Consider the following 115,343-nt stretch of genomic DNA (forward strand, 5'->3'; position numbering starts at 1 on the left):
CGCCTGTTCGCCAAAGCCCTGGGGAAGGAAGAGGCCGCTGAGCAGGTGATTGCTAAAGTCGAATCCCGCATTGGCGAAGTGGCCGCCCTTGTGGAGGCTCGCATCCCGGAAGCCCAGCGAGATGCCACCCTGGTTCGCTGGATGCCCCAGGGGCCACTGGTGATGGCGGAAGGCCTGTTCTCGGCCTCGATTCTTCAGGCAGTAGGCTTCCGGATAGATGACAATGATCTGGTTAAAGAAGGTCGCCCCCATAGCGAACCACTGAGCCTGGAGAACCTGTCCAGCATGGACCAAAGCTGGGTATTCCTGGCGACACTGAATGAAGATGGCGACAAAGCACTGGAGGCAGCCCGCCAATCCGCGGCTTTTGCCCGCCTGGACGCAGTTGAACACGACCGTGTGATCACCGTCAGCGGGCAACTCTGGACCAGCGCTACCGGACCTCTTGCGGTACTGGCCATTCTTGATGACATCGAAGCCGCGGTCACTGCCATTCAGCCCTGAAGCGCCCAATGTTGAACGCTCTATCCCCGACTAGCGTGGTTGCGTCTCGCGCTTTTTTCCCGCCGCTTCTGGCTGCGGGATTTTTATTGTTGCTGGTGGTACTGGCCAGCCTGCTCTATGGCGCCGGTCCGGTGTCTGCCAGCGATGCCATGGCGGCGCTGATGGCCAATGGCACGGAGGAAGCCTGGTTCGTGGTCACCGAGCTTCGGCTGCCCCGCACCATCATTGCCCTGATCACCGGCCTCGCACTGGGCCTGGCCGGTGCCCTGCTCCAGTCCATGACCCGCAACCCACTGGCCGAGCCGGGCTTGCTGGGCGTCAGTGCTGGCAGTGGCTTTGCAGTAGCCCTGGCCATCCTCTTGGGCGCCACCACAGCTACTCTCACCACCCTGGCCGCCCAGCTTGGATCGCTCGCTGGCTGTGCCCTGGTGATTGCCGCTACCAGGGTGCAGGGCCTGGGCAATGATCCTGTGCGTCTGGTATTGGCCGGGGCCACCATGACCGGTCTGCTGCTGGCACTGACCTCCATGTTGATGCTGATGGACCAGCGGGCCGCCGATGAGATTCGCTTCTGGATTACCGGCAGCGTGGCCGGCAAACCCTTGTCCATGCTTTGGGCAACGCTTCCTTCCATCACTCTCGCCCTGGTTCTGATTGCTATCGTGGCACGACCATTGGCAGCCATGGCCCTGGGCGAAAAAGCGGCCGTTGGACTGGGACATCACCCGGGGCGAATCCGCTTCCTGATCACTTTCACGGTTGCTCTGCTGGTGGGCTCGGCAACGGCCCTGGCCGGGCCGCTGATCTTTGTCGGACTGGTGGTGCCGTTTATTGCCCGGGCCTTTTCCGGCCCCGATATCCGCAAGCCCCTCTTGCTGTGTGTGCCTGTTGGCCCTGCCGTGGTACTGGGTGCCGACGTGCTTTCCCGGTTGATTGCCGCGCCCGCCGAAATGCCTCTGGGGGTGGTTACCGCGCTGATTGGCGCTCCGGTGCTGCTGGCCATTGTCCGGGCCGGCCGGATGCCTTCGCTATGACCGCAGGATTCGCCATGCCGGATAAACGCAACACGCTGGTTAATACCGCCCTGCTCGGGCTGTTAGTCCTGGCAACCATCATCTCGCTGGCCACCGGTACCGTGCAGGTTTCACTGTTCGATACCCTCAGGGCATTAGCCGGCCACGCAGACCCGATGACCGATTTCGTGATCAACGAGCTTCGTCTGAGCCGGGTAATCGCGGGACTACTGAGTGGCGCGGCGCTGGCCATGGCCGGCTGCCTGATGCAGACCCTGGCCCGTAACCGTCTGGCGACACCGGGCATTATCGGCATCGATAACGCGGCTACCGCCTTTGCCGTCGCGTCGGTGGTGGGTGTGGGACTATCGCTGGCGCCATCAGCCATGGCACTGGCCGGAGCGGCAGCCGCCACCGCGATCGCCTTCGGTCTGGCGGGCGCCAATGGTACCCGCGGCTATCGCTTTATCGTCGCCGGCATCGGTATTGGAGCCATCGCGGGCGCAGTCACCCAGGTAATGCTCAGTCGGGTGGCGATTGATGCCGCCAATGCGGCCTATCCCTGGACGGTGGGCAGTCTGAATGCCCGTTCCGGCCAGAGTGTGCTGGTGCTCGGACTGGGCCTTGCGGCTGGCTACCTGATTCTGATGAGCCTCAGCCGGGCCCTCAACACCTTGCAGTTCACGGATGCGGTGGCCATTGCCCTGGGCACACGACTGAAAGCCACCCGCATAATCGGCCTGGGTTTGGCGGTGATGCTCACGGGCCTGGCAGTATCGGTCTGCGGGCCGGTTGGCCTGATTGCCCTGCTGGCGCCGGAGCTTGCCCGGGCACTGTGCCGCCCGGGCAAGGTTCCGCTCACGGCTGCGGCCCTGGCGGGCGCCAGCTTCATGCTGGTTGCCGACCTGTTAGGCCGCACGCTGTTTGCGCCGCTGGAAATTCCGGTGGGCATCATTACCGCCATCGTCGGCAGCCCTTACCTGCTCTGGATACTGCTGAGACCTTCGCCACGGAGCCTGACATGAGCCAACGCCAAACCGCGACCCTTGCCGCCGACGACATCACCCTGGCGCACCGTCAGTTTGTTGTAGCGGAGAATCTGAGCCTTCATCTGCCAACGGCCCAGGTCACCGCCATCGTGGGCCCCAACGGCTGCGGAAAATCCACCTTGCTGAATGGCCTGGCCCGGATTCATACGCCCAAGGGCGGCTTGGTGCTTCTGGACGGCAAGGATATCCATCGCCTGCCGTCCAAAGAGGTCGCCCGGAAACTGGCCCTGCTACCCCAGGACAACACCGCCCCGGAAGGCCTCACCGTTGCCGACCTGGTGCGCTTCGGCCGTCAGCCTCATCAGGGCTGGATGGCACAGTGGTCGAAAGAAGACCAACGGGCCTTCGATCAGGCGATACAGGCCGCCGATGTTGCCGGACTGGCTGACCGTGCACTGGACACTCTCTCTGGCGGGCAACGACAGCGGGCCTGGATTGCCATGGCGGTGGCCCAGCAAACGCCGCTGTTACTGCTGGACGAACCTACATCGGCCCTGGATCTGGGCCACCAGATTGAAGTGTTTGAGTTGATCCGGGCACTGAGCGGACAAGGCAAGACCATCGCCATGGTGGTGCACGACCTGGCCAGTGCCTGTCGCTATGCGGACCATATGGTGGCCATGAAAAACGGAACCATTATTGAGGAGGGCGCTCCGGCGGAGATTGTCTCACCGGAGCTGGTGCAGGAACTCTACGGCGTCAGCTGCGATCTGATTCACGACCCGGCCACCGGTAGCCCGTTACTGGTCAATGTGCGCCGCAATCCCTGAGCGAGCTCAGGCCAGGGTTTCGGCCCTGGCCTTTTCCCGGGCAATCGCGGCTGGAGCTCCGGCCGCCAGCACCACCGCGCCAGCCGAGCAGACCAGCATGCTCAGCACAATAGGCAGCAGTGCATCACCTCCTAAAGCCGATGACAGCGCACTGATCCCTCCAGCCAGGGTGAATTGAGAGGCGCCCAGCATAGCGGCGGCGGTTCCGCCCAGATGCGGGAAGAACTCCAGCGCATTGGCCATGTTGTTAGGCACGATCCCGCCCTGACAGCCAATGGCGCCAATGATGAACAACGCCACCGCCCAGAACGGCCCGTCCAGAATGACCACGGTAACCAACCCGACCAGCATCAGGAACTGCAGCATAACCTGTACCCGCAACAGGATGACTGATGGGACGCGCCGCAACAGCGGCCGGTTGACCAGATTCAGCACCGCCATCAATCCGATATTGGCCGCGAACAGCATGGAGAAACTGGCGTTGGACAGGCCGAACCACTCCTGGTAGATAAACGACGAATGGGTAATGAACAGCAGCATGGTGCTGAAGCACATCACCTGAATCCCGATAAAGCGCATGGTTGTGCCGTGGCGAAGCACCAGCATGTAGTTGGTTACCAGAGTTTTCACCGGCGTCGAGGCCTGGGGCCTGGGTTTCAACCTGGGAAACAGGGCGATTTGCAGCACGACCGCCAGCAAGAGCGCGTAGCCGGCCAGAAATACGAAAATCCAGTGCCAATCGCCGAGCGCAAGCATCAACGCTCCCAGTGAAGGTGCCGCGGCCGGGGCAATAAACATGATCAGACCAATCAGGCCGAACAGGCGCGCCGCTTCCTGCCCGCCCACCTGGTCGCGGACAATCGCAGGCACCGAGACCGCACAGAAGGCACCGCCGATGCCCTGTACAATTCGCCAGCCCACCAACTCCGCCAGGGTATCGGCTCCGGCAATCATCATCGCAGCAATGGCGAAAATGGTCAGCCCGACAAACAGTATCAGCTTGCGACCATAGCGATCCGACAAAGGCCCGCCCACCAGTTGGGCGAGACCAAGGGTGGCGACATAGGCACTCAGCGTCAGGCCCACATCCGCATGGGGAATCCCAAAACCCTCAGCAATATCGGGGAACGCGGGCAAATACGCATCCAGAGCCAGAGGCCCCAGGGCGACGGTCATACCAAGTAATAACGCGAGCTGAAAATGAGACAAGTGCTACCTCCGCTGACTAGATAGATAGCTAACAATATTCAAGAAAGGACCGCAATGCGCGGTTTCCGAAGCCAGCGCGGAAATCAGTTCTGGTCGAGCATGCACTCCCGGCTATAGAGCTGGCTGAGTTTGCGTCGTTTCTGGCGCAGGCCATTGCCTCGATCATTGCTGTAACCAGCTCGCAACTGGCCCTGAATCCGGTCCAACTGCTTCCGATATTTCTCGCACTGTTGCGCCTGCTTTTTTGCCTCTCTGGCCTGGGCATAGCGATCCTTGCTGCCGGGAGCCAGCAAGCGTTCCACTTCAGCCCGGCTTTGCCGCACCCGGTCGGCCTGGCGGATATTTTCGCCCATGGGGACGGTCACTGGTGGTTTCACCGAAACACTGGAATGTCGCACCTGCCTGGGTGGCGTATCGGAAAAGTATATGGACCCGTTAGCATCGGTCCAGCGGTAGATTTCAGCAGTGGCGGGCGCTGCCGCGGTAACGAGAAGCAGGCCCAGGGCCAGTTTCCTTGGCATGGGTTCACATCCTGTGAATAGTTTGAGCGAAAGCCCCGCCACCATCACAGCAGCGGGACGGGCGCTGGTAACTATACCGAAAACCAGCGCCACTTTCAGGAACGGATCAGCGGTCCAGCAACTCGATCCAGTGGTTCACCGGTACGTCTGCTTTGCTCTCCAGGTGCAACTGGCAGCCAATGTTGGCCGTCACAATTCGTACCGGGTTATCCACCGTCAGCGCCTTGAGCTTGTTATCCAGCAGCTTCTGGCTCATCTGCGGTTGGGTAATGGAATAGGTACCCGCCGAGCCACAACACAGGTGCTTGTCTTTGGTGGCCGCCAGGTCGATGCCCGCCTTGGTGAGCACCTGCTCCACCACCCCATTCTGTTTCATGGCATGCTGCAGGGTACACGGACAGTGGAACGCCACCTTGCCCGCCTGGGCACTGGCCTTCAGGGGCTCCAGGTCTTCCTTCAGCAGGAACGCCCCAAGATCAGTGCACAGCTCGCTGACCTTCCTTGCCTTATTGGCGTAGACCGGGTCATCTTTCAGCAGATGGCCGTAATCCTGAACCATGGCACCACAACCTGACGCAGTCATGATAATGGCCTCGGCTCCGGCTTCGATGGCGGGCCACCAGGCATCAATGTTGCGGCGCATCTGTTCCAGACCACGCTCATGCTCCGACAGGTGATAGTTCACCGCGCCACAACATCCGGCCTCGGGGGCTTCCACCATGGTCACACCGAGCTTGTCCAGCACCCGGGCCGCAGCCGCGTTGGTATTGGGCGCAGCCGACGGCTGAACACAGCCGGCCAAGGCCAGAACAACACGGCTGTGACTCGACGAGGGCCAGGGGCTTGCGTGTCGGCGGGGAGGCACCTTGGTGCGCAGCTTCTCCGGCAGTACCGGACGGAAGGCCTGGCCCAGACGCAGCATCAACCCGAACAGCCGGCGGTCCGGCAGGAAGCGGGTCAGCGCCCAGCGCAACCATTTTTCCTGCGGCTTACGCGGCAGCTCTTTTTCCATCAAACCACGACTGATGTCTACCAGGCGGCCATACTTCACGCCAGAAGGGCAGGTGGTTTCGCAGCTTCGACACGTCAGGCAGCGGTCCAGGTGTTCGCGGGTCTTCTCGGTGACTTCGCCGCCTTCAAGGAACATCTTCATCAGGTAAATGCGGCCACGGGGGCCATCCCGCTCGTCGTTCAGTTCCTGGTAGGTTGGGCAGGTTGCGGTGCAGAAACCGCAATGCACACAGGCCCTGAGTATCTCCTCCGCTTCCTGACCTTCGGGATCATTGGCAAATTGTTGAACCAGATTCGTTTGCATAATTACAACCAGCTATAGAGACGGCCAGGATTGAAAATGCCGTCGGGATCGAACGAGTGTTTCACGCGGCGCTGGATGGTTTTCAACGCCTCGGGTTGGCTTTGCATCACTTCGGCAGTGCGATCACCACCCCGGAACAGGCTGACCTGACCACCGGCAGCGCGAGCCAGTGGCTCCAGATCGCTGAGTGAGGCCTGGCCGCGATACCATCGCTGGGAGCCAACCCAGTCGATCATCCAGGGGCCGTCCAGCTTCGGCGTTCTGGCGGTGGAATCCAGGGAGAACCGCCAGAGAGGTGCTTCCGGATCGTCAAAGAAGCCGTGCTGCATGTCCTGAACCTCTCTCCAGAACTGGTCACCCTCAGCCATAACCTCGCCACCCCACTTCTCGGCGGTCGCCTCAACCGCTGATTTTGCACCGGCAAGGCGCAGGTACACCTTGCCATCTACCCAGCAGGCACCGGTGATGGGTTTGGGCTCACCGGCACGGCGGTTCATGTATTCCACCACCTCGTCCATGGCCATCTCCCGCACCAGGGTAACGGTGGCCGCCGGCTTCGGCATGACTTTCAGGCTGATCTCGGTGATCACCCCGAGTGTTCCCATGGCGCCGGCCTGCAGACGGGAAACGTCGTATCCCGCCACGTTTTTCATCACCTGGCCACCAAAACGCAGGTGTTCGCCCTTGCCGTTCAGCAGGCGAATACCCAGCACCTGATCCCTCACCGATCCCGCCCAGGGTCTGGCCGGGCCGGACAGGTTGCAGGCCATTGTGCCGCCGATGGTGGATGCGTCGCCAAAATGCGGCGGCTCAAAGTGCAGACACTGGCCCTGCTCCGCCAGCACCGCTTCAATTTCTTTCAGGGTGGTACCGGCACGTACCGTCAGCACCAGCTCTACCGGATGGTATTCCACCACACCAGTGTGCTCGGCCAGGCTCAGAGTGCTGGCATCAGCATCGCTCTGGCGCCCCATAAAGGACTTGCTGCCGCCGCCGACAATGTTGAGTTTCTGCCCGTTACTGCGGGCCTGGAGCACCTGCTCCTGTATCGTTTGGATCTGATCAGCCATGGGCAGTGTCCGCCTCTTCGTGCTTGTGTTGCTTGTGCTCGATGGAGCGGTATTCCTGACAGAATTTCAGGGTGGGCACCCCTTTGCCCGGGTTCAGAATTCCGGTGGGGTCGAAGGCCGCTTTCACATCGTGGAACTGCTGCAGCTCGTCATCATTGAACTGCACCGCCATCTGGCGAATTTTCTCCACGCCCACGCCATGCTCACCGGTGATGCAGCCACCCACCTCAACACAGAGCTCCAGGATCTTGCTGCCGAACGCCTCGGTGCGCTCAAACTCGCCTGGCACGTTGGCATCAAACAGGATCAGCGGGTGCAGGTTGCCATCGCCCGCATGAAACACGTTCGCCACCCGCAGGCCGAACTCTTCTGACATCTTTTCCATTTCCAGCAATACCTTGGCCAGATAGCGACGCGGAATGGTGCCATCCATGCAGTAATAATCCGGCGAGATCCGCCCCACCGCCGGGAAGGCCGACTTGCGCCCTTTCCACAGCAGAGCCCGCTCTTCCTCGCTCTGTGAGGTGCGAATGGAGGTCGCGCCCAGCTTACGGAACAGCGCTTCGGCCTCTGCGATGTGTTCGTGCACTTCCTCTTCGGTGCCGTCCACTTCACACAGCAGCAGGGCCTTGGCATCCCGGGGATACCCGGCACCGCAGAAGTCATCGGCCGCGACAATGGCATGACCATCCATCATTTCCAGGCCACCGGGGATGATGCCGTGGGAAATCACGCCACCCACCGCGTCGCCCGCTTTCTCGATGCTGTCGAAGCCCGCCATGATCACCTGTGCCACTTCCGGCTTGGGCAGCAGTTTCACCTTCACCTCGGTGACCACGCCCAGCAGTCCTTCAGAGCCGGTGAGCAGCGCCAGCAGATCCATACCGCAGCTGTCCAGACCATCACTGCCGACCGTTACCCGGTCACCCTCGGCGGTGATCATTTCCACACTGAGGATGTTGTGCACGGTCAGGCCGTACTTCAGGCAGTGCACGCCACCGGAGTTTTCGGCCACGTTGCCGCCAATGGTGCAGGCGATCTGAGAGGAAGGATCCGGCCCGTAATAAAGGCCGTACTGTGCAGCCTCTTCGCTGATCGCCAGGTTACGGACACCCGGCTGCAGGCGTGCGGTGCGACCAATCGGATCAATGTTCAGAATTTGGTTAAACTTGGCCAGCGAGAGCACTACCCCTTCCTTATGCGGCATGGCACCGGCACACAAACCGGTACCGGCACCACGGGCCACCACCGGTACACCGTTTTCGTGGCAAATGCGCATGACCCGCTGCACCTGTTCCACGGTTTCCGGGAGCACCACCAGCATGGGCATTTCCCGGTACATGGCCAGGCCATCGCACTCATAGGGTTTCAGGGTTTCGTCATCGGTGATGACGAAGTCCGGGTCAATAAAGGCCCGGAACTGCTCCGCCAGCCGGGATTTGCTGATACGGGATTGAGTATTCATAAGAGACACCGGTTACTGGCGTTTGCTTTCAAAATGGTCGATGCCAGCCTGGGCACAGTCCATGTCCTGTTGTGGCGTGCCCGAGCTGAGACCGATACCGCCGACCACTTCACCGTCTACCATCACCGGCAGGCCACCGCCTACCGTGCTCAGGCGACCGCCCACTTCAGTATGTATACCGAAGGCGAGGTTGCCCGGCACGTTGGCGGCATTGTAATCGTGGGTCGCTTTGCGCGCGGCCGCAGCGGTAAATGCCTTGTCCTGTGCGATGGTAACACTGGTCACTTTGCCCCCGTCCATACGCTCAAAGGCGATCAGCGTGCCGGACTCGTCCACCACTGCGATGCACATGGGCACACCGATTTCACGGGCCTTGGCCGCCGCACCCTCAATCAGGATGCGTGCATCAGACAGGTCGAGACGATGAATGGTCAACATAACGATTTACTCCTCTTGGTTAGCCATAAGCGAGATTGGGCAGCCAGGTAGTGATGGCCGGGAACACAATGCACAGGAATACGCCCAGGGCCTGGATGGCCAGGAACACCAGGGATGACTTGAAGATGGTGCCCATGGAAATTTCCGGCGGGCACACGCCGCGGATATAGAACAGCGCATAGCCGAAGGGCGGGCTCAGGAACGACATCTGCATATTCACCAGATACAACACCCCGAACCACAGCACCACGTCGTCACCAGACACGCCCGGTAGGCCAAACAGACCCGGGAACTCCAGGGCTTCCACAATGGGGATAAAGATAGGCACCGCCAGCAGCAGGATGCCGACCCAGTCCAGGAACATGCCCAGGACCACCAACAACACCATCAGCAGGAACAGGATGCCGTAGGCCGGTAGGCCTGTGCCCAGAATGGATTCGGTAATAAAGTCCTGACCACCCTGGAGAATGTAGAAACCTACAAACACCGAGGCACCAAACATGATCCATAGCACCATGGCGGAAGCCTTCGCGGTGGTCACCGAGGCATCCCGCAGAGTCGCGATGGTGAACACCTTGTGTTTCATGGCCACGAGAATGGCGCCAAATGAGCCGATGCCGGCCGCCTCAACCGGTGTGGCAATGCCGCCAAAGAGCAGGCCAAGCACCAGGAACACCAGAATGAGAGGCGCAATCAGGTCTTTCAGAAGCAGCAGCTTGTCTTTCAGGCCGATGCGTTCCTCCTTGGGAATGGGAGGCCCGAGTTCGGGGTTCAGCTTCGCCCGGATCCAGACATAGAACACATACAGGCTGGACAGCAGAACGCCAGGAATTACCGACCCCAGATACAGTTCACCCACCGATTGCTGGGCAACCACGGCATAGAGGATCGCCAGAATCGAGGGCGGAATAAGAATACCGAGGGTACCGCCCGCCATGATGGAGCCGAGGGCGATTTTGTGGTCGTAACCCCGTTTGAGCATGGCCGGCAGGGCAATGATACCCATGGTCACGACCGCCGCACCGATAACCCCGACCATCGCTGCAAGAATAGTAGAGGCCACAATAGTGGCAATGGCCAGGCCGCCGCCAACACCACCCATCCACTTGTAGACGACGTTGAACATCTCCTCGATCAGCCCGGCCCGTTCGAGCATCGCCGCCATGAAGATGAACAGCGGAATAGCGGCCAGATCCGAGTTGGTCATCATCGGGAAGATGCGGCTGGGGATGATGTTCAGCATCAGTGAATCGCCCACCAGATAAATGAAGGCAACCCCAAGACCACCGGTAACAAACGCCAGTGGCAGCCCCATCATCAAAGCCACCAACAGGGAGCCAAACATCAGGTAGGTAAGCGGTCCGATGTTCACATCGGCCAGGCTTCCGGCCAGCTTGAACAGGAATTTCTCATCGCTGAACGGGTCGTAGAACAGAATGTTGACGAACTCGACAAACATTACAAAGGCCAGCGCAGCGGTGGCCAGAATCATCAGCCAGGTGCCAAGCTTGCCTTTGAGGTTGCCCTGGCCCGGATTGTTCACTGTAGTGGTAGTCATGCGTGTTGCTCCCGGCCAAGCTTGACGAACAGGGCAATGTCCTTGATCAGTTTGGACAGGCCCGCCAAGGTAAGTAGAACAGCCCCCAGCAGCATCATGGCCTTGACCGGCCAGTACTGGATGCCCCAGGTCTCGACGGTACGTTCATCCATCGAGTAGGAGTTCTGGAAGAAGGTCCAGGAGGTAATCACCAGTGCCAACGCAAACATGAAGAAGAACATGGAGGTGAAGATATCCATGCCAATCCGGCCCCGTACAGGCAACAGGTTATAGATCACATCGACCCTTACGTGGGCGCCATGCAGCAGGGCAAACGCGCCCGCCAGCAGGTACTGCATGCCGAACAGCAGAAAGCTGGCCTCATGTACCCAGATGGTCGGCATATTGAAGATGTAGCGCATAACCACTTCAAAAAAGTAGAAAACAACGGCGTTTACGGTCCAGAAGGAAATAAACACGCCAGATTTTTCGCTGATCCAGTCGATGATCCGGGTAAACCAGTTCGCGTAATCCGACTCGATGGTTTTCGACATTTCGGCTTCGATCTGCTGAAGCTTCTCGTTTGCCAGGGCATTCTTGTCAATCGCCTGCACGCCACGGCTACTGGACCAACGGTCCCACGCCATCATCAGCAGCGGCATTACCGCCAGCCAACCCCAGTAGAACCAGTGCGGCAGCACAAAGCCAAAGTTGCTCAGATCAGACATACTGTCCTCACGTCAGTGACAACGCGGGGAAGGGAGAGAGCGCCCTGAACCAAGGCTTCCCTGCCCTTCCCCGCTTTTTTGATTGTTGTTGGTAGTGCCGGTTTACTTGCCAGCCGCCTTGAGGTCTTCCTCGGTGACGTAGCCCACGGTGTCGTTCATCATGTACTCGAGCTGCATATCGAAGATGGCCTTGGCATCCTCGTTCTTGTTCGCCCAGTTGTACCAGATGGGAATTGCCGCGCGACGGAACTCCTGCAGATCCTGCTGGCTCAGACGCGTGACGGTGTCACCATCCGCCTTGAACTTCTCCATGGCTTCGATGTTGCGCTTCTGGATGGTCAGGTAGTGCTTCTGGGAGTAATTGCGCACCTCTTCCTCAACCAGCTGCTGCAGCTTGGGATCCAGGGCGTTCCAGGCACGCAGGTTCACCGTCAGGTCCATCAGATCCACCGGCTGGTAAATAGACATCACCCCTGGAGGCCCGAACAGGATGTAATCGGTCACCTGGGAGAAGCCCAGCTCATAGTTCACTGCCGGGCCCACGTAGTCCGCCGCATCGATGGTGCCCTTTTCCAGAGCCGGGAAGATGTCGGAACCCGGCAGGCTGACAGTGGATACCCCGAACTGCTGGAATACTTCAGCCACCATGCCGCCAGGCACCCGGATCTTCATGCCCTTGAGATCCGCCAGGCTGTTCACCGGCTTCTTGGAATGAATGATGTTGGCGTCGTGCTGAATCGGGCCCACGTAGAACAGCCCGTACTTTTTGTAGATCTCCCGGGTTTTCTCCAACATGCCCAGGGAATAGAACATGGTGTCCCACTGGTGAGGCTGATCCGGGCCGGCCGGGTAAGACGACAGGAACACCGAGGCCGGGATCTTGCCTGACCAATACAGGGTAAACGGGTTCATACCCTGCAGTACGCCATTACGTACCGCATCAAACAGCGCGTTGTTGTCGGCCGCGACCGCCTTTGCGGGGTACGGCCTGAAAATAAGTTCTCCGCCGGATTTTTCCTTGATGCTGTTGCACCATTCCTCGAACAGGTCATAGCCAACCGTGCCCGCATCCCACACCGACTGAATTTTCCAGGTAGTCGCGGCCTGGGCCTGACCGGCGCCCAGTGTCAGCGCGCCTGCCAGGGCTGCACCAACCGCCATTTTTTTGAGAAAACTCCGGCGTGGTGGGTTTGCGTCTGAATCACAATGCTTGTCGTTGTTATCATTGATGTTCATCGAAACATCTCCGTTCACTTTGTTGTTATGCAGAGGTAATCCAACACCAGCAAATGCCAGCATTAAAAAGATATTCGTAGGCAGGTGCGGTTTAGTCCAGAGAATTGCCAACTGGTCAGACCAGTTTTTAGTTGCGGCAAAATGGACGAATTCGGTGCTATAGGCCATAGTTAGCGGTCTGGAGGACAACACTCGAGAAGGACTTCCTGATCACTTGAACAACAGCAACTGGTCTGACCAGCAAGACCCGTCAGGTAGAACACATGGGGATATCGCAGGAAATTTCCTTCAGGCTAGAGCGGCTGATTCTCGACGGCGGCCTGGCACCGGGGCAGAAGATACCCTCGGAGCGCCAGCTTTCGACCAGACTGGGGGTTTCCCGGGCCATCATTCGTGAAGCATTGCATGAACTCCAGGGGCGGGGCGTCATCGAAACCCAGCATGGCCGGGGATCTTTTGTTGCCAGCATTGTCCCGAACACAGACGATCTGGAAGACAACAGCCCGTTGATGCACCTGTTTGCTGGCCACCCGCGCACCCTTTATGACCTGCTGGAAGTGCGCGAACAACTGGAAGGCCAGGCGGCCGAACTTGCAGCCCAGCGCGCCACCCGAGGTGATCTACACCGGATTACCAAAGCCTACCGGGCCCTGGAAGACACCGACCCGCTCAGCAACGCCAAACCCGACCACGGTTTTCACCAGGCTATAATTGAAGCATCTCATAACCCGGTACTGGTACATGTGCTCAATGGTCTGAAAAACATGATGCTGCTGACCGTGCATGCCTCCGTTGCCAACCTGAATCCAAGGGCGGAAATGCGCCAGTTAATCATGAAGCAGCACAAGCAGATCTATCAGGCCATTATGGCGGGCAAGGCCAGAACCGCCCGCAAAGTGGCCATGGCCCACGTCCGTTTTGTTCAGGATTCATTGAGAAGCCTGGAAAACCAGGGGGCAGAGGTCATCCGGGTCTCACTTGAGTCCAACAACTTTCACGAAAACCCAACAAAGCGGTATTGATTTCCACGGCAACAGTCCGTAAAACATGCGCCTTTGTATGACAGTCTCAGGAGCCAGCCATGGCGGAACCAGCGCCTCTTATTTGCAGGGACATCCACAAGACCTTTGACAAGCTGGAAGTTCTCAAGGGCATCTCTCTGGAAACCCGTAAGGGTGATGTGGTTTCCCTGATTGGCAGTTCCGGTTCCGGCAAGAGTACCTTTCTGCGCTGCATCAATCTGCTGGAAACCCCCACCTCCGGCGACATTATTGTGCACGGCGACCCAATCCGGTTCACCGAAAACCGAAAAGGTGAACGGGTACCCGCCGATAACCGCCAGGTGGAACTGATCCGGGCTCGCCTCTCCATGGTCTTCCAGGGCTTCAATCTCTGGTCCCATATGACGGTGCTGGAGAACATTATCGAAGCGCCGGTTCACGTTCTGAAGATTCCGAAAAAAGAAGCGATTGAGCGCGCAGAGGCCTACCTGAACAAGGTCGGCATCTACGAACGCAAGGACTACTACCCGGCACAGATGTCCGGCGGGCAGCAGCAGCGGGCGGCCATTGCCCGGGCGCTGGCCATGGAGCCGGAGGTGATGCTTTTTGATGAACCAACCTCAGCCCTGGACCCGGAACTGGTGGGTGAAGTATTGAAAGTAATGCAAAGTCTGGCCGAGGAAGGCCGCACCATGATTGTGGTTACCCACGAGATGGCGTTTGCAAGGGATGTGTCGACTCAGGTCCTGTTCTTGCATCAGGGCGTCATTGAGGAGCAGGGAACCCCGGACAAGGTTTTCGATAACCCGGATTCCGAGCGTATGAAGCAATTTCTTGCTCCCAAGTTCTGAACACCAGTGCTATCTTGAATCGGTGTTGGACCTGGAGTTAAAGAGAAGCTCCCGAAACTTCCATAAAAAATAAAGCCTTTGTGGCGAATTACTGGAGAAGTGACACATGAAAAAACTGATTGTTGCAGCAAGTTGCGCCCTGGCCCTGGTTGCTGGTACGGCCCAGGCTCAGGAAAGAAACCTGCGCATTGCTTTTGATGTGCCCTACGAGCCATTCGAGTACAAAGACGAAAACGGTGAGCTGACCGGTTTTGAAGTGGAACTGGCGGACGCCATGTGTGAAGAGATGAACGCCAACTGCGAATTCGTCATTCAGGCATGGGACGGCATGATTCCGGGCCTGCTGGCTCGTAAATTTGATCTGATCATGTCTTCCATGTCGATCACACCGGAGCGTGCCGAGCGCGTGCTCTTCTCCGAACCGTACTACAACACCCCGGGCGGCTGGTTCGGCCCCAACGATTTCAGCACCGACGTCACCGATATGGATGCCATGAAAGGCAAGACTGTCGGCGTGCAGCGCGGTACGACCATGGACACCTACGTGACAGAGAACATGGGTGGCATTGTTGAAATCAAGCGCTACACCACCGCTGACGACATGGTACTGGACCTCGAAGGCCAGCGTCTGGATGTGGTCTTTGTTGACTATCCGGTAGGTGAGCAGACCGTTCTGACCAAAGACGGCTTCAAGGAAGTGGGCGAGCCCGTGAAACTGGGTGAAGGCGTGGGCGTTGCCATGCGCAAGCGTGATGCCGACCTGGCCGACGAAGTAAACGCCGCCCTGCGCACGTTGAAGGAAGATGGCACCTACGACACCATCATGAAGAAGTACTTCAACTACGATATCAAGATGTAATGACCACGGGGGCGGCGCCACGTCGCCCCCGCTGACCGGATACTCCCATGTTTGATCTGAAAGGCTATGGCCCGGCCCTCGCAGAAGGAGCGGTCATCACCATTGAGCTGGCCTTCCTGTCTCTGGCCCTGGCCCTGGCGCTTGGCCTGGTTGGTGCCAGCGCAAAACTCTCCGGCAGTCGTGTTGCCGCCGGCATCGCAACCGCCTATACCACGCTGATTCGCGGGGTTCCGGACCTGGTAATGATGCTGCTGTTCTATTACGGCGGCCAGGTAGCGGTGAACATGCTTTCGGATTATCTGTGGGAAACCCGCGGTATCGACTTTTTCTTCCAGTTTGATCCTTTCATTTCCGGCGTGGTGACCATCGGTCTGATTTTCGGTGCCTATATGACCGAAACCTTTCGCGGCGCCTTTCTGGCAGTGGATGTCGGTCAGATTGAGGCGGCCAAGGCCTATGGTTTTTCCCGCTGGCATACCTTCCGGCGGGTGATGATCCCGCAGATGTTGCGCCATGCCCTGCCGGGCATCGGCAATAACTGGCAGGTGTTGCTCAAGACCACAGCGCTGGTGTCCATCATTGGCCTGACCGATATGGTTCGGGTGGCGGAGGAAGCCGCCAAGGCGGAGCGCATGCCTTTCCACTTCTTCGTACCGGTGGCTGCCGTGTATCTGGCGCTGACGGCGGGGTCGGAGCTGTTTATCAAGTGGCTTGATCGTCGAGCCAATGTCGGCGTGGTTCAGGGGAATTAAACGATGCCTGATTTCATTGCCGAGTGGTTGAACAAGAACGAAATTTTCACGGCCATGACGCTGATGGAGTACTGGGACGGTCTGGTGACGACCGTACACCTGGTGTTTCTGTCGCTGGTCATCGGCCTGGTGGTGGCGGTGCCGCTGGCGATTCTGCGTACGGTCAGGAATCCGCTGGTGTCCGGGCCAATCTGGATCTACACCTATCTGTTCCGGGGCACGCCGCTGCTGATCCAGCTGTATATTATCTATTATGGAGTAGCGCAGATTCCGGGGATTCAGGAGACTTTCTGGTGGGAGATCTTCCGGGAACCTCTTTATCCTGCCCTGCTGGCCTTCACGCTGAATACCGCAGCCTACACCACGGAGATTATCCGGGGGGCGATCATGTCGACGCCCCATGGTGAAATCGAGGCGGCGAAAGCCTATGGCATGAACTGGTTTCTGCGGATGCGCCGGATCATTCTGCCGAGTGCGGCTCGGCGGGCGGTCCAGGCCTATTCCAATGAGGTGATTTTCATGCTGCACGCCAGTGCGATTGCCAGTGTGGTCACCATTGTTGATCTGACAGGGGCGGCACGAAATATTTATTCGCGGTTTTATGCGCCGTTCGATGCGTTTATTTTCGTGGCGCTTTGTTATATGGCGCTGACGTTTATTCTGGTGTTTGCTTTCCGCAAGCTGGAAAACCATCTTTTGCGGCATCAGCGGCCAGTTAATTCCTGAGCAGCGCCCTACAACCCATCATCCAATCCTGGTGCACGGCCAGCCGGCGGGAACGTCTTCCGGGAACCGCTACGAGCACATCCATGTGCGCTTCTCGAAGGCCATCCTTGGCCTTCGACATTCCCGGAAGACGTTCCCGCCGGCTGACCCCGAACCTTTTGCGGGGTATCGATGAACGCTTCGAATCGTCTTTTTGATTTCCATCCGGACTGGCTGAGCCATACCCTCGCCAACGCTTCCGCTGATCTCCCCGAAACCAAAACCGCCCTGCCCGATGGCGCTCAGGTCTCCCGCAAGGCCAACGGGGTTCTGTGGCTGACGCCACCGGCTGACAGGGCTAACCCGAACCAAGAAGCCCTGATCATTTCTGCCGGTGTGCATGGCAATGAAACGGCGCCGATTGAAGTGCTCAACACGCTGGTTTCGGAGTTGTTTTCCGGGGAGTGGTCGCTGGCGTGCCCGCTGCTGCTGATCCTGGGCAACCCTGCTGCCATGGTGGCGGGTGAGCGGTTTCTGGATGTGAACATGAACCGGTTGTTCAATGGCGCCCATGGCAAACCGGAATATTCCGGGCTTGCGGAAGGCCGGCGGGCTCGGTTTCTGGAGGAGATGTGTCGGCAGTTTGCGATGGCGCATCAGGGCCTGGCGTTAAGCCATTATGATCTGCATACCGCTATTCGCCCGTCCAAACGGGAGCGCTTTGCGCTGTACCCGTTCGTGGAAGGGCGGTCGGTTCCGGCAGGCCAGTGTGCGTTCCTGCTGGAGGCAGAGGTGGAAACCCTGTTGCTGCAGCATAAGGAATCGACAGTGTTTTCATCGTTCACTGCCAGCACGCTGAAGGCGGAGAGTTTTACCATTGAACTGGGCAAGGTGGAGCCGTTTGGCCGGAATGATCTGCGACGGTTCCAAGGCATTGAGCGAGCCTTGCGCCGTCGTTTCCGGGGCGAGGCAGCACCGGCAGTGCGGCCACCATTTGATCATCTGACGGTGTTTGAGGTGGTGCATGAGGTGCTCAATACCGGGCCGTCTTTCCGGTTTCATGTTCCGGACGATGTGGCGAACTTCACGGAGTATCAGCCTGGCACGGTGATCTGGGAGGATGATCAGGACGGCTATCGGGTCGGTACCGCGCCGGAGGCGGTGGTGTTTCCAAACCGGGCGGTGCCTGTGGGCCAGCGGGTGGGTTTGATGATCCGAGCCAGGGAGGTGTACAGGGCCGGCTCTGTCTGAGCCGCCCTGTACATGACACCAGGGTCAGGCCGGCGCGTTTTCGGGTTCGCCCACCGGCAGTTTGATCAGTTTGGTGCAGACTGACGGTATCACCAGCAGGGTCAGGACCGTCGAAGCCAGCAGACCGCTGATGATGGCCCAGGCCATGGGTGGCCACAGGGTGGAACTTGAGAACGCCAGCGGCAGCAGGCCGGCCACAGTGGTTGCGGTGGTCAGCAGGATGGGCCGGGTACGGCGTTCCACAGCGGTGCGCACCGCATCGGCAATGGCTCGGCCCCGTTCCAGCTCCCGATCCATTACGTCCAGCAGCACGATGGCGTTGTTCACCACGATACCAACCAGAGCAATCACCCCCAGCAGCGACTGAAAACCGAAGGGCGAACCGGACAGAACCAGCCCCGGGAAAATGCCAACAGTTGCCAGCGGTACGGTCAGCAGGATAATGCCCACCCGCCGGAAGGAGTTGAACTGCAACAGCAGGAAGAACAGCAACAGTAGCATGCCGATCGGTGCCGCGGTCAGCAGTGCGGAGTTGGCACGGTCAGAACCTTCGGCATCTCCCCCCATGTCCAGTCGCGTGCCCGCCGGCAACGGGTTCTGTTCCAGGCCCGCATACAGGCCGTCCAGCGCCTGGCTGAAGCTGTAGTCTTCCTCCAGATTGGCACTGACCGTATTCACCCGTACCCCGTTGCGCAGGTAAACCGCCGCCGGTTCCCAGGTAGTTTCAACCGTGGCCACGGCCGATAGCGGAATGGCATCGCCCTGGTCGTTGTAGGTATTCACAGACAGCAGGCGCGACAGTGACAGCGACGTGCCTTCGCGGGAGCGCAGCACGATGGGTATCGGGTCGTCCTCCTGTCGATAACGCTCAGCCACGGCGCCGTAGCTCTGGCCATATAGGCTCTGGGCAACATCGGCTCGGGTGAGGCCATAGCGGGCGGCGGTGGCGTCGTCCACATTGATGGCGATGCTGGGCACACCAATGTCGAGATCGTGACGAACATCCACCGTACCCTCAACACCCCTGAGAATGGAATAGACCTGCTCGGTGGCTCGGGCGCGGGCGTTGTCGTCCGGATGGAAGACACGGACTTCTACCGGCGCAGGCCGCGGTGGTCCCTGCCCCAGAATCCCGGCGGTGATATCCAGCTCCGGTAGCGACCGGGCGGCCTCGTGGCGGATCCATTTCACCAGGTCGGTGGTATCGGCCAGCGTCGGCGTGCGAACCACCAGCCTTGCCCGGTTAGGCGCCTGTGGCGAGCGCTGCAGATTGTAATAGAACGACGGCCCGGTAAAGCCGACAAAGCGGTGCACTTCCAGTGCCTCGGGCCGGGTCCGAATGGCCTGTTCAAGAACGGCGGCCACTTCAGAGGTTCGGGCCTGATCGGTGCCTTCGGGCATGTACATCTCGACGATGACACGAGGGCGGTCTGCGTTGGGAAAAAATTGCTGGGCCATGAACGGGGTCATGCCAAGGCTGATCACCACCAGCAGGGCGCCGGCGGTAATCAACCGGCCCGGGTGCCGATACACCAGGCCACCGAGGTAGCTGGCCAGGCCGATAAGCCGGTCTTTGTGAATATTTTTCCGGGGCTTCAGAAAACGCGCCGCCAGCAGGGGCACGGCAGAAATTGCCAGCAGATAGCTCACAGAAAGGGTGAGCATGATCATCACCGGCACGCCCCGGGTGAAATCCGCGGCGCCGCCCTTGGCCATCAACAGCGGCGCAAAGGCGGCAAGTGTTGTGCCGGTAGACGCACCCAACGGCCCGGCCAGCTCACCGACCGCCTTGCGCAGGGCATCCAGCCGGCGCATGCCCTCATCCAGATGGCCCTGTATGCTTTCAACAATCACAATGGCGTTGTCGATCAGGATACCCAGGGAAATGACCATCCCGATAACGGCAATCTGATGCAACACCCCACCCCCGAGGTCATAGAGCCCCACGCTGATCAGGGCCACCATGGGCAGGATGGACGCCACCAGCAGGCCCATGCGGATACCCATGCCAGTAAATACCACCGCCACAATGATCAGTACCGACAGCACCAGGCTCCAGGCCAGATCATCCAGCCGGTCAGACACCTTGTCGGGCTGAAAAAACATCTCGCGGAGCTGGTACGGCTCGAAGTCTGGACGCACCTGGTCCAGCCGTTCCCGGATCCGCTCGCCAAAGCGGATGGCGTCGGTGGAACCTTCTTCCATGATAATTGACAGCAACACCACCCGCTCGCCGTTGAACCAGGTCTCTGGCTGCCGGGGCTCGGCCGGCCCACGCCAGACTTCTGCGGCCGCTGCCAGGGGCACCTGGGAGCCATCTGGCAGCTCAATGGGCGTCGCGCGAATCGCGTCTATGTCCGTGAACTCAGTGTTCGGCAATACTGATAGGCGCTTGCCTTCCACCACCACGAAGCCACCGGGGATGGTCTGGTTGCGCCGGGCCAGGGTGTCGAGTATCCGCTTGGGCGGAACTCCCAGCCGATACAGCGCGGCGTCGTCAAGTGCCAGGGTAATCTGTTCGTCGGCATCCCCTTCAAGTTCAATGCGGGAGATGCCAGGGATATCCAGAAGGTTCTGTTTCAGGCGTTCGGCCACCTCCGAAAGCTCAGTCACTGAGGGTGAACCGCCCACGGCCAGCACCACGGCCGGGATGTCGATCAGACGGTCATCCAGCTCCATCAGGCCCACATCATCGGGGAAATCCTGGCGCGCCCGCTCCATGGCCTGACGAACCCGATCCCACGCCGAATCGGTGTCGTAGATGCGGTCCCGGAGTTTCAGCCGGGCCAGTGCCACGCCGGTTCTGGCGGTGCCCTGGCTCCAGTCCAGCTCTTCGACCTGGCGCAACTCATCGGTCAGCGGCTGAAGCACCAGGCGCTCAACCGCCTCGGCACTGGCACCGGGATAACTCACCGTGATCATACCGGCCCGGTATGGGAAACTCGGATCTTCCTGACGGGGCATGGTGCTGTAGGCGGCAATACCGAGCAGGCAGAGCATGGTCACCACCATGCCCAGCAAGCGTTGACAGTTAAGCAGTCGGCGGGTCATCAGCGCACCTCCACGGTGTCACCATCCACCAGCCGGGTCATACCGGCATACACCACCTGATCTCCCGGGCTCAATGCACCCGGGTGCACCATGACGCGCTCACCGATGACCCTATCGACCTGTACCGGAACCCGCTGGGCTACCTGGTCTTGCACCCGGAACACACTGGTGCCGGTACTGTCGCGAACGACCGCCAGCAGGGGCACGGTAATGGCAGATTCCCGCACCGGGGCAATGCCTACTTCCACCGGCTCACCGGAGGACAGGGAATTTGGTGGCAGGCTGACCAGTACCGGATGCAGTTCCCCGCGGATGGAACTGCCCTGGGCAATCTCCACCACAGTGCCGGTGGCAGGTTCACGGTTGCGGTCCTGCACCAGCCAAACCGGTAGCTCCTGACCAATCCGGACATGACCGAGCAAGTGCGCGGGCACCCGCACCTCTACTTCCCGCCCCAGCGGCGAGGACAACCGCATGACCGGCTGCCCGGCTCCCACGAACTCATCCCGCTCCACCAGCAATGCTTCCACCTGCCCGGCAAAGGGCGCCTTCAAAACGCTTTCCTCAAGCAGCCTTGTGGCTTCGGCCAGTGAGGCTTCGGCCGTCGCCATGCTTGCCCTGAGAGAATCCCGACGGGCGGCAATCTGTTCCAGCGTCTGCTCCGAGACCACGCCTCGCTGATGCAACCGGCTGGAGCGTTCCCACTCCCGCTGAGCCTGTTCAAACTGGGTTCTCAGTTCCTCCAGGCGGGCAGCCGCGGAATCCCGCGCCGGTTCCAGCGCCGGATTGTACAGACGCGCCAGCACATCACCGGGCTTTACCGTCTGCCCCAGCTCAACCGGGCGTTCTTTCAGCGTCCCGCTGACCTGAAATGTCAGGGTTGCCCGCTGGGCCGCACGGACAATGCCAGAAAACCGCAGAGGGATTTCTTCCATCTGGCCCCCGGTGACAGCGGATACCCGCACGGCGACCGGCGTATTTTCAGCGTTTTCGCCGGATTCGGTGCCGCCACCGCGGCAGCCGGAGACAGACAGCACGGCCAGCAGCGCACTGGCCAGAACAAACGGAGAGTGACGTAGTGTGAGAGACATAGTGTTCCAGCCCCTTTCCCTGAACAGGTTGATTGTGACCTCCGGTCCATCGGAGGTTGCCCATTGTTTCCGACATCATGTCACTCTTTGACAAATTGTCAATAATCGGCTTTCATCGGTTATCAGTTATCATGCAGCCAAAGCCGGAAAGCTCGGGATCACAATGAATGAACCGCTGAAGTCACGACGGGAACGGGAAAAACAGGCCAGGTACGACGCCATTCTGGACGCCGCCGAACTGGTATTCTCAGAAAAGGGCTACGACCGCACCTCCATGGACGACATTGCGCGCACAGCCAGCCTGAGCCGGGCTCTGCTCTATGTCTATTTCAAGGATAAGGCCGCCATCCAGCGAGGCATCATGCTGCGGGCCGGGCAGGATCTGGTGACCCGGTTTGAGCGGGCGATGCAGGCAACCGATACCGGGCTCGGGAAGATTCGCGCCATGGGAGAAGCTTATTACCGTTTCTTTGTGGAAGCTCCGGACTACTTCACCGCTCTGACCAAGGCTTCCACCGCCATCGCCGATGCGGAAGAAGACCAGGCCAGGGAGATGCTGTGTTCAAAGAACGAACTGATGGTGCTGATGGAAGCGGCGATTCATCTTGGCCTGGAAGACGGCACCATCAGCCGCGACCGTATCCAGTCGCCAGCGCAAACCGCGCTTTACCTGCGCGGCGCCCTGCATGGCGTGATCATGCTGTGCCAGGCGGAATCCACCGAGGCCGGGGAGTTTCCTTCCGAAGCACTCATTCGTCACACCATGGATATGCTCACCCGGTCTATCTCCAGCGAGCCGGTACGCTGAGCTGACCAGCCTTACAACTGAAAATCGTAGATGCTGCCGAGGCCAAGAATACCGGTCAGTTCATCCAGCGCCTTGCGCACTTCCTCCAGTAACATCGGGTCGGCCAGGTCCTGCTGGCTGAGCTGGTCGCGGTAGTGGGCTTCAACCCAGGAGGTCAGTCGCTCATAGAGCGCATCGGTCAGGATCACACCCCGGTTGATAGCGTGCAGCTCGTCGTCGTTGAGCACCACCCGCAAGCGCAGACACGCAGGCCCGCCACCATTGCGCATGGACTGTTTGACATCAAACACTTCCACCGCGGTGATCGGCGTGTCGGCTTTCACCAGTTCATCCAGATACCGGCTGACCGAGGCCACTTCGCGGCACTCACCCGGTACAGCCAGCAGCATACCATCGGCAGTGTTCAACAACTGGCTGTTGAACAGATAGGAGGCCACCGCATCTTCGATGGGCACCTGCGCTGATGAAACACGCACGGCTTCCAGCTCGGCACCGGTCAGGCGTTCCTGGATGTCTGCCAGCACCCGGGCTTCCTCAAGAAAAGCCTGCTCGTGATAGAACAGGCAATTGCCATTACCGACCGCAATCACATCGTTGTGGAACACGCCGGCATCGATAGCCGCCGGATTCTGCTGGGCAAACACGGCATGGCGATCGGTCAGGCCATGCAGGCGGGCAATGGCGCGTGACGCTTCGAGGGTCTGGCGCGCCGGGTACTTGCTTGGCGCCGGAGCGGATTCATTGAACGCGACCTGACCATACACAAACAGCTCAACGCCCGGCTCCCCGTAGCGACTGCACAGGCGGGTGTGGTTGGCCGCCCCCTCATCGCCAAAATGACTGACTGACGGCAGCGCCGGATGATGGGCAAAGTAGCTTTCGTCACCAAAAATCGCTTTCAGCGAACGACCCGTGACCTGGTGTTCAATGGAGCGGTGGAACTTGGCACTGAGATTGGCCGGGGTGAAGTGCACCCGGTGATCGGCTGTGTCGGCACTGGGAGAGACGGTAGCCGCGTTCGCTGTCCACATGCAGGACGCCGACGACACCGCCGCCAGAATGGCGGGATCTGCCTTGGCTACGGCTTCCAGAATCTGGCGCTCATTGCCTTCAAAGCCCAGCGCACGGAGAGTGGGAATGTGCGGGCGCTCGTGGGGTGGCAGAATGCCCTGCACATAGCCCCGGTCCGCCAGCCGCTTCATCTTCGCTAATCCCTGGAGTGCCGCCTCCCTGGGGTTGGCCACCGCATTGACGTTGGATTTTGAGGCCACATTGCCCCAGGACAACCCGGCGTAGTTATGGGTCGGTCCCACCAGGCCATCGAAGTTTGCTTCTACCGCATGTTTAACCATGGCAGCTGTTCCTGTCAGTCAAAGTTCAGGCCCGGGGCCAGGCTATCCGGCAGCTCACTCTTGCCGGCTTCCAGAGAGGCCATCGGCCAGGCGCAGTAATCGGCCGCGTAATAGGCACTGGCACGATGGTTACCGCTGGCACCGACACCACCGAACGGTGCGGCACTGCTTGCCCCGGTAAGTGGCCGATTCCAGTTCACAATACCGGCGCGCACTTCCTCCACCAGGCGGTTATAGAGTTTGCGGTCATCGCTCAGGATGCCGGCAGACAGGCCGTAGCGAGTGTTGTTGGCAAGCTCCAGGGCCTCATCAAAGCCTTTGTAGCGGTACACCGTCAGCAGCGGACCGAAAAACTCCTGGTCTTCCAGCTCTATCCCGGTCGCATCCACAATCCCCGGCGACAACAGACCTGTATCGGGCTTGAGCTGTTTCATTTCCAGCAGCGAGCTCGCACCCTTTTCCAGCATGCCAGCCTGAGCTTTGAGTAGCTGGTCTGCCGCATCGGCAGAAATCACCGAGCCCATAAACGGCTGCGGGTCAGCATCGAATTCCGCCACGGTGATGCGGGCCGCCACCTCTACCAGCCGTGCCAGAAATTCATCGCCTTTCTTGCCTTTGGGCACCAGTAACCGGCGAGCACAGGTACAGCGCTGGCCGGCCGACAGGAACGCGGACTGCAGTGCGTGGTGCACGGCGCCATCCAGATCTGACACATTTTGAACGATCAGAGGGTTATTACCGCCCATCTCCAGCGCCAGGATTTTTTCCGGCTGGCCGCCGAACTGTTCGTGCAGCAGGTGCCCGACGGTGGAACTGCCGGTAAAGAACAAACCGTCAATCAGCGGGTGGCGGGCCAGGCACTTGCCGGTATCGGAACCGCCCTGAACCAGATTGATCACCCCATCCGGCAGACCGGCTTTTTCCCAGAGCCTGACAGTGAGTTCCGCCACCCCCGGGGTCAGTTCGCTGGGTTTGAACACCACGGTATTGCCGGCCAGCAAGGCCGGCACAATGTGCCCGTTGGGCAGATGGCCCGGGAAGTTATAGGGGCCAAACACGGCGACCACGCCATGGGGGCGGTGGCGCAACACCGCATGTCCGCCGGCCACGTCAGATTCAGTGTGCCCCGTACGCTCGTTGTAGGCTTTCACGGAGATCGGAATTTTACCCATCATGGCCGCCACTTCGGTGCGGGACTCCCAGAGAGGCTTTCCTGTTTCCAGGCCGATCTGATGGGCCATTTCTTCCTTGTTGGCCTCAAGCAGTTCGCCGAAGGCCTCAATCACCGCCTGGCGTTCTGCGAGACTTTTCCGGCGCCAGGCCAGAAACGCCTTTCGAGCTTCCCGAACCGCTGCGTCAACATCTTCGAGACTGGCGGCATTGCCATCCCAGACCGTTTCACCTGTTACCGGCTGCACCGATTCAAAGGGCACTCCGTGGCCTTGCAGCCAGAGCCCGTCGATGTACACATTGCCTGTCAGGTTTGCCATTGTTTACCACCTCCCGGTTCGGAATTGTTTGGACGGATGGGCGACAAAGCACCCTCCTTCAAGGGGGCAATACGCACCGGATCACCCGACTCCACTAAAAGAGCCTCCGCCAGCACTCTAGGAATTTTGACAGTGTCGGGCCCGATGCAGTTCATGGGTATGGTGGTTACCCGAAAGTCCCGGAACGACCGGTTCGAGATCATCACCCGTTGCTCTGCCGGCACATCCAGATCCATGCTGTGATTGACCACCATGGCATGCCGGTTGACCGCTTCCCGCACCGTACGAATGTTATGGACAAAGGCTTCAACCACAGGCCCGCCATCGAAAATATCCACCATGCCGTTGAAGTTGAAACCTTCGGCCTGCAGCATCTTCAGCGCCGGCCGGGTATTGTCGTGCACCATGCCAACGACCGCCCGCGCAGCGTCTGGCAACATCGGCAGGTAGATGGGGTATTTCGGCATCAGTTCAGCAATGAACGATTTATTGCCGAGCCCGGAGAGCATGTCGGCCTGGCTGAACTCCATGTCAAAGAACTTGCTGCCCAGGGCGTCCCACAGGGGGCTTTTGCCATCTTTGTCCGAGACCCCACGCATTTCCGCGAAAACCTTGTCGGAAAAACGTTTGCGAAAATCGTCCAGGAACATAAAACGACAGCGGGATAACAACAGGCCGTTGCCACCCCCCTGATACTCGTCGGAAAGCAGCAGTGAGCAGATTTCGGTGGTGTCGGTCATGTCGTTGGACAGGTTCAGCGTGGGCGTGCGCACATGCACACCCAGCTCTTTCGATGCATTGACCGTGACACTCAGCCGGTAATTGTAGAACACTTCTTCGAGGCCAACCCGGGCCTCGATACCACTGATGCCAACGGTCTTCCTGGCCTGAATATCTTCCAGCGCAAACAAGTACAGGGCCGCTTCCGGCGCACAGCGCTGATTGAAGGATTCACGGGCGCGATCAATCTTGCGCTGAAGCAGTTCCCGGTCGGCGGGCAGTGTGGTCAGGCCTTTGCCGGCCTTCTGGGCCATGGCATAGAGGTCTTCCAGATCGTCAGACTGAAGCGGGCGGATCACCAGCATGTTACGCCCTCCCCTGTATTTGCATGCTCATAACGGTGAAATCCTTACCGAGTCGCCGGCGCTGCTTTCCAGGCCATGCCAGGTGCTCACCGGCACTTTCACATCATCCGCCAACGTTTCTGCCACCGGGGTCAACAGGCAACGGAAGTACTCACCTTCGCCGGCGCTGATCAGGCAGGTTTCACCATCGTTCTGGTGGCTGCCGTGCAGTGTTTTGGGCTGACTGGTCACCAGGGTTCTCAGGCTGTCGGTGCGCACTTCCATCACCGGTCCGCCGTCAAAGATATCGACGTAGCATCCGGGCTGAAAACCTTCGCGCTGGAGTAGCTGATAGTTGGGTTCGGTCAGCGGGTGTGGTTGGCCGAGGGCTTCCTGAGCCTCGGTACTGAGCAGGGTGACGTACACCGGGTTCGGCGGCATGAGTTCGGCAATAAAGGTTTTGCTGAGCTGCCCGGAGTATTGATCGGCGGTTTCAAAGTCCATATTGAAGAAATGTCGCCCCAGGCTGTCCCAGAAGGGCACGCTGCCGTTTTCGTGCTGTATGCCCTGGATTTCAACCACCGTTCGGTTGGTGAACCATTCCCGGTGGCTGGCAATGAACATCATTCGGGCCCGGGATAGCAGCTCGAATACCGGGGTGTTGCGGTGTTGTTCTTTCAGGGTGAAGGAGCACAGCAGTGTCAGGTCGGTCAGGGCGTGGCTCGGGTACAGGACTTCGACGCGGCGCGAGACGTTGAGTTCGTGGGAGGCGTGGATGAGGTAGTCACGCCGGTAATTGTAAAACGGGTGGCCGTTGCCGGCGCGGCTGTCGATACCTGCGGTGCCTGCGATTTCGCCGGTGTCGGTGTTTTCGAGTACGAACAGAAAGCGGCGCGGAGTGCCTTCGGGGGCGTTGTCGGCCAGGGAGGCTCGGGCGTGTTGGATTTTCCGGGCCAGGGTTTCTTCGGTTTTGGGCAGGGTGGACGAGAGCCTGGCGGTTTGGGCGCCGGCTATGTCCAGGATTTGTTGCAGGTCATCCAGTTTGGCTGGTCTGACTCGCCACATGGTGCGCTCCTCTATCGAACCATCAGGATTTTTGGAGCAGGCTCGCCCGCCCCTGGAACTGGGTTCCCCTTCCGGAAACCGCTACAAGCACATCCCTGTGCGCTTCTCTCCGGCCATCCATGGCCTCCGAAATTTCCGGAAGGGGAACCCAGCCCCAGGGGCTACATTTTACTTAGCCGTGATCTTCTTCACTGCAGCTTCAAACCTTTCCAGCGCTTCTTCAATATCCGTTTCCGGAATGATCAGCGAAGGCGCCAGCCGCACCACATTGGCTCCGGCTACCAGGACCATCACGCCCTCATCCAGGCCGGCGTTCAGGAAGTCTTTGGCCTTGCCCTGCCACTGTTCGGTCAGCACACAACCCAAGAGTAGACCAGCACCGCGAACTTCGGAGAACACGCCGTAGCGTTCACCGATGTCCATCATGCCTTTGCGCAATTTCTCGGAGCGGGCTTTGACGCCCTTGAGGATTTCCGGCTGGCTGACGGTGTCGATGACTTTCTGGGCCACAGCGCAGGCCAGCGCGTTGCCGCCGTAGGTGCTGCCGTGGGTACCTACGCCCAGACTGGCCGCGACTTTGGCGGTAGTGAGCATGGCGGCAACGGGGAAGCCGCCACCCAGGCCTTTGGCACTGGAGAGGATATCTGGTGTTACGTCGTACATTTCGTAGGCGTACAGGTAGCCGGTGCGGCCCACGCCACTTTGGACTTCGTCGAAGACCAGCAGGGCGTTGTGTTCGTCGCAGAGCTCTCGCAGCCCTTGCAGGAATTCGGGATCTGCCGGCATGACGCCGCCTTCGCCCTGGACCGGCTCGACCACGACAGCGCAGGTTTTCTCTTTGGAGATCAGCGCTTTTACTGAGTCCAGGTTATTGAACTCGGCGTGATGGATGCCGCCGGGGGCCGGTTCAAAGCCTTCCAGGTATTTGGGCTGGCCACCCACGCTGACGGTGAACAGGGTGCGGCCGTGGAAGGAGTTCTTGAACGAAATGATCTCGTGTTTTTCCGGACCGTAGTGTTCCCAGGCGTAGCGACGGGCCAGTTTGAAGGCAGCTTCGTTGGCTTCAGCGCCGGAGTTTGCAAAGAACACCCGCTCGGCGAAGGTGAGGTCACACAGGGTTTTGGCCAGCCGCAGGGCAGGCTCGTTGGTCATGACGTTCGACAGGTGCCAGATTTTTTCTGACTGTTCCTGTAACGCACCCAATAGCCCCGGATGGGCGTGGCCCAGGCTGGTGACGGCAATACCACCCTGCAAATCCACGAATTCTCGGCCTTCCTGATCCCACACGCGGGAGCCTTCGCCTCGCACCGGGATAATGGTTCCGGGGGCGTAGTTGGGCACCATGACTTCATCAAAAAGTTCGCGGGAGACAGGTTCTCTGTTCATGGATCTCTCTCTGAGTGGATGGATTCCTCCCCATAATACGCCACTCAGGGCATAAGAACAGCCGGTTGTGTTATAGCATGTAACTCGATGATGCGATGGTGGTTTCGATCTTTCCCCAGGAGCGCTTTAATGAGCAGCTTGTAGGAATCCAGATCAAAGGTGACCGGGTCTTCCCCGGGCTGATAGTCGTACAGATCGGCCTCGGTGTACTGGTCGCTGCGCAGCGTTTCTATATGAATCCAGTTCCAGATGATCAGCCAGTCCGTGCGTCCGTTTTCCGGGTTTTCTTCGGCCAGGGCGACGGGGCCGGGCCAGGGCCAGGTTTTCAGACGCAGATTATGGAAAGCAATCTGCATGCGCAGGTTGAACCGGATGACGTCTTCCGCGCCTTCACAGGCACCTTTGCACCGCCCCAGGGATCGTAGAAAGCATGGTCCCGGGGTTGCCGGCTCCAGTCCCAGGAGTTTTCCGCACAAGTCGTTTTTGCTGGCGATGCCCCGTAACGCACTTAACGCGTCCCGCTTGCTGCGAAACAGGCCGAAGTAATCTCCCAGCCGGTCCGGCTTGATGGTTCTGGCCAACTCGGCATTCAGGTAGCCGGAGTTGTCCGGGTGCAGGGCGATGCTGACCAGGCTTTTCGCCGCCCGTGAGCGACGGTTATACAGCGGGCTCAGGGTCTTTATCTGTTTGAGTTCCAGCAACAGGGCACCCAGCTCTCCGGCAGTTTCGGTGTACTCCACCCGGCGCAGGCTTTCGGACAGTCGGATTCCACGGCTGCTCTGATGATCACCGGAAAAATGCGAGGCCACCCGCTGGCGAATATTGGTGCTTTTGCCCACGTACAGCAGCACATCGTTATCTCCATAAAACCGGTACACACCGGGCCCCGCCGGCAAATCAGCGAGCATTTCCGCGGGTACGTTGGAGGGTGTGCTGGGGCGCTGGAGCAGGCGGTTGATGGTGGCACCAACGGTGTCTTCGCCATGCTCAAGCAAGGTGTGTTCAAAGAACGCCAGCATGGCAGTGACATCGCCCATGGCCCGGTGGCGCTCAACAGCGGGTAATCCGTGCCGGGCGATCAGCGCATCCATGTTGTGGCGTTCGGCCTCCGGATAGAGCGCCCGGGAAAGTCGAACGGTGCAAAGCACCCGGGCACTGAACAGACGCCCCAATCTGCGGAATTCACTCTTGATAAAACCGTAATCAAAGCGTGCGTTGTGGGCGACAAAAATGCACCCGTCCAGGTGCCGCTCCAGCTCGTCGGCAACGGTCTCAAAACGAGGGGCACTCGCCACCATGGCATTGGAGATACCCGTCAGTCGTTCGATGAACCCGGAGATCCGGGCTTCCGGGTTCAGGAGCGTTTGCCATTCCCCCACAACGGCCCCGTTGCGCCAGAAGCGGATACCAATTTCGGTGATCCGATCCCGCTGGGCATTGCCGCCGGTGGTTTCAATATCGACGAAGGCAAACGTAGGTTCAGATAGCATCTCGTGTTTGAAAGTCATCTTGCCCATTACGACCAAAGTACTCCTCCGGATGCCACCATGACTGAATCGAAGGCCTATAGACATTCGTCTAAATAATCACCGATTCTGTTTGAATTGTCATAGATTCGTAACTACTTTGTCTGTGGGTCCAACAACAATAAACGTGTGGAGACAACAACAATGCAAAGCAACAAATTAAGAATGGCAATTCGTGCGACGGCGGCCGCAACGGTTCTTGGCATGGCGAGCCAGGCTGGCGCTGTCAGCTTCAGTGCGGGAGATTACGATGTCAATGTTTACGGCTACGCTCGTCTGAACGCCTCCTACGACGTGGACAGCGACCAGTCGCTGAGCACACGTTCTGGTTCGTACGACGGCTTGGCTGGCAATGACGACGCCGCTGATGGCCACTTCGGAGCTGATGCCGTCCAGAGTCGTCTCGGCTTTAAAACCACTTCTCCCGAAGGTCTCAACGTTACCGTAGAAGGCGACTTCCGTCCGGGCAACCTTCGCCTTCGTCACGCTTTCGGCGAGTACAAGGGCGTCCTTATGGGGCAGACCTGGTCGAACTTCACCAGCTTCGTAGGCAACACCGCTACCCTTGACTTCGACTCACTGCCTGGCCTTGCAGGCCTGCAGGGACGAGTCGCTCAAGCTCGCTACACTACCGGAGCTCTGTCGTTCTCTTTGGAAGAGCCGAATAACAGCATTATCAACAACGCAGATGGCAAAGACAGTATGCCGGCCATCACCGCCAGACTTGAGGATTCTGCCGGCGGAATGAGCTACTCAGCCGCAGTTCTAGCTCATCAGGTTGGCTATGACGATGGCAATGACGATGAGAGCGCTTTCGGTTTTGCGACATTTGTGGCAGCAAAAATGGCTCTCACTGACATGATCACCGTTCAAGGCACACTTTCCTACACAGATGGTGCCAACAGCTACCTCTACCGTTCCGGCGATAACTTTGGTGCCGACAGCGCATACGTTGATAGCAGTGGCGACCTAGAGACCATCTCTGGCTACGGCGGCTCTATCGGTGCCGGCGTAAATCTTGGCAACGGCCGGAGCATAAATATCGGTTACGGCTTGGTCGAAGTCGACTGGGATGATGCCGAAGATGATGGCGTTGCTGTTGCCGACGAAAGCGAGAGCAATCAAGCGATCATGGCCAACTACAAGTGGACTCCACTCAAGAACGTCATGATGGGCGTCGAGTATCAGTTCCTGAAGCGTGAAAACGTCGACGGCACCGATGGTGATGCAAGTCGCCTGCTCTTCGCAGCACAGTACAACTTCTGATCCTTCCTATCAGAAGTTAACTCAGAATTACCCCGGCTTCGGCCGGGGTTTTTCGTTCCAGGATGGTGCGCCGGCACCATTCCTGCTCAGCTCTCACCTTCCAGCTTCAAAGCCAATTATTCCTTACTTAACATTTTCATAGACTTACCTTCAGTCAAAAGATTTGGCATGACCAATGCAAAAGCCTTGATACGCTGGCGACAGCGAACTCGCATTCCTATCGCAACGACGTGAGGTAACGCCATGAAACTCGCCAAAGACCAAAACCTGTTGTTCGAACTGACCCAACCTGCAGAAGCCTGGGCCATGCAGGATCTGCACGATTATTTCGACTGGATGTTCTTTGCCAACTGATCAGAAAGGCGGCCGGCTGCCCCCTGGGGACAGCCGGCTCTCCGATTAGCTGCCCGCCCGCAACCGTGTTCGAACGCCTCGGGTGGCCATAACCGCCAGCACCTCCATCAGGGATAACAGGCCCCGGTCGTGCTGTTTTGGAGCCCTGCCACGGGCAATCCTTCCGATCTGACGGGTGTACCAACTAACCTCCATCAGAGCCATATCGTCGATCATTCGAAGGCCGGTTTTAATAGGCTTGACCGCACTGGTAACCGGATCGCCCGCCATAATACGAGCCGGCAGATCAGGCTCCACAACCAAGGGCCTTGCCAGACCCACCAGGTCTGTGGCATCAGAATCGATGGCCTGCGCCATCCCCCGCTCTGTGCGGAACCCGCCCGTGACCATCAAGGGTACGTCTGCCAATTCACGGACTTTTTCAGCAAATTCCAGAAAGTAGGCTTCCCGCGCCAGGGTACTGGCTTTCATCTCTCCGGTTCCGGCACCTTTCGCCATGGCGGGGTTTTCATAATTTCCTCCTGAGATTTCCACCAGATCAACGCCCTCGGCCACCAGCGCCTTGATCACAGCCAGAGACTCATCCTCACTGAAGCCCCCGCGCTGAAAATCAGCCGAATTCAGTTTGATACCAACATTAAACTCCCTGCCACAAGCCTTTCGGATTTCTCGATACACAGACAGTACAAAGCGCCGCCGGTTCGCCGCAGAACCACCCCAATCGTCAGTGCGTTGATTGTGATGGGGAGACAAAAACTGGCTAACCAGATACCCGTGGGCCCCGTGAATCTGTACACCATCAAATCCCGCCTTTTTGGCGACGGCTGCGGCCTGCGCAAAGCGACGAATAATGTCATCAATCTCCGGCCCCGTGAGCGCACGCGGGGTTGCGAACATCCCCCGCAGGTCCTTCTTGAAGGGAATCGCGCTTGGAGACACCGGGTCTCTATTAAGCATCTTCGGGCTTTGCTTGCCTGGATGATTGAGCTGCATCCAGATCTGTTTCCCGCCACCCTGCCCGGCCCTGGCCCAGGACTTGAGAAGATCCAGATCGGCCTCATCCTCAACCACGACGTTTTGCGGCTCCCCGATGTGCCTCCGGTCAATCATTACGTTGCCAGTGATCGACAGCCCGGCACCCCCGTCTGCCCAGGCTCTGTACAGAGTGATCAATTCTTTAGTCGGATGATTATCAATGCTTCCCAGCGTTTCGCTCATTGCGGACTTGGCAAAGCGATTGGGGACAACCGATCCATTCGGCAGCGTGAATGGCCTGGAAAGCAGTTCTGAGGGAGTCATGGGAGCCTCGTATCACAGTCGTTTGTTGTGACACTGATGGTGGGTGGCTCATAACGTGCAGACATTGGCCGAGCTGACCAGGCCCGAGCGGAAGACTGGTCGCACTGCAACGACACCGTCGCAGTGCGACCAACAAGGCTACATCACAGCAGCAGGGTCCGAATATCCCCGAGCAGCTGCGTCAGCAGGTTGGTAAACCGGGCAGCATCCGCTCCGTTCACCGCGCGGTGGTCGTAAGACAGCGACAGCGGCAGCATCAGCCGCGGCTGGAACTCCCTGCCGTCCCACACCGGTTTCATGGAGGCTTTGGACACACCCAGGATCGCCACTTCCGGCGTATTCACGATCGGCGTGAACGCTGTGCCGCCAATGCCGCCCAGGCTGGTGATGGTAAAGCAGGCACCCTGCATTTCTGCCGGCTTCAGCTGCTTGTCCCTCGCCTTCTGGGCCAACTCGGCGCTTTCGGCCGCCAGTTCCCACAGGCCCTTCTGGTCTACATCCCGGATCACCGGCACCATAAGGCCGTGTGGTGTATCCACCGCAATGCCGATGTGGATGTACTTCTTGCGCACCACCTCTTTGCGTTCCATGTCCAGAGACACGTTGAACTGAGGCAGTTCCGCCAGCGCGGCAGCGCAGGCCTTGAGCAGGAACGGCAGCGGGGTCATCTTCACACCACGCTTTTCACCGGCAGCTTTCTGGGCCTTGCGGAAGTCTTCCATTTCGGTGATATCGGCATCGTCGAACTGGGTCACGTGAGGTACGTTCAGCCAGCTGCGCTGCATGTTGGTGGCGGTGGCCGCCATCATGCGGGACATACCTTCACGCTCGATCTCACCAAACTGGCTGAAGTCCGGCAGCTTCACGCCCGGAATGCCAGAGCCAGTGGCTACGCCACTGCCCTGCTGGGCCTGCTGCAACTGGCTCTTCACGTAGGCGTGGACATCGTCTTTCACGATCCGGCCTTTTGGGCCTGAACCTTTCACGCGCGTGAGGTCTGCCCCCAGTTCCCGGGCAAGTTTACGCACGGCCGGACCGGCGTGCACCTTGGTGCCAGGTGACGGTGGCTCGTAGGTAGAGCCCTGCGGCTGAGGCTCGGATTCCTGTTTGCCCTGGGGTTTCTCCGGTTTGCTTTCCTGGCTGTCTGCCTGTGCGCTGTCACCGGAATCTGCCGCTTCGTCCTCGTCGTCACCATCGTCTTCGATGGTCATTTCCAGGAGGTCTGAACCTTCGGAGAGCTTGTCGCCTTCCTTCACCAGAATCTTGCCGATCTTGCCCGCGTAGGGCGATGGAATTTCCATGGTGGCCTTGTCGGACTCCACTGTTACCAGCGGGTCTTCCTCACCAACCGTATCGCCTTCAGCCACGTTGATTTCAATCACCGGCACATCTTCAAAGCCATCCAGCGACGGCACTTTCACCACTTCGGTGCGAGAGCCACCAGACTTCTTCTTTTTCGGAGCCGGCTTGGCGTCTTCCGATTTGGCCTCAGATGGCGCCTCGGATTTTTCCTCGGTCTGTTCCGACTTATCATCCGCGGCATCGTCCGAGCCCCCAGCATCACCGCTGGCGGCCAGCATGCCGATCACGTCGCCCTCTTTCACCTTGTCACCCACCTTGACGGTGATTTTGGTGATCTTGCCGGCGGCGGGGGCCGGCAGTTCTACCGAGGCTTTGTCGGATTCCACGGTCAGAATCGGATCTTCTTCCTCTACCGAATCCCCTTCACTGACGATGATTTCGATGATCTCGACTTCATCAGCACCGCCGAGATCGGGAACCTTGATTTCCTGTTCACTCATGGCGGTCTCCTTAGCTCAGCACCGGGTTCGGTTTGTTGCGATCGATTCCGTACTTGCGCATGGCTTCGAGAACCTGCTCCTGTTTGATCTCACCATCTTTAGCCAGGGCGGCCAGTGCAGTCACCGCCACATAGTAACGATCCACCTCGAAGAAGTTACGGAGCTTCTCGCGGGTATCGCTGCGGCCGAAACCGTCGGTGCCCAGGGTCATGTAGGTTTTCGGGATAAATGCCCGCAACTGCTCAGAGTGCAGTTTGATGTAATCGGTAGACGACACCACAGGGCCCTGAGCCTTTTCCAGGCACTGCGTAACATAGGCCTTGCGCGGCTTGTCATCCGGGTGCAGGTGGTTCCAGCGCTCCACATGCTGGCCATCACGGGCCAGTTCGTTGAAGCTGGTGACACTCCAGACATCCGAGGCCACACCCCAGTCGTCCTTCAGCATCTGCGCCGCGGCACGGACCTCGTTCATGATCGCGCCGGAGCCCAGCAGCTGAACCCGCGGGCTCTTCTTGCGGCCCTTGGTTTCCACCGACTCGAACTTGTACATACCCTTGATGATGCCGTCTTCAGAGTCTTTCGGCATAGCCGGCTGTTCGTAGTTCTCGTTTTCGATGGTCAGGTAGTAGAAGACGTTCTGGTTGTCTTCAAACATCTCCTTCATACCATGACGGATCACCACGGCCATCTCGTAGCCGTAAGCCGGGTCGTAGGCCTTACAGTTGGGAATGGTGTTGGCCAGAATGTGGCTGTGGCCGTCCTGGTGCTGCAAGCCCTCACCGTTCAGAGTAGTCCGGCCGGCAGTGCCGCCGATCAGGAAGCCGCGGGCCTGCATGTCGCCCGAGGCCCAGGCCAGGTCTCCTACCCGCTGGAAGCCGAACATGGAGTAGAACACGTAGAACGGAATCAGCGGGAAACTGTTGGTACTGTATGACGTAGCCGCCGCCATCCAGGTGGACATGGCACCGTCTTCATTGATGCCTTCCTGCAGGATCTGCCCCTTCTTGTCTTCCCGGTAGTACATGATCTGGTCACGATCCTGAGGCACGTACTTCTGGCCTTCCGCCGTGTAGATACCCAACTGACGGAACATGCCTTCCATACCGAAAGTACGGGCTTCGTCCGGCACGATAGGCACGACGCGCTTGCCGATGCGCTTGTCTTTGACCAGGGCACTCAGAATGCGGACAAAGGCCATGGTAGTAGAGATCTCACGGCCGTCAGACCCTTCCAGTACCTGCTTGAAGATATCCAGTTCGGGAATCTGCAGCGGCTGGCAATCCTTGTTGCGCTTGGGATAGAAACCACCCAGCTCCTGCCGGCGCTTCTTCATATAGACCAGCTCCGGGCTGTCCGGCGCCGGACGGTAATAAGGTACGTCTTCCAGTTCTTCGTCTTTCAGCGGCACACCGAAACGATCCCGGAACGCTTTCAGGGTATCGATGTCCAGCTTCTTCAAAGAGTGCGCGGTGTTCTGGGCTTCGCCCGCCGCACCAAAACCATAGCCCTTGATAGTGTGGGCAAGAATCACGGTCGGCTTGCCGTTGGCCTGGTTCACGGCCTTGTGATAAGCCGCGTAGACCTTGTAAGGGTCGTGGCCGCCGCGGTTCAGCTTGCTGATATCCTCGTCCGACAGGTTTTCCGCCAGCTTGGCCAGCTCCGGATGCTTGCCGAAGAATTCCTTGCGGGTATAGGCGGGGCCCTTGAACGTCAGGTTCTGAAGTTCGCCATCGCAAAGCTCGTCCATGGCCCGTTGCATCACGCCGTCTTCGTCTTTGTCGAACAGCGGATCCCACATTCGGCCCCAGACCACCTTGATGACGTTCCAGCCAGCGCCACGGAACACACCTTCCAGCTCCTGTACGATCTTGCCGTTACCCCGAACCGGGCCATCCAGGCGCTGCAGGTTGCAGTTGACCACCCAGATCAGGTTATCCAGTTTCTCGCGGCCCGCCTTGGAGATGGAGCCCAGAGTTTCCGGTTCGTCGCACTCGCCGTCACCGACAAACGCCCACACTTTGCGGCCGTCCATGTCGATCAGCTCGCGACTGTGCAGGTACTTCATTACGTGGGCCTGGTAGATGGACTGAATTGGCCCAAGTCCCATGGAAACCGTCGGGAACTGCCAGTAATCCGGCATCAGCCAGGGGTGTGGATAAGAAGACAGGCCTTCGCCATCGACTTCTTCGCGATACTTGTCCAGTTGCTCTTCGCTGAAGCGACCTTCCAGGAAGGAACGGGCATAAATGCCCGGCGACGCGTGGCCCTGGAAATACACCAGGTCTGAAGCACGGTCCTCACCACCGCCATGAAAGAAATAGTTGAAGCCCACATCGTACAGAGTGGCTGCTGAGGAGAAAGTGGAAATGTGGCCACCAAGGTCACCCGGGCGCTTGTTGGCACGCACCACCATGGCCATGGCGTTCCATCGAATCAGCGAGCGAATGCGACGTTCCATGAACAGATCGCCCGGCATGCGAGATTCCTGGGTCACAGGGATGCTGTTACGGAATGGCGTGGTTATGGAATAAGGCAGTTCAGTGCCATCACGGCTGGCTCGCTCGGAAAGCCGTTCAAGAATGTATTTGGCACGGTCTACGCCTTCGTTCTCGATCAGAGATTCCAGCGCATCCAGCCATTCACTGGTTTCAATGGGATCATCATCCTGGTACATCAAACCCTCCCCTTGGCATCAAAAGGTGCAACGCCGGCCACGATCAGCGACCAAAGACGGTGCGAAGTCGATAAGCTGCGATGGTATGCAGTATTTTTTTGTGGAAACGTCAGCTTGTAAGAAAGGCTGAGCTGCGTGATTGACCTCTCTCAAGCATAGAACAGCTTTCTCATTTTTCCTGCCGCGCGAACGGTTATCGGTATGGCTTTTGGCACGGACCGATTGCGCGGAGAATGGTTCTGCCAGCCCTGACTATCCAGCAGAAGCAAAACTTTCGTTCTTTTACTACAAAATGACACTAAGAAACAAACAAACACCTGTTTGAATGGCAGATAGCCGCCATTTATTTAGATTACTTACGCAATAATGGCGATATTCCGATCACGAAACAACCGATCTCCGACCAAGGTCGAACCCTCTCCCAGCGCTCATTTACATCAACACACTAAGAATAATCTAAAACTGTCGTTCACGACTTTTCGCATCCTTTAACGACAAATAGGCGCTAATACCGACTGAACGACCGAAAACCCTCGCCCGGACCTCCGTTTTATTAATTAGACCTGAAAATAAATTATGATTTATGTATACTTGCCTGCCCGTTTTTTAACCAGTGAAGGAGGCACACCTCCTTTTGTCTTTGGCTCACAACAGAGGGCGATCCATGAACTCCATCGTCACCTTTCCGAACCGAATTCCGGTTCAGGAATTCGAGGAGCGCCGGTTCAAGGTTTTTACCGACCGCCAGCTCGACAAGATTGAGGCGATCCAGAATCTCCCCGAGGAAACCCTGTTTGAAATGAAAGTGGTGGCCAGCGTGCTGCCCTTCCGGGTTAACGAATATGTGATCAACGAACTGATCAACTGGGACAAGGTGCCCAACGACCCGATCTATCAGCTGGTCTTTCCACAGAAAGGCATGCTCAAGGACGAACACTACGAGCGCATGGCGCAACTGCACCGGGAAGGCGCCGACAAGAAAGACATCCAGGCCGCTGCCAAGGAAATCCGCGACGCACTGAACCCGCACCCGGCCGGGCAGATGGAAATGAACATGCCGGAACTGGACGGAGAGGTGCTGGACGGCGTGCAGCACAAGTACCGCGAAACCGTGCTGTTCTTCCCGTCCCAGGGCCAGACCTGCCACAGCTACTGCACCTTCTGTTTCCGCTGGGCGCAGTTTGTTGGCGATAAAGACCTGAAAATGGCCAGTACCGATGCCGAAAAGCTGCACGGCTACCTGCAGGAGCACACCGAAGTGACCGACCTGCTTGTCACCGGTGGCGACCCGATGGTGATGAAAACCAAGAACCTGGTGCAGTATCTGGAACCCCTGTTGCAACCGGAGTTCGACCACATCCAGACCATCCGCATCGGCACCAAGGCCCTGACCTTCTGGCCCTATCGCTTCGTGACCGACAAGGACGCCGACGAACTGATCGAACTGTTCGCCAAGCTGGTTGATGGTGGCAAACACGTGGCCATCATGGCCCATTACAACCACTGGCAGGAGATCACCACCGACATCGCGGAAGAGGCCATCCGCCGCATTCGCGCCACTGGTGCCGAGATCCGCGCCCAGGGCCCGCTGATCAAGCATGTGAACGACGATGCCGATGCCTGGGCCAAGCTGTGGAAGAAAGAAGTGAAGCTGGGCATCATCCCCTACTACATGTTCGTAGAGCGGGACACCGGTGCCAAGAACTACTTCGAGGTGCCCCTGGCCGAGGCTTACCACATCTATCGTGAGGCCATGAAGCAAGTCAGCGGCCTGGCCCGGACCGCCCGCGGCCCCAGCATGAGCGCCGGCCCCGGCAAGGTGGAGATCCAGGGCATCACCGAAATCAACGGCGAGAAGGTCTTCGTACTGCGCTTCCTGCAAGGCCGAAACCCGGATTGGGTTCAGCGACCGTTCTTCGCCAAATACAGCGAAACGGCCACCTGGCTGCATGAGCTCGAGCCCGCATTCGGAGAAGAGAAGTTCTTCTTTGAGGATGAGTTTGAAGAAATGAAGAACGGCAACGCCTGAGGCGTTGACTTAAGATCAGGCCCGTCCCCGTGACGGGCCTCCTTACCGTCCCTTCTTAGGCACAAACCCCGCTGGCTTTTCCCGAATCCATTCAACAAACACCCTCACCTCCTCAAGCTCCAGCAGCTTTTCCCTCGAGTTGTAATTCAGCCCCAGCTCATACTCCGAACACGCTCTGTGAATCGCGTTATGGCACGGGCGACAGACCCAAAGCGTACGGGTGATCAACTCTTCCCTGGAAAACAGTTTCTGAAAGCGCTTCTTGCGATGCAGATGCCTGGGTATCAGGTGATGCCTTGTGAGCTTTGCCACCGGGCGTCCGCAAAGCTCACAATGGTCGGGCTGGGGAGGGAGTTTCAGCATCGTGGAGAGATAATTGAGCCAGTCAGCGATGCTACCGACCGGCTCACCGTCCAACCGGCTCAGTGCATCAGGGTATACAGCTTCCTACGATACGTGCGCACATCCGGATTGTTGTTGCCCAGTTTCTCAAACAGCTCCACCAATGTGGTTTTGGCGGCGCCGTCCTTGTAGGTGCTATCGGCCTGCATCAGCCGGATCAGCAAATCCATGGCTTCCGCGTTTTTATCCTGCAAAACCATGTGCAGGGACAACTGATGCAGGGCCTCAGGATCTTTCGGGTTGGCCTCAAGTTTTGCCTCCAACTCCGCCTGCGCGGGCAGTTCACCCGACTGTTTGAGGAACTTCACCCTCGCCGCCAGCTGTTTGGCTTTATGCTGCATTTTTTCTTCCGGCGGCAGGCTGTTGAGCACCTGCTCCGCGGTATCCAGATCGCCCTGCTCGGCCTTCAACTGGGCCAGATCAATCAGCACATCCAGGTTTTCCGGGTCTTTCTGGTTCAGCTCCGTGAGGATGGCCAGAGCTCCGTCCACATCACCGGCTTCCCAAAGAGCGTGGGCTTTCTCGTAAGGATCTTCCGCCGGGGCTTCGATGTGCTTTTCCAGAATCTTGCGGATTTCGCTCTCGGGCAAGGCGCCATTAAAACCATCCACAGCCTGACCATTCTTCACCAGAATGATGGTCGGCAGACTGCGCACCCCCAGGGAGGCCGTCAGCTCCTGCTGCTCGTCGGCATTCACCTTGGCCAACTGGAAGTTACCCTGATATTCCTCCGCCAGCTTTTGCAGAATCGGCATCAGCTGTTTGCAGGGCGCGCACCACTCCGCCCATACATCCACCAGAATCGGCGTGGTAGCAGAGGCTTCCATCACTTTCTGCTGAAAGTTGTCGGCGGTGGCATCAAAGATATGCGGCGAATTGCTCATATGTCGGGAACCTGAACCAGAATGAATGAAATTGTCTGAAGATATGGAGCCAACGGCGGAAAAATCAAGCCAGCTTGAAAACCCGGCTTTTGTCGTTACATAGGTCTTTAACCACTCACGCCTTGAGAGCAATCCGGTATGAATGACGAGAACCGCAAAGACTCCCTGGAAGAATTTGAAGAAGACGTGACCGAATACATCGGCAAAGACGAAAACAGCAAGAGCCTGGCGCTGCCACAGCAGGTTATGCCGCAGCGCATGTATATTCTGCCGGTCTCCAACCGGCCGTTCTTTCCTGCACAGGTGCAGCCAGTCATGGTCAACCAGGATCCCTGGCAGGAAACCCTGAAGCGGGTTGGTGAAACCGATCACCGGGTTCTGGGCATCTGTTTTGTCGAGAATCCAGATGCCGAAAACGGCATTCCGGAGAGTGAAGACCTTGAGACCATGGGCTGCGCCGTGCGCGTGCATCAAGCCCAGAACGAGAGCGGCAAGGTTCAGTTCATTGCCCAGGGCCTGCAACGGTTCAGAGTTGTCCAATGGCTTCGCCGTCGCCCACCCTATCTGGTGGAAGTCGAATACCCACAGGAGCCCGAAGAACCGGCCGACGAACTCAAGGCCTACACCCTGGCCATCATCAGCGCCATCAAGGAACTGCTGCGTACCAACCCGCTTTATGGCGAAGAAGTGAAGCAATACCTGTCCCGCTTCGGGCCCGATGACAGCTCACCCCTTGCGGACTTCGGTGCATCCATGACCAGCGCTCCGGGTCGCGAACTGCAGGATGTTCTCGATACCGTGCCCCTGCTCCGGCGCATGGAAAAAGTACTGCTGCTGATGCGCAAGGAGCAGGAGGTCGCCCGCCTGCAATCCGAGATCAACGAGGAAGTAAACGAGAAGGTGCAGAAGCACCAGCGGGAGTTTTTCCTGCGCGAGCAGTTGAAAGTGATCCAGCGGGAGCTGGGCATTGCCAAGGATGACAAGACGGCGGACGTGGAACGCTTCGAAGAGCGAATGGCCAAACTGAATCCGCCGGAAGCCGTGCAGGAGCGATTCAAGGATGAAATCCAGAAACTGCAGGTGCTGGAACAGGGCTCACCGGAATACGGGGTAACCCGCAACTATCTGGACTGGATTACCCAGGTGCCCTGGGGCGTGCATTCACAGGATCATTTTGATCTGGCCGAAGCCCGCAAGATTCTGGACCGGGACCATGACGGCCTGGACGATGTAAAGGACCGGATCATTGAATTTCTGGCTGAAGGCACGTTCAAGGGCGAAGTGAGCGGCTCCATACTGCTGCTGGTCGGCCCGCCCGGGGTCGGTAAAACCTCTATCGGCCATTCGGTGGCGGATGCCTTGGGCCGGGAGTTCTACCGTTTCAGCGTGGGCGGCATGCGGGATGAAGCCGAAATCAAGGGACACCGTCGCACCTACATCGGCGCCATGCCCGGAAAGTTCGTACAGGCCCTGAAAGACAGCAAAGTGGCCAACCCGGTGATCATGCTCGACGAGATCGACAAGATCGGCAGCTCTTACCAGGGCGACCCGGCCTCAGCCTTGCTGGAAACCCTGGACCCGGAACAGAACAGGGAGTTCCTGGATCACTACCTGGATGTGCGCATGGACCTCTCGAAAGTGCTCTTCATCTGTACCGCCAACCAGTTGGACACGATCCCCCGGCCGCTGCTGGACCGGATGGACGTGATCCGCCTGTCCGGCTACATCGGCGAAGAAAAACTGGCCATTGCCAAACATTACCTGATACCTCGCTTGCTCAAACGGGCGGGCCTGCTGAAGAAGCAGCTGAACATCAGCGACGCTGCCATTCGCCAGGTGATTGAGGGCTACGCCCGGGAAGCCGGCGTGCGGAATCTGGAGAAGCTGCTGCACAAGATTGTCCGCAAGGGCATCGTGCGCCTGCTGGAAAACCCGGATGACCCGGTTCGAGTGGGTGTTGGCGATCTGACCGACTATCTCGGCCAGCCGGCATTCAAGAAGGAGAAGTCCCTGAAAGGCACCGGCGTGGTGACGGGCCTGGCCTGGACCGCCATGGGCGGCGCCACTCTCAGCATTGAGGCCTCACGCATTCACAGCAGCCAGCGGGGCTTCAAGCTCACCGGACAACTGGGAGATGTGATGAAGGAATCGGCCGAAATCGCCTACAGCTTCGTGTCCTCCAACCTCAAGCGGTTCAGGGGTGACCCGACTTTCTTCGACAAATCATTTGTCCACCTGCACGTGCCCGAGGGTGCAACGCCAAAAGACGGGCCGAGCGCCGGCATCACCATGGCCACCGCCCTGTTGTCCATTGCCCGCAAGGAAGCACCGCAACAGAACCTGGCCATGACCGGGGAACTGACGTTAACCGGGCAGGTCCTGCCCGTGGGTGGCATTCGGGAAAAGGTGATTGCGGCACGCCGACAGAAGATCAATAACCTGATCCTGCCGGAAGCGAATCGCGGGGATTACGAGGAGCTTCCCGATTATCTGAAAGAAGGTATCTCGGTGAACTTTGCCAAACACTACAACGATGTGTTCCAGGTGTGTTTTGGCAACAAGCCGAAGCAGGGATCAAGCGTTCATTAATGAACTGCTGAGGCCGGCCCTTGATCAGGGCTGGCCTCAAAACCAGTTCAGGGCTTTTCTTTCCAGCCGTCGTCTTTCAGAACCGAACCAACGGTCAGCACCGGTGAAGCATCAATATCATCGGCATCCATCATGTTGGCCACGCGCTGCAACGAGGCCAGAATCATGGTCTGCTCCCACTCCGCCAGGCTCTGAAACTTCTGGATGAAGTCCTCCTGCAGAGGGTTGGGCGCACGAGCCAGAATCTCAGCACCTTCCTCCGTGAGATGGGCGTGAACCTTGCGCTTGTCTCTCGTGCTGCGAACCCGGTACACCAGTTTGCGATGCTCCAGTCTGTCGAGAATGGTCGTCACCGTGGCCTGGCTGAGACTCACGTTCTCGGCAATCGTGCCGATAGTAACCTCACCCATATCCCGGATAGTGCGCATGATCAGCAACTGGGGGCCGGTAAGCCCGGCGTGCTTGCTGAGTCGCTTGGAATGAAGATCCGTGGCCCGGATTACCCGGCGCAATGCCACCAAAACCTGCTCATAGCTGTTCACATCCGTCCCCCGGAAGAGATGTCTGACCATTATTTATACCACTAATTATTAGAGGTCTTTGCACCAAGGATTGCAAGTGTGCAGTTTTACTAGCTTGCTTTCTTGTTGGCATTACCCCCTCCGGTGGGCAATGCAGCATTATTTCTGCCAGCCACTATGCTAAGGTCAGCAATCGCTTCAATTCACTGACTGATGGATCTGGTTAATGATCAGGTATTACCTCATGTTCGCCCTCGTGCTCACTTTTGCCGGCCAGGCGTTTGCCCAGCAACAACAGCTCGGCCCGGAAGAAGAACTGACCGCGGAAGACCTGGAGGAAAGCACACGCACCCTGGAAAAACCCATGTACACGCCGTTTGTGGAACTCTATCTGCTGGAGGAAACCAAGGCGTTGCGCCAGGAGATGCAAAATACCCGGGCCGAACTGATCGAGAAAGTAGTAGACAAGGAACTGTCCGTGGCCGACAAAACCATGTCCTACGCCACCGACACGGTGACTTACTTTTTCTACCTGATCGCCGGCGCCACTTCCATCCTGGTTGTCATTGGCTGGAACTCCATCCGCGACATGCGTAACCAGCTGACCAGCCTGGCCGAGAAACGTGTGAACGAACTGGTGGTGGAATACGAACAACGCCTGAAGGCCATTGAAGAACAACTGCAGCAGAAGTCCGAGATCATCCATCAGAACCAGGCCGAGATTGAGCGCACCAACGAAGTGCACGCGCTCTGGTTGAAGGCAAGCCAGGAAACCTCGCAGCAGAACAAGATCGCCGCCTACGACCAGATTCTGGACCTGCGCCCGGACGATGTTGAGGCATTGAGCTATAAAGCCGACGCCGTACTCGAAATGCAGGAGCCCCTCTGGGCCATCAGCTTGTGCCAGCGCGCACTGAAACTGGCACCAGACAATGGCCACGCACACTACCAGTTGGCGTGCGCCTATGCCGAGATTGGCCGCTGGGAAGATGCCGTCAGCAATCTGGAAAAAGCCATTGAGATCTCGGAAGCCTATCGGGACGACGCATCGGTTGACCCGAGCTTCGAACACCTGCACGATCACGAAAGTTTCAGGAATCTTGTCTTTCAAAATAAGGACGACAGCACGGACGCGTGACACTGCTCAGGACGGCACGGCGCTTGCTAATTCTTTCCCGATAGCTGCGCCGTGTTCCAGAGCAGACACCCTGGCCTGATTTGCTTGACAAGCAACAGACTGTGGTGTTTGTTTAAGTCTCTGAGAACATAAGAATAACCCTGACACAAACAGGAAAAACACGATGAAAACCTCCGTAAAGAAACTCGCTACCGCTGTAGGCGCGTCCGTTGCTCTGATGGCTGCCGGCCAGGCCGCCGCTGAAATCAAAGTTGGTATCGCCGGCCCGATGACCGGCCCCGTTGCCCAGTACGGTGACATGCAGTTCTCTGGTGCCCGCATGGCCATCGAGCAGATTAACGCTGCCGGTGGTGTTATGGGCGAAGACCTGGTGGCCGTTGAAGTGGACGACGTGTGCGACCCGAAGCAGGCCGTTACCGTTGCCAACCGCCTGGTCAATGAAGGTGTTCGCTACGTGGTGGGCCACCTGTGCTCGAGCTCTACCCAGCCGGCGTCTGACATCTATGAAGACGAAGGCATTCTGATGATCACTCCGGCCTCCACCAGCCCGGAAATCACCGAGCGCGGCTACGAACTGGTGTTCCGTACCATCGGCCTGGACAGCATGCAGGGGCCGGTTGCCGGCAACTACATTGCCAGCCAGGGCCCGGAGCGCGTGGCCATCGTTCACGACAAACAGCAGTATGGTGAAGGTATTGCCACGGCGGTACGCGACACCCTGCAGGATGCCGGCATCGAAATTGCCATGTTTGAAGGCATTACCGCCGGTGACAAGGACTTCTCTTCCCTTGTCACCAAAATCAAACAGGCTGACGTCGATTACGTGTACTACGGTGGCTACCACCCTGAGCTGGGCCTGATCCTCCGCCAGGCACGCCAGTCTGACGTAGATGCCAAGTTCATGGGCCCGGAAGGCGTGGGTAACAAAGACATCAACACCATCGCGGGTGAAGCCGCCGAAGGCCTGCTGGTTACCCTGCCCCCCAGCTTCGACCAGAAAGAGGAAAACCAGGAGCTGATCGCGGCCTTTGATGCCAAAGGTGAAGATCCCTCCGGTCCCTTCGTACTCACCTCCTATACCGCCGTACAGCTGATTGCGGAAGGCATTGAAGCGGCCGACTCAAAAGATCCGTTCGATGTGGCCCAGGCCCTTCGTACCGGAAGCTTCGAGACCCCCATCGGCACCGTTCAGTACGACAAAGCCGGCGACATGAAGTCGTTCGAGTTTGTAGTGTACGAATGGCATTCAGATGGCAGTAAAACTCCGGTAAACTGAGCCAAAATCGTTAACTAACGGTAATAATGAGAGCACCTTCCCACCGCGATCCGGGGGAAGGTGTTTTTCTGGGCTCCTGCAGACCCTCACTGCATCCGCACCGGCGACACCGGTGATCGGTCGCAGCCAGGCGAGGGAGCGGGCTTTCGGAGTTCCACAAACATGCAAGACCTCCTGTATTTTTTTCAACAGCTCATTAACGGGCTGACGATAGGGAGCACTTACGCCCTGATCGCCATCGGCTACACGATGGTTTACGGCATCATCGGCATGATCAACTTTGCCCATGGTGAGGTTTACATGATCGGCGCCTACACCGCGCTGATCGCCATAACCGGCCTGGCCACCCTCGGTATCGCCTGGTTACCACTGGTACTGATCGTTGCACTCATATGTGCGGTGATTGTCTCCAGCTCCATGGGATGGGCCGTGGAACGGGTAGCCTATCGGCCGGTACGCGGGCGGCACCGCCTGATTCCGCTGATCTCCGCCATCGGCATGTCCATCTTTCTGCAGAACTATGTCCACCTCGCTCAGGGCTCCCGCAACATCGGCTTCCCGGCATTGATTGAAGGTGGTTTCCAGTTCGGCTCCGAAGATACCTTCCCGATGTCCATCTCCTACATTCAGATCACCATCTTTATCACCACCCTGATCTGTATGACGGCTCTTTCCCTGTTCATCTCCCGCTCCCGTATCGGCAGGGCCTGTCGCGCGGTCTCGCAAGATCTGGGCATGGCGAACCTGCTGGGCATCGACACCAACCGCATCATTTCAGCCACCTTCGTGATTGGTGCCGCGCTCGCTGCCGTCGCCGGTCTGCTGCTGGGTATGTATTACGGTTCAGTAGATCCGCTCTTCGGCTTTATTGCCGGCCTGAAAGCCTTCACCGCAGCTGTTCTTGGCGGTATTGGCAGCATTCCCGGCGCCATGCTGGGCGGCCTCATCCTCGGCGTTGCCGAGAGCATGACCTCGGGCTATCTGAGTGGTGAATACAAAGATGTGGTGTCGTTCAGCCTGCTCATTCTGATTCTGCTGTTCAAACCCACCGGACTGCTGGGCAAACCGGAGGTTGAGAAGATCTGATGGCTGCCAACAATTTTCGACACGCGCTCTTCTGCGCGATCATCACACTGATCATTTCCTACCCGATCATCGGCTTTAACCTGGAAGCCCAGGGCACCAGCGTGACCCTTACCGGCGCCGACACCAGCACAGTCGTCCTCGTGTTGCTGGCCGCGGTGGTCGTGTTCCTGTTCCAGTTGTTCCGGGACCAGATCATGGGCGGGCTCAAGAGCATCCCCAGTCCAATGCCCAAAACCCAGAAGGAGCCGATGGCCGAGAACAAACGGGCGAAAATCGAATCCTGGGTGCTTACCGGCATTGTCGTGCTGGCTCTGTTCTGGCCCTTCTTCGTTTCCCGAGGTGCTGTGGATCTGGCCACTCTGGTTCTGATCTACGTTATGCTGGCACTGGGACTGAACGTCGTGGTCGGTCTTGCGGGACTGCTGGACCTTGGCTACGTGGCGTTCTACGCGGTTGGCGCCTACACCTTTGCCCTGCTGTCCCAGTATGCCGGCATTTCCTTCTGGATGGCGCTGCCTATCGGGGCCTGCCTGGCCGCCTTGTTTGGCCTGGTTCTCGGCTTCCCTGTGCTGCGGTTACGAGGCGACTATCTCGCTATAGTTACGCTCGGCTTTGGTGAAATCATCCGGATTCTGCTCAACAACTGGACGGCCGTCACCGGCGGCCCCAACGGCATTGGGGGCATTCCCGACCCCACCCTGTTCGGCATGGAATTTGGCCGCCGGGTACGCGAGGAAGGCAACACCTCCTTCCATGAGACCTTCGGCATAGCCTACAGCGGTGAGCACAAGGTGATTTTCCTTTACCTGATCGCTCTGGTTCTGGCTGTCATTACAGCCCTGATCATCCGCCGGTTCATGCGCATGCCCGTTGGTCGTGCCTGGGAAGCCCTGCGGGAAGACGAGATTGCAGCCCGCTCCCTGGGCCTGAGCCGCACGGCGGTGAAACTCTCCGCCTTTACCATTGGCGCTTTCTTTGCCGGGTTTGCCGGCACGGTGTTTGCCTCCAAACAGGGCTTCATCAGCCCGGAGTCGTTTGTGTTCCTTGAGTCTGCCATCATCCTGGCGATCGTGGTGCTCGGCGGCATGGGCTCGCAGCTGGGCGTCGTGCTTGCCGCCGTTGCCGTGACCATCCTGCCGGAACTGGCCCGGGAGTTTTCCGACTACCGGATGCTGGTTTTCGGCGCCGCCATGGTACTGATGATGGTCTGGCGGCCACAGGGGCTGATGCCCATGCGCCGCATTCACATTGAACTCAGACGCCAGGAGTGACAGACATGCTAGAAGTACAGAATCTGTCCATGCGCTTCGGCGGCCTGCTGGCAGTCGACCAGGTAAGCCTGGACGTGCAGGAACACGAAATAGTCTCCATCATCGGCCCCAACGGGGCCGGCAAAACCACGGTCTTCAACTGCATCAGTGGTTTTTACAAGCCCACGGGCGGGAAAATCCTGTTTGAGGGAAATGAAGTCCAGGGTAAACCGGACTACAAGATTTCCCGACTGGGCATGGTGCGCACCTTCCAGCACGTGCGCCTGTTCGGCCAGATGACCGTGGTGGAAAACCTGCTGGTGGCCCAGCATCGTCACCTGAACACCAACCTGATATCCGGCCTGATCAAGACACCCGACTACCGGGAGCGGGAACGCAAGTCCCTTGACCGGGCTGCCTACTGGCTGGATCGGGTTGGCCTGCTGGAACTGGCCAACCGGGAGGCCGGCAACCTGGCCTATGGCCAGCAGCGCCGGCTGGAAATTGCACGCTGCATGGTGACCGAACCGAAACTGCTGATGCTGGACGAACCAGCCGCAGGCCTGAACCCGGCGGAAACCAAAGACCTCAACCAGCTGATTGTCAGCCTGAAAGAGGACTACAACGTTTCCGTATTGCTGATTGAGCACGATATGAGCCTGGTTATGGACATCTCAGACCGGATTACTGTCATCAACCAGGGACGCCCCCTGGCTGCCGGCACACCGGACGAAGTTCGTCAGAACGACGATGTGATCAAAGCCTATCTGGGCGAGGCCTGAGGAGACACCATGCTGGTACTGGAAGACGTACATACCCACTATGGCAAAATCGAGGCCCTGCACGGCGTGTCCGTGGAAGTGAAGAAGGGCGAGATTGTGTCACTGATCGGTGCCAACGGCGCCGGCAAAACCACGCTGCTGATGACCGTCTGCGGCAGCCCGCAGGCCAGCTCAGGGCGGGTGATTCTGGAAGGCCGCGACATTACCAATGAAGCCACCTCCAACATCATGCGCTCCGGCATTGCCATTGTGCCCGAAGGCCGCCGGGTGTTTCCCGGGCTGACGGTAGAAGAGAACCTGCACATGGGCGGTTTCTTCAACACCAAATCGGAAATCCGCAAAAGCCAGGATCACGTTTATGAGCTGTTCCCGAGGCTGAAAGAGCGTGAACATCAGCGGGCCGGCACCATGTCCGGCGGTGAACAGCAAATGCTGGCCATCGGCCGGGCGCTGATGAGCAAACCCAGAATGATCATTCTGGACGAACCGTCACTGGGGCTGGCGCCGATCATCATTCAGCAGATCTTCGAGATCATCGGCCAGTTGAGAGAGGAAGGGATTACGGTGTTCCTGGTCGAGCAGAACGCTCACCAGGCCCTGAGCCTGGCAGACCGGGGCTATGTGCTGGAAACCGGCCGTATCCGCCTGCACGACACCGGCAAGAACCTGCTGGCCAACCCGGAAGTGAGGGATGCCTACCTGGGTGGTTAACCCATCCAGAAACCAAAAAAGCCGGAGGCCATCAGCGCTCCGGCTTTTTTTTGGGACTCACAAAAGCAGCTTACTTGATGCTCTTGATGGTGCCCTTGTAGCCTTCAACGGTTACGTTGATGGTACCGAAAACAACGAAGTCTTCAGTTTCAACGGTGTAACGCGGAGCTACGATGATGTCTGCGCCAGAAGACTCAATGGCCTTGTAAGCTGCCGCAGACTTGGCCTTGGCAACCGGATCGCCGAAAGGCAGGCCACCGCCGGTGGATCCACCGTAGGAAACGCCGTCAGAGAACTGCTTGTCGCTACCGATGGTGAAGAACAGAACCTTGGTAACGGAAGCCTTGCCAGAAATCTTCTCGCCTACTTCAACGTCTGCTTTCACGTCTGTCTGCAGAGGAGCAGTAACAGGCATGGAGCTGGAACTTACGTTGAGGGAGGAACAACCGGACATAGCGCCGGCCAGAACGAGTGTTGATGCAATAAGCGCTTTTTTCAAAACAAACTCTCCATAGGTTGTTACGTGGCCTTCATGGCCGCGCGCACTATACTGAAATGCGCCATATATAACAATAGCGGCTAAAAACTGATCTATTGTTCCATTTAGAAATATGAACACGTGTTCGCTTTGATTGACATCAACAGGCAACAAACCATAACAATGACGTCACTTGCGCTTTCCTGTTTTGATCTATACTCAGACTGACGGTCTCTAACCCTAACCAGATACTGGCCGTTGTCTTGCAGCCAGGGAATCAGACAGCTGCAGGGTATGCGACAAAGCAAAACCACAGAAAGGAGTGGATAATGAAAAAACTGATCGCAGGTGCAATTCTTCTTGGTGCTTCCTCCATGGCTTTCGCCCAGCCCGGCTGTGGCGTGGGAGCCATGATCTGGAAGGGGCAGTCCGGCATTGCGCCACATGTACTGGCCGCGACCACCAATGGAACCTTCGGTAACCAGACCTTTGGTATGACCACCGGCACTCTGGGCTGTCAGACCAACCAGTCTGTTCAATCCATGGCCATGTACATGGACAGCAACATCGACAAGGTTGCCCGCGACATGTCCCGCGGTTCCGGTGAAAACCTGGACACTCTGGCAGTCCTGCTGGGTGTAGAAGAAACTGACCGTGATACCTTCCGCAAAGTACTGCAAGACAACTTTGCTTCCATTTTCCCCAACGCTGATACCACCTCAGGTGAAGCCGTAGACGCCATCGTGGCCCTGCTGGAGCAGAACGACGCTCTGAGCAAATACGTAGCCGCCTGATCACTGGCGACAATGGAACAGAATGGCGCCATGGACGGCGCACAAACCCCAGAGCCACTAATCCGGAAACACCAACTCCATGGGCTTTACCCTCCGTATCGGGCAGGCCGTCTTATGGCTTGCATGCAGTACTGCCTGGGCACAGGCAGAATCCGTTAAACTGCCGGACGACCTTCATCACAATCCAACCTGGCTGACCCTCGGCCATTATCATCAGGACAGGTTCGGTTCCGATTACACCAGCCAGGCCGATGACCCGGCGTTCTTTCTGAGTGACAACGGCAAAACATCGCCCAGAGCCGAGTTGGAAGCCACCCTGGAGGCCATACAACAACCCGGAGGTGGTGATAGCCACGCCCGCTGTCGATTCCCGGCCCGGGATGCCTGGCTGAGAGAGCAACTGGATTTGCCGGACACACCAGTAAACTGCCCCGCTTTCGAGGAATGGGCAGGCACACTGAATACCGAGAAAGTCACCCTGGTATTTGCGGCGTCCTATCTGAACAGTCCCTCATCCATGTTCGGCCACACCTTCTTGCGGCTCGATCCCCCCCAGGATGACGAAGAAACCGATCTGCTGCTTGCCAACACTATTTCCTACGCAGCCGATGCCGCTGAACATGACAGCGAGTTGTTGTTTGCCTATCGCGGTATTTTTGGTGGCTATCCGGGCATTACCTCCATCAAGCCCTATTACGAAATGATCCGGCTGTACAACGACATCGAACACCGGGATCTCTGGGAGTACACCCTGAATCTCGACCAACACGAGGTTGACACCCTGCTGGCCCATACCTGGGAAATTCAGGACAAGAACTTTGATTACTATTTCTTCGATGAGAACTGCGCCTACCGCCTGTTAGCCCTGATCGACGCCGCCCGCCCGGGAACAGACCTGCTCGACGAAGTAAGCACTCACGCTATCCCGTCCGACACCGTGCGCTGGGTGAGAGATGCCGGCCTGCTTGAAAGCATCCATTACCGCCCGTCTGCCGCCACCTCGGTAGCCCATAGCCTGGACAGCCTGCCCGCATACCACCAGACCATCGCCGCAGCCTTGACTAATGGCTATGTGGCAGTGAACGACCCCGAAGTGCGTAAGCTTGGAAAAGACGACCGCGCCCAACTCCTGGATGCCACGTACGATTACGTACGCTACCAGAGCGAAGCCGAAGGCTGGCCCCGGGAACACGCGGCGCCGCTGTCTCATCAGCTACTGGTCGCCCGCAGCCAGATTGAGGATGCGGCAGAACTTCCAGACGTGCCTGAACCGGAGATCCGCGACGATCAGGGGCATGACACCTTTCGCCTGAGTCTCGGTTCCGGCCAGTTGGCCCACAGCGAGTTCACCCAGTTGACCATCCGGCCGGCCTACCACGACGTACTGGATCCGCCCGCCGGTTACCGTACCGGTGCACAACTTCAGTTCCTGCGCCTGGACGCCAGGCTCTACCACAAAAACGACGAACTTCAGGTGGAACAGATCACCGGCGTGGAAATACGCTCCCTGAGCCCCCGGAACCAGTTCTTTGCACCGATCTCCTGGCAAGTTGGTTTTGGCGGCCGCCGCACGGACACCGGCGATGACCGCGTTCTGGCGCCCTATCTCGAAGGCGGAGCCGGCGGCAGCTGGAGCCTCGCCCAGAACACACAGGCCTTCGCCATTGCCACGGCCGATGTAGAAATCGACGATGACATCAAACTTGGCTACGACTTCGCCCCGGGAGCAGACCTCGGCCTGCTGCACCAGAACAACCGCTTCAGCCTGCTGACCGGCGTAAAAACCAAAGCCTGGATCGTCAGCAGCCAACACCGGCAAGACCAGTTGTACGCCGAAGCCAACTGGCACATTGGCCGGGAATTCAGCCTATTCGCCAAATTCACCCGGGAAGACCACTACGACAGGTACCAAAGCACATGGCAAGCCGGCCTACACGCCTACTTCTGAGCGCCAGAACAACCCTCGTCACACTGCTGGCCATCGCAGCGTTGCTGCAAACAGGCTGCAGCAGCGTATTCTTCTATCCGGACAACGCCACCTACATTACACCCGACCGGCTTAACCTGGATTTTGAGGACGTCTACCTCGACACCGCCGACGGCGAAAACCTCCACGGCTGGTGGCTCCCTGCCCTCACCGACGAACCAGCCAAGGGCACCATCTACTACCTGCACGGCAACGCCCAGAACGTCAGCGCCCACATCCTCAACGTTGCCTGGCTGCCGGAACAGGGCTACAACGTGTTCACCATCGATTATCGGGGTTACGGCCAGTCTACCGGCGCCCCGGACATCGAAGGCGCCCTGCATGACGTAGAAACCGGCCTGCGCTGGCTGGCCCATCAGGAACACACCGAAGACCGCCCGCTGTACCTGCTCGGCCAGAGCCTCGGTGGCGCTCTGGGCATCGCGCTCGCCAGCGAATGGACCCAGCGCAACGAACACCCCGCCCTGGACGGCATCATCCTGGACGGCACCTTCTCCGGCTTCCGCTACATCGCCCGGGAGAAACTCGACCAGTTCTGGCTCACCTGGCCATTCCAGTACCCCCTGAGCTGGACCATCCCGGATGACTACGAAGGTACAGACCGCATCGCTGACCTCTCACCGGTGCCGGTGATGGTTATCCACAGCGTTCGGGATGGCATCATTCCGTTTGAACACGGTGTGCGGCTGTATGAAGCGGCGGAGCAGCCCAAGGAGTTCTTGCAGACCGATACGCCCCATGCAGCGACGTTTGTGATTCCCGCATACAGGGAGGCAGTACTGGAATTCATGGAAAAAGGCCTTTAGAGGCCACGAGGTCCATAAACGAAAAAACCCGCCAGGCTTCAGGCCGGGCGGGTTTTTCTAACCAAGAATGATCTTAGTCAGCGAAGTCAGTCGGCTGCTCGCCTTCTTTGACTTCCTTCATGGACAGCTTAACGCGACCACGGTTGTCCACATCCAGCACCTTGACCAGAACTTCCTGACCTTCGCTCAGCTCGTCAGTGACGTTCTCGATACGGCGCTCGGAGATCTGGGAAATGTGCACCAGACCATCCTTGCCGGGCAGGATGTTAACAAAGGCACCGAAGTCCACAATCCGCTCAACGCGGCCCTTGTAGATAGCACCCACTTCGATCTCGGCAGTGATTTCTTTCACGCGATTCACGGCAGCCTGTGCGGCCGCAGCGTTGTCGGCGTAGATCTTCACGTTGCCGTCGTCGTCCAGGTCGATGGAAGCGCCGGTCTCGTCACAGATACCACGGATGGTCGCGCCACCCTTACCGATTACATCACGGATCTTGTCCGGATGAATCTTGATGGTGGTGATGCTCGGAGCGCGATCAGACAGCTCGGCACGGGGCTCGGCGATCACCTTGTTCATCTCGTCCAGGATGTGCAGACGCGCAGCGTTGGCCTGCTCGAGGGCGATTTCCATGATTTCGTCGGTAATACCCTGAATCTTGATGTCCATCTGCAGGGCAGTGACGCCCTCTTTGGTACCGGCAACCTTGAAATCCATGTCACCCAGGTGATCTTCGTCACCCAGGATGTCAGTCAGGACCGCGAACTTGTCGCCTTCCTTGACCAGACCCATGGCGATACCGGCCACAGGAGCCTTCAGCGGCACACCAGCATCCATCAGCGCCAGGGAAGAGCCACACACGGAAGCCATGGAACTGGAACCGTTGGATTCAGTGATCTCGGAAACCGCACGAATGGCATACGGGAACTCTTCGATGGTCGGCATAACCGCGGCTACACCACGCTTGGCCAGACGACCGTGACCAATTTCACGACGGCCCGGGCTGCCCATGCGGCCAGCTTCACCTACGGAGTACGGAGGGAAGTTGTAGTGGAACAGGAACGGGTCCTTGCGCTCACCTTCCAGGGCATCGATGATCTGCACGTCACGGGTGGTACCCAGCGTAGCGGTAACGATAGCCTGGGTCTCACCACGGGTGAACAGGGCGGAACCGTGAACGGACGGCAGTACGCCAACTTCCACCTTGATCGGGCGAACGGTCTTGTTGTCACGGCCATCGATACGCGGCTTGCCTTCGATAACCTGCAGACGAACGACAGACTTCTCGACCTTACCGAAGTACTTCTTCACTTCCTCTTCGGAAGGCTGGCCTTCTTCTTCACCGGCCAGTTTCTCAACGGCAGCAGATTTGATCTCACCCAGACGCTCGTAACGGGCCATCTTGTCACGGATAGCGTAGGCTTCTTCGATGGCACCACCGAACTCGGCCTTGATGGCGTTCAGCAGCTCGGTGTTTTCCGCCTCGGGCTGCCATTCCCAGCGCGGCTTACCGTTCTCGGCAGCAAATTCCTTGATGGCAGTGATCGCAGTCTGCATTTCCTGGTGGCCGAACAGTACGGCGCCCAGCATCTGGTCTTCTGTCAGGCCTTTGGCCTCGGACTCAACCATCAGCACCGCTTCGTCGGTACCGGCCACAACCATGTCCAGCAGGGAAGTGCTGAGCTCTTCGAAGGTCGGGTTCAGGAAGTAGCCTTTCTCGTTGGTGTAACCCACACGGGCAGCACCAATCGGGCCGTCGAACGGGATACCGGAGATGGCCAGGGCTGCAGATGCAGCAATCATGGCAGCGATATCCGGATCGTGGTTCTTGCTGGCAGACATAACCGTCAGCACAACCTGAACTTCGTTCATGTAGCCGTTCGGGAACAGCGGGCGAATCGGACGGTCGATCAGGCGGGAGGTCAGCGTCTCTTTCTCGGACGGACGACCTTCACGCTTGAAAAAGCCGCCCGGAATTTTACCGGCGGCGTAGGTTTTTTCCTGGTAGTTCACAGTCAGGGGGAAGAAGCCCTGGCCCGGCTTGGGCTCTTTGGCGCCAACAACGGTGCCCAGAACGGCAGTGTCGCCGGTGCTTACCAGTACCGCGCCGGTTGCCTGACGGGCAATACGACCGGTTTCCAGGGTGAAGGTTTCCCCACCCATTTCAAATGTCTTGATACGTGGTTGCAGTTCCACAATAAACTCCTGCATTTTCAGCGGTTTTGATTCTGGCCAATGACCCATTCATTCGCCATTTTCCAACAACTGCAGCAGTCTGATCAGTGAACCGAAAGGCAACCCGTCTGAAAGCTAACAGGCTGTTGCAAAACCCCGGCCAGAGTTCCCGGGCTTTTCAACAACCTGCTATCAATAGCGGCTTTCCATTGTGACAGGGAAAATCCTTCGGTTTCACAGACAAATCAACTGCAGCAAAAAACGCTTCCTGCTTGTTCGGAATGAGCAAGGCAGGGAGCGGGAGAGAAGCACGGCTGAACCCGGGAACCCCCGGGCCAGCCATCAGGTCGCTAAACCGGATTAGCGACGCAGACCCAGACGCTGGATCAGGTCCAGGTAACGGTCAGCGTTTTTACGCTTGAGGTAGTCCAGCAGCTTACGACGCTGGTTTACCATCCGGATCAGGCCGCGGCGGGAATGGTGATCCTGCTTGTTGGCCTTGAAGTGATCCTGCAGCTTGTTGATGTTGGCGCTCAGCAGAGCTACCTGAACCTCAGGGGAACCGGTATCGCCATCACCTTGCTGAAAATCTTTAACGATCTGAGCTTTCTCACTGGCAGACAGTGCCATATTTCACCTCATTGGTTGCGATGCATACCTATTCAGCCGAACCGCGCATCTCTACAGCCCGGCTAATCAGCAAAAGGCGTTTACCGTTTGCTGTTCTTGACCAGACGGCGAGGCACCAGTTGAGTGCCATCGCCTTCCGGCAATGCTTCTGCCAGCCCTACGAAGGAATGCTCGCCATACAGGCGGACGAAACCTTCAAAAGGCTGACCCGGTATTCTAACCGGTTGTCCGTTCAAGATCGATACCAGCGGCACGCCGGACAATCGGTACTCGGGAAACATGGTGAGGGCGGTTTCCGGCGGCAACAGCAGACCATCCAGGCTTTCCCCGCGCTCGCGCATGGCTTCCAGGTCTTTGACATCGTGGGCATTTGCCAGGGTGTAGCCGGAGGCCAGGGTGCGACGCAGAGCACTGACATGAGCTCCACAGCCCAGAACCTCACCAATATCCTCAACCAGTGAGCGGATATACGTACCCTTGGTACAGGTAACCGCAAGATCCAGCTCCTGTTCCCGAACCGCCAACAATTTGAGCTCGTAAATGGTCACCGGCCTGGCCGGGCGCTCAATTTCGATACCCTCGCGGGCGTATTCGTACAGTGGTTTGCCCTGATGCTTCAGAGCCGAGTACATGGAGGGCACTTGCTGAATGTCGCCACGGAACCGGGCCAGTACGGCCTCCACTTCTTCCTCACTGAAGTGGGGAACCGGCTTTTCCTCCACCACAGCCCCTTCGCTGTCTCCGGTTTCTGTCCGGATGCCCAGGCGTGCGGTGGTGATATACGCCTTGTCACTGTCCAGCATGGTCTGGGAGAACTTGGTGGCCTCACCAAAACACAGGGGCAGCACGCCAGTGGCGAGCGGATCAAGCGCACCGGTATGGCCGGCCTTCGCCGCACCATACAGGCGCTTGACCTGCTGCAGAATCCCGTTGGAGGTAACGCCCTGGGGCTTGTCGATTACCAGGATGCCGTTTACGTCACGGCCTTTGCGTCTTCGGCTCAAGCGTCACGCTCCGGGTTATCGGAAACCGGGTCATCATTATCGTCCCGGGGCACGGCAGGCTTGTCGCCAACCGCTTCGCGGATCAGGCGATCCATCTTGCGGCTCTGCCCCAACAGCTTGTCGAAGTGAAACCGCAGATGGGGCACCACACGCAATTTCATGGCGCGACCAACCTGCCCGCGCAGAAACCCGGAGGCCTTGTTCAACACCGTCAGGGAGTCCTGCACTTCGGGTGAATCTTCGGTGAGCTCCTCGGTGGACAGCAACGAAATATAGATATCGGCATAGCCTAGGTCACGGCTGACTTTCACATCATTAACCGTGACCATACCAACGCGAGGATCCTTCACCTCGCGCTGGATCAGCTGCGCTAGCTCTCGCTGCATCTGATCGCCGATGCGATCTACGCGACTGTATTCCCGTGCCATCAGGCCCCCGTGGACTCAAGCTGACGTTCAACACGGACGCGATCGAATACTTCGATCTGGTCGCCCACTTTCACGTCGTAGCCTTTAACACCGATACCACATTCCATACCGTTGCGAACTTCCGCCACATCGTCCTTGAAGCGACGCAGGGATTCCAGCTCGCCTTCAAAGATCACCACGTTGTCACGCAGTACGCGGATCGGCTTATTACGGTATACGGTGCCCTCAGTCACCATACAGCCAGCCACCTGACCGAATTTCGGCGAACGGAATACGTCACGCACATCGGCAATGCCCACGATATCTTCGCGGAATTCCGGCTTGAGCATGCCTGTCAAAGCCGCTTTCACATCATCAATCAGGTTATAGATGATGCTGTAGTAGCGCAGATCCAGACCTTCCTGCTCAACCAGACGCTTGGATGCGGTATCCGCACGCACGTTGAAACCGAAAATAACGGCGTTGGTGGCCATGGCCAGGCTGACGTCGGTCTCGGCGATACCGCCAACACCAGACGAAACAATCTTCACCTGAACCTCGTCGTTGCCCAGGTCCTGCAGGGCCTTGGTAATGGCTTCCAGAGAACCACGCACGTCGGTCTTGAGTACGACGTTGAGGGTCTTGACCTCGTCCTTGCCCATATTCTCGAACATGTTCTCGAGCTTGGCAGCTTGCTGGCGCTGGAGACGTTGCTCACGCTCACGGGTCTGACGGAATTCAGCCAGCTCTTTGGCTTTTTTCTCGTCAGCCACAGCGAAGAATTCGTCACCGGCGTCTGGCGTGCCGTTCAGGCCCAGAATCTCGACCGGAATCGACGGACCAGCTTCTTTCACCTGGCGCCCGGCTTCGTCGGTCATGGCGCGCACCTTACCGAAGAAGGAACCGGCCACCACCATGTCGCCCTGGCGAAGCGTACCGTTCTGAACCAGCACGGTAGCAACAGAACCACGGCCGCGTTCCAGGCTGGATTCAACCACAACACCTTTCGCCGCTGCATCCGGGGACGCTTCCAGCTCAAGGATTTCAGCCTGCAGCAAGACAGCTTCCAAGAGGTCATCGATGCCCATACCGGTGTGTGCAGAAACAGGCACGAACTGAACGTCGCCGCCCCAGTCTTCGGGAATGACTTCCAGAGCTGAAAGCTCGTTCTTGATGCGGTCCGGATCGGCTTCTTCTTTGTCCATCTTGTTGATGGCAACCACGATCGGTACGCCGGCAGAACGGGCGTGCTCAACGGCTTCCTTGGTTTGAGGCATAACACCGTCGTCGGCTGCCACCACCAGGATAACGATGTCGGTACACTGGGCACCACGAGCACGCATGGCGGTAAACGCGGCGTGGCCCGGGGTATCCAGGAAGGACACCATGCCGTGTTCAGTTTCTACATGGTAAGCACCAATGTGCTGGGTAATACCACCGGATTCACCGGCAGCAACCTTGGCGCGGCGGATATGGTCCAGCAGTGAGGTCTTACCATGGTCAACGTGACCCATGACACTGACAACCGGCGCGCGCTTGATCTTCTCTTTGCCTTCGTCCGGGCCGGTGATTTCGCTCAGGACTTCCTCTTCGAAAGCATCCTCGCTCACCGCTTTGGGCTTGTGGCCCAGCTCTTCGGTAACCAGGATCGCCGTTTCCTGATCCAGCGCCTGATTGATGGTTGCCATCACCCCCATACCCATCAGGGTCTTGATAACATCAGCGGACTTGACGGCCATGCGCTGGGCGAGATCACCAACGGTGATGGTTTCCGGAATCTGTACTTCTCTGACCATGGGCTTTGTGGGCCTCTCGAAAGCATGACGCTTTTCTTTCGGTTTCTTTTTGGCCCGCAGCGGCTTGCGAAGAGTGGTTTCCTCTTCGTCTTCGCTCAGTACTACCGGTTCTTCTACCGGACGGCTGCGAGGACCGCGATGGCCAGCCTGCTTCTTCTTCGGCTTGCCTTCTTCAATATCATCGCCGCGCTCACGCACCTTCTCTTTTTTCTTCTTCGGCTTGCGATCCCGACCTTCATCCTCAGGCGGAGGCATGGGAATATCCTCCGGCGCGATGGCAGGCTCTGCGGATTCTGCAGCAGGTTCCGGAGCAGCCTTGGCTTCGGTTTCCGCTGCGGCCGGAGCTTCCGTTTCAGGGGCTTCGGCAGGTGCAGCTTCCGCTGCGACCTTCGGCGTTTCTTCCACCGGTGCCTGCTCTTCGGCCGGTGCCTGTACCGGCTCTTCCGCTACCGGCGCCTCAGCTTCCGGTTCGGGTTGCAGCTCTGCACGCTTGATATAGGTGCGGCGCTTGCGCACTTCTACGTTGACAGTCTTGGCCTTGCCGGCCTTAAGCGTCGTCGTGGTCTTGCGCTTGAGTGTAATCTTCCGCGGTTCAGCTTCCGCCTCGCCATGGTTTTTTCTCAGATAGGCCAGCAACTGCTGCTTCTCATCGCTGGTGACAGCGTCGTTTTCGCTGCGGGCTTTCAGGCCCGCTTCCACGATCTGCTTCAGCAAACGATCCACGGGAGCGCCTACATCTGCGGCCAGTTGTTTTACCGTTACTTCAGCCATACTGGTCCTCCTCTCCCGAATCAGGCCTGGTCTTCAAACCAGGGTGCGCGCGCAGTCATAATCAACTGACCAGCACGCTCTTCATCCATACCTTCAATTTCGAGCAGCTCATCAATCGACTGCTCCGCCAGATCTTCCATTGTGCGCACGCCCATGCCGGCAAGCTTGAATGCCAGCGCCCGGTCCATGCCGTCCATGTTCAGAAGATCGTCTTCGGGCTCAGCGCCCTCCAGGGCTTCTTCACTGGCCAGCGCCTGGTTCAGCAATACGTCTTTGGCACGACGGCGCAATTCAGTGACGGTTTCCTCGTCAAAGCCCTCAATCGCCAGCATTTCTTCCATCGGTACGTAGGCCACCTCTTCAATGGAGGTAAAGCCTTCCTCGATAAGAACACCGGCAAATTCTTCATCAACATCCAGATGAGCGGTAAAGTGTTCAAGCAGGCGGTTGTATTCCTGCTCCTGGCGCTCACCGGCTTCTTCTTCCGTCATCACGTTCAGGGTCCAACCGGTCAGCTCGGTAGCCAGACGAACGTTCTGGCCGTTCCGGCCAATGGCCTGCGCCAGGTTATCTTCGGCAACGGCTACATCCATGGTGTGACGGTCTTCATCCATGACAATGGAGGCGACCTCAGCAGGCGCCATCGCGTTGATGACCAACTGAGCCGGGTTATCGTCGTAAAGCACGATATCCACACGCTCACCGCCCAGCTCATTAGACACTGCCTGTACGCGGGAGCCCCGCATACCAACACAAGCGCCAACCGGATCAATACGGCGGTCGTTGGTCTTCACCGCAATCTTGGCCCGGGAGCCCGGATCGCGAGCGGCACCGCGAATCTCGATCAGTTCCTCGGCAATCTCGGGAACCTCGATGCGGAAAAGCTCGATCAGCATTTGCGAATCGGTACGGCTCAGAATCAGCTGTGGTCCGCGATGATCGGTGCGAATCTCCAGCAGCAGAGCACGAACGCGGTCGCCCATCCGGAAGGTTTCACGGGGAATCAGGTGCTCACGGGGAAGCAGAGCTTCTGCGTTGCCACCCAGATCCACAATCACATTGTCCCGGGTCACCTTCTTGACGGTACCGGACACCAGCTCACCGATACGATCGCGGTAGCTGTCGACAATCTTCATGCGCTCGGCTTCGCGCACTTTCTGGAAGATGATCTGCTTGGCCGCCTGGGCACCAATGCGCCCGAACGCCACAGACTCCACCTTCTCTTCGTACATATCACCCGGCTTCAGATTGGTGTCGATCTCTTCCGCTTCCTGCAGGGTCAGCTCAGTGCCCAACGCAGGAACGGCATCATTATCGACCACCAGCCAGCGGCGGAAGGTTTCGTATTCTCCGGTGCGGCGATCAATGGCAACCCGGATATCCGCCTCTTCGTCTTCATAACGTTTCTTGGCAGCGGTAGCGAGTGCGAGTTCAATCGCCTCGAAAATCACATCCTTCTCGACACCTTTCTCGTTCGAGACGGATTCCACTACCAGCAAGATCTCTTTACTCATGGGATTGCCCTGCCCTCAAAATAAACGATACATCTATAGATTTATTCGAATGTGTCACTCGAAAACCGGCACGATGTTGGCTTTTTCGATACTGTCGAAGGGCAACAGGTATTCGTGGTCATCTACTACAACTACCACGTCGTCGCCCTCCACCCCTTTGATCAGGCCCAGGAATTTGCGCCGGCCCTCAAACGCCATACGCAGCTTGATCTGCACTTTATGACCAATAAATGCCTCGTACTGCTCCAGCCGGAACAGCGGCCGGTCCATACCGGGCGAAGACACTTCCAGCGTATATTCGGTCTGGATGGGGTCTTCCACATCCATCACCCCGCTGACCTGACGACTGACTTTCTCGCAGTCGTCGATCGCGATGCCGTTCTCAGCATCATCAATAAACACCCGAAGTTTGGAATGGTGTCCATGGGAGCGGAATTCAATTCCCCAGAACTCATAACCCAGACCCTCGACCACCGGGCGCAGGATGTCTTCCAGTTGTTTCAGTTTGGCTGACAAGTGTCGCCGCCTCCGTTTCCGAATTTTCAGGGTACAAAAACAAAAAAAGGGCTGTTAATCAGCCCTTTTATGCACCAGGGCCCTTTGCGCCAGGCCCCTTAATCAAAAAGCCCCTGAAACATGGGGCCTTTTGTTGCAAGAATTCGCAAAGCGCCAACCCTTTCAAGCGCTCTGCCGACAGACACCTGGCCTGCCTGGAAGCCTCGATGCTCGCAGGCTCCAATATCCGCGGGAGTATAGTGACGCCACGCGGACTGGTCAAGGACTGACCAAAAAAAACGGCCTGGGTTTGCCAAGCCGTCTTCTTTTAATATGGTGCCCGGGGCCGGACTCGAACCGGCACAGCTTTCGCTACCACCCCCTCAAGATGGCGTGTCTACCAGTTTCACCACCCGGGCATCATTCTTTACTCGAGTTCGGGGAGCGCGTCCCCACCCTCGGATTCGCTGTTGGCTGCAGGCTCATCAGCAGAGGGCGCCTGCTCAGCTTGCGCACCTGCCTGAGACGATTCCTGAACAACCGGAATACCTGCCTCGCCAGCCACTTCGGCGCGCTGCTTGGCAAAAATCGCCAGCGAAAAACTTGTCACAAAAAAGATAACCGCCATAAAAGTGGTCATCCGCGTCAGGAAGCTTCCGCTGCCCTGACTACCAAACACGGTCTGGGACGCACCACCACCGAAAGCCGCTCCGGCGTCTGCACCCTTGCCCTGCTGGATCAGAACCAGGCCCACCAGCGACACGGCGATCACGACGTGAACAACAACTACCAGTGTTTCCAACCAATCCATACAGACTCTCGTAAACGTGTCGGCTTAGACACCTGCCGGGAAAGACCGGCAAATGCTGATAAATTCTTCGGCCTTCAACGATGCACCACCGATGAGACCGCCATCAATATCCGGCTCTGCAAACAAAGCGGCCGCATTATCCGCTTTTACACTGCCGCCGTAAAGTACCGAAATCTCATTAGCCGGTGCATTCATACCATCCAGCACCTTGCGGATTTCCGAATGCATGGCCTGGGCATCGTCTGCCGTCGCGGTTTTTCCGGTTCCGATAGCCCAGACCGGCTCATACGCCACAACAACCCTGGACCACTGATCATCAGCCACAACTGACAACCCACTGCGAACCTGCTCGGCAACCACTGCTTCGGCTTGACCGGCTTCCCGCTCCGCGAGCGTTTCACCTACACACAGCACCGCAACCAAGCCACTCAACAGAACCTGCTCAACCTTGGCGGCTGCCACAGAATCCGTCTCACCAAACAACTGCCGGCGCTCGGAATGGCCCACCAGCACATAGCCACAACCCATATCGCGGGCCATTTCGGCGGAGATTTCTCCGGTATATGCGCCAGATTGCCACTGGGACACGTTCTGCGCACCGGTAGTGATCCGCCCACCTCCCTGCTCGGCAACCTGGCCCAGATAGATCGCAGGAGGGATAATAACCACCTCCACATCTTTGCCAACATTACCGGACTGCTCGCAAACTGCGCCAACCAGCTGTTTCACCAGATCTTTCGACCCGTTCATTTTCCAGTTTCCGGCAACAATTCTGCGACGCATCTCTGTCCTCGACAGTCCCGAGCAAAAGGGAGGCGGAACTATACAGCAGTCACCCGCGGTACACAACCACCCTTCGAAATCAGGGTGTTGAACGCTCCACCACGAGGGCAAGCTCTTCCACCACCCGGGTAATATCGTCTGCGCTCTGACCCTCGGCCATCACTCTGATCAGCGGCTCGGTGCCGGATGCCCGCAGCAGAATGCGCCCGGCATCACCCAACGAAGCCTCTGCCCGCGCCATGGCCTCAACAATATCCGCCCTACCCAACGGATCAAACCGTTCGGCAACGCGTACGTTGATCATTTTCTGCGGCAGCTTGCTCATACCGGCCCGCAGTTCTCCCATAGTCTTGCCGGACTTCCGCACTGCCAGCAGTACCTGCAACGCAGAGACAATACCGTCACCCGTGGTGGTGCAATCCCGGATCACCATATGCCCGGAACCCTCGCCTCCAATCAGCCAGTTATTGGCCAACAGGCGCTCCATCACATAACGATCGCCAACCTTGGCCCGCTCGAACTCGACGCCGATTTCGCGCAGAGCCAACTCAACACCCAGGTTGGTCATTAACGTACCAACCACACCACCGTGCAGCCGTCCTTCTGCCTGGCGCTGGGAAGCCAGGATATACAACAGTTCGTCGCCATCCACTTCGGAACCATCACGATCAACCATCAACACCCGGTCGCCGTCACCGTCGAAGGCAATACCAAGATCAGCCTTTTTCTCGGCAACCGCCTGTTTCAGCGCGCCCAGATGGGTAGAGCCAACATTCAGGTTGATGTTCAAGCCATCTGGCTCGGCGCCAATCACCGTCACTTTCGCCCCCAGCTCACGGAACACTTTGGGCGCCACGTGGTAGGTAGCACCGTGAGCACAGTCAAGCACCAGGTGCATGCCGTCGAGAGTAAACTCGTTTGGCACAGTACTTTTGCAGAACTCCACATAGCGACCGGGCGCATCGTCTACCCGGCTCGCCTTGCCCAGCTCTTCCGGCTCACACACTTCGATAGGCTGGTCCAGCCAGCGCTCAATCTCGGCTTCCAGGGCGTCGTCCAGTTTGGTACCGGCAGAAGAAAAGAATTTGATGCCATTATCATGATGAGGGTTGTGGGAGGCACTGATGACAATTCCGGCAGATGCCCGGAAAGTTCGCGTGAGGTAGGCAATCGCCGGTGTCGGCATCGGCCCCAGCAACTTCACATCAACACCCGCCGCGGCCAGGCCAGCCTCCAGCGCCGATTCGAACATATAGCCGGACAACCGGGTATCCTTGCCGATCAGTACGCTGTTGCGCTGGCCCGCACGCTTGAATGCCTGCCCCGCAGCCCAACCCAGATGCAGCATGAACTCCGGCGTAATCGGACTGTCTCCGACCCGGCCACGAATGCCATCGGTACCAAAGTATTTGCGCTGGGTCATCAGATTGCCTCCTTCACTGCCGTTACGATCCTGACGGCGTCCACAGTTTCCCTAACGTCGTGCACCCTGAGGATGCTCGCCCCTTTCATGGCCGATATTGTCGCGGCAGCGAGGCTGGCCGGCAACCTTTCATTCACATCGCGACCCGTGACCGCTCCCAGCATGGACTTTCGCGAGACCCCGACAAGTAACGGGTGTCCGAGAATATGCAACTGCTCAAGGGTAGCGAGCAGCTGATAGTTATGCTCCACGCTCTTGCCGAAGCCAAAGCCGGGATCAAGAATAATGTTATCGGCACGAACACCGACCTGCTCAGCCACCCGCATACGCTCCGTCAGAAAAGAGCTGACGTCCCGACGCACATTACGATACCGGGGATCGTCCTGCATGGTATCCGGCTCACCCTGAATATGCATGATGCACACCGGAATGCCTGCTTTTGCAGCCACTTCCGGCGCACCCTCGCGCTGCAGGGCACGAACATCGTTGATCAGTCCCGCACCAAGCCGGGCGGTTTCAGCCATCACCACAGGATTGCTGGTATCCACCGAAATCACGGTATCCAACTCTTTGGCAATGGCTTCGACCACCGGGCATACGCGGTCAAGCTCTTCCTGGGTCGAGACTTCGCTTGCGCCGGGGCGAGTCGACTCACCTCCAACATCAATAAAAGAAGCGCCGTCATTGACCATCTGCCGGGCCCGCACAAGCGCCGATTCCCTGGAATTAAAGCGTCCGCCATCGGAAAACGAATCGGGGGTGACATTCAGAATACCCATCACGTGGCAACGAGACAGATCCAGTTCGCGACCGGCAAAGTTCATTTTCATAACGCAGCTTCCACAGGCAGAGCTTTCGGAGAGACAAAAACAAACGCCGCCCGGGGGCCCGGGCGGCGCATTCAGTTACTCAGGCTTTGACGGCGAGTCAGTGCTCGCCGGCGGGACGCCCTACGCCGGGCTGCCGGCCATCGTCGGAGCTTCTGGGCTCCGGCGCCTGCTCAGGCTCTTCAGCCTTCACGCCTCCGGCGGGACCACTGTCACCCCAGTTTTTGGGCGGACGAGGCTCCTTGCCAGCCATGATGTCATCAATCTGGTAACGATCGATGGTTTCGTACTTCATCAGTGCTTCGGCCATCATGTCCAGCTTGTCCCGGTTATCAATCAGGATCTGCTTGGCCTTCTCGTAGCACTCATCAATGATATTGCGAACTTCCTCATCAATCCGCTGGGCAGTCTCTGGCGAGTACACCGTGTGCGCCTGCCCCGCAGAACGACCAAGGAAGGGCTCCTCACTGTCTGTGTCATACTGGAGAGGACCAAGTTTCTCGGACAGCCCCCAACGGGTCACCATATTCCGGGCCAGGCTTGTCGCCCGCTCGATGTCGTTGGACGCACCAGTGGTGACACCATCAAAGCCCAGGGTCAGCTCTTCGGCGATACGGCCACCAAACAGACTACAGATCGAGCTGGTCAGATAGCGCTTGGAGTGGCTGTACTTGTCCTCTTCCGGGAAGAACATGGTCACGCCCAGGGCGCGGCCACGAGGAATAATACTCACTTTATAGACCGGGTCATGCTCAGGCATCAGACGGCCCACAATCGCGTGCCCCGACTCGTGGTAAGCCGTATTCCGCTTTTCCTTTTCGCTCATCACCATGGACTTGCGCTCGGCGCCCATCATGATCTTGTCCTTGGCCAGCTCCAACTCTTCCATGGAGACCAGGCGCTGATTACGACGGGCCGCAAACAGCGCAGCTTCGTTGACCAGGTTGGCAAGATCGGCACCGGAGAAGCCCGGCGTGCCCCGCGCAATCACCGCAGGATCAATACCGTCGGCCAGCGGCACTTTTTTCATGTGCACTTTCAGAATCTGCTCACGGCCAATGATGTCTGGCAGGCTCACCACCACCTGGCGGTCAAACCGGCCAGGGCGCAACAACGCCGGGTCCAGCACGTCCGGACGGTTGGTGGCGGCAATGACGATAACGCCTTCATTGCCTTCGAAGCCGTCCATTTCCACCAGCAACTGGTTGAGGGTCTGCTCACGTTCGTCGTGACCACCGCCCATGCCAGCACCACGGTGACGACCAACCGCATCGATCTCATCGATGAAAATAATGCAGGGGCTCTGTTTTTTAGCCTGCTCGAACATGTCGCGAACACGGGAAGCACCCACGCCCACAAACATTTCCACAAAGTCGGAGCCGGAGATAGAGAAGAAAGGCACCTTGGCCTCGCCCGCGATGGCCTTGGCAAGCAGGGTTTTACCGGTACCGGGAGGGCCCACCATCAATACGCCTTTCGGGATGCGACCACCAAGACGCTGGAACTTGCTCGGATCCCGGAGGAAATCCACCAGCTCTTTCACATCTTCCTTGGCTTCGTCGACACCCGCGACATCGGAAAACGTGGTTTTGATCTGGTCTTCACTCATCAGGCGCGCCTTGCTCTTGCCGAACGACATGGGGCCCTTGCCGCCACCGCCGCCCTGCATCTGGCGCATGAAGAACACGAACAATGCGATGATGATCAGAATCGGGAACGCGGCTACCAGCAGCTGCGTCCACAGGCTCTGGCGCTCGGGCTCCTTGCCGATCACTTCGACGTTGTTGGCGAGCAGGTCATCCATCAGCTTGTTGTCAGACACCTGCGGCCGGATGCTCTGGAACTGGGAGCCGTCGTTGCGGACACCCTGCACCTGCAGACCATCAATGGTCACCTGCCGTACCTGGCCCTGCTGGACCATCTCGACAAACTGGGAATAGTTAACTTGTTGGCCGGTGGTGGTGGGAGAGAAATTCTGAAACACCATCAGCAGCACGGCGGCTATGATTAGCCAGAGAACCAGATTTTTTGCCATATCGTTCAAGGATCATCACCTGTGAATTGCAGGATCAGCGCCTGAAGGCCGCCAACCCTTTTCCGACACCTTACACCAATTGTACGCCGGTAAACCAGAAACGGCCCATCCGGAACCGATCGCGATACTACCTATATGGGACGCCATGACCGGAATTACAACACCCTCTGTAAGTGAATACGGCCATTTGTCATGAGTCGCTATCTGTTACAATCGCTGAATTATACGTGGTTGCCAGCGGATTCACCGCTGACCTTTTGTTAATTGCACCTATTAAGAGATTACATCATGAGTCTGTCACCGGAACAGCGCCGGGAATACCGGGCTATTGCCCACAACCTGAAGCCCGTCATCATCGTTGGCGACAAAGGCCTGTCTGAAGGACTGCAGGACGAACTGGACCGTGCCCTGAACGACCATGAGCTGATCAAGATCAAAGTCGCCAGCCAGGATCGCGAAGTCCGCCAGGAAGCCATTCAGGCTCTGTGCGAAAGCTCCGGCGCCGAACTGGTCCAGACGATCGGTAAAATCGCCGTCATTCTGCGTCGTGCGAAGAAACCGAACCCCAAGCTGTCGAATCTGCTGCGCAACAAATAAGCGTAAGCTGAGACGCGAAAAAGCCGGCCTGGTTCCCCAGAGCCGGCTTTTTCTTTACGCCCGATCAGCACAACCGAGTCAGATATATTCCACTTCGGAAATCTCGTACTCCACGGTACCGGAGGGGATACGGATAGCCACCACATCCCCTTCGTTCTTGCCAATCAGCGCGCGGGCGATCGGCGAGGACACCGACAGCTTGCCTGCCTTGATGTCGGCCTCATCTTCACCCACGATCTGGTAAGTAACCTCTTCGTCGGTTTCCATGTTGACCAGATGCACAGTGGTGCCGAAGATCACCTTGCCGGTATTCTCCATGGTGGTCACATCAATCACCTGCGCCACGGACAGCTTGCCTTCGATTTCCTGAATGCGACCTTCGATAAAGCTCTGCTGCTCCCGGGCCGCATGATACTCAGCATTTTCCTTCAGATCGCCGTGCTCACGGGCATCGGCAATGGCCGCGATCACCCGCGGCCGATCTTCGGACTTCAGCTTTTTCAGCTCCTCACGCAGACGGTCTTCGCCCGTCTTGGTCATCGGTACTCTGTCAGCCATAGCCTTACTTTCCTGCGTGTAGTTCCTGGAGGCGACGAACGGTGCGCTCCGGGCCAAACTTGATGGCCCGGCAGAAGGCTTCGCCACCTGCCAGTGTGGTTGTGTAGGTTACTTTGGTCTGCAAGGCAGACTGGCGAATCTGCGCCGAGTCAGAAATCGCCTTGCGACCTTCCGTAGTATTGATAATCAGCTGAACCTGACCATTCTTGATGGCATCGACAATGTGCGGACGACCCTCGCGAACCTTGTTCACCCGCTCAACGGCGATACCTTCGGCTTCCAGCGCCTTGGCGGTGCCAGTGGTGGCAATAATCCTGAAGCCAGCATCCACCAGGTCGCGGGCAACACTGGCCGCACCCGGCTTGTCCACATCGCGCACCGACATGAAGGCCACGCCCTGGGCCGGCAACCGTTCACCCACGGCCAGAGCGGCCTTGGCAAAGGCTTCATCAAAGCTGTCGCCCAGCCCCATCACCTCACCGGTGGATTTCATTTCCGGCCCGAGGATCGGGTCCACGGCCGGGAATTTGTTGAACGGGAACACGGACTCTTTAACGGCGTAGTAGGTCGGCACGATTTCCTGAGTAAAGTTCAGTTCTTTCAGGCTCTTGCCGGACATCACCCGGGCCGCAACCGCGGCCAGAGACACCCCGATAGCCTTGGACACAAACGGCACGGTCCGTGAGGCACGCGGGTTCACTTCGATCACGTAGATCTCACCATCCTGATAGGCCAGCTGCACGTTCATCAGGCCGATAACATCCAGCTCGATGGCCATTTTCTTCACGGCCTCGCGCATCTCGTCCTGCACCTGCTTGCTCAGACTGTAGGGCGGCAGGGAGCAGGCGGAATCACCAGAGTGAACACCAGCCTGCTCAATGTGCTGCATGATACCGCCGATCACAACATCAGTGCCGTCACTGATCGCATCAATATCGACCTCGATGGCAGCATTCAGGAAGTGATCAAGCAGAACCGGGCTGTCATTGGAGACCAGCACCGCGTTACGCATGTAGCGCACCAGTTCGGTTTCGTCATAGACGATCTCCATGGCCCGGCCACCCAGCACGTACGACGGACGCACCACCAGCGGGTAGCCAATCTCGCGGGCAGCCACGATGCCTTCCTCGTGGCTGCGCACAGTGGCATTTTCCGGTTGTTTCAGACCCAGGCGCTGGATCATCTGCTGGAAGCGCTCGCGGTCTTCGGCGCGGTCAATGGCGTCCGGACTGGTGCCGATAATGGGCACACCGGCGGCTTCCAGGCCACGCGCAAGCTTCAGCGGAGTCTGACCGCCGTACTGGACGATTACGCCCTTGGGCTTCTCGACGTTGATGATTTCCAGCACGTCTTCCAGGGTGATCGGCTCAAAATACAACCGGTCGGAGGTGTCGTAATCAGTCGACACGGTCTCCGGGTTGCAGTTGATCATGATGGTCTCGTAGCCGTCCTCACGCATGGCCAGGGCCGCGTGCACACAGCAGTAGTCGAATTCGATGCCCTGACCAATGCGGTTGGGGCCACCACCGATGACCACAATCTTCTCACGATCGCTTGGCTCTGCCTCGCACTCTTCCTCATAGGTCGAATACATGTAGGCGGTATCAGAGGCGAATTCTGCCGCACAGGTATCCACGCGCTTGTAGACCGGGCGGATGCCCAGGTCGTGGCGCAGCTTGCGCAGGCTGACTTCGGAAATGCCCAGCAGCTTGGCCAGGCGGGCGTCGGAAAAGCCCTTGCGCTTGAGTCGGAACAGGGTAGCCTTGTCGATATCGGCCTTACCGGCCGACTTGAGAGCCTGCTCTTCGCGCACGATGTCCTCGATCTGCACCAGGTACCAGGGGTCTACCTTGGTGTGGCGGAACACTTCGTCCACGGTCATGCCGGCGCGGAAGGCATCACCGATGTACCAGATTCGCTCGGCACCGGGTACGTTCAGCTCCCGGGTCAGGGTTTCTCGGCTGTTCTCGGAGTCCAGCTCTTCCAGCTTTTCATCGAAACCTTCAGAACCCACTTCCAGGCCACGCAGTGCCTTTTGCACCGACTCCTGGAAGGTCCGGCCAATGGCCATGACCTCACCGACAGACTTCATCTGAGTGGTCAGGCGGGCATCGGCCTGGGGAAATTTCTCAAAGGTAAACCGGGGAATCTTGGTAACCACGTAATCAATGGACGGCTCGAACGAGGCCGGGGTGACGCCGCCGGTGATCTCGTTCTGCAGCTCATCAAGGGTGTACCCCACGGCCAGCTTGGCTGCGACCTTAGCGATCGGGAAACCGGTGGCCTTGGACGCCAGCGCCGAGGAACGCGACACCCGGGGGTTCATTTCGATCACCACCATACGGCCGGTATCCGGATTGATACCGAACTGCACGTTGGAACCGCCGGTTTCCACACCAATCTCACGCAGCACCGCCAGCGAGGCGTTCCGCATGATCTGATATTCCTTGTCGGTGAGGGTCTGGGCGGGGGCCACCGTAATGGAATCACCGGTGTGCACGCCCATGGCGTCGAAGTTCTCGATGGCGCAGACGATGATGCAGTTGTCGTTCTTGTCCCGAACAACTTCCATCTCGTACTCTTTCCAGCCAATCAGGGATTCGTCGATCAGCAGCTCGTTGGTCGGGGACAGATCGAGACCGCGAGTACAGATCTCCTCGAACTCGTCCTTGTTGTAGGCAATACCACCGCCAGAACCACCCATGGTGAACGATGGACGGATAATGCACGGGAAACCGATGTCTTCGGAGATCTTCCAGGCTTCATCCATGGAATGGGCGATGGCCGCGCGCGGGCACTCCAGACCGATTTTCTTCATGGCCTTGTCGAAGCGGTCGCGGTCTTCGGCCTTGTCGATGGTGTCAGCGTTAGCGCCGATCATTTCAACGCCATGCTTCTCCAACACGCCGTGCTTTTCCAGGTCCAGCGCACAGTTCAGTGCAGTCTGACCACCCATGGTGGGCAGCAGGGCGTCCGGCTTTTCCTTTTCGATGATCTTTTCGACCGTCTTCCAGGTGATCGGCTCGATGTAGGTGGCATCGGCCATGGCCGGGTCGGTCATGATAGTGGCCGGGTTGGAGTTCACCAGGATCACCCGGTAGCCCTCTTCGCGCAGCGCCTTACAGGCCTGGGCTCCGGAGTAGTCGAATTCGCACGCCTGCCCGATCACGATGGGGCCGGCGCCCAGGATCAGGATGCTTTTAATGTCGGTACGTTTTGGCATGTCTTGGTAAACCTGTCAGCAACTTTTGAATTCTTGCAGCGCGGTATTCAGCGCCGGTGAGCTATCGTTGATGGCCTTGCCCTCAGGCAGATCGCGCTTCCATCAGCTGGATAAACTCGTCAAACAGCGGAGCCACATCATGGGGGCCCGGGCTGGCTTCCGGGTGCCCCTGGAAGCTGTAGGCCGGCTTATCGGTGCGGCGAATGCCCTGCAGAGTGCCGTCAAACAGCGATTTGTGAGTCGCTTCCACATTGGCGGGCAGGGTTGTTTCATCCACAGCAAAGCCGTGGTTCTGACTGGTAATCATCACAGTGCCTTTGGCAATGTCCTGCACCGGATGGTTGGCACCGTGATGGCCGTGGCCCATTTTCATGGTTTTTGCACCACTGGCCAGGGCCAGCAGCTGGTGGCCCAGGCAGATGCCGAATACCGGAATCTCGGTTTCCAGCACTTCCTGAATGGCCTTGATAGCATAGTCGCAGGGCTCGGGGTCGCCCGGGCCGTTGGACAGGAAGATGCCATCGGGCTTCATCGCCAGTACATCAGAGGCCGGGGTTTGCGCGGGCACGACGGTGATCTCGCAACCGCGGGCCGCGAGCATCCGCAGAATGTTGTATTTTACGCCGTAATCCCAGGCCACCACCTTGAACCTGTCTTCGGAGCGGTCACTGTAGCCGTTTACCAGATCCCACTCGGCCTGGTTCCACTGGTAGGCTTCGCTGCAGGTGACTTCTTTGGCCAGGTCCATGCCTTTGAGGCCGGGAAAGGCGTTAGCCAGTTCCAGTGCGCGTTCGGCAGTGGCGTTTTCACCAGCGACGATGGCCCCATTCTGGGAGCCCTTGTCCCGGAGGATGCGGGTCAGTCGGCGGGTGTCGATGTCCGCAATGCCAACAATGTTGTTGCTTCGCAGGTAGTCATCAAGGCTACCCTTGTTTCGCCAGCTGCTGGCGAGCAGGGGCAGATCCCGGATGATCAGGCCAGCGGCCTGGATGCGGTCGGATTCTACGTCTTCTTCGTTAACACCGGTGTTGCCAATGTGCGGATACGTCAGGGTAACGATCTGGCGGGAGTAGGACGGATCGGTCAGGATTTCCTGGTAGCCGGTCATGGCAGTGTTGAACACTACCTCGCCGCTGGTTTCTCCGTCTGCGCCGATGGCGGTGCCGTAGAAGAGGCTTCCGTCTGCGAGTGCAAGGATTGCTGGTGTGCTCAAGGCTTGTATCCTCATCGAGTGGCGTAAGTTCGTCACGAACAGGAACGCAAGCGCATAATCTCAGGTTGCAAAAAAGCGAGACAAGGTAAAAACCCGGTCCCGCTTTTATAAACTTTTCAAAGGTACGCTTGGTGCAGTCAAATCGCCTTATTGTAAGCGATTTTGGCGTTTTTTGTCCACGCCGAATTGCTCTCGGCCTGACGCAAACTCCGGCCACGGAAGCAGGGCACCTTCCCGAAAACCGCTACAAGCACTTCCATGTGAGCTTCTCTCCGGCCATCCATGGCCTCCGAAATTTTCGGGAAGGCGCCCTGCTCCCGCAGCCTCTGAGTATGTAGCTCAACCTTTCAGGTTCAGAACGTCCTGCATGTCGTAAAGACCAGCCGCCTTACCCTCAAGCCACAACGCGGCCCGCATGGCACCTTTTGCGAAAGTCATCCGACTGCTCGCCTTGTGGGTAATTTCGATGCGCTCACCCTCCGTTGCAAACAGTACCGTGTGATCACCCACCACATCGCCGGCGCGGATGGTCTCGAAGCCGATTTCCTTGCGGGTGCGTTCGCCGGTGAAGCCTTCGCGGCCATAGACCGCACATTCTTTCAGGTCGCGACCGAGAGCATCAGCCACCACTTCACCCATACGCAGGGCTGTGCCCGAGGGGGCGTCTTTTTTGTGGCGGTGGTGGGCTTCGATGATTTCCACGTCGTAGTCATCACCCAAGGTTGCGGCGGCGGTGCGCAGCAGGTTGAGGACGACATTGACGCCCACGCTCATGTTGGGCGCAAAAACGACCGGAGTGTTTTCGGCGGCCAGCGCCAGCTGCTCTTTTTCGGCGTCGGTCATGCCGGTGGTACCGATCACGAGCATTTTGCCGTTAGCGCTGCAAAACTTCGCGTTTTCCAGGGTCAGGTCCGGGAAGGTGAAGTCCACCAGTACGTCGAAGTCGTCTTTGACGTCGTCCAGGCTGGCGGCCATTTTTACGCCGGTTTTGCCGATGCCGGTCATTTCACCGGCGTCGGCGCCAATCAGACTGCTGCCCGGCTCGACGATGGCAGCGCCGAGCTCAAGGCCTTCGGTACCGTCGACAGCTTCGATCAGCACTTTACCCATGCGCCCGGCGGCGCCGATGATCGCTACCCTCATCTGCTCTACCCTCAGAATTTCATTTCGTCGAAGAAGTTTTTCACACCCTCAAACCATGAGGTTTTCTTGGGGGCATGATGAGTTCCGTTGTTACCATCCAGGGTTTGCTGGAATTCTTCCAGCAGCTCCTTCTGGCGTTTGGTGAGGTTCACCGGCGTCTCCACAATCACCCGGCACAACAAATCACCGGCCGGGCCACCGCGGACCGGGCTGACGCCTTTGTTGCGCAGACGGAACAGTTTGCCGGTCTGGGTCTCAGGCGGAATCTTGAGCTTTACGCGGCCATCCAGCGTTGGTACTTCCAGCTCGCCGCCGAGGGTGGCGTCGACGATGCTGATGGGCACTTCGCAGTAAAGATTGCGACCGTCACGGGTGAAAATGGAATGCTCACGAACGGCGACCTGTACATAAAGGTCTCCAGGAGGCCCTCCGTCTACACCCATCTCACCTTCGCCGGACAGGCGAATACGGTCGCCAGTATCAACACCTGGCGGCACCTTGACCGAGAGGGTTTTCTCCTGGCGCACCCGACCCTGGCCGTGACAGCTCTTACAGGGATTCTTGATGATCTGGCCGGAGCCACGACAGGTAGGACAGGCTTGCTGTACGGTGAAGAAGCCTTGCTGCATCCGGACCTGGCCCATGCCCTGGCAGGTGCCACAGGTTTCCGGGCGAGAGCCTTTTTCAGCGCCACTGCCATCACAGGCTTCACATTCTTTATGGCCAGGGATGTTGATCTTGACGGTTTTGCCTTTAACAGCCTCTTCCAGATCCAGCTCCAGGGTGTAGCGAAGATCTGCACCGCGGGTGGTTCGGCCACGGCCACCACCACCGAAGATGTCACCGAACACATCACCAAAGATGTCGGAGAAGCTGGCGCCACCACCGCCAAAGCCGCCGCCAGCCTGACCGTCTACGCCGGCATGACCAAACTGGTCGTAGGCGGCGCGCTTACTGGAGTCCGCCAGGATTTCGTAGGCTTCGCTGGCCTCTTTGAATTTGTTCTCGGCATCTTTGTCATCCGGGTTACGGTCCGGGTGGTACTTCATCGCGAGCTTTCGATACGCCCGCTTAATTTCCTTTTCGTCCGCATCCCGGGAGATCCCGAGTACTTCGTAATAATCGCGCTTGGCCATGCTTCAAAACCCTGTTTTTATAACGAGGAAAACGCGAGCCCGGCCCGCGTTTCCCCAACTACTTGATGTACCTCGGAATTACTTCTTGTCGTCGTCTTTGACTTCCTCGAACTCGGCATCGACGGCGTCGTCAGCACTCTTGGCCTGACCTTCTTCCTGGCCACCGGCCTGCTGAGCCTGGTCGGCCTGATCCGCGTACATCTTCTGAGCCAGCTCAGAGGACACTTCGGTCAGCTTCTGAGTCTTGGCTTCGATCGCTTCCTTGTCTGAACCCTCGAGGGCCTCTTCCAGATCCTTAATGGCGGCCTCGATGGACTCCTTCTCGCTGTCGGAGACCTTGTCACCGGCTTCACTCAAGGTCTTGCGCACGGCGTGTACCATGGCATCACCCTGGTTACGGGCCTGGACAAGCTCCTCGAACTTGCGATCTTCCTCGGCATTGGCCTCGGCATCGCGAACCATCTTCTCGATCTCGTCATCGTTCAGACCAGAAGAGGCCTTGATCACGATGGACTGTTCCTTGCCGGTCGCCTTGTCTTTGGCAGACACGTTCAGGATACCGTTGGCATCAATATCGAAGGTTACTTCGATCTGCGGCACACCGCGCGGTGCCGGCGGAATGTCGGCCAGATCGAAACGACCCAGAGACTTGTTCTGTGCCGCCTGCTTACGCTCACCCTGAACCACGTGAATGGTCACTGCAGTCTGGTTGTCATCCGCTGTAGAGAAGGTCTGCGATTTCTTGGTCGGAATCGTGGTGTTCTTCTCGATCAGCGGAGTGGCCACGCCACCCATGGTTTCGATACCCAGGGTCAGCGGGGTTACGTCCAGCAGCAGTACGTCTTTCACGTCGCCAGACAGTACCGCGCCCTGAATCGCTGCCCCCATGGCTACAGCCTCGTCCGGGTTCACGTCTTTACGCGGCTCTTTGCCGAAGAACTCTTTTACTTTCTCCTGCACCAGCGGCATACGGGTCTGACCACCGACCAGAATAACCTCGTCGATTTCACCGGCCTTCATGCCCGCATCCTGAAGAGCCACCTTACAGGGCTCCAGACTGCGCTGAACCAGATCTTCTACCAGCGATTCCAGCTTGGCACGGGTCAGCTTCACGTTCATGTGCTTGGGACCAGACGCATCTGCAGTGATGTACGGCAGGTTTACGTCGGTCTGCTGGCTGCTGGACAGCTCGATCTTGGCCTTCTCCGCCGCTTCTTTCAGACGCTGCATGGCCAGAGAGTCGCCGCGAAGATCGATGCCGCTGTCTTTCTTGAACTGGTCGGCCAGGTATTCAATCACTTTCAGGTCGAAATCTTCACCGCCCAGGAAGGTGTCACCGTTGGTGGCCAGCACTTCGAACTGGTGCTCGCCGTCTACGTCCGCAATTTCGATGATGGACAGATCGAAAGTACCACCACCCAGGTCGTACACAGCAACAGTACGATCACCGCTCTTCTTGTCCAGGCCATAAGCCAGGGCCGCAGCAGTTGGCTCGTTGATGATCCGCTTCACTTCCAGACCAGCAATCTTGCCAGCATCTTTGGTCGCCTGGCGCTGGCTGTCATTGAAGTACGCAGGCACGGTGATCACCGCTTCGGTTACCTTTTCACCCAGGTAGTCTTCTGCAGTCTTCTTCATTTTCTTCAAAACTTCTGCAGACACCTGCGGCGGCGCCATTTTCTGACCCTTTACCTCAACCCAGGCGTCACCGTTGTCTGCCTTGGCGATTTTGTAGGGCACCATCTTGATGTCTTTCTGAACCACGTCATCTTCAAAACGACGACCAATCAGTCGCTTAATGGCGTACAGAGTGTTGTGCGGGTTGGTCACCGCCTGATGCTTGGCTGACTGGCCAACCAGAGTCTCGTTGTCATCGGTGTAGGCGATGATGGACGGGGTTGTGCGATCACCCTCTGCGTTTTCAATTACCTTTACCTTGTCGCCATCCATGATGGCCACACAGGAGTTTGTGGTTCCCAGGTCGATACCAATAATCTTGCTCATCGAATCACTCCAAATCTTTCTGAATGCTGTTCCGGAGAATGCCTACCCCGGCCTTTGCTGTTTAATCGCTATATTGGCGCTCTGCTCGACTTTTCAAGCCTGCTCGTCGATTTTTGGCGCATCTTCTGCCTTGGCCACTACGACCATCGCCGGACGAACTACCCGGCCATTAAGCAGATAACCTTTCTGCACAACCGCAACCACGGTGTTAGGCTCCGCATCCGGCGCCGGCACCATGGACATGGCTTCGTGCTGCTGCGGATCGAACGGCTCACCCACCGGGTTGAGCTGTTCAACGTTGAATTTCTTCAGGCTGTTCATAAACAGCGTCAGGGTCATTTCCACACCTTCGCGAATGGACGCAACCAGCTCGCCTGCGTTTTCGTGACCCTCGGTGCTTTCGACCGCCTTCTCCAGACTGTCCGCTACAGGCAACAGCTCTTTCACAAACTTCTCGAGCGCAAACTTGTGAGCTTTTTCCACATCAATCTCGGCCCGGCGACGGACATTCTGCATCTCCGCCTGTGCCCGCAAGGCCTGCTCCTGGTACTCCTGCAGTTTCTGCTGCAGCACATCCAGCTCGGAGCCCTGCTCCGGTGACTGCTCGGCATCCTGGTTACCTGCAGCCTGCTCTTCCGCCGCAGCTTCTGCTGCCTCGTTGCGTTCTTCTACCTGTTCGTTGCGCTTTTCGTCAGCACTCATGACAACTCCTGATAACGTTTTCACGGCCACGGAGGCCTGCAGAAATAACCACTCCCGCTTGTGCAGAAAGCAGGAAAGAATCGCTTTGCGAACCGATATGGGGCCCGCTTCCCGGGTTTCAACCGTCACCCACGCAATCTTTGATGTTTTCATCATTTCCTGTTTGCAAACCGGAAAAACCCTGTATATATTCACAGCAACTGTATGAACGAACAGTGGTCAGAGTTATTACTTGCTCAAGAACGAGCGGAGGTTGCGGCATGCTCACACAACTCACGGTATCGAACTACGCCATTGCAGAAAGGGTTGAACTCCAGTTCAACCGCGGTATGACAGCCCTGACTGGGGAAACCGGCGCCGGCAAGTCGATTGTGCTTGATGCCCTTGGCCTGGCCATGGGAGGCCGGGCCGATGCCGGCGCTGTTCGCCATGGCGCCAAGCGTGCCGACATTACCGCCAGCTTCGATATATCCCGCATCCCCGAAGCCCGGTCCTGGCTGGACAGCCATGAGCTGGATGACAAGGACGATTGCATCCTGCGCCGGACCATCAGCAAGGACGGCCGCTCCAAGGCATTCATTAATGGCCAGCCCTGCCCGCTGTCACAATTGAAAGAACTGGGCGGCCTGCTGATGGATATCCACAGTCAGCACCAGCATCAATCCCTGCTGCGTAAGGAAACCCACCGAAAGCTGCTGGACGAGTTCGCCGGCGCGGAAAGCCTGGCCGACGAAACCCGATCTGCATGGAAAGCCTGGCACCAGACGCGTCAGAAACTACAGCAACGCCAGCACAATGCTGATGAGGCCGAGGCCCGTTTACAGCTGCTGCGCTATCAGGTGGAAGAGCTGGACAGGTTGGCGCTGGGCGAGGACGAACAGACAACCCTGGAAACCGAACAGGCACAGCTCAGCCAGGCCGACGCCGTACTTCACAGCAGCCACCAGGCCGCCCTGCTATGCACTGAAGATGAGGTTTCAGCCGCAGACCTGGTGCGCCAGGCACTGCACCAACTGGAGCAACTGCCGGTTGATGTCCCGGCACTGACCGACACCATCCAGATGCTGAACGAAGCAGAGATTCAGATTTCAGAAGCCGGCGACAACCTGCGCCGCTTCGTAGACGACTACGAAGCCGACCCGGTCCGACTGAACGAAGTGGAAGAACGGCTCAGCGCCATTTATCAGATGGCACGCAAACACCGGATCACCCCGGAGGAGTTGCCGGAGTTGCATCAACGCCTGAGCCAGGAGCTGGCCGAACTGGATGGCGGTGAAGGCAGCCTGGAACAGCTTCAGGCCGAGCTGGAAAACCTGCGGGCACGGTTTGACGCCCTGGCCACCAAGCTGACAGAAACACGCCGGAATGCCGCCATGGAGCTCGACCAGCGAATCGCCCGGGAGTTGGCACAATTGAGCATGCCATCGGTGCAGTTTGTCAGCCACCTGAGCCGGAACAGTGATGACGAACCTGCCCCTCACGGCATGGAAGAGGTGGAATTCCTGGTGAGTGCCAACCCGGGCCAACCCGCCCGATCGTTGGCCAAGGTGGCTTCCGGCGGTGAACTTTCCCGCATAAGCCTGGCCATTCAGGTGGTTGTGGCACAAACCTCCACCACACCGACTCTGGTATTCGATGAGGTGGATGTCGGCATCGGTGGCGGCACCGCGGAGGTCGTAGGCCGCCTGCTGAGATCACTCGGCGAGAATGGCCAGGTACTGTGCGTCACGCACCTGCCGCAGGTGGCGGCCCAGTGCCATCAGCATTTGTTCGTCAGCAAATTTACCGAGAAAGACGCGACCTATTCACGCATCGAATCCCTGGATGACCAGGGCCGGATCAGCGAAGTCGCAAGGATGCTTGGCGGAGTGGACATGACAGAACAGACCATAGCCCATGCCCGGGAGATGTTTGTAAAGGGCCAGGCAACCCATCACTAATCCCCCTCTCGTTTCGGAGAGCTTCTGGGCCAGCCTTGTCGCTGGCCCTTTTTTTACTTCTTATCGGACTTCAGTGGCTTCACGTAAAGGATCAGGCTGTGATCGACAATCTCATAGCCGTGCTCTGCCGCAATCTTCTGCTGGCGCTCCTCGATAACCTCATCGACGAACTCAACAACTTCGCCAGTCTGGGTGCAAACCATGTGGTCGTGATGATCATCACCGGCCATCTCGAACACCGCGTGACCGCCTTCGAAATTATGACGTAACACGAGGCCTGCAGCTTCGAACTGGGTCAGCACCCGGTAGACTGTCGCCAGGCCCACGTCATCGCCCTGGTCCAGCAGCTTTTTATAAACGTCTTCAGCACTCAGGTGATGTTCTTCAGCATTCTCAAGGATATTGAAGATCTTGACCCTTGGCAGAGTAACCTTCAGACCGACTTTTCGTAATTCGGCGTTTTCAGATGACATGTTACCATTCGCTCTTTGGTGTGCCTCACGGCTTCCGGTATGATGAAGCCGCAGTACGACGGATGACCCGTTTCACACCTGCTCAACGCAGGCGAATTCAAGATAGAGGATTTCCCCCGGCGATGCAAAAGCTCCCCGCTATCGTTCTTATTAGCATTTTATCCTTGTCCGGCTGTGTTTTTCCGGGCGTTTACAAAATCAATGTCCAGCAGGGCAACATTGTCACCGATGAGGAGCTGACGGAACTGTCCGAGGGCATGCCCAGAAGTCAGGTTCACGCGCTGCTGGGAAGCCCGTTGATGCTGAACCCCGTCGACCCGTCCCGGGAATACTATGTTTACACCTTTCAGCGCCGGGGCAACGAGATCGAAGAACAGCGCATCATCGTTTACTACGAGAATGATCAGCTGAGCCACTACGAAGCCCAGCTCCTGGAAGAAACGCCAGCCTACTAGCGCTTACGCTTTCTTTTTAGCCCGGTTCAGGCGAGCCTGCTTGGGATCAATCTTGAGTGGGCGGTATAGTTCCACCCGGTCGCCTTCTCTCAGAGCATGCTCGGCCGGGTTCTTCACCACTTTGCCAAACACCCCCATATCGATAGCGTCCGGATCAATCTCCGGAAAGATCTCGGTAATCCTGGAGAGCTTCACGGCTTCAAGGGCTGTAGTGCCCGGAGGCACCACCACGGGCACAATCTGCTGCTTGTCCGGGCGGGCATAGGCCACTTCCACTTCCATCACACGATCCCTCCGCGATAAACCTCATCTGCGCGACGACAGAAAGCATCCACCATGGTATTGGCCGCCTGATTAAATACCGGGCCGAAAGTCATTCGTGAAAGCGAGCCTGAAAATTCGAACTCCAGGGTCAGGATTACTTTGCAGGCGTTATCGTCCAGAGCCCGAAAGTGCCAGCGCCCCGTAAGATTTCTGAGCGGGCCGTCCACGAGCTTCATTTCAATGGTCTCTGGCATCAGCAACTGGTTTCGTGTGGTCAGCCGGTGGCGAACGCCCCCTTTGGAAATATCCAGTGAAGCCATGATTTCAGCATCATTCTGTTCGTGGACCTCTGCCCCGGCACACCAGGGTAAGAACTCAGGGTAACGGGCAACGTCATTGACCAGGTGGAACATACGCTCCGCCGAGTGCATAACCAATGCGGTCTTGTCGATCTGATGTGCCATGTAAACCGGATTTCCTGCGTTTCAGACTTCGTTCCAGCCCTGCCGGGCCAGTCAGACACTATGATAAAGGATATCGCCCTCTTTGGGGGCATTTTCATCTGGTTCGGGCTGCCCGTTTTCCGCTGGCAGCACGGCCTCTTCGGGTGTATTCGGAGGTACATCTTCCTCAACCGGGCTGTCTTCAGGCGCCCTATTCTGCGCCTCAGCAGACGCTGTAGGTTGCTGGCACCAGATAGCAGCACTGCCGTTGTCACACAGGTTGCCGAGTGAGAAAAGCGTGTACTGTAGCCCGATCCAGGCCGCCACAACAGGAAGCACCAGTCGCATCACCCAGAACCAGATTCTCCGGAACACAACCGGCGCATTGCCCAGAATGGTTGCCGCGAAGCGCCGGGTGATACACCAGCCGGCAAATGTGGCAATGAGAATAGCCACCGCCGGTATCACAATGCCACCGGCGACCAGTTCCAGCCATCGAAATACAGTGGCACCACCTATGCGGTAATCGGCCCACAGATTGAAGGAGAACAGGGAAGCCAGCCCGGCGAACCAGACTGCAAGCCCGACAATGACCGCAGACCAGCCCCGAGGCGCCCCGGTCCACTCCCGAAACCATCCCACCACCGGTTCGAGCAGAGACACCCCCGTCGCCCAGACAATCAGCACCACCAGCAGAAAAACCGCCGCGATCACCACCTGACTGTAGGGCATGCCTGATAGCGCGACCGGCAGCGAAACAAAAAGCAGGCTGAAACCCCGCTCCCCCTCCAGGCTGCTACCGTCCGCAGCAACTGAAAACATCATCAATCCGGCCATGATGGCAACGAGGGTGTCCATCAACACCACAGCCAGTATTGAGCGTTTCAGACGGGTATGGCTGGTGGAATAGGCGCCAAATATTGCCCACACCCCCATTCCGAGACCCAAGGTATAAAAAGCATGAAAGAACGCTGCCTTGATACTGGCCGCTGTTACCTGCTCAGGCCGCATCACCAGAACGTGATCTATCCCGGACTGCAAGCTCCCCCCCATGGCTGCCAGCCCGAACAGCACCAACATCAACAGCAGGGTGCAGGGTACGATCATGCGCATCGATCGCTCCAGGCCCTTGACCACTCCGCGGGCAGAGACCGCAACCACAAGAATCACGAAGAAGACATGCCAGGCCATAAACTGCCGATAGTGGCCCGGGTCCGACACCAGCTCCGACAGAACAGCAGTTGCTGAGGCCGCCGAAGCACCCTCGAAACGGTCAGTTGCACCGAAAAAGATGTAAGCCAGAACAATACCGCCAAAAACAGCGGTAAAGGAGAGCACCACGAACGCCGCAAGAATGCTAAGCGGCCCCGCCAGTCGCCAGAACGGTGAGCAGCCAGCGTTTTTCACCATACCGTCCATGGCCAGCACAATCCCATGCCGGGCATGACGGCCAATCACAGCCTCCGTCACCATCAGCGGCAGGGTAACAATCAGCAGACAGGCCAGGTACAGCAAGATAAACAAGCCGCCGCCGTGGATACTGGCCAGATAGGGAAACTGCCACAGATTGGCCAGGCCGACCGTGGCACCCACAGAAGCCCAGAAAAAGGTGGATTTTCGGGTAAACGACCCTATTGACGTCTGGTACTTGCGCAGCATTACTTCCCCAGGCAGTGACGAGCGCATCATTGTAGCCGAAGCAAGCCTGCAGGAACGACACTAAACCCGAGCCAGACGGCGAATCCGTGACCCTTCTTGCACTCCTGCGCTACAATGCGCGCTTTGCTGGCGTACCGACAAGACCAGCACCGTCATTCTTCCGATCCCGGACAGGATTCATGAGCAAGAAGAAAGCAAACGCCCCAACCAGCAACACCATCGCCCTGAACAAGAAGGCGAAGCACGAATACCATATTGAGGAGCGCTTCGAGGCTGGCCTGGCCCTGCTTGGCTGGGAAGTGAAGTCGTTGCGTGCCGGTAAGGCACAACTGGTTGACGCCTATGTACTGCTGAAGGATGGCGAAGCCTGGCTGTTGGGCTCCCACATCACGCCTCTGAACACCGCCTCTACCCATGTGATTGCGGACCCGACCCGCACCCGCAAACTGCTGCTGCACGCCAAGGAAATCGCCAAGATTGTCGGCCAGGTAAATCAGGCGGGTTACACCTGCATTCCCCTCGCCCTGTACTGGAAAAAGAACAAGGTAAAATGCGAGATCGCCCTGGTGAAAGGCAAGAAGCTGTTCGACAAGCGCGCTACGGAGAAAGAACGCGACTGGAACCGCCAGAAACAGCGCATCATGCGCGAGGCCAACACCTGACACCAAAACTGTGTCGCATATGCACCCTCTTTGCTGATTTCAAAAAGCCTCCTATACTTTTAGGCCTTTCGTCAGTTGGCCCCGATGGCAGTACCAGGCGGCCCGGACTCCGGTACAGAGCATAGGGAGGGCTTATGTCAGCAAAACGGACAGCCATGACCTCGGTCGATCGCTCCTGGTTACGCATGGATACCCCGGAAAATCCCATGATGATTTCCGCGGTACTGGCCTTTGAACAACCCATTCCACTCAAGCGACTCAAGCGCACCCTGGAAGAACGTTTCCTGAAATTCAGACGCTTTCGGCAGCGCATCGTTGACAAAGGTGACAAGGTCTACTGGGAAGACGACCCCCTGTTCGATCTGGACAACCACCTGCACACCATCGCTCTGCCGGGAAACGCCGGCAAGCGAGAGCTTCAGGCCCTGGCCAGTGATTTCAACAGCACCGCTCTCGATTTCCGCCGGCCACTCTGGCAGATACACTACATCGACAACTATGAGAACGGCTGCGCCCTGTTAATCAGGATTCACCACTGTATTGCCGATGGCATTTCACTAGTGCGGGTACTGCTTTCGCTGACCGATCGCACTCCTGAACCCAAGCTAGAGCGCGTTGCACACCCAAAGCTACCCACAAAACCCAACGGCACCGCCGCCAGCCGGTTCCTGCACCGGATTGTAGACAGCACTCAGGCGGCCTGGGGACAGGCCAACCTGTTCGTGGATTCCATTCGCAAAGAGCCTGACTACCCACTGAAGCTGGCCACCACCGCCGGCGGTATTGTTCTGGACCTGGCCAAACTGGGACTTGCCCCCTTCGAGCCGAAAACCAGCCTGAAAAGCCCGCTGCTGGGCCGCAAACAAGTGGCCTGGGCCGAGCCCCTTGAACTGGAAACCGTGAAACAGTGCGCGCGGACACTGGGGGGAACCGTCAACGACGTATTGCTTTGCGCCGCGACCGGTGCGCTGACCCGGCATTTTACGGAGCACGGCCAGAGTATTCCGGACTGCGGCATTCGGGTTGCCGTTCCTTTCAACCTGAGGCCGCTGGACCAGCCCATCGAAACCCTAGGCAATCAGTTTGGCCTGGTGCTGGTGTGCCTGCCTGTTGAGGTAACGGATCCGATCATGTGTTTCCGCCAGGTTCAGGAAAACATGAACCGGCTCAAACGGTCATACTAGGCCCAGGTAACCTATAGCCTGCTGGACCTGTTTGGCCGCGGCCCGGATATTCTCGAACGCCGGGCACTGGACCTGCTCAGCAACAAGGCTTCAGCAGTTCTGACCAACGTTCCCGGACCACGCCATGCGGTTTACCTGGCGGGCAGCAAACTGGTTCAACCCATGTTCTGGGTCCCCCAGAGCGGCAACATAGGTATAGGCATGAGCATTTTCAGTTACGCTGGCACGGTACAGTTCGGCATAACCGTCGACAAAGGCATCAAAGCCGACCCGGGCGAGGTGATGGATTATTTCCGTGACAGCTTCGAGAATCTGCATCAGGCTGCACTCGAGAAAGCCGGCGCCGGCGGTTTCCGCCAGGCTTCCTAGGCTCACCAGAGCCAGCGGTAGGTACAAATAGTAACGCCGTTACACAAAGAAGCCTTGAAGTCTGGCAATCCGGACACATATACTAAATTAACAAGGGGACGACTTGGCTTCGACGCCGGTGACGAACCCTTGGGTGCATGCCGAGATGGCAGCGAATCTCGTAAATCCAAAGCTGCAACGTAATAGTCGCAAACGACGAAAACTACGCACTGGCGGCGTAAGCCGTTCCAGTCGTCCTGGCTGAGGCGCCTATAACTCAGTAGCAACATCCCAGGACGTCATCGCTTATAGGCTGCTCCGTTCACCAGAGCTCACTGGTGTTCGGCTAAGATTAAAGAGCTCGCCTCTTGCACCCTGACCTTCGGGTCGCTTGAGGTTAAATCAATAGAAGGACACTAAGCATGTAGACCTCAAGGCCTAGTGCTGGCGGACGCGGGTTCAATTCCCGCCGTCTCCACCACCTTGCAAGAGAAAAGCCCCTGATTTCAGGGGCTTTTCTCGTTTATGGCATTTAACTTTACGTTTAAGTGACGACCAAGTGTCAACGGCGCTCCTCGTTGTCAGCGCCTGAAGAAAAATAAGAGCCAAAACCCACTACCACAATGTGAAGAGCCAATAGGACTTGTAGCATTACCATTGACTTAGCTTGCCAGCTAGAAGGCTGAATATCGCCATACCCCAATGTAGTCGCTGTAACAACACTAAAATAGAGGAAATCAAAAAAGTGGGAGAACGCCAAAACAAAGCCATAGTTTTCTTCGACACCTGTTATTTCAGGAATCAAACCACTGAAGTGGGAGCCTGTGCCACCAATTAAAGACAAGAGAAAATAAGCCGCCGCAAATGCCAGAATTAGTTCAGCATAATAGATAAAGAGAAACGCTGATCTTCTTGAACCTACTGAGAAATCCTGCAGCTTTCGAGCTAAGGAAAAAGCAGGAATAAAGAAAAGCAATATGACACTCAAAAGAACCAGGGTGAAAGCTACGCCGGTTGGTAAATGGCGAACAAGGATTGGGAAACAAGCGAAAAGGGCTGTAACCAGCAGGAAAAGAACCGTAGAACGGGACTCTGCCCAAATTTCTGAAAACGACACATCATGCTCCTAAACATCAGGGTTAGAGGCAGCAAATTAGAACCAAAAACCACCTTATTTTCAATAGTTTAAGAATGTATTCCCCCATATATTAAGTTTGACAGCCTCTTCAAGGTGATCCGGAGCCAAATGCGCATAGCGCATAGTCATGCTGATAGTCGAGTGTCCCAGAATCTTCTGTAACGTAAGGATATTTCCACCATTCATCATGAAGTGACTTGCAAATGTGTGGCGCAGGATGTGAGCGCATTGTCCCTGGGGTAATTTCACCCCTGATCGGTCAACGGCTCGCCTGAATGCTGAAATCGTCGAGGTCCCGAAACTGCCGTGTTCCTCCAGGTGTGCCTTTAGCGTTTTATAGAGTTCCTTTGAAATTGGAACCGATCGTTTCTTGCCGGACTTGGTTTGATCAAAGGTCACGCGGTAGGGCTTGAGTCGATCCAGTGTCAGGCTTTCGGCCTCTGACCACCTAGCGCCGGTTTCCAGGGAAAGACGAGCCACCAGGAAGGCATGCGGATTGCTGGTTCTCTCCTTCAGTTCGGTAAAGATAGCCCGAATCTGATCGTGATCGAGGTAGCCTATTTCCCGTTCCTGGATCTTAATCGGCCGGATCTTGCTGAACGGATTGGCGTAGCTGATTTCTCCGGTGCGGTGTAGCTCGTTGAATACGGCGTTGAGATAGCCAAGATCGTTGTTGCAGGTTTTGGGCGAGATCCCGCCTTCGATTCGCAAGGCACGATAAACCAAGTAATCGTTGGCTGTGAGCCTTGAGGCCATTGGGTTACCGAAAGATTCTGCGATTCGTTTCAGGTGCCGATACCGGCGTTCCCCATCCCGCAGGTATTTGCCATGCGCCAGGTACCACGTTTCCAAAACTTCCAGGAATTTGCGCCGGTCCTTTTTCAGCTGGGGAACCGGTGTTCCGGCGTCATGCTGGCTCAATACCCAACGCTCGAAACGCTGTGCATCGGTTTTTGAATCAAAGGATTTCCGAACACGCTTCTGCCCTCTTCCACCTGGCTGGATGTCTACCTGCCATCCTCCCGATGGTAGCTTTTTGATCATGCCGCTACCTTGGTTAACAGTCGTCGTTTGGTGAGTCCGTCCTGGACGAGCTGGAATAGCTCGTTTTCGTAGATCTCCCGCCTTCGGTAGTAGTTACACAAGTCTTCCCAGAGTCCGGACTTTTTGAGGCAATCCCATGCTTGTCTGGCGTTGAAGCGGTTGCGTGCATAGATGCTCAGGAGATTGCCGAAGGCGAGGGAACCAAGGACGCAAAAGGATCCAGGGAAGCTTTAACCCAAGACATCGAAAAACTCAGAAAGCTCTAGATGAGGAATTTGCGCTAATTCCCGGTTACAACGTGCAGGTGGCAGCTGGTCACGGCTCCCTCGCAGGAGGGGACGAGTCACCGACCAGGGAATTGGCGTTTCGGAGAAAGTGGCTACGGTACCGGGGGCTTCATGAGAACGACCTAGCGCTGGTATTTGCGAAGGGTGACTCAATGGAGCCCACGATTTCAGACAATGAAACTGTAATGGTAGATACCAGTGAGAAAAAGCTTCGCGATGGGCATATTTACGTCATTAGAAACGGAGATCATCTTCTGGTTAAGCGGATTCAGACACTATGGAATGACGGAGTACAACTATTGAGTGATAACAAAGAGTATCCACCTCAAGAAATATCACGAGACGACCTCGAAAACCTCGAAGTTATCGGTAAAGTCGTTTGGGTAGGCAAGGACCTTTGAGCGGTTAGAGCTCGAAAAACGAGCTCAACCAAATTGTGTACCGAAAAGCCAATTCTTAGGATCTTTATCAAAAAGCTCCAAAACAATAGACTCTTCGACAAGATCTTTCTCAGCGGGATCCAAGATATCTATTTGATTATCCTTATCTAAGACTTCTTGTAACGACGACTCACCAACGTTGATGAAGTATTGAAGACCTTGCTCACGAACTTTTTCGATAACAACTTTAAATATCATAGATTTTTGTCGAGGATCCATCTCGGAAAAAATACAACCATCATGCGCGAGAAACCCTAGGAGGCTACTATTCAATTCGTACAACAAGATGTCATAACAGAAAATTTTAACTTCACTGACACCTTGAGAGCCGTCTCTCGGAATATCCATATCAATATTAAAAAGATATTTTGCATCTTTCGCCAAACTAACCTTTAGGCTACCACCATGATTATCATAAAAACGTTTAACTAAAGATCGAAATCGATTTTCAACATATTCAAAGTATTCTTCGCGTTCGTCGAGATACTTAAGACTTTCTGCCTTGAGCTTTGCTGCGTCCAAATCGAGTTCTGCTTCCCGATCCCTGAGGTCTTTAAGAATGTTCGTGAACTTCTGAAGCTCTGCCACCTCTTTTGATAGCCTCTGGATTGCATCATTGATAGAGTTATATTCCTCCAAGGCTCCCTTAGAATCCAAATCCCTCAGTATGTCATCCCGCTCTCGCTCCATTCTTTCAAGCCTCAACTGAAGCTCAGAAAGCTCAATCTTAGAATCCTGAATTTCACGAGCAAGCCTCTTCCTACGATTAAGCAATATCCTTCGATGAAAAGCGGAAACCTCTTCTATTCTCCTATAAATATCATCTGGAAAGAAAAACTTAGCTTCCTCATATAAGGATCTTACGATGTCAGGATTCAAATCAGTATCTTCCGACAGCTTAAGATTCCGAGATTTTCTAATGATAGATGAATCAATTTTATATATTTGATTTCGAATTTCATTTACCTGAGAAGTAAGATAGTCACCTTGATTCTTCAACGAATCAAAGTTCTCTGCAATAACGAATGAATCTCGACCTTTAATCAATTCATTTAACTGCTCTTCTAAGTCCTTAATATTTTGGGACTCATATTGATCCTTCTGCTTTTCAATAAGCCTCTGCGTACTTTTAACTTCTTCCAAAGCTTCTTTTAGAACCTTTTTTCGATTCACAAGGCCAACATCAACACCAAGAAGAAAAAGGTTCGTTAGCATTTGCTTATAATCAGTTAAACTCACACCTTGCTGGGTCAATGGGTCCGAATAAAAGGTACCACCGTACCTCCTCGCAAATGCATTGAAAACCTGCCTAAACCCGAGCGTCTCGTTGACGCTAACAGGCAAAAAGAGCCTGCCAAGCTCTTTTGCATATCTTGCTGAAGACATTCTTACTTCGTCGAGATAAAAATAATTATCTGAGAACGTCTTATCGATAGTATGAGTTATACCTTTATGCCTAAAGGTCAATTTAAACCAACCGTAACCCGCTAGAAACTTGGCAATCTTTCGGCCCTTCTCATTTTTTTTATCAAGACGGGCACCGAAAAGCATCTGAATCAACTGCAGGGTAAAACTCTTACCAACGCCATTGTATGTTTCCTTCTTATCTCCAACGCCTAGCTGGAGCCCTGCAACTATATTAAGACCTGGGTTGAAAACTATTTTCTTAAACTGAGGATTGCTAGAGCTTAATTCTAAAAGAGTCACCACTCACCTCAATTTTTCCAATTATATAAAGAAAATCAAATACAAGAACCAAAGACTCAACCCCAACTCTCTTAGGATACTCTTCAGTCAGGTAATCCAAAACATCATCAAACGTTTTTTCTTCATCTTTTATATAGTTACACACAAAAGAAGCAATGCAAAATATAGACTCCGAGCTTCTTGTACTCTTACTTGGCAAGAGCATTTTTAACTCCAGCTTCACAATATTCAAAAAAGTAAGAAATAATAATCCAGGAAACGCTTGTCGAGTTAAAGTCTCTGATAAGCACTTTACTCTCCAACAGTTCAAAAAGATCTACAAGAATTCTATTAAAACTGAGCCCATCTTCAGACGACATCATTGTAAGCTCTTCAACAGAGCGAGATTGAAGGTGCTTCCTTGAATAAGACCGCGACAGATTTCTGATCAGAATCTTTTTGTAGAAATCATTGACAACAAGGGATTGTAAACCATCTTTAACACTTCCGTCTGCCACCTCATCAATGAGACAGGTGTAATCTAAACACTCAATTATTTTAGAGGATACTTTTCCATTCAATTTGTTTAACTTTATCTTATCCTCAACCTCTAAAGATTGATAATCCTCATCAAAAGATGGCTTTATCTCTGAATGTCTTTCAACAAGGTCACGAATTGTAAGATCCAAAACCTTTATATCTGTATACTTTTTCTCATAAGGGCTAAAAAATATATTGCACAACTCAACAAGCTTTGGAGTAGACAAGTCATTTATATCTTTTACAAAATCTGACGCATCAAAAACGACATCATCAATATCAACTCCATATTTACCTTTTATATAGGTTTTAGTACTCTTTTCAGGCTTAGCCTTATCGATCAAATAATATATCTTAACACTGTAATCCTTGAAGTCTTCATCGGTCAGTATCTTTAAGGTTTTATCAATTTTTTCTTTTGTTCTAGTAGTAGTTATTTGAACAGCACTCTTTGAAGTGCTATCCACTAAATCTATGCATGGCGCATTATCAGTATAAAAATTTGCATTTTTATACTTTGCATCATAAACAAAATTAAAAACATCTCTCCAATAATTTTCAGAATGAATATTCAGTGAATAGTCAGAGATGTCTTGATGATGTTGAATATCAAGCCTAGTAATAGCCAGAACATAGCTGATTTTATTGAATGCTGACTGACGGTCGTGAACCATTTCACAAGCTACTTATTTTTAAGAACATGAATCGCACATGCAACATTACACAAAATCACTCAACTTATATCATTAATTGAGATGTGCCAAGCGCGAAGATAGTGAAAGTGTACCAACAAACATGACGTATTTCATGAACTGGAGTTGGTAAATCAATAACAACTTAAGAACATAAGGGAGAGTAAGAAACAGACCTCTCCCTGTAGTCACACCACTCTGCAGGTGTCGCGCTTGCCTGGCATCCCTGCCGGAGGTGAGCCCAGGTCTTCCTGACCAAACGGCTCACTGCCAGTTTACCCTTACACATTGTTACGTTTAGGCGTTTTGTCTTAATCCGGCGTGAGAATTTTCCTACATTGACCTTTCTGTGATGCCGCTTAATCCGCTTCGATTCGTTCTGCCTGGCCGGTTTGCTCCAGGGCCGCAGGTGATCTTATGGGTTCTACCAGGAGGGGTTGCCGCATTCGGGTTTTGAGCAAGTCCTGGAATGGGTCTGTATTGGTCAGGCTTCGGTCCAGCCACATGTCGAAGTCTTCCCGGTTGAGCATGAGCGGTATGCTTTTCGGGTGGATGTGGCTGAACCTGGGGTGTGGTGGCAGGGTGATGATGGTGAATGACGGTACCACTTCTTCCTGGAAGTCCCACAGCTCATACAGGCCAGCAAAGGCTATGGCGCTGTCGGCCGGGTGGATGTTGTAGCACTGTTTGTGGCCTTTCTCGCCTGTCCATTCATGGAAGCCGCTGGCCGGTATGATGGCCCGCTGGCTGTGAAAGCGTTTTTTCCAGAGTGGGCTGGAACCCAGGCTGCCCGATCGGGCGTTGAAGGTGCTGTACTTTGGCGAAGGGCGGTAACCGGTGCCGTCTGGTTTGCGTTCTATGAGTAGTGACCAGATGGCGTCCTGCGGGGTGCGGCCCCGGTGGGTTTCGTAGACAATCTGGGCTTTGGCTCCGGGGGCGATGTTAACGCGGGGCTCTATCCGGAGCGGGATGCCGAGTTCGTCCAGGAGGCCCTGGACTAAGGGGGCGTCGGATACGTTGAATCGGCCGCACATGGTTTGCCTCCTGAACACATCGAAAGTGAGCGCTTTTTTCTATGCGTGCTTAGCTGACTCCTCTCCTGTGGGAGACTCCTCACTTTTTCGGTTCAATGCCGCAATCTCAGTTACGATTTCCATCATCAATTTGCTGAAGTCCTCCGATGATCCGAGTAGATCTTCGGGCGAATCCGGCGTATCCCATTTCTTTATCAATGACTTCACTTTGAAACGATGCAGAAGACCGCTTTTCTTGGCCAACTCAATGAGAACAGCATCCACTTCGTCAAGGAGCGCGCGATTGACTTTCTCACACATGAGCCCCAGGTGCTTTCGACACACGGTTCTTGTATTCTCAACCACGTGTGTTGGACTATTCGGGTCTACATTTTCCAAAAACGATGCTTCAATTCGTTGAACGTAATCCTTTTGCGCATCGATGGCAGATGGCAACCGGCTGATAAATGAAATACGGTTAGCCATGATCGGGTCGATTTTCGACAACTCTGTTGTCGCAGTCCTGACGGCCTCAGAAAAACCTGTGCCATCAAGACGAAAGAAACTCTCTTCTAATGAAGTTCCATACTTTTCCGCCTCATCCTTGTTCACCTGTTTCTCTTCATCGGTAACATCAATTCCAAACTCACCAAAGCGATCCATTTGCAAATCGATAGTACCGCCGAGCTGGGAACGAAAGTCATAGACAACGGCATTGAGCGCCACCCTGACTTGGATGAGCAGATAGAGTGCGTGTCTGGTCGCTTTCTTTGTTTCTACGCTAGTTCTGTATGCATAGGCAAAAGCCGCGAGCAAAGCGGAAAAGACGATACCATTTGCCTCAATAATCGGGAGCAAGACATCTGCCATGAAATTCCCCATAGAACTCAGCATTAACTACTACCCCCAACCTGACGCAACAGAACAGATAGACTACCAAGAATTAACGCACAGTCTAATATAAGCCATGTGGTTGCTCGAATTGGCGTTTCATAGGAGGGATGGTGAGACTCAACAATGTGATAACCCATGACAGAAGGGAGATTCCTGCGGAACAGGCCAGCTTTTGGGTGGAATCCTGCACACCGTGGGCAACTTACGACGGAGGAAGAATTATGGCCCCAAGCACATGCTGGGTAGGGAGAAGCGTGTTCGATCTCAAACAGATAGACCCGAAGAAGGTCTCACAGTTCTGGAATAGCTGCCTGTCATGTGTTCGATCAGTAGTTACCGCTCGAAAGTTAGACGAGTTGTCTAGAAAACAGCCCGATCCCGCTGAAGCCAATAAAACACTGATAAACAACTCCTACGCCATTGCGGTATTGGAGTGGACAAAATCCTTTGGCACCAATTCAGAAGACTACCATTGGAAAAAGGTTTTCGGTGACAGCTCCTTCTTTCTCAGTGAAATCTTGGAGCAGACCAAAGCGACCGAGAACGAGTACAAAGAGTATAGGCAAGCAATGCTGAATGTAAGAGCGTTCGCCATAGCTCACGCAGGCCTTCCAGGATGCCCACCTCCAAAGCTTCCCGATTTTGATTTTGCAATTTCTATGATTTCATCGGCCCATTCAATACTCGACAAGCTCCTAATCTCGTTAGATCAGTACCATGGGAAAGTATCGAAACTGAACCCCATGAGCATGCAACCCTGGATAGAGAACCTAGAGGAGGACATCAAACTGATACTTGGCAAAACTTCAACGGAGTGACAACGGCGCTGCGGTTTTGAGTGGTTATGTGTGGAACGCCGTTTTTGTAAGTAGCTGTTTTATGGGCTATTGTGGTTTTCTGTGGGCCATTAAACAGGTGCGGCATCGGGTTCAATTCCAGTAGCAACTTCGCAGCACTCTGGAAAAGGAAGCCAACCATGAACCAGCCAAACGACCCGGAAAGCCTGACAGAGCTGGTCGCCAGAATACGGGACCATACCCGGAATCAGGATCGGGTATCAGTCGGGGATCTGATGACCGCAGTGGGTGAGCGCTCTTTTGGCCCGCTGGTCCTGCTGGCCGGCCTGGTAACGGTGGCGCCGCTAATTGGCGACATTCCCGGCGTACCCACCTTACTGGGCTTGCTGGTTCTGCTCACCTTGGGGCAGTTGCTGTTCCAGCGCCGCTCAGTCTGGATTCCCTCCCGTTTATCGAACCGCCATATTTCAAAACAGACACTGTTTAAGGGCCTGCAATGGGCAGACAAACCTGCGGCATTTGTCGATCACTGGACCCGGCGGCGCTTGCCCTGGTTGGTTTCCGGGGCTGGCCAGTATCTGATGGCACTGATTTGCATGGCGGTGGCCGCTGCCATGCCGATGATGGAACTTATCCCCTTCAGTGCCAATGGCGGTGGCCTGGCACTGATGGCGTTCGGGCTGTCCATTGTCGCCCGGGACGGGCTGCTGGCTCTGGTTGCCATCGCCACTAGCGTTGGCACTGGCTGGTTGGTGATTACAAACCTGCCCTGGTAGGCGAACTGTCAAAAGACCTGTCACCATTTGATACAAAGCTGATGACGAATCGCTGAGCATAAAGCTGCTATTATTGCTACATAACCTTTTGATCGCTGGCGCCTTGTTTCATTTCTCAGAGCACCAATCGTGACAGCAAGCTCAGCAAGGAGCTTTCATCTTTTTTGCAAGGATCGGTTTATGTCCAGCAAAGCGAAGCAGTCCCAGAAACTCCTTCTGTTCCGCCTGTTCGGATCGCGGCTGTTTGGCATTGGCACCCTGAAAATCCGGGAAATTCTCCCGTTTCAGCGGCTAACCAAGCTACCCCATAGCCATCACGCCGTGATCGGAACCGCAACCTTCCGAGGCTCGGCCGTGCCGGTCATCGATATGTCCGCAGCCGTGGGCTACCCGGCCCTCACCCGCGAAGAGCAGGCGAAAGCGTCCATCATTGTTACTGACATTCAGCGCCAGGAAATCGGCTTTCTGGTGCGCAGTGTTCAGCAGATCATCGAGACAGACTGGAAGAGCGTGATGCCGCCGCCCAAGGCCCTGGGCGCCAACGCCTTTATTACCGGCCTGCTGGATGTGGATGGCGACATTATCCAGTTGCTGGATGTCGAGCTACTCCTCGCCAAGGTCTACCCGGAATCGCTCGACGCCCAGACCGTGGCTCTTACGGATGTACAGAGCGAGACACTCAAATCCCTGAACATCCTCTTGGTGGATGACTCTCAGGTGGCCCGAAAACAGCTGTCTGACGTCCTCGACAGCAAAGACATCAGCTATCACGTGACCGCCAATGGCGACGAAGCTCTGCAGGTTCTTCTCCGGGAGCATGAGTTAGGGCACCCGATCGACATCCTGGTGAGTGACATTGAGATGCCGGGCCTGGATGGCTACGAGCTTACTTTCGATATCCGGGATAATGCCAGCCTCCAGCAACCCTACATCATCCTGCACACCTCACTGAACAGTGAGATGAGCCTGAGCTACGCCAATCAGGTCGGGGCCAACGAGGCCCTGACCAAGTTTGACGCAGAGGAACTGTTACAGGCCATGCTGCGCGGAGCTGCCCAGGCCGGCTAAAGCCGGCAGGTGAGCTCCGCCAGCTCTTCATCAAAGACTCGCCGGTTCTCGCTGTAGTCCACCGGCACATCCACCAGGTGAACACCCCCGGCCTCCAGTGCGCGCTCAAGAGTCGGGCGCAATTCTTCGGTACGGTTAACCCTGTGGCCAACGGCACCGTAGGAATCCGCGTATTTCACGAAATCCGGGTTGCGGTAATCCAGCCCGAAATCTTCGTAGCCGTCCTGCCCCTGCTTCCATTTGATCATGCCGTACGCGCTGTCGTTGATGATCAGCACGACCAGGTTCAGCCCAAGGCGAACAGCCGTCTCCAGCTCCTGGCTGTTCATCATGAAGCCGCCATCACCGCAGATCGACATAACCTTCAGCTCCGGATAAAGCATGGCCGCCATCATGCCGCTGGGCAGGCCCGCGCCCATGGAGGCCAGAGAATTGTCCAGTAGCACGGTGTTGTTGTCGTAAGCCGGGTAGTTACGGGCAAACCAGAGTTTGTACATACCGTTATCCAGCGCGATGATGCCGTCATCCGGCATCACTGATCGGACATCGTGGACAATGCGCTGGGGAATCACCGGAAAACGGTCATCAGTGGCCCGCTCCTGAAGATGTTTGTCGACCGCCTGCTTCACTTCCATCAGGCCGGTGAAATCGTGGTTGGCACATTGTCCGCAGTGCTCGGCCATGTACTCCACACTGTTGGCAATGTCACCCACCACCTCATGCTGCGGAAAATACACCGGGTCGACATCGGCCCCGCTGAAATTCACATGGATGACTTTTTTACCGCCCGGAGTCATAAAGAAGGGCGGCTTCTCCACTACATCGTGGCCGACGTTGATCACCAGATCCGCCCGGTCGATGGCGCAGTGAACGAAATCGCCGGCGGACAGGGCTGCATTGCCCATGTAACGGGGATGACGCTCATCAATCACACCCTTACCCATCTGAGTGGTGAAAAACGGAATGCCCGTCACATCCACCAGGTGCAGCAAGGCTTTGGACACCCGTTTACGGTTGGCGCCGGCGCCAATCATGATCAGTGGATGATGGGCCCTGCGCAGCATGTCGCAGGCCATCTCCAGGCTCTTCTCACTGGCCGTTGGCCGACGGGCATCACTGGGATTAAAGATATGAATGCCCGCTTCGGCGGACTCCTCGGCAATGTCCTCGGGCAACTCCAGGTGCACAGCGCCGGGGCGCTCTTCCGAGGCAAGGCGAACCGCTTCACGAACCTTGGCGGGAATGGTGTTGGCGTTGCTGATCTGGCGAGTGTATTTGGTAAGCGGCCGCATCAGATCTACCACATCCAGAATCTGGAACAGCCCCTGCTTGGAGGACTTGATGGGCTTCTGGCCGGAAATCATCATCATGGGCATGCCGCCCAGCTGGGCGTAGGCGGCAGCCGTCACCAGGTTCGTGGCGCCCGGCCCAAGCGTGGACAGGCAAACTCCCACCTGGCCAGTCAGTCGCCCATAGGTCGCCGCCATAAAGCCGGCAGCCTGTTCGTGCCGGTTCAGCACCAGGCGGATACTGGAATTGCGTAACGCTTCCAGGAAGGCGAGATTCTCTTCGCCGGGCACGGCGAAAATGTATTTTACGCCTTCATTCTCAAGTGCCCGGATAAACACTTCGGCGCCGTTAAGCGCCTGACGATGATCATTGGCCATAACTGTCCTCTTGATCTGAGAATTCTCAAATCAAGAGGATAGCATTACCTGAGCTTGAGCGTTGACAGGGTCCGTTCACGAACGCTGTTGAGCAGCTCCTCATTATCCACCAGAGACTGGCCATAGGATGGCACCAGCTCCTTCATGCGGGACTGCCACTGCTCGCTCTTGATCTTCTCCGGGAAGCAGCGCTCAAGCACATTGATCATGGCGTTAGCCGCAGTAGAAGCCCCGGGAGAGGCACCCAGCAAGGCGGCGAGGGTGCCGTCTTTAGCTGCGACAATCTCGGTGCCGAACTCAAGCTTGCCACCACCCTCTTCGGTCTGCTTGATAATCTGCACCCGCTGGCCAGCCATCTGCAACTTCCAGTCATCTTCACGGGCATCCGGGAAGAAGTTGCGCAGGGAATTTACACGGTCGGCATGGGATTGGAACACTTCGCCGATCAGATAACGGGTGAGGTCCATATTGCTCTTGCTGACTGACAGCATCGGGCGCAGGTTGGTAGCCCGCACCGAACCAATCAGATCGAAGATGGAGCCCTGCTTCAGGAAGCGGGTGGTGAAGCCTGCAAACGGTCCGAACAGCAGGGCAGGTTCGCCATTGATGATGCGGGTATCCAGGTGAGGGACAGACATCGGCGGCGCGCCAATCGGTGCCTTACCGTACACTTTGGAATGGTGCTCCTTGACGATGTCCGGCTTCTGGCACACCAGCCACTGACCACTGACCGGGAAGCCACCGTAACCGCGGGCCTCATCAATGCCAGACTTCTGCAGCAACGGCAGCGCGCCACCACCAGCACCGAGGAACACGAAGCCGGCTTCCAGCTTGGTCAGTTCACCGGTTTTCTGGTTTTTCACCCGCAGTTTCCAGCGGCCATTGTCGCGCTGGTCAATGTAGTGCACCGGGCTGCTGAGCATCAGTTCAAAGTTGGGCTGGGTTTCCAGCCATTTCACCATGCTTCGGGTCAGTGAACCAAAATCCACGTCGGAACCATGTTTGATTCGGGTCGCGGCCACACGCTGCATAGGATCACGGTGGCGAACTACGAGCGGCATCCACTCTTCGAGATCCTCCGGGCTTTCCGTGTATTCCATTTCCTGGAACAGGTGGTGCCCGCTCAGACGCTCGTAACGGCGCTTTAGAAACGCCACGTCTTTCTCGCCCCAGACGAAACTCTGGTGTGGCGTACGATTAATGAAAGAAGTCGGCTCCGGCAGGATGCCCTGCTCCACCAGGTAAGACCAGAACTGCAACGATACCTCGAACTGGGCATTGATTTTCAACGCCCGCTCAATCTCGACATCGCCATCATCGGTTTCGGGGGTGTAGTTCAGCTCGCAGTAACCGGCATGCCCGGTACCTGCATTGTTCCATCCGTCGGTGCTCTCATGGGCAACGTGGTCAAGACGTTCCACCATGACGATGTCCAGGGACGGATCCAGCTGCCTGAGCATCATGCCGAGGGTCGCGCTCATGACGCCCCCACCGACCAGCACTACATCTGCCTGTCTAACGGCCATTGGTTTTCACCCTAGCTTAGTGTTGAAGCCTGCTGCCACTCCACGATCAGCAAAGTGGCCTGTCGGAAGCCGGCCTGGCGCGAGGTAGACGGCGCTGCCGTGAGCTTCCGGTCTGAAATTGCGCGCAATTATCCCGATTTTCGCCGAAAGAATAAATTGCGATTATCAATTGATGCGTGTCGGTTGCGGGCACGGCTGGCACCAGTGGTGCAATTACCGGTGTGTTGGCACATTGCCCGTCATCTTATCGTTTTGCCGGGATTGTCTCGTGTTTTGTTAACAATATCAGCGCCACTTTAGTCTGATACCCCGGCACCCAACCATTGGATCATCCGTAGTTACCTGCAACGGCGCGCATCTCAGTGCTGACCAATCGCCCCCTAATACGGTATCTTGTGCGCCAAACACTTTCCTCCGGGCCATGGGCCGGAGTTTCCGACGTTAATCTTTTTGAGGTTTCTCTATGTTGATGGCCATCGGTGCCGTTATTGCCGGCCTGATCCTGCTGGTCTGGAGCGCGGACAAATTTGTGGAAGGAGCCGCCGCCACCGCGAAACACCTGGGCATGCCTACGCTACTGATCGGCATGGTCATTATCGGCTTTGGCACATCTGCTCCGGAACTTGCGGTCTCTGCCATGGCTGCGTCTGACGGCAACCCCGGCCTGGCTCTCGGAAACGGGTACGGCTCCAATATCACCAACATCGCCCTGATTGTTGGCCTGACCGCCATCATCGCGCCGATCGCTGTGCACTCACAGGTCATCCGCAAAGAACTGCCACTACTGGTCGTACTCACTCTGATTGCCGGTGCGCAACTGATCGACGGAGAGCTGAGCCGACTGGATGGCTGGGTGCTTCTGGGCGTCTTTGCCGCGGTAATGGGTTGGTCCATCTATCAGGGGATACGTGGCAAAGCTGACCCGCTTGGAGGGGATGCTGAGTCCGAAATCGTTGCCCACCCCATGCCCCTGAAAACCGCAATTATCTGGCTGGTAATCGGGCTGATTCTGCTGATTGTCAGTTCAAGGCTTCTGGTTTGGGGTGCGGTCGCTATTGCCCAGAGCCTGGGTGTGAGTGATCTGATCATAGGCCTGACCATTGTCGCTATCGGCACATCACTGCCGGAGCTGGCCTCAGCTATTGCCGCCGTGAAGAAGAACGAGCACGACCTGATTCTGGGCAACATCCTGGGCTCAGGCATCTTCAACACCCTGGCCGTGGTGGGGCTCGCCGCGGCGATTCAACCGTTGTCGGTAGACCCTGAGGTGCTGTATCGGGACTGGACGTTAATGCTGGGCCTGACTCTGGCGCTTCTGGTCATGGGCTTCGGCCTGACCGGTTGGCGCAAGCTCGTATCGAGGGTTGACGGTGCCCTGCTGCTGGCCGTTTACATCGGTTACACCGGCTATCTGTTCTCTACCGTGGTCTCCGCCGCCTGAGCATCGCCGGCGGGGCAGCTTATTCTGCCTCGCCATTGCCCAGTAATTCCTCCAGATTCTCCCGCACGCCCGCCATAATCTCCGCAATGTCGTCCTTGCTTTTTCCTGCCGTGTCGATGGGGGTGCCCACCCGCACATCCACCGGCTGCCCCAGGTTAATCTGCCAGGTGCGCGCGGGCAGCACCCGATGAATCCCCCGAATCGCCACCGGTACAATCACAGCCTGAGTATCCAGGGCCAGGTGAAAGCAGCCTTTCTTGAAGGGTAACAGCTGACCGTCCGGAGAACGGGTGCCTTCCGGGGCTGCCCACAACACAATGCCACTTTCCATCATCTGACGGGCTTTCTCCAGATCCTTCACCGCCCGGTTTCGACGGGAACGGTCAATAGAGGGAAACTCGGCCGCCCTCATGGCCTGCCCCAGCAGAGGAATGCTGAACAGCTCTTTTTTGGCGAGCATGCGGATTGAACCTGGCAGCGACACGAAACTGACCGGGATGTCGTAGTGGCTGGCATGGGTGCTCATGATGATGTAGCGCCGGCCATCGTTGAAGTCCGGCACTTCTCCGCGAACAACCAGGCTCGCCCGAACCAGCCGCAACAACGCCGCCGACCATTCCCGGCAATATTTGTCGACAATCGGCCGGTTCAGGCGTCCGAAAAGCGCCCGCAACAGGATCAAGAGCGAATACAGCGCCGTCAGCCCCACGGAGCCAATCACGACGCCGGCACGACGCAGCAGGGTGGCCGACTCGGTAAGCGGGCTCAGATTCAGTCGCTTCATTTTGAATACCTCAGGAACATTCCGGCCGGCGCCTGCAGGGGCCGGACAATAGCGGCGGATTATACCGGCTCCCGGACCCACTGAATAACACCTGAATATTTGATCAATTATTAACCAGGATCTATACGTAATAAGGTTATACATACGCAAACCGAACCGCGTATTCGCCCGTCCGCAAACAAGACCAAAGACTGGAGACGGAACATGAAAACCGAAACAACCCTGGAGCGGGGCCCTAACGACCCGGGCCTTGCCAACCCTTCCCGGCGCAGCATTCTAATCGGCAGCGCCGGCGCCATGGCGGCAGTCAGCTTGCTGGGATTCAGCCGGCTCAGCGCCGCGGAAGAACCAAAATCGCTACCGGATTATGCCGTCTGGAAAGAACGCAGCGCGCTGATTATCCACAGCACCAACACCATGGAAACCCAGCGCGGCGCCATCGGCAACGGCGTCATCACCGCCAGCGACCGACTGTTTGTGCGCAACAACCTGCCGGCTCCGCCCGCAAGCGTTACCGATAACCCGGATGCCTGGGAAGTCCGTGTCGAAGGTGTGAAGAATGCGAGAACCCTGACCGTGGGTGAGCTGAAATCCATGGGCGTGACCACCGTCGCCTCGGTACTTCAGTGCTCCGGCAACGGTCGGGCGTTCTTCCCCCACGGAGCCAGCGGTACCCAGTGGTCCGTAGGCGCTGCCGGATGCGTCATGTGGACGGGAGTACCCCTGCGTGATGTGGTCGACGCGCTCGGCGGAGCTGTGGACGGTGTACGTTACATCACCGGAACCGGCGGTGAGAGTCTGCCCGATGGAGTCGACCCAAAATCCATCATGGTTGAGCGCTCAATTCCCACCCGCGCCCTGGACAGCGCCCTGCTCGCCTGGGAGATGAACGATGAGCCCCTGCCACACACCCACGGGGGACCACTGCGGTTGGTGGTGCCCGGTTACTACGGTGTGAATAACGTTAAATACGTGAAACAGATTGCCCTTACCGAAAATCAGACTGACGCCAAGATCCAGGCCTCGGGCTATCGGGTGCGGGATGTGGGCATGAAGGGCTCACCAGACCAGCCCTCCATGTGGGAGATGAACGTCAAATCCTGGGTCACTTCACCACTGGAGTCCGGCCGGAAGGGACGCAACATGATCTACGGTGTGGCCTTCGGCGGTACGGTCGCGCTGGATAAGGTGGAAGTGTCGACCGACGGCGGCAAAAACTGGAAACCAGCGCGGTTCCTGGGGCCGGATCTGGGGCCTTTTGCCTGGCGTCCTTTTGTGATGGCTGTCGATTTCGGCCCTGGCGAGCACCGAATTGTCAGCAAGGCCACCGATGTGGAGGGTAACAGCCAGCCCGAAGGGCGGATAGATAACGAGCGTGGCTACGGCCACAACGGATGGAGTGACCATGGCGTAACGGTCACCGTGGGTTGATCCTCAGTGGGCGGAGCCGGAGACAGCGCTGCCCGCTGATTCCAGATGTAGAAGACCATGAAGAGACAGCCTCAGACACTGATGGCCGCCAGCCTGACCCTGGCCTTACAAACCGCCCATGCCGACAACGAATCGGGAAGGGCGATTTTCACAGAAGTGGCGCAACCGTCCTGCACCATTTGCCACACGCTGGCCGATGCCGGCGCCTCCGGGTCTATCGGCCCCAACCTGGATGGGCTGCGCCCGAACCGGGATCAGGTAATCCGGGCCGTGACCAGTGGCGTTGGCGTTATGCCCGCCTTTGAGGAATCCCTCACCGAAAGCCAGATTCAGGCGGTAGCAGACTATGTGGTGTCCGTCACCAGCGCCAAGTAGCAGGACCCTATTCCGTTTCGCGGAAGTCCATGGCAATGGAGTTCAGACAATAACGCTGCCCGGTAGGTGGCGGCCCATCAGGGAACACGTGGCCCAGGTGACTGTCGCAACGGGGGCAACGAATTTCGATACGGGTCATTCCAAGACTGGAGTCCTCCAGGTATCGGATATGCTCCGGGTCGAAGGGCTGGAAAAAACTTGGCCAACCAGTGCCGGAATCAAACTTGGAATCGGAGCTGAACAGCGGCAGATCACACAACCGGCAGTGATAGGTGCCGGACGTTTTGTTATCCAGCAACGTGCCACAGAAGGGACGCTCGGTGCCGTGATCGAGCAGCACCCGGCGTTCTTCCTCAGAAAGATGCTCAGCCCGGGCTTCCACTTCTGCCCGGGTTAACGGTGTCAGGTCATAGCCTGCTGCAGATACAGACATCGGTGCCTCCTCAAGCCTGGTCCGGGTCGTCTTTGCTGAATTCAGGCTTCAGCTGTTCGGGCCAGGTGTTGGCCAGCTTTTCCATCTTCGGTGCCGCTACCGCCATGATGTACGGTTGCCAGGGATTACGGGCGGCAAAGTTCTGGTGGTGCTCCTCAGCCGGATAAAAGGCTTCCAGGGGCTCCAGGGTCGTCACGATGCGATCCGGATACACACCGGCGGCATCCAGCTGGCGGATATACGCCTCGGCTACATCGTGCTGCTCTGGGGTCTCATAGAATATCGCGGAGCGATACTGGCTGCCGACATCGTTACCCTGTCGGTTGAGCTGGGTGGGATCATGGGCCACCGAGAAGAACAGCTTCAACAGTTGGCCGAAGCTGACCCGTGCCGGATCATAATGCACCTCGATGACTTCGGCGTGCCCGGTTTTCCCGGTACAGACCGCCTCGTAATTCGCGGTACTGGCTTCACCGCCGGCATAACCAGAGGTCACACGTTGAACACCGTCAACCGCCAGAAAGACCGCTTCCACACACCAGAAACAGCCCCCCGCCAACACCAGCCGGGACTCACCGGCCGCTTCAGGCAGATCCTGTTCAGGGTCCGGGAAACGACTCCTGGGAACACTCAGGCCGGGCAGATTACATGCATCGGTCATGGGCCACTCCGTACACTATACATCGTCGAATGATCACTGATTGTGGCGTCTCAATAGTGAAAAGCCAAATCAGCACCTGTAATTTGCACTACCCAGGGCAACAACCATAATTAAGACAGGAACCACTGATAAGGTTCCGCTCGGCATCAGGGATAACAGCATGACCGCAAGGGTTCGCGTATCGGAAGATCAGGACGAGCTGCTCCACTACCGCCTGAGCCTGAGGCTCGGGCCCGTCCATGCCCGTCAACGCCTCGGCATTGAGCGGGAAACCGAAGCCCGGGTGTTCGGGCGGGACAAGCGCTCGTTCCATCTGGAAAACCTGACCAACGCTCCGAAACTGATTCGTTTCTGCCTGAAGGCCGTGGGCCTGCTACGCCGGGCTCAGGCCAACAGTTTGAAACTCATCACCGAGCACAACACCTTCGTGTTGCCCGATCTCCCTTCGGCCTTCGAGGGCTTCCGCATCCTTCACCTGACCGACCTGCATGTCGATATGGACGAAGCCAACCTGCAGGCAGTTATACGGCAAATCGCCCCGCTGGATTACGATCTGTGCGTTCTGACCGGCGATTACCGCCAACGCACCTGGGGCCCTGTAGACGATGCTCTGGACGGTATGGCCAGACTGCGCCAGGCCATTCACGGCGACGCCTATGCCGTGCTGGGCAACCACGACAGTGTACGAATGGTGCCGGCTCTTGAAGACATGGGCTATCGGCTACTGATGAATGAAATGGTACCGCTGGAGCGCGGCGACAGCCGCCTGTACCTGGCCGGTGTGGACGATGCCCACTACTACAAGGTTCACAACCTGCACCGGGCCGGCGACGATATACCCGCAGGGGGAATCAGCCTGTTGCTCAGTCATACGCCGGAAATCTGGCGGGAAGCCGCCCATGCCGGTTACGACCTGTTCCTCTGCGGCCACACCCACGGTGGGCAACTCTGTTTGCCCGGCGGCATCCCGCTGACGCTCGACTCCGATTGCCCGAGGCGCCTTGGCCGCGGGCTCTGGCAGGTAAACGGCATGCAAGGCTACACCTCACCGGGAGCCGGCACTTCGGTCCTGAATGTGCGTCTGAACTGCCCCCCGGAAGTGACCATTCACACCCTCACTCGCGGGCCCTGAGTTCAGTGTGGCTGTTTACGTATACCGAGGCGGTAAAACAGCGGAGAGAACAACATATTGGACAATGCGAACAGAAGGGCAACGGCGACCGCCTCCCACAGTGGCAGCGGCAGCCAGTACCAGGCCATCACCATAGGTAACAGCGCCTCGGGCAGCTGATCCAACCAGACCGCCCGGGCGCTGGAAGCCAATCCCATACGGCGCTTGGTGAAACTGCTGAGCATATCGCCCCACAGCGACAGGAAAGCAAACAGCGCTCCGAACAACCAGCCCAGGCCCACCCACAGGGCGAACAGCGCGCAGGTCAGAACGCCGGATACCAGCCCACGCCAGGTTTTGCTGGGCCCCAGCAGCGGTCGGCCATCGCGCCACAGCCGGCCACCATCGAGGGGCCAACTGCCATGCTGATGAAACAACCGCGCCACAACCACTGGAGACCCGTTGGCCAGCACCAGCATGACAAACAACTCAAGCGACAACAGCACTCTGCTTTCCCCTGTTAACAGCCGGCCAGATCAGGTCAGTCCGCCTCGGGTCAGCTTGAGCGGGTCCATCAGTTCCTCAAGCCGTTTGCGGCTCAATCCGCTCCGCTCCTCGGCAACGTCGATAACCGGGCGCCCGCTACGGTATGCCTCTTTGGCAATATCCGCGGCCAGGGCGTAGCCGATTTCAGGGTTCAATGCCGTCACCAGAACCGGGTTTCGATCCACCCCCGCGTTCAGGTTTTCGGTATTAACGGTGAACCCTTGCAGGGCCTTGTCTGCCAGCAGGTTCGAGGCATTGGCCAGCAACCCGCACATATCCAGCAGATTTGCGCCCACCAGTGGCAGCATCACATTCAACTGGAAGTTGCCAGACTGGCCCGCCATGGCGACAGCCGCATCCAGCCCGGTCACCTGGGCACTCACCATCGCCACCGATTCCGGTATCACCGGGTTCACCTTGCCAGGCATGATGCTGCTGCCCGGCTGCAAGGCCGGCAGGCTGATTTCAGCCAGACCATGGATCGGACCACTGTTCATCCAGCGCAGGTCATTGGCGATCTTGGTGAACACCACGGCCACACCGCGGAACTGGGCAGACAGTGCCACAGGCGCATCAACCGCACTCTGCCCCAGAAACTTGTGCTCCAGCGACCGGAACGGATAGCCCGTATTCTGCTTCAGAAACTTCACAAACTGGCCAGCAAACTCCGACGCAGCATTCACCCCGGTACCTACCGCGGTACCGCCCTGGGGTAGTGCCGCCAGGTCCTCCATGGCCCGCTCAAGGCGAAGCTCGGTCGCCGCGACCTGCTCCCGCCAGGTTCTGAGCTCCTGGCCAAGTGTCACCGGCATGGCATCCATCAGATGGGTGCGCCCGGTCTTCACCTGTCCGGACAGTTCAGCCTCCCGGCCGTAGATCACTCCCCGGAGATGCGACAGCGCCGGCAGCAGCCGGCTTTTCACTGCCAGCACAGCGCTGACATGGATCGCAGTCGGGATCACGTCGTTGGAACTCTGGCTCATGTTGACGTGATCATTGGGATTAACCTCCACGCCCTTCTCTCGCGCCAGAGCCGCGATCACCTCGTTCACGTTCATGTTGGTGCTGGTACCGGAGCCGGTCTGGTAACGGTCCACCGGAAACTGATCTGCATGTTCCCCTTTCAGCAACCGGTCGCAGGCGTCACAAATGGCATCACGCAGTTCCGGCTCCAGCAAGCCCAGTGACGCGTTGGCCTGGGCCGCCGCACGTTTAACCTGAACCACAGAGGCAATGAATTCGGGCGGCATCGGCTGCCCGCTGACCGGAAAATTGTCCACCGCACGCTGGGTCTGCGCGCCCCAGAGCGCACTGGTCGGTACCCGGACCTCACCCAGGCTGTCTTTTTCAGTTCTGAACTCGGTCATCACATCCTCCTTATGTCACGCTCGATGGCTTCCCACAGCGGCCCTCAGGTGCCGTTACCATGGGATTTCAGGCGGACATGGTCGCAGATGCCGGTCACCTGCTCAAAATTCAGAATCAGTGTGTGCACGGTATTGGTGTAGGTGTCGTGCAGGTGAAACTTGAAGCGGCTCTGCTTCTCGCCCTGCAGAAAAGCATCGTACTCGCGCACCAGTTCTCGCACATCACCGCCGGAGTCCTGGCTCCAGGTAGCATTGAACGGACCCAGCACGGCACCACCGGCGAGGCAGATGGTGACTTCGTGGTTAGTGAGATGGCCGTCTTGAGTGGTCATGACATTTCCCTCCTGAAAGCACTCAGCGATAAGTGTAGTCGCTCTCAGGCACCGGGCTCTGGCAATTGCCAAAGTCATCACAGAAACATACATTTCCGGCACCCCACTCTGCATTTGTAGGAATTTCCTACAAAACGAAAGATGCCGCCCTGATAACCTGTCCAGCCGATTCGATATCAAGGAACGACCGATAAACATGGGGCACTTCCACTCACCTGCCGTATTACTGCGCTACCATAGCGAAGAGGCAAAGCAGACGTTCAAGGCCTTGTTCGCACAGGACTTCTCGATACACACCTTCAACTCGGATGAGGCAGTGCTTGAGTACATAGCGGCCGCTGAAGCCCCGCCCGCAGCGCTGGTGATAGCCGGATGCGAAACCTCAACCGTCATTAACTCTACGCTGCTGACCAAGGCCAGAACACAATATCCCGCCGTGCTCCGGGTGTTGATAACCGAGCGCGTTATCCTGAGCGAACTGGTGGCGCTGCTGGATACTCAGGTAATCGATCGTTGCTTCGAGCAGCCCCTGGACCCAGATCTCATACGCTCACACCTTATGACAGCGGCCCTGACAAGCCCGGAGCTGTCCGGCCAGACCGAGCAGCAGCCATCGCTGCCAAACACCGAGGGGCAACGGCCCGTTGTGCTCATTGTCGATGACGAACCTGCCGCCACGAAATATCTGATCCGTCAACTCGAACACCTGCAGGATGAGTTCTCCCTGCTGTCCGCAGACACTGCGGAAGCGGCACTGGAACATCTGCGAACGCCGGGCGCGCCGATTGCAGTGGTGATGACGGACCAACGGATGCCGGGCATGCAGGGCAAAGAGCTGCTGGATGAGTTGCGTCAGTCTCATCCGGCCGTTGTCCGGATTCTGACTTCCGCCTGGGGCGAGGTGGACGTTGCCCTCAATGCCGTGAACGAAGGCCGTATCTTTCGTTACCAGAAAAAACCCTGGCAAGCACAAACCTTGCTGCCACTGTTCCGGGAAGCCATCGCTCGCCACAGTGAGCTGGCGTCGGCCCTGGACAACACCCGCTGCGAAACCCGGAAACGCTTTGCCGAGCTGCGCCTGCAACGCCACGGCAGGCTCCTCGATCATCTGAGACCGATCCTGAGTTCACAGGTTCCAGATACCACACTGAACGCTTTTCTGGATACCGTGGCCAGCATTGACCACCTGCCTGCGGCGAAAGCACACCTCAGGGCCAGCCAGGACATGCATCTGGAACAGGAGCTTGTCCGGCGGTTCTGCGACCGTGTGCGGCAGGAACTCAGTCGGCTGGAAAACATCGTCCCGGCAGGCCCCGGGCAGAGCCGGATTGCATCACTGTTCAGCGGGACCCCGCCCCAGGAACGGGCCACACCGTCTCCCCCCTGCTCGCCGGCAGAATTACTGGGGCAAGCCCTCAACACCCTGCTTGTCAGCTCCGGTCTTGACTGGAGCCACCTGGTGCTAACCGAGAGCCGCGATCAGCTTCACGTAGCCCCGGAACAACCGCTACGCATCTACAGCCATCTACTGGCTCCGCTCACGCGGCTCTCCGATCCGCTTCTTGAACAACAGGCAGCACTTCTGATGCTGTTCGTCACCACCAGCCTGCTGGGGGGCGATGTCAGTGCTGAGGCAGACGGCCAGTGCCTGCACCTGGCCATAACGCTGCCGGTACTCCCTGGATCGGGTAACTGACCGTGAATCCTCCGCGCAGACTCCGGCTGTTCGCGACCGTCAGCCACCGTCTTTTCCGCGACGGATTGCTATTCCAGATTCTTCATAACGAAGACATTGAGCTAGTAGGTGAATCCGAGACCGGCGTTGAGACGCTGCAACGCCTGGCCGCTGTCAGGCCCGGCGTGCTATTGATTGAAGAGAATCTGAAAGACAATGATGGACTCACCATTGCTGAAAATGCCCTCAGCCTGCACCCGGCGCTCTCCGTGCTGCTTATCTCCGACACTCCGGTCAACAGCGCCCGCATGGCGATTTACCTGGAGTCCGGAATCAAGGCGGTGGTCTCGAAACAGCAGTCGATCCAGGAACTGATCAAAACCCTGTTCTACATTCGCAGCGGCCAGGTATACCTTGGCAACTGGCAATCAACACGCGACCGGGCTGATGACGCTCTTACCGCTTACCAGGCATTGTCCGGTCGCGAACGGGAGGTGGCGCGACTGATGTCACAGCGGGTCGCGGTTCGAGATATCGCTGAGGAGCTGGGGGTGTCCTGTAAAACGGTGCATTCCTACAAGGACCGGATCTTCGTCAAGCTGGGCTTCGAACGCTTGCCGGAGCTGATTCTGTTTATGCAAAGACATCACCAAAGGGCGTTACCATGAACCTGCTCTCCGGTATTGAGCAGATCAAACAGCTGCCTGTTGATCGGCAACGGCGGTTCGAACGTTTTTCCCGCACCCAGTACCGGTACCGCGTGCTGCCGCTGTTCGCCGATGTCTACCTGATCATCGCGTTTATCGGCACCCTGCTATTCCTGGCCGGGCAGCTCACGCACTCAGTGGAGCCCCCGGTGTTTGCCGGTTACCTGCTCTACACCGGGGTGCTGACAGCGCTTATTCTGGCTCATCGCTTCACCCGGTTGCGGCGAGCGGCACCGCTGGTTGTCTATCTCGTATTCATCAACATGGCGACATTCAGCTACCTCGGCTATATCGGTGCCGGCGCCGCCATCGCGCCTGTGGTGGGGCTGTTCTTTTTTATCAGCTCGGTCGGCATCATCACCCTGTCGCTGAAGCACACCAGCATCATTTTGGCGGCCAACCTGATCCTTTTGGTGCTGGCCACCGCCGTCACGGTCCCGACCGATCAGGTTGTCACCGTGCTTATCGGCGTAATCACCAACTGGCTGATTCTGATGTGCCTGGTGGTTTCGCCGTTATCGGCGTGGTTTTTCTCCAAGTTCCTGCGCAACCTGCTGGCCCTGCAGTTTCTGCTCAGAGATCGAAACCGGCAACTTTCCCGCGCCTTGCAGACACTGGAGGCCACCGAGGACAAACTGGCCCAGGAGCAGAAACACCAGGCCCTGAGCCACATGGCCAAGGGGCTGCTGCACGAGATTACCAATCCGCTCAATTGCGCCATACAGGCGGTAGACTTTTCCGCGGCGATCAACCGGAATCCGGACGTGGCCGAGGCGCTGGACGATGCTGCAAGCCATCAACACCGGATTGCAGAAATCGTCTCGGATCTGATCGAATTCTCCCGCCCGGCGCCGGATCATGGCCCGGAGGCTGTAAATCTCGACAAGCTGGTGCAAACGGCGCTGCGATTTTGCCGGCACCAGCTTCAGGGCACCGCAGTCACCACCCAGATCCCCGCTGGCCTCTCGGTCGCCTGTTTTCCGTCACCGCTGATTCAGGTGTTCGTCAACCTCCTGATGAATGCATCGTCAGCCATCCGTGCTGCTAGCCCTGCACGACCGCAAATCCGGATTACCGCTGCCGCCACCGAAGCCGTGACCAGCATTACCGTCCGGGATAATGGCAAAGGCATAGACTCCAGTGACCTGCAGCGACTGACTGACCCGTTTTTCTCCACCAGCGAGACGCCGGATAACCTGGGGCTGGGATTGAGTATCTGCCACACCATCATGCGGCATCATCGTGGCACCATGAAGATTGCCAGCGAACCCGGGCAATGGACCGAGGTGATACTGGAACTACCCCGGCATATCGATGGGCCCGACAAAAGCACTCGCCCTCCCAACTAAAACCGGTAAACCTGCCGCAGGGTCGCAGCATTGCCCCCGGGATCAGGCGACAGACGATTACCGCTGATCTCCGGCATCAGGTAATTCAAGCGAACCTGAATGTCTTTACCCAGATAGTAATTCAGGCCCACGGTGGTGATGCTGGCTTCCGCCCCGATGCTTCGATCCCTCAGGTCAACGGCACTGTAGCGTGCCACTAGTTCCAAGGCGCCGCCGTTACTCTTTGGTTTGATGCGTTTGAACTCGCCTCGCTCGTATGGGCGCTGGTCATCGGTCAACAGCAGGCCTGCCTGGACATAGCCCCCGGTAAACCGCCACCATTCTCCGCCTTTACGACGCACCTCCTGAGCCATGACTTCTGCGGTCACGGTCAACCGATGAAACTGCCAACCGGCCTCCACGCCCGCAAGTCTGCTTTCACGGGCCTCAAAGCGGGGACTGCGAACCACGTTGTCAGCGCTGAACACTTCGGCCTCATCCTTGATCTGGAATTCCTCCTCACGATGCTGGCGCCAGGATGCTGCTGCACCGAGATGGAGGACCTGATCCTCCGAGCGGACGGGAGCACGGGAGACTCTGGCAGTTACAGCGCTGCCGTCTTCCGGTTTACGTTCATCGCTGAATAACCCCAGCGCCCAGGTTGAGGATTTCCGGTACTGCCCCACCATAACCCCCAGTGAACGGCCCGGCGCAAAGGCCGAGGTAGCCATTGAGCGCTCACCCGTACTGAGACTTGAGTAGCTGGTCAGCCGTTCCATACCGAACGGCTCCTTAAACTGGCCCAGCCGGACGGCAAGGCGATCAGGGCCGTTGTACTGAACATAGGCATCGCCCAACTCTGCGTCTTTGTTGTCGCCTTCAATCTCGTAGCCGCCGTCAATCTCGGCCTCCCAGGCGTCGCCCCACGCCAGTTCAACCTGGAGCTTGGCGTTGCGCAACACGCCACGCGTCGTGGATTCTTCTCCGTCCTCATCATGGAACGCGCCGTAGTGGTCGACACCGGCCGCGATGTAACCACTCACCTCCGCCTGAGCCCCCCCGTCACCATCACTCGCCAGGGCGCCTGAACCAATCATCGGCAGCAGCGCAAAGGCCAGCAGTTTGCCCGCTTGCTCATTCATGCCCCGCCTCCAGGTGATAGTGCATTCGAAGCATCGCGGTGTCTCTCAGGTAGCTGACAGACACCACATCAACCCGGAACACATCCAGTCCGGTGCGTTCCCTGAGATCGGCAATCAAGGCTGCCTGTTGTTGCCGGTGGACGTTCTCGATCTTTTCGTATTCCACCTCCTTCTCACCGTGTCGCGGTAACAGGATGCGGGTCTCGAGCACAACCGCCAGGGCGATCACCAGGCCATTCAGCATGATCAACTCCAGGTGGTGCATGGTCCCGACTGCGGCCAGCAGGGCCATGGCGATCACCAGGAACAGGTAGGTCATCTCTTTGATACCCAGGGCTTCGGTGCGATAACGCAGCATCGAGAACACGGCAAACAGGCCAAAGGCAAAGCCCATCGTGACCGTGACCGAATGCAGCAGCGCCGTCACCAGAAACACGCCAACGCCGAAGAGAATGAAAGAGGCGGCATTCTCCCGGTGACGGGAATAGCGGTAATAACAGCGAATCAAGACCAATACCGAGGCCGCATTAATCA

102 protein-coding genes, 1 tRNA gene, 1 other RNA gene and 1 pseudogene (2 of these 105 running past the window's edge) are annotated in these 115,343 nt (G+C 57.3%); 40 read left to right on the forward strand and 65 right to left on the reverse strand.

Annotation, left to right across the window (positions count from 1 at the left end; genetic code table 11):
• From MARHY_RS14965 to MARHY_RS14980, 4 genes are all read left to right on the forward strand, one after another.
• Positions 1-504, forward strand: the 3' portion of a protein-coding gene (locus MARHY_RS14965; RefSeq protein ID WP_041655065.1) for an ABC transporter substrate-binding protein. The gene continues 456 nt to the left of window position 1, outside the view; the window shows 504 of its 960 coding nt (coding positions 457-960); the start codon falls outside the window, past its left edge; the stop codon is at positions 502-504.
• Between the two features lie 95 nt (positions 505-599).
• Positions 600-1,538: a FecCD family ABC transporter permease gene (locus tag MARHY_RS14970; RefSeq protein ID WP_014422546.1), complete on the forward strand. Its 939-nt coding sequence runs from the start codon at positions 600-602 to the stop codon at positions 1,536-1,538.
• A gap of 14 nt (positions 1,539-1,552) precedes the next feature.
• A complete protein-coding gene (locus tag MARHY_RS14975) occupies positions 1,553-2,542 on the forward strand; it encodes a FecCD family ABC transporter permease (protein ID WP_014422547.1) in 990 nt (329 codons plus the stop codon).
• Entirely contained in the window at positions 2,539-3,336 is a 798-nt protein-coding gene (locus tag MARHY_RS14980; protein ID WP_014422548.1) for an ABC transporter ATP-binding protein, read from the forward strand. The genes MARHY_RS14975 and MARHY_RS14980 overlap by 4 nt, the downstream gene beginning before the upstream one ends.
• Before the next feature lie 6 nt (positions 3,337-3,342).
• On the opposite strand, the gene MARHY_RS14985 is transcribed toward MARHY_RS14980, so the two are convergent.
• From MARHY_RS14985 to dctP, 9 genes are all read right to left on the reverse strand, one after another.
• Positions 3,343-4,545, reverse strand: a complete 1,203-nt coding sequence (locus MARHY_RS14985; protein ID WP_011786712.1) for a multidrug effflux MFS transporter — start codon at positions 4,543-4,545, stop codon at positions 3,343-3,345.
• An 83-nt stretch (positions 4,546-4,628) separates the two neighbouring features.
• Positions 4,629-5,066 carry a DUF4124 domain-containing protein gene (locus tag MARHY_RS14990; protein ID WP_011786713.1) on the reverse strand — a complete coding sequence of 146 codons (438 nt, stop codon included), beginning with the start codon at positions 5,064-5,066 and terminating at the stop codon, positions 4,629-4,631.
• Positions 5,067-5,172: 106 nt separating this feature from the next.
• Entirely contained in the window at positions 5,173-6,381 is a 1,209-nt protein-coding gene (gene glcF, locus MARHY_RS14995) for a glycolate oxidase subunit GlcF (protein WP_014422550.1), read from the reverse strand.
• A gap of 2 nt (positions 6,382-6,383) precedes the next feature.
• Positions 6,384-7,451, reverse strand: coding sequence for a glycolate oxidase subunit GlcE (gene glcE, locus MARHY_RS15000; RefSeq protein WP_014422551.1), 1,068 nt, complete (start codon positions 7,449-7,451; stop codon positions 6,384-6,386).
• Entirely contained in the window at positions 7,444-8,916 is a 1,473-nt protein-coding gene (locus tag MARHY_RS15005) for an FAD-linked oxidase C-terminal domain-containing protein (protein WP_022990758.1), read from the reverse strand. Before MARHY_RS15005 ends, glcE begins: the two co-directional genes overlap by 8 nt.
• Before the next feature lie 12 nt (positions 8,917-8,928).
• The gene (locus MARHY_RS15010) at positions 8,929-9,354 is read right to left on the reverse strand and encodes a GlcG/HbpS family heme-binding protein (protein ID WP_014422553.1); all 426 of its coding nucleotides are present in this window, start codon (positions 9,352-9,354) and stop codon (positions 8,929-8,931) included.
• A 19-nt stretch (positions 9,355-9,373) separates the two neighbouring features.
• The gene (locus MARHY_RS15015) at positions 9,374-10,912 is read right to left on the reverse strand and encodes a TRAP transporter large permease (RefSeq protein WP_014422554.1); all 1,539 of its coding nucleotides are present in this window, start codon (positions 10,910-10,912) and stop codon (positions 9,374-9,376) included.
• Positions 10,909-11,619 carry a TRAP transporter small permease subunit gene (locus tag MARHY_RS15020; protein WP_014422555.1) on the reverse strand — a complete coding sequence of 237 codons (711 nt, stop codon included), beginning with the start codon at positions 11,617-11,619 and terminating at the stop codon, positions 10,909-10,911. Before MARHY_RS15020 ends, MARHY_RS15015 begins: the two co-directional genes overlap by 4 nt.
• 102 nt (positions 11,620-11,721) lie before the next feature.
• A complete protein-coding gene (dctP, locus tag MARHY_RS15025; RefSeq protein ID WP_014422556.1) occupies positions 11,722-12,780 on the reverse strand; it encodes a TRAP transporter substrate-binding protein DctP in 1,059 nt (352 codons plus the stop codon).
• 338 nt (positions 12,781-13,118) lie between these two features.
• Here dctP and MARHY_RS15030 point away from each other — a divergent pair, with 338 nt between their 5' ends.
• The 6 genes from MARHY_RS15030 to MARHY_RS15055 all read left to right on the forward strand — a co-directional run bounded on the left by MARHY_RS15030 (position 13,119) and on the right by MARHY_RS15055 (position 18,274).
• Positions 13,119-13,877 carry an FCD domain-containing protein gene (locus MARHY_RS15030; RefSeq protein ID WP_014422557.1) on the forward strand — a complete coding sequence of 253 codons (759 nt, stop codon included), beginning with the start codon at positions 13,119-13,121 and terminating at the stop codon, positions 13,875-13,877.
• Positions 13,878-13,936: 59 nt separating this feature from the next.
• Positions 13,937-14,707 carry an ABC transporter ATP-binding protein gene (locus MARHY_RS15035; RefSeq protein WP_014422558.1) on the forward strand — a complete coding sequence of 257 codons (771 nt, stop codon included), beginning with the start codon at positions 13,937-13,939 and terminating at the stop codon, positions 14,705-14,707.
• A gap of 106 nt (positions 14,708-14,813) precedes the next feature.
• Positions 14,814-15,566, forward strand: a complete 753-nt coding sequence (locus MARHY_RS15040; protein ID WP_014422559.1) for a transporter substrate-binding domain-containing protein — start codon at positions 14,814-14,816, stop codon at positions 15,564-15,566.
• A 47-nt stretch (positions 15,567-15,613) separates the two neighbouring features.
• Entirely contained in the window at positions 15,614-16,318 is a 705-nt protein-coding gene (locus MARHY_RS15045; RefSeq protein ID WP_014422560.1) for an ABC transporter permease, read from the forward strand.
• Between the two features lie 3 nt (positions 16,319-16,321).
• Positions 16,322-17,044, forward strand: coding sequence for an ABC transporter permease (locus MARHY_RS15050; protein ID WP_014422561.1), 723 nt, complete (start codon positions 16,322-16,324; stop codon positions 17,042-17,044).
• 171 nt (positions 17,045-17,215) lie between these two features.
• Complete coding sequence (locus MARHY_RS15055) at positions 17,216-18,274, forward strand: succinylglutamate desuccinylase (protein ID WP_014422562.1); 1,059 nt, start codon at positions 17,216-17,218, stop codon at positions 18,272-18,274.
• 24 nt (positions 18,275-18,298) lie between these two features.
• Here MARHY_RS15055 and MARHY_RS15060 read toward each other — a convergent pair whose 3' ends face one another.
• Positions 18,299-21,325, reverse strand: a complete 3,027-nt coding sequence (locus tag MARHY_RS15060) for an efflux RND transporter permease subunit (RefSeq protein ID WP_014422563.1) — start codon at positions 21,323-21,325, stop codon at positions 18,299-18,301.
• The gene (locus MARHY_RS15065) at positions 21,325-22,416 is read right to left on the reverse strand and encodes an efflux RND transporter periplasmic adaptor subunit (protein WP_014422564.1); all 1,092 of its coding nucleotides are present in this window, start codon (positions 22,414-22,416) and stop codon (positions 21,325-21,327) included. Before MARHY_RS15065 ends, MARHY_RS15060 begins: the two co-directional genes overlap by 1 nt.
• Before the next feature lie 163 nt (positions 22,417-22,579).
• On the opposite strand from MARHY_RS15065, the gene MARHY_RS15070 reads away from it, so the two are divergent.
• Complete coding sequence (locus tag MARHY_RS15070) at positions 22,580-23,224, forward strand: TetR/AcrR family transcriptional regulator (RefSeq protein WP_014422565.1); 645 nt, start codon at positions 22,580-22,582, stop codon at positions 23,222-23,224.
• An 11-nt stretch (positions 23,225-23,235) separates the two neighbouring features.
• Here the strand turns inward: MARHY_RS15070 and astB are convergent, their stop codons facing one another.
• The 6 genes from astB to MARHY_RS15100 all read right to left on the reverse strand — a co-directional run bounded on the left by astB (position 23,236) and on the right by MARHY_RS15100 (position 31,089).
• Entirely contained in the window at positions 23,236-24,576 is a 1,341-nt protein-coding gene (astB, locus tag MARHY_RS15075; protein WP_014422566.1) for an N-succinylarginine dihydrolase, read from the reverse strand.
• A gap of 14 nt (positions 24,577-24,590) precedes the next feature.
• Positions 24,591-26,066: a succinylglutamate-semialdehyde dehydrogenase gene (gene astD / locus MARHY_RS15080; RefSeq protein ID WP_014422567.1), complete on the reverse strand. Its 1,476-nt coding sequence runs from the start codon at positions 26,064-26,066 to the stop codon at positions 24,591-24,593.
• Positions 26,054-27,151: an arginine N-succinyltransferase gene (gene astA, locus MARHY_RS15085; protein WP_014422568.1), complete on the reverse strand. Its 1,098-nt coding sequence runs from the start codon at positions 27,149-27,151 to the stop codon at positions 26,054-26,056. Before astA ends, astD begins: the two co-directional genes overlap by 13 nt.
• A gap of 27 nt (positions 27,152-27,178) precedes the next feature.
• Positions 27,179-28,195 carry an arginine N-succinyltransferase gene (locus tag MARHY_RS15090; RefSeq protein WP_014422569.1) on the reverse strand — a complete coding sequence of 339 codons (1,017 nt, stop codon included), beginning with the start codon at positions 28,193-28,195 and terminating at the stop codon, positions 27,179-27,181.
• A gap of 168 nt (positions 28,196-28,363) precedes the next feature.
• The gene (locus MARHY_RS15095) at positions 28,364-29,581 is read right to left on the reverse strand and encodes an aspartate aminotransferase family protein (protein WP_014422570.1); all 1,218 of its coding nucleotides are present in this window, start codon (positions 29,579-29,581) and stop codon (positions 28,364-28,366) included.
• Positions 29,582-29,625: 44 nt separating this feature from the next.
• A complete protein-coding gene (locus MARHY_RS15100; protein WP_041655618.1) occupies positions 29,626-31,089 on the reverse strand; it encodes an exonuclease domain-containing protein in 1,464 nt (487 codons plus the stop codon).
• 162 nt (positions 31,090-31,251) lie between these two features.
• On the opposite strand from MARHY_RS15100, the gene MARHY_RS15105 reads away from it, so the two are divergent.
• Complete coding sequence (locus MARHY_RS15105; RefSeq protein WP_041655074.1) at positions 31,252-32,373, forward strand: DcaP family trimeric outer membrane transporter; 1,122 nt, start codon at positions 31,252-31,254, stop codon at positions 32,371-32,373.
• 399 nt (positions 32,374-32,772) lie between these two features.
• On the opposite strand, the gene MARHY_RS15110 is transcribed toward MARHY_RS15105, so the two are convergent.
• From MARHY_RS15110 to aceE, 3 genes are all read right to left on the reverse strand, one after another.
• Positions 32,773-34,026 (reverse strand): NADH:flavin oxidoreductase/NADH oxidase family protein, encoded by a 1,254-nt coding sequence (locus tag MARHY_RS15110; RefSeq protein WP_014422573.1) that lies wholly within the window; start codon positions 34,024-34,026, stop codon positions 32,773-32,775.
• A gap of 143 nt (positions 34,027-34,169) precedes the next feature.
• Entirely contained in the window at positions 34,170-35,828 is a 1,659-nt protein-coding gene (aceF, locus tag MARHY_RS15115; protein WP_014422574.1) for a dihydrolipoyllysine-residue acetyltransferase, read from the reverse strand.
• A 10-nt stretch (positions 35,829-35,838) separates the two neighbouring features.
• A complete protein-coding gene (gene aceE, locus MARHY_RS15120) occupies positions 35,839-38,502 on the reverse strand; it encodes a pyruvate dehydrogenase (acetyl-transferring), homodimeric type (protein WP_011786740.1) in 2,664 nt (887 codons plus the stop codon).
• Between the two features lie 664 nt (positions 38,503-39,166).
• Between aceE and MARHY_RS15125 the strand changes: the two genes are divergently transcribed.
• Positions 39,167-40,531 (forward strand): KamA family radical SAM protein, encoded by a 1,365-nt coding sequence (locus MARHY_RS15125; RefSeq protein WP_041655078.1) that lies wholly within the window; start codon positions 39,167-39,169, stop codon positions 40,529-40,531.
• A 42-nt stretch (positions 40,532-40,573) separates the two neighbouring features.
• On the opposite strand, the gene MARHY_RS15130 is transcribed toward MARHY_RS15125, so the two are convergent.
• Complete coding sequence (locus tag MARHY_RS15130) at positions 40,574-40,894, reverse strand: hypothetical protein (RefSeq protein WP_041655619.1); 321 nt, start codon at positions 40,892-40,894, stop codon at positions 40,574-40,576.
• Between the two features lie 59 nt (positions 40,895-40,953).
• Positions 40,954-41,817 carry a thioredoxin gene (trxA, locus tag MARHY_RS15135; protein ID WP_014422578.1) on the reverse strand — a complete coding sequence of 288 codons (864 nt, stop codon included), beginning with the start codon at positions 41,815-41,817 and terminating at the stop codon, positions 40,954-40,956.
• Positions 41,818-41,955: 138 nt separating this feature from the next.
• On the opposite strand from trxA, the gene lon reads away from it, so the two are divergent.
• Entirely contained in the window at positions 41,956-44,406 is a 2,451-nt protein-coding gene (gene lon, locus MARHY_RS15140; RefSeq protein WP_014422579.1) for an endopeptidase La, read from the forward strand.
• A gap of 47 nt (positions 44,407-44,453) precedes the next feature.
• On the opposite strand, the gene MARHY_RS15145 is transcribed toward lon, so the two are convergent.
• Positions 44,454-44,978 carry a MarR family winged helix-turn-helix transcriptional regulator gene (locus tag MARHY_RS15145; protein WP_236043573.1) on the reverse strand — a complete coding sequence of 175 codons (525 nt, stop codon included), beginning with the start codon at positions 44,976-44,978 and terminating at the stop codon, positions 44,454-44,456.
• Positions 44,979-45,153: 175 nt separating this feature from the next.
• On the opposite strand from MARHY_RS15145, the gene MARHY_RS15150 reads away from it, so the two are divergent.
• The 6 genes from MARHY_RS15150 to MARHY_RS15175 all read left to right on the forward strand — a co-directional run bounded on the left by MARHY_RS15150 (position 45,154) and on the right by MARHY_RS15175 (position 51,170).
• A complete protein-coding gene (locus tag MARHY_RS15150) occupies positions 45,154-46,065 on the forward strand; it encodes a TPR end-of-group domain-containing protein (protein ID WP_014422581.1) in 912 nt (303 codons plus the stop codon).
• Between the two features lie 163 nt (positions 46,066-46,228).
• Entirely contained in the window at positions 46,229-47,341 is a 1,113-nt protein-coding gene (locus MARHY_RS15155) for a branched-chain amino acid ABC transporter substrate-binding protein (protein WP_014422582.1), read from the forward strand.
• 162 nt (positions 47,342-47,503) lie between these two features.
• Positions 47,504-48,427: a high-affinity branched-chain amino acid ABC transporter permease LivH gene (gene livH, locus MARHY_RS15160; RefSeq protein WP_014422583.1), complete on the forward strand. Its 924-nt coding sequence runs from the start codon at positions 47,504-47,506 to the stop codon at positions 48,425-48,427.
• Positions 48,427-49,698, forward strand: a complete 1,272-nt coding sequence (locus tag MARHY_RS15165; protein WP_014422584.1) for a high-affinity branched-chain amino acid ABC transporter permease LivM — start codon at positions 48,427-48,429, stop codon at positions 49,696-49,698. The genes livH and MARHY_RS15165 overlap by 1 nt, the downstream gene beginning before the upstream one ends.
• Positions 49,699-49,703: 5 nt before the next feature.
• Complete coding sequence (livG, locus tag MARHY_RS15170; protein ID WP_011786750.1) at positions 49,704-50,459, forward strand: high-affinity branched-chain amino acid ABC transporter ATP-binding protein LivG; 756 nt, start codon at positions 49,704-49,706, stop codon at positions 50,457-50,459.
• Between the two features lie 9 nt (positions 50,460-50,468).
• On the forward strand, positions 50,469-51,170 hold the full coding sequence (locus tag MARHY_RS15175; RefSeq protein ID WP_011786751.1) for an ABC transporter ATP-binding protein: 702 nt from the start codon (positions 50,469-50,471) through the stop codon (positions 51,168-51,170).
• Positions 51,171-51,240: 70 nt separating this feature from the next.
• Here MARHY_RS15175 and MARHY_RS15180 read toward each other — a convergent pair whose 3' ends face one another.
• Entirely contained in the window at positions 51,241-51,624 is a 384-nt protein-coding gene (locus MARHY_RS15180) for a hypothetical protein (RefSeq protein ID WP_011786752.1), read from the reverse strand.
• Positions 51,625-51,977: 353 nt separating this feature from the next.
• Between MARHY_RS15180 and MARHY_RS15185 the strand changes: the two genes are divergently transcribed.
• The 3 genes from MARHY_RS15185 (at position 51,978) to MARHY_RS15195 (ending at position 55,235) form a co-directional block, all read left to right on the forward strand.
• Positions 51,978-52,442, forward strand: a complete 465-nt coding sequence (locus tag MARHY_RS15185; protein ID WP_011786753.1) for a DUF3015 domain-containing protein — start codon at positions 51,978-51,980, stop codon at positions 52,440-52,442.
• Positions 52,443-52,521: 79 nt separating this feature from the next.
• Positions 52,522-54,390: an Lnb N-terminal periplasmic domain-containing protein gene (locus tag MARHY_RS15190; protein ID WP_014422588.1), complete on the forward strand. Its 1,869-nt coding sequence runs from the start codon at positions 52,522-52,524 to the stop codon at positions 54,388-54,390.
• Complete coding sequence (locus MARHY_RS15195) at positions 54,360-55,235, forward strand: alpha/beta hydrolase (protein ID WP_014422589.1); 876 nt, start codon at positions 54,360-54,362, stop codon at positions 55,233-55,235. The genes MARHY_RS15190 and MARHY_RS15195 overlap by 31 nt, the downstream gene beginning before the upstream one ends.
• 73 nt (positions 55,236-55,308) lie before the next feature.
• Here MARHY_RS15195 and pnp read toward each other — a convergent pair whose 3' ends face one another.
• The 13 genes from pnp to ftsH all read right to left on the reverse strand — a co-directional run bounded on the left by pnp (position 55,309) and on the right by ftsH (position 69,913).
• Positions 55,309-57,423 (reverse strand): polyribonucleotide nucleotidyltransferase, encoded by a 2,115-nt coding sequence (pnp, locus tag MARHY_RS15200; RefSeq protein WP_227501251.1) that lies wholly within the window; start codon positions 57,421-57,423, stop codon positions 55,309-55,311.
• Positions 57,424-57,768: 345 nt separating this feature from the next.
• A complete protein-coding gene (rpsO, locus tag MARHY_RS15205; RefSeq protein WP_014422591.1) occupies positions 57,769-58,038 on the reverse strand; it encodes a 30S ribosomal protein S15 in 270 nt (89 codons plus the stop codon).
• A gap of 80 nt (positions 58,039-58,118) precedes the next feature.
• A complete protein-coding gene (gene truB / locus MARHY_RS15210) occupies positions 58,119-59,042 on the reverse strand; it encodes a tRNA pseudouridine(55) synthase TruB (RefSeq protein ID WP_014422592.1) in 924 nt (307 codons plus the stop codon).
• On the reverse strand, positions 59,039-59,470 hold the full coding sequence (gene rbfA / locus MARHY_RS15215; RefSeq protein WP_011786759.1) for a 30S ribosome-binding factor RbfA: 432 nt from the start codon (positions 59,468-59,470) through the stop codon (positions 59,039-59,041). The genes truB and rbfA overlap by 4 nt, the downstream gene beginning before the upstream one ends.
• Complete coding sequence (gene infB / locus MARHY_RS15220; RefSeq protein WP_014422593.1) at positions 59,470-62,016, reverse strand: translation initiation factor IF-2; 2,547 nt, start codon at positions 62,014-62,016, stop codon at positions 59,470-59,472. Before infB ends, rbfA begins: the two co-directional genes overlap by 1 nt.
• 20 nt (positions 62,017-62,036) lie before the next feature.
• Complete coding sequence (gene nusA / locus MARHY_RS15225; RefSeq protein WP_011786761.1) at positions 62,037-63,530, reverse strand: transcription termination factor NusA; 1,494 nt, start codon at positions 63,528-63,530, stop codon at positions 62,037-62,039.
• Positions 63,531-63,584: 54 nt separating this feature from the next.
• Entirely contained in the window at positions 63,585-64,046 is a 462-nt protein-coding gene (gene rimP / locus MARHY_RS15230; protein ID WP_011786762.1) for a ribosome maturation factor RimP, read from the reverse strand.
• A gap of 313 nt (positions 64,047-64,359) precedes the next feature.
• Positions 64,360-64,444, reverse strand: a tRNA-Leu gene (locus MARHY_RS15235).
• 8 nt (positions 64,445-64,452) lie between these two features.
• Positions 64,453-64,836, reverse strand: coding sequence for a preprotein translocase subunit SecG (gene secG, locus MARHY_RS15240; RefSeq protein ID WP_014422594.1), 384 nt, complete (start codon positions 64,834-64,836; stop codon positions 64,453-64,455).
• A 24-nt stretch (positions 64,837-64,860) separates the two neighbouring features.
• Positions 64,861-65,619: a triose-phosphate isomerase gene (tpiA, locus tag MARHY_RS15245; RefSeq protein WP_081496575.1), complete on the reverse strand. Its 759-nt coding sequence runs from the start codon at positions 65,617-65,619 to the stop codon at positions 64,861-64,863.
• A 79-nt stretch (positions 65,620-65,698) separates the two neighbouring features.
• On the reverse strand, positions 65,699-67,042 hold the full coding sequence (gene glmM / locus MARHY_RS15250; RefSeq protein ID WP_014422596.1) for a phosphoglucosamine mutase: 1,344 nt from the start codon (positions 67,040-67,042) through the stop codon (positions 65,699-65,701).
• Complete coding sequence (folP, locus tag MARHY_RS15255; RefSeq protein WP_014422597.1) at positions 67,042-67,872, reverse strand: dihydropteroate synthase; 831 nt, start codon at positions 67,870-67,872, stop codon at positions 67,042-67,044. Before folP ends, glmM begins: the two co-directional genes overlap by 1 nt.
• Before the next feature lie 97 nt (positions 67,873-67,969).
• On the reverse strand, positions 67,970-69,913 hold the full coding sequence (ftsH, locus tag MARHY_RS15260) for an ATP-dependent zinc metalloprotease FtsH (protein WP_014422598.1): 1,944 nt from the start codon (positions 69,911-69,913) through the stop codon (positions 67,970-67,972).
• 279 nt (positions 69,914-70,192) lie between these two features.
• Between ftsH and yhbY the strand changes: the two genes are divergently transcribed.
• Positions 70,193-70,501: a ribosome assembly RNA-binding protein YhbY gene (gene yhbY / locus MARHY_RS15265; RefSeq protein WP_011786768.1), complete on the forward strand. Its 309-nt coding sequence runs from the start codon at positions 70,193-70,195 to the stop codon at positions 70,499-70,501.
• Between the two features lie 78 nt (positions 70,502-70,579).
• Here the strand turns inward: yhbY and greA are convergent, their stop codons facing one another.
• From greA to grpE, 7 genes are all read right to left on the reverse strand, one after another.
• A complete protein-coding gene (gene greA, locus MARHY_RS15270) occupies positions 70,580-71,059 on the reverse strand; it encodes a transcription elongation factor GreA (protein WP_022991279.1) in 480 nt (159 codons plus the stop codon).
• A gap of 4 nt (positions 71,060-71,063) precedes the next feature.
• Complete coding sequence (carB, locus tag MARHY_RS15275) at positions 71,064-74,282, reverse strand: carbamoyl-phosphate synthase large subunit (protein ID WP_014422600.1); 3,219 nt, start codon at positions 74,280-74,282, stop codon at positions 71,064-71,066.
• Between the two features lie 82 nt (positions 74,283-74,364).
• Positions 74,365-75,495: a glutamine-hydrolyzing carbamoyl-phosphate synthase small subunit gene (gene carA, locus MARHY_RS15280; protein WP_014422601.1), complete on the reverse strand. Its 1,131-nt coding sequence runs from the start codon at positions 75,493-75,495 to the stop codon at positions 74,365-74,367.
• Positions 75,496-75,834: 339 nt separating this feature from the next.
• Positions 75,835-76,638, reverse strand: a complete 804-nt coding sequence (gene dapB / locus MARHY_RS15285; RefSeq protein ID WP_014422602.1) for a 4-hydroxy-tetrahydrodipicolinate reductase — start codon at positions 76,636-76,638, stop codon at positions 75,835-75,837.
• Between the two features lie 11 nt (positions 76,639-76,649).
• On the reverse strand, positions 76,650-77,774 hold the full coding sequence (gene dnaJ, locus MARHY_RS15290; RefSeq protein ID WP_014422603.1) for a molecular chaperone DnaJ: 1,125 nt from the start codon (positions 77,772-77,774) through the stop codon (positions 76,650-76,652).
• Positions 77,775-77,852: 78 nt separating this feature from the next.
• Positions 77,853-79,778, reverse strand: a complete 1,926-nt coding sequence (gene dnaK / locus MARHY_RS15295) for a molecular chaperone DnaK (protein ID WP_014422604.1) — start codon at positions 79,776-79,778, stop codon at positions 77,853-77,855.
• A gap of 93 nt (positions 79,779-79,871) precedes the next feature.
• Entirely contained in the window at positions 79,872-80,480 is a 609-nt protein-coding gene (gene grpE, locus MARHY_RS15300) for a nucleotide exchange factor GrpE (RefSeq protein ID WP_014422605.1), read from the reverse strand.
• 260 nt (positions 80,481-80,740) lie between these two features.
• On the opposite strand from grpE, the gene recN reads away from it, so the two are divergent.
• The gene (gene recN / locus MARHY_RS15305) at positions 80,741-82,420 is read left to right on the forward strand and encodes a DNA repair protein RecN (RefSeq protein ID WP_014422606.1); all 1,680 of its coding nucleotides are present in this window, start codon (positions 80,741-80,743) and stop codon (positions 82,418-82,420) included.
• A 53-nt stretch (positions 82,421-82,473) separates the two neighbouring features.
• On the opposite strand, the gene fur is transcribed toward recN, so the two are convergent.
• Positions 82,474-82,893, reverse strand: coding sequence for a ferric iron uptake transcriptional regulator (gene fur, locus MARHY_RS15310; RefSeq protein ID WP_014422607.1), 420 nt, complete (start codon positions 82,891-82,893; stop codon positions 82,474-82,476).
• Between the two features lie 122 nt (positions 82,894-83,015).
• Between fur and MARHY_RS15315 the strand changes: the two genes are divergently transcribed.
• On the forward strand, positions 83,016-83,348 hold the full coding sequence (locus MARHY_RS15315; protein ID WP_022991272.1) for an outer membrane protein assembly factor BamE: 333 nt from the start codon (positions 83,016-83,018) through the stop codon (positions 83,346-83,348).
• Positions 83,349-83,351: 3 nt separating this feature from the next.
• Here MARHY_RS15315 and MARHY_RS15320 read toward each other — a convergent pair whose 3' ends face one another.
• Genes MARHY_RS15320 through MARHY_RS15330 form a run of 3 tightly spaced genes read right to left on the reverse strand, consistent with a single transcriptional unit; the run spans position 83,352 to position 85,714 of the window.
• The gene (locus tag MARHY_RS15320; RefSeq protein WP_014422609.1) at positions 83,352-83,630 is read right to left on the reverse strand and encodes an RnfH family protein; all 279 of its coding nucleotides are present in this window, start codon (positions 83,628-83,630) and stop codon (positions 83,352-83,354) included.
• A complete protein-coding gene (locus tag MARHY_RS15325; protein WP_014422610.1) occupies positions 83,630-84,076 on the reverse strand; it encodes a type II toxin-antitoxin system RatA family toxin in 447 nt (148 codons plus the stop codon). Before MARHY_RS15325 ends, MARHY_RS15320 begins: the two co-directional genes overlap by 1 nt.
• Positions 84,077-84,127: 51 nt before the next feature.
• Positions 84,128-85,714 (reverse strand): sodium-dependent transporter, encoded by a 1,587-nt coding sequence (locus MARHY_RS15330; RefSeq protein WP_014422611.1) that lies wholly within the window; start codon positions 85,712-85,714, stop codon positions 84,128-84,130.
• Between the two features lie 179 nt (positions 85,715-85,893).
• Between MARHY_RS15330 and smpB the strand changes: the two genes are divergently transcribed.
• The 3 genes and pseudogenes from smpB (at position 85,894) to ssrA (ending at position 88,389) form a co-directional block, all read left to right on the forward strand.
• Positions 85,894-86,376 carry an SsrA-binding protein SmpB gene (smpB, locus tag MARHY_RS15335; RefSeq protein ID WP_011786782.1) on the forward strand — a complete coding sequence of 161 codons (483 nt, stop codon included), beginning with the start codon at positions 85,894-85,896 and terminating at the stop codon, positions 86,374-86,376.
• A gap of 155 nt (positions 86,377-86,531) precedes the next feature.
• A pseudogene (locus MARHY_RS15340) lies at positions 86,532-87,929 on the forward strand (WS/DGAT/MGAT family O-acyltransferase).
• A gap of 94 nt (positions 87,930-88,023) precedes the next feature.
• Positions 88,024-88,389, forward strand: a transfer-messenger RNA (tmRNA) gene (gene ssrA, locus MARHY_RS18640).
• Positions 88,390-88,470: 81 nt separating this feature from the next.
• Here ssrA and MARHY_RS15345 read toward each other — a convergent pair.
• On the reverse strand, positions 88,471-89,025 hold the full coding sequence (locus MARHY_RS15345; protein ID WP_014422614.1) for an ion channel: 555 nt from the start codon (positions 89,023-89,025) through the stop codon (positions 88,471-88,473).
• Between the two features lie 60 nt (positions 89,026-89,085).
• The gene (locus tag MARHY_RS15350) at positions 89,086-90,090 is read right to left on the reverse strand and encodes a phage integrase (RefSeq protein ID WP_014422615.1); all 1,005 of its coding nucleotides are present in this window, start codon (positions 90,088-90,090) and stop codon (positions 89,086-89,088) included.
• A gap of 304 nt (positions 90,091-90,394) precedes the next feature.
• Here MARHY_RS15350 and MARHY_RS15355 point away from each other — a divergent pair, with 304 nt between their 5' ends.
• Positions 90,395-90,778, forward strand: coding sequence for a S24 family peptidase (locus tag MARHY_RS15355; protein WP_226374470.1), 384 nt, complete (start codon positions 90,395-90,397; stop codon positions 90,776-90,778).
• Positions 90,779-90,802: 24 nt separating this feature from the next.
• Here MARHY_RS15355 and MARHY_RS15360 read toward each other — a convergent pair whose 3' ends face one another.
• The 5 genes from MARHY_RS15360 to MARHY_RS15375 form a co-directional block, all read right to left on the reverse strand.
• A complete protein-coding gene (locus tag MARHY_RS15360; protein WP_041655086.1) occupies positions 90,803-92,524 on the reverse strand; it encodes a DUF2326 domain-containing protein in 1,722 nt (573 codons plus the stop codon).
• Positions 92,499-92,729 (reverse strand): ABC-three component system middle component 6, encoded by a 231-nt coding sequence (locus tag MARHY_RS19120; RefSeq protein WP_407635396.1) that lies wholly within the window; start codon positions 92,727-92,729, stop codon positions 92,499-92,501. Before MARHY_RS19120 ends, MARHY_RS15360 begins: the two co-directional genes overlap by 26 nt.
• On the reverse strand, positions 92,713-93,717 hold the full coding sequence (locus MARHY_RS15365) for an SMEK domain-containing protein (RefSeq protein WP_014422621.1): 1,005 nt from the start codon (positions 93,715-93,717) through the stop codon (positions 92,713-92,715). The genes MARHY_RS19120 and MARHY_RS15365 overlap by 17 nt, the downstream gene beginning before the upstream one ends.
• A 377-nt stretch (positions 93,718-94,094) precedes the next feature.
• Complete coding sequence (locus tag MARHY_RS15370; protein ID WP_014422622.1) at positions 94,095-94,769, reverse strand: SOS response-associated peptidase; 675 nt, start codon at positions 94,767-94,769, stop codon at positions 94,095-94,097.
• 39 nt (positions 94,770-94,808) lie between these two features.
• A complete protein-coding gene (locus MARHY_RS15375; RefSeq protein ID WP_014422623.1) occupies positions 94,809-95,618 on the reverse strand; it encodes a hypothetical protein in 810 nt (269 codons plus the stop codon).
• A gap of 278 nt (positions 95,619-95,896) precedes the next feature.
• Between MARHY_RS15375 and MARHY_RS15380 the strand changes: the two genes are divergently transcribed.
• The 3 genes from MARHY_RS15380 to MARHY_RS15390 all read left to right on the forward strand — a co-directional run bounded on the left by MARHY_RS15380 (position 95,897) and on the right by MARHY_RS15390 (position 98,283).
• On the forward strand, positions 95,897-96,460 hold the full coding sequence (locus MARHY_RS15380) for a hypothetical protein (protein ID WP_158011895.1): 564 nt from the start codon (positions 95,897-95,899) through the stop codon (positions 96,458-96,460).
• Between the two features lie 158 nt (positions 96,461-96,618).
• On the forward strand, positions 96,619-97,215 hold the full coding sequence (locus tag MARHY_RS15385; RefSeq protein ID WP_014422625.1) for an exopolysaccharide biosynthesis protein: 597 nt from the start codon (positions 96,619-96,621) through the stop codon (positions 97,213-97,215).
• A gap of 180 nt (positions 97,216-97,395) precedes the next feature.
• On the forward strand, positions 97,396-98,283 hold the full coding sequence (locus tag MARHY_RS15390; protein WP_014422626.1) for a chemotaxis protein: 888 nt from the start codon (positions 97,396-97,398) through the stop codon (positions 98,281-98,283).
• On the opposite strand, the gene MARHY_RS15395 is transcribed toward MARHY_RS15390, so the two are convergent.
• Together MARHY_RS15395 and mqo are read right to left on the reverse strand one after the other, a co-directional pair.
• Positions 98,280-99,950: an acetolactate synthase large subunit gene (locus MARHY_RS15395; protein WP_014422627.1), complete on the reverse strand. Its 1,671-nt coding sequence runs from the start codon at positions 99,948-99,950 to the stop codon at positions 98,280-98,282. The two genes, MARHY_RS15390 and MARHY_RS15395, sit on opposite strands and share 4 nt — an antisense overlap.
• A gap of 44 nt (positions 99,951-99,994) precedes the next feature.
• Positions 99,995-101,476, reverse strand: a complete 1,482-nt coding sequence (mqo, locus tag MARHY_RS15400) for a malate dehydrogenase (quinone) (RefSeq protein ID WP_011786810.1) — start codon at positions 101,474-101,476, stop codon at positions 99,995-99,997.
• 463 nt (positions 101,477-101,939) lie between these two features.
• On the opposite strand from mqo, the gene MARHY_RS15405 reads away from it, so the two are divergent.
• Complete coding sequence (locus MARHY_RS15405) at positions 101,940-102,917, forward strand: calcium/sodium antiporter (protein ID WP_011786811.1); 978 nt, start codon at positions 101,940-101,942, stop codon at positions 102,915-102,917.
• A 19-nt stretch (positions 102,918-102,936) separates the two neighbouring features.
• Here the strand turns inward: MARHY_RS15405 and MARHY_RS15410 are convergent, their stop codons facing one another.
• On the reverse strand, positions 102,937-103,701 hold the full coding sequence (locus MARHY_RS15410) for a lysophospholipid acyltransferase family protein (protein ID WP_014422629.1): 765 nt from the start codon (positions 103,699-103,701) through the stop codon (positions 102,937-102,939).
• A 204-nt stretch (positions 103,702-103,905) separates the two neighbouring features.
• Here MARHY_RS15410 and sorT point away from each other — a divergent pair, with 204 nt between their 5' ends.
• Together sorT and sorU are read left to right on the forward strand one after the other, a co-directional pair.
• On the forward strand, positions 103,906-105,132 hold the full coding sequence (gene sorT / locus MARHY_RS15415) for a SorT family sulfite dehydrogenase catalytic subunit (protein ID WP_014422630.1): 1,227 nt from the start codon (positions 103,906-103,908) through the stop codon (positions 105,130-105,132).
• Between the two features lie 57 nt (positions 105,133-105,189).
• Entirely contained in the window at positions 105,190-105,507 is a 318-nt protein-coding gene (gene sorU, locus MARHY_RS15420; protein ID WP_014422631.1) for a SorU family sulfite dehydrogenase c-type cytochrome subunit, read from the forward strand.
• Positions 105,508-105,514: 7 nt separating this feature from the next.
• Here sorU and msrB read toward each other — a convergent pair whose 3' ends face one another.
• Together msrB and msrA are read right to left on the reverse strand one after the other, a co-directional pair.
• Entirely contained in the window at positions 105,515-105,940 is a 426-nt protein-coding gene (gene msrB / locus MARHY_RS15425) for a peptide-methionine (R)-S-oxide reductase MsrB (protein ID WP_014422632.1), read from the reverse strand.
• Between the two features lie 10 nt (positions 105,941-105,950).
• The gene (msrA, locus tag MARHY_RS15430; protein WP_014422633.1) at positions 105,951-106,601 is read right to left on the reverse strand and encodes a peptide-methionine (S)-S-oxide reductase MsrA; all 651 of its coding nucleotides are present in this window, start codon (positions 106,599-106,601) and stop codon (positions 105,951-105,953) included.
• Between the two features lie 160 nt (positions 106,602-106,761).
• Between msrA and MARHY_RS15435 the strand changes: the two genes are divergently transcribed.
• On the forward strand, positions 106,762-107,733 hold the full coding sequence (locus MARHY_RS15435; protein WP_014422634.1) for a metallophosphoesterase: 972 nt from the start codon (positions 106,762-106,764) through the stop codon (positions 107,731-107,733).
• Positions 107,734-107,735: 2 nt separating this feature from the next.
• Here the strand turns inward: MARHY_RS15435 and MARHY_RS15440 are convergent, their stop codons facing one another.
• Genes MARHY_RS15440 through MARHY_RS15450 form a run of 3 tightly spaced genes read right to left on the reverse strand, consistent with a single transcriptional unit; the run spans position 107,736 to position 109,957 of the window.
• Positions 107,736-108,218 carry a CDP-archaeol synthase gene (locus MARHY_RS15440; RefSeq protein ID WP_011786816.1) on the reverse strand — a complete coding sequence of 161 codons (483 nt, stop codon included), beginning with the start codon at positions 108,216-108,218 and terminating at the stop codon, positions 107,736-107,738.
• A 30-nt stretch (positions 108,219-108,248) separates the two neighbouring features.
• The gene (locus tag MARHY_RS15445) at positions 108,249-109,625 is read right to left on the reverse strand and encodes a class II fumarate hydratase (RefSeq protein WP_014422635.1); all 1,377 of its coding nucleotides are present in this window, start codon (positions 109,623-109,625) and stop codon (positions 108,249-108,251) included.
• 44 nt (positions 109,626-109,669) lie between these two features.
• Positions 109,670-109,957 (reverse strand): hypothetical protein, encoded by a 288-nt coding sequence (locus tag MARHY_RS15450; RefSeq protein WP_014422636.1) that lies wholly within the window; start codon positions 109,955-109,957, stop codon positions 109,670-109,672.
• A 196-nt stretch (positions 109,958-110,153) separates the two neighbouring features.
• Between MARHY_RS15450 and MARHY_RS18410 the strand changes: the two genes are divergently transcribed.
• Genes MARHY_RS18410 through MARHY_RS15465 form a run of 3 tightly spaced genes read left to right on the forward strand, consistent with a single transcriptional unit; the run spans position 110,154 to position 113,688 of the window.
• Positions 110,154-111,653, forward strand: coding sequence for a response regulator (locus tag MARHY_RS18410; RefSeq protein ID WP_014422637.1), 1,500 nt, complete (start codon positions 110,154-110,156; stop codon positions 111,651-111,653).
• A 2-nt stretch (positions 111,654-111,655) separates the two neighbouring features.
• Positions 111,656-112,300 carry a response regulator transcription factor gene (locus tag MARHY_RS15460; protein ID WP_014422638.1) on the forward strand — a complete coding sequence of 215 codons (645 nt, stop codon included), beginning with the start codon at positions 111,656-111,658 and terminating at the stop codon, positions 112,298-112,300.
• Positions 112,297-113,688, forward strand: a complete 1,392-nt coding sequence (locus MARHY_RS15465) for a sensor histidine kinase (RefSeq protein ID WP_014422639.1) — start codon at positions 112,297-112,299, stop codon at positions 113,686-113,688. The genes MARHY_RS15460 and MARHY_RS15465 overlap by 4 nt, the downstream gene beginning before the upstream one ends.
• Here the strand turns inward: MARHY_RS15465 and MARHY_RS15470 are convergent.
• Positions 113,685-114,809 (reverse strand): OprO/OprP family phosphate-selective porin, encoded by a 1,125-nt coding sequence (locus MARHY_RS15470; RefSeq protein WP_014422640.1) that lies wholly within the window; start codon positions 114,807-114,809, stop codon positions 113,685-113,687. The two genes, MARHY_RS15465 and MARHY_RS15470, sit on opposite strands and share 4 nt — an antisense overlap.
• Positions 114,802-115,343 carry the 3' portion of a DUF4956 domain-containing protein gene (locus tag MARHY_RS15475; RefSeq protein ID WP_014422641.1) on the reverse strand. Its footprint extends 40 nt past the window's final position, so only the last 542 of its 582 coding nucleotides appear in the window; its start codon lies off the right edge, out of view; the stop codon is at positions 114,802-114,804. The genes MARHY_RS15470 and MARHY_RS15475 overlap by 8 nt, the downstream gene beginning before the upstream one ends.

The organism is Marinobacter nauticus ATCC 49840, from assembly GCF_000284615.1.
Classification (GTDB): domain Bacteria; phylum Pseudomonadota; class Gammaproteobacteria; order Pseudomonadales; family Oleiphilaceae; genus Marinobacter; species Marinobacter nauticus.

What these genes read in the sequence shown, in the direction of transcription:
- MARHY_RS15020 (WP_014422555.1), bottom strand. Translation starts at nt 11,619, where the DNA reads ATGTCTGATCTGAGCAACTTTGGCTTTGTGCTGCCGCACTGGTTCTAC.
- MARHY_RS15465 (WP_014422639.1), top strand. Translation starts at nt 112,297, where the DNA reads ATGAACCTGCTCTCCGGTATTGAGCAGATCAAACAGCTGCCTGTTGAT.
- glcE (WP_014422551.1), bottom strand. Translation starts at nt 7,451, where the DNA reads ATGGCTGATCAGATCCAAACGATACAGGAGCAGGTGCTCCAGGCCCGC.
- yhbY (WP_011786768.1), top strand. Translation starts at nt 70,193, where the DNA reads ATGAGTCTGTCACCGGAACAGCGCCGGGAATACCGGGCTATTGCCCAC.
- MARHY_RS15030 (WP_014422557.1), top strand. Translation starts at nt 13,119, where the DNA reads ATGGGGATATCGCAGGAAATTTCCTTCAGGCTAGAGCGGCTGATTCTC.
- MARHY_RS15470 (WP_014422640.1), bottom strand. Translation starts at nt 114,809, where the DNA reads ATGAATGAGCAAGCGGGCAAACTGCTGGCCTTTGCGCTGCTGCCGATG.
- MARHY_RS15130 (WP_041655619.1), bottom strand. Translation starts at nt 40,894, where the DNA reads ATGCTGAAACTCCCTCCCCAGCCCGACCATTGTGAGCTTTGCGGACGC.
- MARHY_RS15045 (WP_014422560.1), top strand. Translation starts at nt 15,614, where the DNA reads ATGTTTGATCTGAAAGGCTATGGCCCGGCCCTCGCAGAAGGAGCGGTC.
- MARHY_RS15375 (WP_014422623.1), bottom strand. Translation starts at nt 95,618, where the DNA reads ATGGCAGATGTCTTGCTCCCGATTATTGAGGCAAATGGTATCGTCTTT.
- MARHY_RS15055 (WP_014422562.1), top strand. Translation starts at nt 17,216, where the DNA reads ATGAACGCTTCGAATCGTCTTTTTGATTTCCATCCGGACTGGCTGAGC.
- MARHY_RS15165 (WP_014422584.1), top strand. Translation starts at nt 48,427, where the DNA reads ATGGCTGCCAACAATTTTCGACACGCGCTCTTCTGCGCGATCATCACA.
- astB (WP_014422566.1), bottom strand. Translation starts at nt 24,576, where the DNA reads ATGGTTAAACATGCGGTAGAAGCAAACTTCGATGGCCTGGTGGGACCG.
- MARHY_RS15155 (WP_014422582.1), top strand. Translation starts at nt 46,229, where the DNA reads ATGAAAACCTCCGTAAAGAAACTCGCTACCGCTGTAGGCGCGTCCGTT.
- MARHY_RS15435 (WP_014422634.1), top strand. Translation starts at nt 106,762, where the DNA reads ATGACCGCAAGGGTTCGCGTATCGGAAGATCAGGACGAGCTGCTCCAC.
- MARHY_RS15190 (WP_014422588.1), top strand. Translation starts at nt 52,522, where the DNA reads ATGGGCTTTACCCTCCGTATCGGGCAGGCCGTCTTATGGCTTGCATGC.
- MARHY_RS15010 (WP_014422553.1), bottom strand. Translation starts at nt 9,354, where the DNA reads ATGTTGACCATTCATCGTCTCGACCTGTCTGATGCACGCATCCTGATT.
- sorU (WP_014422631.1), top strand. Translation starts at nt 105,190, where the DNA reads ATGAAGAGACAGCCTCAGACACTGATGGCCGCCAGCCTGACCCTGGCC.
- rbfA (WP_011786759.1), bottom strand. Translation starts at nt 59,470, where the DNA reads ATGGCACGGGAATACAGTCGCGTAGATCGCATCGGCGATCAGATGCAG.
- MARHY_RS15445 (WP_014422635.1), bottom strand. Translation starts at nt 109,625, where the DNA reads ATGACCGAGTTCAGAACTGAAAAAGACAGCCTGGGTGAGGTCCGGGTA.
- MARHY_RS15370 (WP_014422622.1), bottom strand. Translation starts at nt 94,769, where the DNA reads ATGTGCGGCCGATTCAACGTATCCGACGCCCCCTTAGTCCAGGGCCTC.
- MARHY_RS15015 (WP_014422554.1), bottom strand. Translation starts at nt 10,912, where the DNA reads ATGACTACCACTACAGTGAACAATCCGGGCCAGGGCAACCTCAAAGGC.
- MARHY_RS18410 (WP_014422637.1), top strand. Translation starts at nt 110,154, where the DNA reads ATGGGGCACTTCCACTCACCTGCCGTATTACTGCGCTACCATAGCGAA.
- secG (WP_014422594.1), bottom strand. Translation starts at nt 64,836, where the DNA reads ATGGATTGGTTGGAAACACTGGTAGTTGTTGTTCACGTCGTGATCGCC.
- MARHY_RS15410 (WP_014422629.1), bottom strand. Translation starts at nt 103,701, where the DNA reads ATGAAGCGACTGAATCTGAGCCCGCTTACCGAGTCGGCCACCCTGCTG.
- aceF (WP_014422574.1), bottom strand. Translation starts at nt 35,828, where the DNA reads ATGAGTGAACAGGAAATCAAGGTTCCCGATCTCGGCGGTGCTGATGAA.
- MARHY_RS15325 (WP_014422610.1), bottom strand. Translation starts at nt 84,076, where the DNA reads ATGGCACATCAGATCGACAAGACCGCATTGGTTATGCACTCGGCGGAG.
- astA (WP_014422568.1), bottom strand. Translation starts at nt 27,151, where the DNA reads ATGCTGGTGATCCGCCCGCTTCAGTCTGACGATCTGGAAGACCTCTAT.
- MARHY_RS15320 (WP_014422609.1), bottom strand. Translation starts at nt 83,630, where the DNA reads ATGGAAGTGGAAGTGGCCTATGCCCGCCCGGACAAGCAGCAGATTGTG.
- MARHY_RS15330 (WP_014422611.1), bottom strand. Translation starts at nt 85,714, where the DNA reads ATGCTGCGCAAGTACCAGACGTCAATAGGGTCGTTTACCCGAAAATCC.
- MARHY_RS15145 (WP_236043573.1), bottom strand. Translation starts at nt 44,978, where the DNA reads ATGGTCAGACATCTCTTCCGGGGGACGGATGTGAACAGCTATGAGCAG.
- dnaJ (WP_014422603.1), bottom strand. Translation starts at nt 77,774, where the DNA reads ATGGCCAAGCGCGATTATTACGAAGTACTCGGGATCTCCCGGGATGCG.
- MARHY_RS15180 (WP_011786752.1), bottom strand. Translation starts at nt 51,624, where the DNA reads ATGTCCGGTTGTTCCTCCCTCAACGTAAGTTCCAGCTCCATGCCTGTT.
- dctP (WP_014422556.1), bottom strand. Translation starts at nt 12,780, where the DNA reads ATGGCGGTTGGTGCAGCCCTGGCAGGCGCGCTGACACTGGGCGCCGGT.
- recN (WP_014422606.1), top strand. Translation starts at nt 80,741, where the DNA reads ATGCTCACACAACTCACGGTATCGAACTACGCCATTGCAGAAAGGGTT.
- glmM (WP_014422596.1), bottom strand. Translation starts at nt 67,042, where the DNA reads ATGACCCAGCGCAAATACTTTGGTACCGATGGCATTCGTGGCCGGGTC.
- MARHY_RS14980 (WP_014422548.1), top strand. Translation starts at nt 2,539, where the DNA reads ATGAGCCAACGCCAAACCGCGACCCTTGCCGCCGACGACATCACCCTG.
- sorT (WP_014422630.1), top strand. Translation starts at nt 103,906, where the DNA reads ATGAAAACCGAAACAACCCTGGAGCGGGGCCCTAACGACCCGGGCCTT.
- MARHY_RS15110 (WP_014422573.1), bottom strand. Translation starts at nt 34,026, where the DNA reads ATGACTCCCTCAGAACTGCTTTCCAGGCCATTCACGCTGCCGAATGGA.
- MARHY_RS15095 (WP_014422570.1), bottom strand. Translation starts at nt 29,581, where the DNA reads ATGAACAGAGAACCTGTCTCCCGCGAACTTTTTGATGAAGTCATGGTG.
- trxA (WP_014422578.1), bottom strand. Translation starts at nt 41,817, where the DNA reads ATGAGCAATTCGCCGCATATCTTTGATGCCACCGCCGACAACTTTCAG.
- tpiA (WP_081496575.1), bottom strand. Translation starts at nt 65,619, where the DNA reads ATGCGTCGCAGAATTGTTGCCGGAAACTGGAAAATGAACGGGTCGAAA.
- MARHY_RS15195 (WP_014422589.1), top strand. Translation starts at nt 54,360, where the DNA reads ATGGCAAGCCGGCCTACACGCCTACTTCTGAGCGCCAGAACAACCCTC.
- lon (WP_014422579.1), top strand. Translation starts at nt 41,956, where the DNA reads ATGAATGACGAGAACCGCAAAGACTCCCTGGAAGAATTTGAAGAAGAC.
- livG (WP_011786750.1), top strand. Translation starts at nt 49,704, where the DNA reads ATGCTAGAAGTACAGAATCTGTCCATGCGCTTCGGCGGCCTGCTGGCA.
- dapB (WP_014422602.1), bottom strand. Translation starts at nt 76,638, where the DNA reads ATGAGGGTAGCGATCATCGGCGCCGCCGGGCGCATGGGTAAAGTGCTG.
- MARHY_RS15450 (WP_014422636.1), bottom strand. Translation starts at nt 109,957, where the DNA reads ATGACCACTCAAGACGGCCATCTCACTAACCACGAAGTCACCATCTGC.
- smpB (WP_011786782.1), top strand. Translation starts at nt 85,894, where the DNA reads ATGAGCAAGAAGAAAGCAAACGCCCCAACCAGCAACACCATCGCCCTG.
- MARHY_RS15100 (WP_041655618.1), bottom strand. Translation starts at nt 31,089, where the DNA reads ATGACTTTCAAACACGAGATGCTATCTGAACCTACGTTTGCCTTCGTC.
- MARHY_RS15035 (WP_014422558.1), top strand. Translation starts at nt 13,937, where the DNA reads ATGGCGGAACCAGCGCCTCTTATTTGCAGGGACATCCACAAGACCTTT.
- rpsO (WP_014422591.1), bottom strand. Translation starts at nt 58,038, where the DNA reads ATGGCACTGTCTGCCAGTGAGAAAGCTCAGATCGTTAAAGATTTTCAG.
- MARHY_RS15070 (WP_014422565.1), top strand. Translation starts at nt 22,580, where the DNA reads ATGAATGAACCGCTGAAGTCACGACGGGAACGGGAAAAACAGGCCAGG.
- astD (WP_014422567.1), bottom strand. Translation starts at nt 26,066, where the DNA reads ATGGCAAACCTGACAGGCAATGTGTACATCGACGGGCTCTGGCTGCAA.
- MARHY_RS15105 (WP_041655074.1), top strand. Translation starts at nt 31,252, where the DNA reads ATGCAAAGCAACAAATTAAGAATGGCAATTCGTGCGACGGCGGCCGCA.
- MARHY_RS15040 (WP_014422559.1), top strand. Translation starts at nt 14,814, where the DNA reads ATGAAAAAACTGATTGTTGCAGCAAGTTGCGCCCTGGCCCTGGTTGCT.
- MARHY_RS15395 (WP_014422627.1), bottom strand. Translation starts at nt 99,950, where the DNA reads ATGGCCAATGATCATCGTCAGGCGCTTAACGGCGCCGAAGTGTTTATC.
- MARHY_RS14975 (WP_014422547.1), top strand. Translation starts at nt 1,553, where the DNA reads ATGCCGGATAAACGCAACACGCTGGTTAATACCGCCCTGCTCGGGCTG.
- grpE (WP_014422605.1), bottom strand. Translation starts at nt 80,480, where the DNA reads ATGAGTGCTGACGAAAAGCGCAACGAACAGGTAGAAGAACGCAACGAG.
- greA (WP_022991279.1), bottom strand. Translation starts at nt 71,059, where the DNA reads ATGGCTGACAGAGTACCGATGACCAAGACGGGCGAAGACCGTCTGCGT.
- glcF (WP_014422550.1), bottom strand. Translation starts at nt 6,381, where the DNA reads ATGCAAACGAATCTGGTTCAACAATTTGCCAATGATCCCGAAGGTCAG.
- MARHY_RS15005 (WP_022990758.1), bottom strand. Translation starts at nt 8,916, where the DNA reads ATGAATACTCAATCCCGTATCAGCAAATCCCGGCTGGCGGAGCAGTTC.
- MARHY_RS15060 (WP_014422563.1), bottom strand. Translation starts at nt 21,325, where the DNA reads ATGACCCGCCGACTGCTTAACTGTCAACGCTTGCTGGGCATGGTGGTG.
- fur (WP_014422607.1), bottom strand. Translation starts at nt 82,893, where the DNA reads ATGTCATCTGAAAACGCCGAATTACGAAAAGTCGGTCTGAAGGTTACT.
- MARHY_RS15050 (WP_014422561.1), top strand. Translation starts at nt 16,322, where the DNA reads ATGCCTGATTTCATTGCCGAGTGGTTGAACAAGAACGAAATTTTCACG.
- MARHY_RS15365 (WP_014422621.1), bottom strand. Translation starts at nt 93,717, where the DNA reads ATGGTTCACGACCGTCAGTCAGCATTCAATAAAATCAGCTATGTTCTG.
- MARHY_RS15175 (WP_011786751.1), top strand. Translation starts at nt 50,469, where the DNA reads ATGCTGGTACTGGAAGACGTACATACCCACTATGGCAAAATCGAGGCC.
- carB (WP_014422600.1), bottom strand. Translation starts at nt 74,282, where the DNA reads ATGCCAAAACGTACCGACATTAAAAGCATCCTGATCCTGGGCGCCGGC.
- aceE (WP_011786740.1), bottom strand. Translation starts at nt 38,502, where the DNA reads ATGTACCAGGATGATGATCCCATTGAAACCAGTGAATGGCTGGATGCG.
- folP (WP_014422597.1), bottom strand. Translation starts at nt 67,872, where the DNA reads ATGAAAATGAACTTTGCCGGTCGCGAACTGGATCTGTCTCGTTGCCAC.
- msrB (WP_014422632.1), bottom strand. Translation starts at nt 105,940, where the DNA reads ATGTCTGTATCTGCAGCAGGCTATGACCTGACACCGTTAACCCGGGCA.
- MARHY_RS15125 (WP_041655078.1), top strand. Translation starts at nt 39,167, where the DNA reads ATGAACTCCATCGTCACCTTTCCGAACCGAATTCCGGTTCAGGAATTC.
- nusA (WP_011786761.1), bottom strand. Translation starts at nt 63,530, where the DNA reads ATGAGTAAAGAGATCTTGCTGGTAGTGGAATCCGTCTCGAACGAGAAA.
- MARHY_RS15350 (WP_014422615.1), bottom strand. Translation starts at nt 90,090, where the DNA reads ATGATCAAAAAGCTACCATCGGGAGGATGGCAGGTAGACATCCAGCCA.
- MARHY_RS15150 (WP_014422581.1), top strand. Translation starts at nt 45,154, where the DNA reads ATGATCAGGTATTACCTCATGTTCGCCCTCGTGCTCACTTTTGCCGGC.
- MARHY_RS14990 (WP_011786713.1), bottom strand. Translation starts at nt 5,066, where the DNA reads ATGCCAAGGAAACTGGCCCTGGGCCTGCTTCTCGTTACCGCGGCAGCG.
- dnaK (WP_014422604.1), bottom strand. Translation starts at nt 79,778, where the DNA reads ATGAGCAAGATTATTGGTATCGACCTGGGAACCACAAACTCCTGTGTG.
- MARHY_RS15385 (WP_014422625.1), top strand. Translation starts at nt 96,619, where the DNA reads ATGAACCAGCCAAACGACCCGGAAAGCCTGACAGAGCTGGTCGCCAGA.
- msrA (WP_014422633.1), bottom strand. Translation starts at nt 106,601, where the DNA reads ATGACCGATGCATGTAATCTGCCCGGCCTGAGTGTTCCCAGGAGTCGT.
- MARHY_RS15315 (WP_022991272.1), top strand. Translation starts at nt 83,016, where the DNA reads ATGCAAAAGCTCCCCGCTATCGTTCTTATTAGCATTTTATCCTTGTCC.
- MARHY_RS15390 (WP_014422626.1), top strand. Translation starts at nt 97,396, where the DNA reads ATGTCCAGCAAAGCGAAGCAGTCCCAGAAACTCCTTCTGTTCCGCCTG.
- infB (WP_014422593.1), bottom strand. Translation starts at nt 62,016, where the DNA reads ATGGCTGAAGTAACGGTAAAACAACTGGCCGCAGATGTAGGCGCTCCC.
- mqo (WP_011786810.1), bottom strand. Translation starts at nt 101,476, where the DNA reads ATGGCCGTTAGACAGGCAGATGTAGTGCTGGTCGGTGGGGGCGTCATG.
- MARHY_RS15185 (WP_011786753.1), top strand. Translation starts at nt 51,978, where the DNA reads ATGAAAAAACTGATCGCAGGTGCAATTCTTCTTGGTGCTTCCTCCATG.
- livH (WP_014422583.1), top strand. Translation starts at nt 47,504, where the DNA reads ATGCAAGACCTCCTGTATTTTTTTCAACAGCTCATTAACGGGCTGACG.
- MARHY_RS15090 (WP_014422569.1), bottom strand. Translation starts at nt 28,195, where the DNA reads ATGTGGCGAGTCAGACCAGCCAAACTGGATGACCTGCAACAAATCCTG.
- MARHY_RS19120 (WP_407635396.1), bottom strand. Translation starts at nt 92,729, where the DNA reads ATGCTCTTGCCAAGTAAGAGTACAAGAAGCTCGGAGTCTATATTTTGC.
- MARHY_RS15065 (WP_014422564.1), bottom strand. Translation starts at nt 22,416, where the DNA reads ATGTCTCTCACACTACGTCACTCTCCGTTTGTTCTGGCCAGTGCGCTG.
- MARHY_RS15405 (WP_011786811.1), top strand. Translation starts at nt 101,940, where the DNA reads ATGTTGATGGCCATCGGTGCCGTTATTGCCGGCCTGATCCTGCTGGTC.